82 protein-coding genes and 3 tRNA genes (1 of these 85 cut by a window edge) are annotated in these 89,688 nt (G+C 65.7%); 42 read left to right on the forward strand and 43 right to left on the reverse strand.

What is annotated here, in order from left to right; all coding sequences use genetic code 11:
* The 4 genes from D579_RS0106275 to galU all read left to right on the forward strand — a co-directional run.
* Positions 1 to 825: the 3' portion of a tetratricopeptide repeat protein gene (locus tag D579_RS0106275; RefSeq protein WP_018169759.1), read on the forward strand. Its footprint begins 408 nt before the window's first position; the window shows 825 of its 1,233 coding nt (coding positions 409–1,233); its start codon lies off the left edge, out of view; the stop codon is at positions 823 to 825.
* Positions 822 to 1,541: an orotidine-5'-phosphate decarboxylase gene (pyrF, locus tag D579_RS0106280; RefSeq protein WP_018169760.1), complete on the forward strand. Its 720-nt coding sequence runs from the start codon at positions 822 to 824 to the stop codon at positions 1,539 to 1,541. The genes D579_RS0106275 and pyrF overlap by 4 nt, the downstream gene beginning before the upstream one ends.
* Before the next feature lie 99 nt (positions 1,542 to 1,640).
* Positions 1,641 to 1,922 (forward strand): ComEA family DNA-binding protein, encoded by a 282-nt coding sequence (locus D579_RS0106285; RefSeq protein ID WP_018145700.1) that lies wholly within the window; start codon positions 1,641 to 1,643, stop codon positions 1,920 to 1,922.
* A 113-nt stretch (positions 1,923 to 2,035) separates the two neighbouring features.
* Positions 2,036 to 2,914 carry a UTP--glucose-1-phosphate uridylyltransferase GalU gene (gene galU, locus D579_RS0106290; RefSeq protein ID WP_018169761.1) on the forward strand — a complete coding sequence of 293 codons (879 nt, stop codon included), beginning with the start codon at positions 2,036 to 2,038 and terminating at the stop codon, positions 2,912 to 2,914.
* A 27-nt stretch (positions 2,915 to 2,941) separates the two neighbouring features.
* Here the strand turns inward: galU and D579_RS0106295 are convergent, their stop codons facing one another.
* Genes D579_RS0106295 through hspQ form a run of 3 tightly spaced genes read right to left on the reverse strand, consistent with a single transcriptional unit; the run spans position 2,942 to position 5,678 of the window.
* A complete protein-coding gene (locus D579_RS0106295; RefSeq protein WP_018145698.1) occupies positions 2,942 to 3,628 on the reverse strand; it encodes a rhomboid family intramembrane serine protease in 687 nt (228 codons plus the stop codon).
* Between the two features lie 22 nt (positions 3,629 to 3,650).
* Positions 3,651 to 5,336 carry a dihydroxy-acid dehydratase gene (gene ilvD, locus D579_RS0106300; RefSeq protein ID WP_018951437.1) on the reverse strand — a complete coding sequence of 562 codons (1,686 nt, stop codon included), beginning with the start codon at positions 5,334 to 5,336 and terminating at the stop codon, positions 3,651 to 3,653.
* Positions 5,337 to 5,357: 21 nt separating this feature from the next.
* Positions 5,358 to 5,678: a heat shock protein HspQ gene (gene hspQ, locus D579_RS0106305; protein ID WP_018169763.1), complete on the reverse strand. Its 321-nt coding sequence runs from the start codon at positions 5,676 to 5,678 to the stop codon at positions 5,358 to 5,360.
* A 142-nt stretch (positions 5,679 to 5,820) separates the two neighbouring features.
* Between hspQ and D579_RS0106310 the strand changes: the two genes are divergently transcribed.
* A complete protein-coding gene (locus tag D579_RS0106310) occupies positions 5,821 to 6,375 on the forward strand; it encodes an NUDIX domain-containing protein (RefSeq protein WP_018169764.1) in 555 nt (184 codons plus the stop codon).
* A 22-nt stretch (positions 6,376 to 6,397) separates the two neighbouring features.
* Here the strand turns inward: D579_RS0106310 and D579_RS0106315 are convergent, their stop codons facing one another.
* Positions 6,398 to 7,069, reverse strand: coding sequence for an L-fuculose-phosphate aldolase (locus D579_RS0106315; RefSeq protein ID WP_018951438.1), 672 nt, complete (start codon positions 7,067 to 7,069; stop codon positions 6,398 to 6,400).
* Positions 7,070 to 7,278: 209 nt separating this feature from the next.
* Between D579_RS0106315 and D579_RS0106320 the strand changes: the two genes are divergently transcribed.
* Positions 7,279 to 7,746 carry a cytochrome c gene (locus D579_RS0106320; protein WP_018937592.1) on the forward strand — a complete coding sequence of 156 codons (468 nt, stop codon included), beginning with the start codon at positions 7,279 to 7,281 and terminating at the stop codon, positions 7,744 to 7,746.
* A gap of 39 nt (positions 7,747 to 7,785) precedes the next feature.
* Positions 7,786 to 8,667 carry a cytochrome c gene (locus D579_RS0106325; RefSeq protein WP_081621698.1) on the forward strand — a complete coding sequence of 294 codons (882 nt, stop codon included), beginning with the start codon at positions 7,786 to 7,788 and terminating at the stop codon, positions 8,665 to 8,667.
* 65 nt (positions 8,668 to 8,732) lie between these two features.
* On the opposite strand, the gene D579_RS0106330 is transcribed toward D579_RS0106325, so the two are convergent.
* Both D579_RS0106330 and D579_RS0106335 read right to left on the reverse strand, forming a co-directional pair.
* Positions 8,733 to 8,808 (reverse strand) — tRNA-Asn (locus D579_RS0106330).
* An 83-nt stretch (positions 8,809 to 8,891) separates the two neighbouring features.
* Positions 8,892 to 10,082, reverse strand: coding sequence for a pyridoxal phosphate-dependent aminotransferase (locus D579_RS0106335; protein WP_018951440.1), 1,191 nt, complete (start codon positions 10,080 to 10,082; stop codon positions 8,892 to 8,894).
* Positions 10,083 to 10,166: 84 nt separating this feature from the next.
* On the opposite strand from D579_RS0106335, the gene uvrB reads away from it, so the two are divergent.
* The 5 genes from uvrB (at position 10,167) to D579_RS0106360 (ending at position 15,233) form a co-directional block, all read left to right on the forward strand.
* Positions 10,167 to 12,197, forward strand: coding sequence for an excinuclease ABC subunit UvrB (gene uvrB, locus D579_RS0106340; protein WP_018951441.1), 2,031 nt, complete (start codon positions 10,167 to 10,169; stop codon positions 12,195 to 12,197).
* A gap of 42 nt (positions 12,198 to 12,239) precedes the next feature.
* Positions 12,240 to 13,283, forward strand: coding sequence for a beta-N-acetylhexosaminidase (nagZ, locus tag D579_RS0106345; protein ID WP_018951442.1), 1,044 nt, complete (start codon positions 12,240 to 12,242; stop codon positions 13,281 to 13,283).
* Positions 13,284 to 13,397: 114 nt separating this feature from the next.
* Positions 13,398 to 13,766: a DsrE family protein gene (locus tag D579_RS0106350; protein ID WP_018145688.1), complete on the forward strand. Its 369-nt coding sequence runs from the start codon at positions 13,398 to 13,400 to the stop codon at positions 13,764 to 13,766.
* A 140-nt stretch (positions 13,767 to 13,906) separates the two neighbouring features.
* The gene (locus D579_RS0106355) at positions 13,907 to 14,458 is read left to right on the forward strand and encodes a hypoxanthine-guanine phosphoribosyltransferase (RefSeq protein ID WP_018951443.1); all 552 of its coding nucleotides are present in this window, start codon (positions 13,907 to 13,909) and stop codon (positions 14,456 to 14,458) included.
* A 22-nt stretch (positions 14,459 to 14,480) separates the two neighbouring features.
* The gene (locus D579_RS0106360; RefSeq protein WP_018951444.1) at positions 14,481 to 15,233 is read left to right on the forward strand and encodes an S-methyl-5'-thioinosine phosphorylase; all 753 of its coding nucleotides are present in this window, start codon (positions 14,481 to 14,483) and stop codon (positions 15,231 to 15,233) included.
* A 263-nt stretch (positions 15,234 to 15,496) separates the two neighbouring features.
* Here D579_RS0106360 and D579_RS0106365 read toward each other — a convergent pair whose 3' ends face one another.
* Both D579_RS0106365 and D579_RS0106370 read right to left on the reverse strand, forming a co-directional pair.
* A complete protein-coding gene (locus D579_RS0106365) occupies positions 15,497 to 16,855 on the reverse strand; it encodes an adenosylmethionine--8-amino-7-oxononanoate transaminase (RefSeq protein WP_026289453.1) in 1,359 nt (452 codons plus the stop codon).
* A gap of 38 nt (positions 16,856 to 16,893) precedes the next feature.
* Entirely contained in the window at positions 16,894 to 18,264 is a 1,371-nt protein-coding gene (locus D579_RS0106370) for a KamA family radical SAM protein (RefSeq protein WP_018951446.1), read from the reverse strand.
* Between the two features lie 360 nt (positions 18,265 to 18,624).
* Between D579_RS0106370 and D579_RS0106375 the strand changes: the two genes are divergently transcribed.
* Entirely contained in the window at positions 18,625 to 19,758 is a 1,134-nt protein-coding gene (locus D579_RS0106375) for an aminotransferase class V-fold PLP-dependent enzyme (protein ID WP_018951447.1), read from the forward strand.
* 84 nt (positions 19,759 to 19,842) lie between these two features.
* Here D579_RS0106375 and D579_RS0106380 read toward each other — a convergent pair whose 3' ends face one another.
* The 10 genes from D579_RS0106380 to fabD form a co-directional block, all read right to left on the reverse strand.
* Positions 19,843 to 20,181 (reverse strand): PilZ domain-containing protein, encoded by a 339-nt coding sequence (locus D579_RS0106380; protein WP_017941553.1) that lies wholly within the window; start codon positions 20,179 to 20,181, stop codon positions 19,843 to 19,845.
* 97 nt (positions 20,182 to 20,278) lie between these two features.
* Positions 20,279 to 21,268 carry a DNA polymerase III subunit gene (locus D579_RS0106385; RefSeq protein WP_026289454.1) on the reverse strand — a complete coding sequence of 330 codons (990 nt, stop codon included), beginning with the start codon at positions 21,266 to 21,268 and terminating at the stop codon, positions 20,279 to 20,281.
* Positions 21,269 to 21,275: 7 nt separating this feature from the next.
* A complete protein-coding gene (gene tmk, locus D579_RS0106390; protein ID WP_018951449.1) occupies positions 21,276 to 21,929 on the reverse strand; it encodes a dTMP kinase in 654 nt (217 codons plus the stop codon).
* Positions 21,930 to 21,946: 17 nt separating this feature from the next.
* Positions 21,947 to 22,981, reverse strand: coding sequence for an endolytic transglycosylase MltG (gene mltG, locus D579_RS0106395; RefSeq protein ID WP_018176795.1), 1,035 nt, complete (start codon positions 22,979 to 22,981; stop codon positions 21,947 to 21,949).
* Complete coding sequence (gene pabC, locus D579_RS0106400; RefSeq protein WP_018951450.1) at positions 22,968 to 23,780, reverse strand: aminodeoxychorismate lyase; 813 nt, start codon at positions 23,778 to 23,780, stop codon at positions 22,968 to 22,970. Before pabC ends, mltG begins: the two co-directional genes overlap by 14 nt.
* Complete coding sequence (locus D579_RS0106405; protein WP_018951451.1) at positions 23,777 to 25,126, reverse strand: aminodeoxychorismate synthase component I; 1,350 nt, start codon at positions 25,124 to 25,126, stop codon at positions 23,777 to 23,779. Before D579_RS0106405 ends, pabC begins: the two co-directional genes overlap by 4 nt.
* 15 nt (positions 25,127 to 25,141) lie before the next feature.
* Positions 25,142 to 26,362 carry a beta-ketoacyl-ACP synthase II gene (gene fabF, locus D579_RS0106410; RefSeq protein ID WP_018937578.1) on the reverse strand — a complete coding sequence of 407 codons (1,221 nt, stop codon included), beginning with the start codon at positions 26,360 to 26,362 and terminating at the stop codon, positions 25,142 to 25,144.
* A 129-nt stretch (positions 26,363 to 26,491) separates the two neighbouring features.
* The gene (acpP, locus tag D579_RS0106415; RefSeq protein WP_018145676.1) at positions 26,492 to 26,731 is read right to left on the reverse strand and encodes an acyl carrier protein; all 240 of its coding nucleotides are present in this window, start codon (positions 26,729 to 26,731) and stop codon (positions 26,492 to 26,494) included.
* A gap of 128 nt (positions 26,732 to 26,859) precedes the next feature.
* Entirely contained in the window at positions 26,860 to 27,597 is a 738-nt protein-coding gene (gene fabG, locus D579_RS0106420) for a 3-oxoacyl-ACP reductase FabG (RefSeq protein WP_018951452.1), read from the reverse strand.
* A gap of 44 nt (positions 27,598 to 27,641) precedes the next feature.
* Complete coding sequence (fabD, locus tag D579_RS0106425; RefSeq protein ID WP_081621695.1) at positions 27,642 to 28,586, reverse strand: ACP S-malonyltransferase; 945 nt, start codon at positions 28,584 to 28,586, stop codon at positions 27,642 to 27,644.
* Between the two features lie 197 nt (positions 28,587 to 28,783).
* Between fabD and infA the strand changes: the two genes are divergently transcribed.
* Positions 28,784 to 29,002 carry a translation initiation factor IF-1 gene (infA, locus tag D579_RS0106430; protein ID WP_012982660.1) on the forward strand — a complete coding sequence of 73 codons (219 nt, stop codon included), beginning with the start codon at positions 28,784 to 28,786 and terminating at the stop codon, positions 29,000 to 29,002.
* Positions 29,003 to 29,094: 92 nt separating this feature from the next.
* Here the strand turns inward: infA and clpA are convergent, their stop codons facing one another.
* From clpA to icd, 3 genes are all read right to left on the reverse strand, one after another.
* Positions 29,095 to 31,365, reverse strand: a complete 2,271-nt coding sequence (gene clpA, locus D579_RS0106435) for an ATP-dependent Clp protease ATP-binding subunit ClpA (protein WP_018145673.1) — start codon at positions 31,363 to 31,365, stop codon at positions 29,095 to 29,097.
* A 5-nt stretch (positions 31,366 to 31,370) separates the two neighbouring features.
* Positions 31,371 to 31,697 (reverse strand): ATP-dependent Clp protease adapter ClpS, encoded by a 327-nt coding sequence (gene clpS / locus D579_RS0106440; protein WP_018650138.1) that lies wholly within the window; start codon positions 31,695 to 31,697, stop codon positions 31,371 to 31,373.
* Positions 31,698 to 31,802: 105 nt separating this feature from the next.
* On the reverse strand, positions 31,803 to 33,059 hold the full coding sequence (icd, locus tag D579_RS0106445; RefSeq protein ID WP_018937575.1) for an NADP-dependent isocitrate dehydrogenase: 1,257 nt from the start codon (positions 33,057 to 33,059) through the stop codon (positions 31,803 to 31,805).
* 152 nt (positions 33,060 to 33,211) lie between these two features.
* On the opposite strand from icd, the gene D579_RS0106450 reads away from it, so the two are divergent.
* The 7 genes from D579_RS0106450 (at position 33,212) to D579_RS0106480 (ending at position 41,461) form a co-directional block, all read left to right on the forward strand.
* Positions 33,212 to 33,673, forward strand: coding sequence for an NUDIX domain-containing protein (locus tag D579_RS0106450; protein ID WP_018951454.1), 462 nt, complete (start codon positions 33,212 to 33,214; stop codon positions 33,671 to 33,673).
* Positions 33,670 to 34,767, forward strand: coding sequence for a tRNA 2-thiouridine(34) synthase MnmA (gene mnmA / locus D579_RS0106455; RefSeq protein WP_018951455.1), 1,098 nt, complete (start codon positions 33,670 to 33,672; stop codon positions 34,765 to 34,767). Before D579_RS0106450 ends, mnmA begins: the two co-directional genes overlap by 4 nt.
* A 75-nt stretch (positions 34,768 to 34,842) precedes the next feature.
* A complete protein-coding gene (gene hflD, locus D579_RS0106460; protein ID WP_018937572.1) occupies positions 34,843 to 35,472 on the forward strand; it encodes a high frequency lysogenization protein HflD in 630 nt (209 codons plus the stop codon).
* 15 nt (positions 35,473 to 35,487) lie between these two features.
* Positions 35,488 to 38,241, forward strand: a complete 2,754-nt coding sequence (gene acnA / locus D579_RS0106465) for an aconitate hydratase AcnA (protein WP_018951456.1) — start codon at positions 35,488 to 35,490, stop codon at positions 38,239 to 38,241.
* A 66-nt stretch (positions 38,242 to 38,307) separates the two neighbouring features.
* Positions 38,308 to 38,640 (forward strand): hypothetical protein, encoded by a 333-nt coding sequence (locus tag D579_RS0106470; protein ID WP_018951457.1) that lies wholly within the window; start codon positions 38,308 to 38,310, stop codon positions 38,638 to 38,640.
* Positions 38,640 to 39,479, forward strand: a complete 840-nt coding sequence (locus D579_RS0106475; protein ID WP_018951458.1) for an HDOD domain-containing protein — start codon at positions 38,640 to 38,642, stop codon at positions 39,477 to 39,479. The genes D579_RS0106470 and D579_RS0106475 overlap by 1 nt, the downstream gene beginning before the upstream one ends.
* A gap of 29 nt (positions 39,480 to 39,508) precedes the next feature.
* Complete coding sequence (locus D579_RS0106480; protein WP_018951459.1) at positions 39,509 to 41,461, forward strand: bifunctional diguanylate cyclase/phosphodiesterase; 1,953 nt, start codon at positions 39,509 to 39,511, stop codon at positions 41,459 to 41,461.
* 43 nt (positions 41,462 to 41,504) lie between these two features.
* On the opposite strand, the gene D579_RS0106485 is transcribed toward D579_RS0106480, so the two are convergent.
* Positions 41,505 to 42,887 carry a lyase family protein gene (locus D579_RS0106485; RefSeq protein ID WP_018951460.1) on the reverse strand — a complete coding sequence of 461 codons (1,383 nt, stop codon included), beginning with the start codon at positions 42,885 to 42,887 and terminating at the stop codon, positions 41,505 to 41,507.
* A 96-nt stretch (positions 42,888 to 42,983) separates the two neighbouring features.
* Between D579_RS0106485 and purB the strand changes: the two genes are divergently transcribed.
* Together purB and D579_RS0106495 are read left to right on the forward strand one after the other, a co-directional pair.
* Entirely contained in the window at positions 42,984 to 44,351 is a 1,368-nt protein-coding gene (gene purB / locus D579_RS0106490; protein WP_018951461.1) for an adenylosuccinate lyase, read from the forward strand.
* Between the two features lie 13 nt (positions 44,352 to 44,364).
* Positions 44,365 to 45,537 carry a cupin domain-containing protein gene (locus D579_RS0106495; RefSeq protein ID WP_018951462.1) on the forward strand — a complete coding sequence of 391 codons (1,173 nt, stop codon included), beginning with the start codon at positions 44,365 to 44,367 and terminating at the stop codon, positions 45,535 to 45,537.
* A 24-nt stretch (positions 45,538 to 45,561) separates the two neighbouring features.
* Here the strand turns inward: D579_RS0106495 and dusA are convergent, their stop codons facing one another.
* Complete coding sequence (gene dusA, locus D579_RS0106500; RefSeq protein ID WP_018951463.1) at positions 45,562 to 46,551, reverse strand: tRNA dihydrouridine(20/20a) synthase DusA; 990 nt, start codon at positions 46,549 to 46,551, stop codon at positions 45,562 to 45,564.
* A gap of 56 nt (positions 46,552 to 46,607) precedes the next feature.
* Between dusA and D579_RS0106505 the strand changes: the two genes are divergently transcribed.
* On the forward strand, positions 46,608 to 48,035 hold the full coding sequence (locus D579_RS0106505; RefSeq protein ID WP_018937564.1) for a Glu/Leu/Phe/Val dehydrogenase: 1,428 nt from the start codon (positions 46,608 to 46,610) through the stop codon (positions 48,033 to 48,035).
* Between the two features lie 18 nt (positions 48,036 to 48,053).
* On the opposite strand, the gene D579_RS0106510 is transcribed toward D579_RS0106505, so the two are convergent.
* Entirely contained in the window at positions 48,054 to 49,439 is a 1,386-nt protein-coding gene (locus tag D579_RS0106510; protein ID WP_018937563.1) for a M17 family metallopeptidase, read from the reverse strand.
* Between the two features lie 92 nt (positions 49,440 to 49,531).
* Here D579_RS0106510 and D579_RS0106515 point away from each other — a divergent pair, with 92 nt between their 5' ends.
* From D579_RS0106515 to mnmD, 4 genes are all read left to right on the forward strand, one after another.
* Positions 49,532 to 50,509 carry an ABC transporter ATP-binding protein gene (locus D579_RS0106515; protein ID WP_018951464.1) on the forward strand — a complete coding sequence of 326 codons (978 nt, stop codon included), beginning with the start codon at positions 49,532 to 49,534 and terminating at the stop codon, positions 50,507 to 50,509.
* The gene (locus tag D579_RS0106520; protein WP_018169799.1) at positions 50,506 to 51,288 is read left to right on the forward strand and encodes an ABC transporter permease; all 783 of its coding nucleotides are present in this window, start codon (positions 50,506 to 50,508) and stop codon (positions 51,286 to 51,288) included. Before D579_RS0106515 ends, D579_RS0106520 begins: the two co-directional genes overlap by 4 nt.
* 99 nt (positions 51,289 to 51,387) lie before the next feature.
* A complete protein-coding gene (locus tag D579_RS0106525) occupies positions 51,388 to 52,896 on the forward strand; it encodes a peptidoglycan DD-metalloendopeptidase family protein (protein WP_038050252.1) in 1,509 nt (502 codons plus the stop codon).
* An 85-nt stretch (positions 52,897 to 52,981) separates the two neighbouring features.
* Complete coding sequence (gene mnmD, locus D579_RS0106530) at positions 52,982 to 54,826, forward strand: tRNA (5-methylaminomethyl-2-thiouridine)(34)-methyltransferase MnmD (protein ID WP_018951466.1); 1,845 nt, start codon at positions 52,982 to 52,984, stop codon at positions 54,824 to 54,826.
* Here the strand turns inward: mnmD and D579_RS0106535 are convergent.
* The 5 genes from D579_RS0106535 to D579_RS0106555 all read right to left on the reverse strand — a co-directional run bounded on the left by D579_RS0106535 (position 54,787) and on the right by D579_RS0106555 (position 60,180).
* Entirely contained in the window at positions 54,787 to 57,042 is a 2,256-nt protein-coding gene (locus D579_RS0106535; protein ID WP_018951467.1) for a diguanylate cyclase domain-containing protein, read from the reverse strand. The genes mnmD and D579_RS0106535 overlap by 40 nt on opposite strands.
* Before the next feature lie 93 nt (positions 57,043 to 57,135).
* The gene (locus D579_RS0106540) at positions 57,136 to 57,444 is read right to left on the reverse strand and encodes a GIY-YIG nuclease family protein (RefSeq protein WP_018951468.1); all 309 of its coding nucleotides are present in this window, start codon (positions 57,442 to 57,444) and stop codon (positions 57,136 to 57,138) included.
* Between the two features lie 19 nt (positions 57,445 to 57,463).
* Positions 57,464 to 57,550 (reverse strand) — tRNA-Leu (locus D579_RS0106545).
* A 58-nt stretch (positions 57,551 to 57,608) separates the two neighbouring features.
* A complete protein-coding gene (locus D579_RS0106550; RefSeq protein WP_018951469.1) occupies positions 57,609 to 59,576 on the reverse strand; it encodes a M48 family metallopeptidase in 1,968 nt (655 codons plus the stop codon).
* A 13-nt stretch (positions 59,577 to 59,589) separates the two neighbouring features.
* Positions 59,590 to 60,180, reverse strand: a complete 591-nt coding sequence (locus D579_RS0106555; protein WP_018145650.1) for a LemA family protein — start codon at positions 60,178 to 60,180, stop codon at positions 59,590 to 59,592.
* A 121-nt stretch (positions 60,181 to 60,301) separates the two neighbouring features.
* Between D579_RS0106555 and D579_RS0106560 the strand changes: the two genes are divergently transcribed.
* The 7 genes from D579_RS0106560 (at position 60,302) to D579_RS0106590 (ending at position 67,221) form a co-directional block, all read left to right on the forward strand.
* On the forward strand, positions 60,302 to 61,141 hold the full coding sequence (locus D579_RS0106560; protein WP_018145649.1) for a motility protein A: 840 nt from the start codon (positions 60,302 to 60,304) through the stop codon (positions 61,139 to 61,141).
* Positions 61,142 to 61,145: 4 nt separating this feature from the next.
* Positions 61,146 to 61,976 carry an OmpA family protein gene (locus D579_RS0106565; protein WP_018145648.1) on the forward strand — a complete coding sequence of 277 codons (831 nt, stop codon included), beginning with the start codon at positions 61,146 to 61,148 and terminating at the stop codon, positions 61,974 to 61,976.
* A 204-nt stretch (positions 61,977 to 62,180) separates the two neighbouring features.
* A complete protein-coding gene (locus D579_RS0106570; protein ID WP_026289455.1) occupies positions 62,181 to 63,044 on the forward strand; it encodes an alpha/beta hydrolase in 864 nt (287 codons plus the stop codon).
* Positions 63,041 to 65,296 carry a bifunctional diguanylate cyclase/phosphodiesterase gene (locus D579_RS0106575; RefSeq protein WP_018951471.1) on the forward strand — a complete coding sequence of 752 codons (2,256 nt, stop codon included), beginning with the start codon at positions 63,041 to 63,043 and terminating at the stop codon, positions 65,294 to 65,296. Before D579_RS0106570 ends, D579_RS0106575 begins: the two co-directional genes overlap by 4 nt.
* Before the next feature lie 193 nt (positions 65,297 to 65,489).
* On the forward strand, positions 65,490 to 66,407 hold the full coding sequence (locus D579_RS0106580; protein ID WP_018951472.1) for an HPP family protein: 918 nt from the start codon (positions 65,490 to 65,492) through the stop codon (positions 66,405 to 66,407).
* Positions 66,408 to 66,752: 345 nt separating this feature from the next.
* Positions 66,753 to 66,829 (forward strand) — tRNA-Arg (locus D579_RS0106585).
* 65 nt (positions 66,830 to 66,894) lie between these two features.
* Positions 66,895 to 67,221 (forward strand): hypothetical protein, encoded by a 327-nt coding sequence (locus D579_RS0106590; RefSeq protein WP_018145644.1) that lies wholly within the window; start codon positions 66,895 to 66,897, stop codon positions 67,219 to 67,221.
* A gap of 4 nt (positions 67,222 to 67,225) precedes the next feature.
* Here the strand turns inward: D579_RS0106590 and D579_RS0106595 are convergent, their stop codons facing one another.
* Positions 67,226 to 67,912, reverse strand: coding sequence for an arylesterase (locus tag D579_RS0106595; RefSeq protein WP_018145643.1), 687 nt, complete (start codon positions 67,910 to 67,912; stop codon positions 67,226 to 67,228).
* On the opposite strand from D579_RS0106595, the gene D579_RS0106600 reads away from it, so the two are divergent.
* Both D579_RS0106600 and D579_RS0106605 read left to right on the forward strand, forming a co-directional pair.
* Positions 67,911 to 68,621 (forward strand): ABC transporter ATP-binding protein, encoded by a 711-nt coding sequence (locus tag D579_RS0106600; RefSeq protein WP_018951473.1) that lies wholly within the window; start codon positions 67,911 to 67,913, stop codon positions 68,619 to 68,621. The two genes, D579_RS0106595 and D579_RS0106600, sit on opposite strands and share 2 nt — an antisense overlap.
* On the forward strand, positions 68,618 to 71,140 hold the full coding sequence (locus tag D579_RS0106605) for an ABC transporter permease (RefSeq protein ID WP_018951474.1): 2,523 nt from the start codon (positions 68,618 to 68,620) through the stop codon (positions 71,138 to 71,140). The genes D579_RS0106600 and D579_RS0106605 overlap by 4 nt, the downstream gene beginning before the upstream one ends.
* Positions 71,141 to 71,329: 189 nt before the next feature.
* Here the strand turns inward: D579_RS0106605 and D579_RS0106610 are convergent, their stop codons facing one another.
* A complete protein-coding gene (locus D579_RS0106610; protein ID WP_018951475.1) occupies positions 71,330 to 72,208 on the reverse strand; it encodes an undecaprenyl-diphosphate phosphatase in 879 nt (292 codons plus the stop codon).
* Positions 72,209 to 72,304: 96 nt separating this feature from the next.
* A complete protein-coding gene (locus tag D579_RS0106615) occupies positions 72,305 to 73,609 on the reverse strand; it encodes a methyl-accepting chemotaxis protein (RefSeq protein ID WP_018951476.1) in 1,305 nt (434 codons plus the stop codon).
* Between the two features lie 206 nt (positions 73,610 to 73,815).
* On the opposite strand from D579_RS0106615, the gene D579_RS0106620 reads away from it, so the two are divergent.
* Together D579_RS0106620 and D579_RS0106625 are read left to right on the forward strand one after the other, a co-directional pair.
* Complete coding sequence (locus D579_RS0106620; protein ID WP_018145638.1) at positions 73,816 to 74,253, forward strand: Rrf2 family transcriptional regulator; 438 nt, start codon at positions 73,816 to 73,818, stop codon at positions 74,251 to 74,253.
* Between the two features lie 16 nt (positions 74,254 to 74,269).
* A complete protein-coding gene (locus D579_RS0106625; protein WP_018951477.1) occupies positions 74,270 to 75,973 on the forward strand; it encodes an ExeM/NucH family extracellular endonuclease in 1,704 nt (567 codons plus the stop codon).
* Positions 75,974 to 76,007: 34 nt separating this feature from the next.
* On the opposite strand, the gene D579_RS0106630 is transcribed toward D579_RS0106625, so the two are convergent.
* The 4 genes from D579_RS0106630 to D579_RS0106645 all read right to left on the reverse strand — a co-directional run bounded on the left by D579_RS0106630 (position 76,008) and on the right by D579_RS0106645 (position 79,277).
* On the reverse strand, positions 76,008 to 76,898 hold the full coding sequence (locus tag D579_RS0106630) for a mechanosensitive ion channel family protein (RefSeq protein ID WP_018951478.1): 891 nt from the start codon (positions 76,896 to 76,898) through the stop codon (positions 76,008 to 76,010).
* Positions 76,899 to 76,913: 15 nt separating this feature from the next.
* Complete coding sequence (locus tag D579_RS0106635) at positions 76,914 to 77,723, reverse strand: hypothetical protein (RefSeq protein ID WP_018951479.1); 810 nt, start codon at positions 77,721 to 77,723, stop codon at positions 76,914 to 76,916.
* A gap of 94 nt (positions 77,724 to 77,817) precedes the next feature.
* A complete protein-coding gene (locus D579_RS0106640) occupies positions 77,818 to 78,906 on the reverse strand; it encodes a PA0069 family radical SAM protein (RefSeq protein ID WP_018951480.1) in 1,089 nt (362 codons plus the stop codon).
* Positions 78,903 to 79,277 carry a DUF1992 domain-containing protein gene (locus tag D579_RS0106645; RefSeq protein WP_018951481.1) on the reverse strand — a complete coding sequence of 125 codons (375 nt, stop codon included), beginning with the start codon at positions 79,275 to 79,277 and terminating at the stop codon, positions 78,903 to 78,905. Before D579_RS0106645 ends, D579_RS0106640 begins: the two co-directional genes overlap by 4 nt.
* Before the next feature lie 101 nt (positions 79,278 to 79,378).
* Here D579_RS0106645 and D579_RS0106650 point away from each other — a divergent pair, with 101 nt between their 5' ends.
* Positions 79,379 to 81,349 carry a bifunctional diguanylate cyclase/phosphodiesterase gene (locus D579_RS0106650; RefSeq protein WP_026289456.1) on the forward strand — a complete coding sequence of 657 codons (1,971 nt, stop codon included), beginning with the start codon at positions 79,379 to 79,381 and terminating at the stop codon, positions 81,347 to 81,349.
* Between the two features lie 10 nt (positions 81,350 to 81,359).
* Here the strand turns inward: D579_RS0106650 and D579_RS0106655 are convergent, their stop codons facing one another.
* From D579_RS0106655 to D579_RS0106680, 6 genes are all read right to left on the reverse strand, one after another.
* Positions 81,360 to 81,839 carry a hypothetical protein gene (locus tag D579_RS0106655; RefSeq protein WP_018169820.1) on the reverse strand — a complete coding sequence of 160 codons (480 nt, stop codon included), beginning with the start codon at positions 81,837 to 81,839 and terminating at the stop codon, positions 81,360 to 81,362.
* 79 nt (positions 81,840 to 81,918) lie between these two features.
* Positions 81,919 to 82,950: a dihydroorotase gene (gene pyrC / locus D579_RS0106660; RefSeq protein ID WP_018951483.1), complete on the reverse strand. Its 1,032-nt coding sequence runs from the start codon at positions 82,948 to 82,950 to the stop codon at positions 81,919 to 81,921.
* A 57-nt stretch (positions 82,951 to 83,007) separates the two neighbouring features.
* Positions 83,008 to 83,268, reverse strand: coding sequence for a DUF167 domain-containing protein (locus tag D579_RS0106665; RefSeq protein ID WP_018169822.1), 261 nt, complete (start codon positions 83,266 to 83,268; stop codon positions 83,008 to 83,010).
* A gap of 5 nt (positions 83,269 to 83,273) precedes the next feature.
* A complete protein-coding gene (locus D579_RS0106670) occupies positions 83,274 to 84,020 on the reverse strand; it encodes a class I SAM-dependent methyltransferase (protein ID WP_018951485.1) in 747 nt (248 codons plus the stop codon).
* 71 nt (positions 84,021 to 84,091) lie between these two features.
* Positions 84,092 to 85,120 carry a hypothetical protein gene (locus tag D579_RS0106675; RefSeq protein ID WP_018951486.1) on the reverse strand — a complete coding sequence of 343 codons (1,029 nt, stop codon included), beginning with the start codon at positions 85,118 to 85,120 and terminating at the stop codon, positions 84,092 to 84,094.
* Between the two features lie 116 nt (positions 85,121 to 85,236).
* A complete protein-coding gene (locus D579_RS0106680) occupies positions 85,237 to 86,070 on the reverse strand; it encodes an alpha/beta hydrolase (RefSeq protein WP_018951487.1) in 834 nt (277 codons plus the stop codon).
* A gap of 99 nt (positions 86,071 to 86,169) precedes the next feature.
* Between D579_RS0106680 and D579_RS0106685 the strand changes: the two genes are divergently transcribed.
* Complete coding sequence (locus tag D579_RS0106685) at positions 86,170 to 88,362, forward strand: bifunctional (p)ppGpp synthetase/guanosine-3',5'-bis(diphosphate) 3'-pyrophosphohydrolase (protein ID WP_018951488.1); 2,193 nt, start codon at positions 86,170 to 86,172, stop codon at positions 88,360 to 88,362.
* A 309-nt stretch (positions 88,363 to 88,671) separates the two neighbouring features.
* The gene (locus tag D579_RS0106690) at positions 88,672 to 88,962 is read left to right on the forward strand and encodes a GIY-YIG nuclease family protein (protein WP_018951489.1); all 291 of its coding nucleotides are present in this window, start codon (positions 88,672 to 88,674) and stop codon (positions 88,960 to 88,962) included.
* Positions 88,963 to 89,442: 480 nt separating this feature from the next.
* On the opposite strand, the gene D579_RS0106695 is transcribed toward D579_RS0106690, so the two are convergent.
* On the reverse strand, positions 89,443 to 89,688 hold a 246-nt coding region (locus tag D579_RS0106695; RefSeq protein ID WP_018951490.1), incomplete at its 5' end, for an integrase core domain-containing protein.

Consider the following 89,688-nt stretch of genomic DNA (forward strand, 5'->3'; position numbering starts at 1 on the left):
CCGCATCAGGCGGTCGCCGCACTGGAAGGCCTGCGTCAGGTCTACGAGACCCAGCGGGAATGGGAGCGTGCGATCGAGGTGGGCGACCGGCTGAAGGAACATGGGGTCGCGCACGAGCATCAGAGGATCGCGCATTATCATTGCGAACTGGCCCAGATCGCGCTGGACAAGGGTGACTGGGAAAGCGCCAGAGCGCGCGCGGAACAGGCCGAGGGCCTGGTGCCGGGGCTTTCGCGGGCACTGCTGATCCAGTCGGAGATCGCGGCACGCAAGGGCGAGATCCGCGAGGCGATCGGATTCGGACGCGATGCGGTGGCGCGTACCCCGCAGCTGGCGCCCTTGCTGGTACCGCGTATCGAGCGGTTGCATCAGGAGCTGCCTGGGGAGAATCGTCTAGGTCAGCTGGAGGAGCTCCTCGACGATCTTGCGCGCAACCGTGGGATCACGATGGCGCGCATCGCCCTGATGCGTCTTTATCGACGCACTGGCCGACTGGATGCCGCGCTGATGGAGCTGGGTTCGATCCTGGCACAGCGCCCGGTGCCGACCTCGGGATTGCTGGAGGCGGTGCGCTGGATGAAGATTCTCCCGGCGGTCCAGCAATACAGCACGGAGTTTGCAGCATTCGAGAAGGCCCTGGCGGACCAGCTCGGGAGCCAGCATCTGTACCAGTGCGTGAACTGTGGCTATCAAGGGCGTGCGCATGTGTGGCAGTGCCCAAGCTGTCGTCGCTGGGATACGCTGCGCGGTCTCGACTTCGACATTGACCAGACGACGGAGGCCGCCGAGGAGGCGCTAATCCGCGAAGGGAGTCCCCGTTCATGAATCCGATTCCGGAACCTGCAACGCGCCTGATTGTGGCGCTCGATTTTTCCGAAGCCGAAGCCGCACTGGCGTTCGCGCGAAAGCTTGATCCAGCCCAGTGCGCGCTGAAGGTCGGGTTTGAGCTGTTCGTGGTCGCCGGGCCCGAACTGTTGCACCGTCTGCACGGCCTGGGTTTTCGCGTCTTTCTGGATCTGAAGTTCCACGACATCCCGAATACGGTGGCGGCGGCTTGTCGGGCCGCGGCGCGGACCGGTGTCTGGTTGATTAACGTGCATGCCAGCGGCGGTGTGGAGATGATGCGCGCCGCGCACGCGGCGGTGCGCGAGACGAATGACACGACGGCACTTCTGGCCGTAACGGTGCTGACCTCCAGTGACGCCGGTACCTTGCGTGAGATCGGCGTGAATCGGGAACCGGCCGAGCAGGTGCGTCTTCTGGGCGAACTGGCGGTGCGCAAGGCGGGCCTGGAAGGGCTGGTCTGTTCGGCGCAGGAGGCCGCCATGCTGCGCCGCCTGCTCGGCGAGGATCCGTTGCTGGTAACGCCCGGAATTCGGCTGGAGGACGCGGGCGGGGACGATCAGAAGCGGGTGATGACCCCCGAACGGGCGATCTCGGCCGGGGCCAGCGCCATCGTGGTCGGCCGGCCGATCACGCGTGCCGCGGACCCGAGCATGGCCATGGAGGCCTTCATCACACGATTGGGGAAGAGGGAATGACGGCGTGGATTGGAGGGGTTTTCGCAGGGCATCAATCCCGCTAGGATGCCGTTGGTGCATGGATGCACCGATCGTTCAATGAAGATAAGGAGCGTTTTCATGAAGAAGCTTTTTCAATGCGCGAAGTGCTGGGCCCTGGCGGGCCTTTGCGTCCTGCCGTTGGTGATGGTTACGGCCTCGGGAGGCCAGCCGCTCAACGTGAATGGCGCATCCGCCGAAGAGCTGGCCGCGCTGGACAACGTCGGTCCGGTGAAGGCCCAGGCGATCGTGGAGCACCGCGAGGCACACGGTGAGTTCGCTTCGGTGCAGGCACTGACCGAGGTCTCCGGGATTGGTGAACGCACCGTGGAGATGAATCTCGACCGCATCGTCGTCGAGTAACGTTGTAGCGTAGTGGATGGCGGCGTGTGCTGCCATCCGGTTCCAGCCCCTGGTCAATGGGTCCGGCAGGACGCGTGGGCCAGGGGTTCGTTATTGAGCGCCCAGGAGATGGAATGAGCCAGAATCACCCACCGATCCGTACTGCCGTGTTCCCGGTTGCCGGCATGGGTACGCGTTTTCTGCCGGCCACCAAGGCGAATCCGAAGGAGATGCTGCCGATCGTGGACAAGCCGCTGATCCAGTACGCAGCGGAGGAGGCGGTGGAAGCGGGGATCGAGACCCTGGTGTTCGTGACCGGGCGCAACAAGCGCTCCATTCCGGACCACTTCGACAAGGCTTACGAGCTGGAACACGAGCTGGAGGAGCGTGGCAAGACAGAGCTCCTGGAGCAGGTGCGTAATATCGTTCCGCCGAACGTGACCTGTGTCTATGTGCGCCAGTCCGATGCGCTGGGTCTCGGCCATGCGGTGGCCTGTGCCCATCCGATTGTGCGTAACGAACCCTTTGCCGTGATCCTGGCGGACGACCTGATCGAGTCAAGTAATGGTGGGGCGACGCGGCAGATGGTGGAGCAATACGCCGAGCACGGGTGCAGCGTGCTCGGGGTGGAAGAAGTGCCGGGTGACCGCACACATCAGTACGGGATCATCGATCCAGTGAAGACCGGCCCGCGCAGCTGGGATGTGAAGGGGATCGTCGAGAAGCCCGATCCGGACCAGGCCCCGTCGAACGTGGCGGTGGTGGGGCGTTACATCCTGACCCCGAGAATCTTCGAGATGCTGGCCACGCAAAAGCCAGGGGCCGGCGGCGAGATCCAGCTGACCGATGCCATCGCGCGGTTGCTGGAGCTGGAGCGGGTAACGGCCTTCAACTTCGAGGGGCGCCGCTTCGATTGCGGTTCCAAGCTGGGCTATCTGGAGGCGACCGTGGAGCTCGCCCTGAACCACCCGGAGCTGAAAGACGACTTCGCCGAGTATCTCCGCAACCGCTAGGGAGACGCCGAGCCTCGGCGGGTCCTGTCACCACCAGAAACGGCGCTGACGCGGGCGGATCGGCAGGCGCCCGCGCCAGTACTGGATGAGCAGGAAGCCGAAGGCCATCCCGCCCAGGTGAGCGAAATGGGCGATGCCGGCGAGCGTGCCGGAGATCCCCAGGTACAGCTCCAGCGCACCGTAGCCGATCACGAAGTACTTGGCCTTGATCGGGATCGGCAGGAAGATCAGGAACAGGCGCTGGTTGGGGAACATCATCCCGAACGCGAGCAGAACCCCGAATACCCCGCCCGAGGCCCCGATGGTCGGGTAGATCATGTCACCGTTGCCGTGGGCAGTGATGACCAGCTGCACCAGCCCGGCGCCGATCACGCACACCAGAAAGTAGGTCCCGAAGGTGCGTGAACCCCACGCGTTCTCGATCTGCACGCCCAGCATCCATACGGCGAACAGGTTTACGAACAAATGGACTGGACCGCCGTGCAGAAAGCCGTAACTGACCAGCTGCCAGAGCTGGAAGTCGGGCACCCGCATCCAGCTGCCGTCCTGATGGACGGTGGCCGGCGTGCCGATGGGCCAGAGCCCGAAATGGGTGATCAACCAGTCACCCAGCCACGGCATGGTGAGGAACAGGCCCACGTTGGCGATCAGCAGGAAGCCGATCACCGGCGGCATCATGCTGAAGTCGGGGTGGCGGGGGTCCGGGTGCGTCATCGGACTCTTTTGCTCCCCGCCGTCAGGTGAAATCGTCGGTTACGGCACCGCGACTGGCCGAGCCCACGATACGCGAGTATTTCGCCAGGACCCCGCGGTCAAAGCGGGGCACCGGCGGCTCCCAGGCCGCGCGGCGGTGTTCCAGCTCGGCTTCGTCGACCTGCAGCGTGAGCCGGTTTTCTCCGGCATCGATCTCGATCGTATCCCCGTCCCGGACCAGCGCAATCGTGCCGCCGGTCGCCGCCTCGGGGGCGACATGTCCAACCACCATTCCGTACGTCCCGCCGGAGAAGCGCCCGTCGGTAATCAGACCAACGGAATCGCCCAGGCCCGCACCGATGATCGCGGCGGTCGGGGCTAGCATCTCGCGCATGCCGGGACCCCCACGCGGCCCCTCGTAGCGGATGACGAGGATATCGCCGGCCTGGATCTGGCCGTCGAGGATGGCATCCAGGCAGGCCTCCTCGGAGTCGAAGCAGCGCGCGGGGCCGGCGATGGCGGTCCGCTTGAGTCCGGTGATCTTGGCCACCGCGCCCTCGGTCGCGAGATTGCCCTTGAGGATGGCCAGGTGCCCGTGTGGGTACAGGGGCCGCTCCAGCGGGCGGATGATTTCCTGATCCGGGGAGGGCGTATCGGGGATCTCCGCCAGGGTCTCGGCCAGGGTGGCCCCGGTAATCGTCAGGCACTCACCGTGCATCAGCCCGGCATTCAGGAGCATCTTCATCACCTGGGGCGTGCCGCCCACCGCATGGAACTGGGTGGTCACGTAGCGCCCGGAGGGCTTCAGGTCGCACAGCACGGGGACCTTGCGGCGGATGCGCTCGACATCGTCGATGTCCAGGGGGACCTCGGCGGCATGCGCAATCGCCAGCAGGTGGAGTACTGCGTTGGTGGAGCCCCCGATGGCCATCACCACTGCGAGGGCGTTCTCGAAGGCCTCGCGGGTCAGGATGTCGCGCGGGCGCCGGTTCGCGTGGATGGCCTCTACCAGGACCTCGGCCGACCGGGCGGCCGAATCGCCCTTTTCCGGGTCCTCGGCGGCCTGGGTGGACGAACCGGGGAGGCTCATGCCCATGGCCTCGAAGGCACTCGACATGGTATTGGCGGTGAACATGCCGCCGCAGGAGCCGGCGCCGGGGCAGGCGTTGCGTTCCACGCCCTGAAGGTCCTCGTCGGACAGATTGCCGGCACCATGCTGGCCCACGGCCTCGAAGGCGCTGACGATAGTCAGGTCCTGACCCTTGTAGTGCCCGGGCTTGATGGTTCCGCCGTAGACGAAGATGCCCGGCACGTTGAGACGGGCCAGGGCAATCATCGCCCCGGGCATGTTCTTGTCGCAGCCGCCGGTGGCGAGAATGCCGTCCAGGCTCTGGCCGTTGACTACGGTCTCGATGGCGTCGGCGATGACCTCGCGCGAGACCAGCGAGTACTTCATCCCCGGCGTCCCCATGGAGATGCCGTCGGAGATGGTGATGGTGCCAAAGGTCTGTGGCATGCCCCCGGCCTGGCGCACCGCCTGTTCGGCGCGGGCGGCGAGGACACCAATGCCCATGTTGCAGGGCGTGATCGTGCTGTGGGCGTTGGCAATGCCCACGATCGGGCGCTGAAAGTCGTCGTCGCCGAAGCCGACTGCGCGCAGCATGGCGCGGTTGGGCGTGCGGCGGGGCCCTTCGGTGACGACGCGGCTGCGGCGGTTGTCCTGTGCCATGGTCTTCCCTGCAGTTGTGGGTTAGTGGGCGCCGGGCTCGCCGTGGCGCGAGTAGCGGCCGTTCATGAAACGATCGAAGAACTGCCCGAGGGCGGGGTGTTCGATCTGTTCGCCGCGAGTATCCGGCTCCAGGTGGCGTTCGGCCACGTAGGTACTGTGCGAATAGCCGTCCACCAGCACGTGATACCACGGCTGGTCTTTGGGTGGGCGGCTCTTGGCCACGGTTTCGTACCATTCGTCCGACCCGGCGTACACCGGATCCACATCGACGATCACACCCCGGTAATCGAACTTGGTATGGTGAATGAGCTCACCAACGGTAAAGCGTGTGCGTGTGGTCATGATCCCCTCTTTACTGCCTCGGTACGCGAACCTCTATTGTGGACCGCGGCCACCGGTGCGTGTTCGAGCCCGACCATGCGGCGTGCCGCGTAACGCCGTAGGACTTTGTATTTAATACTTTAACGCCCCTAACGGTACTGCCATGAGTCGCAATCAGCCCAGTCTGACCCCCAGCTTCCACCACCACATCCCGGACGGCGATGATCGTGACCGGCGAGTCTGCGACCATTGTGGCTTCGTTGACTACGAAAACCCGCGAATCATCGTCGGCAGCGTGGCCATCTGGGAAGACCGCGTATTGCTTTGCCGAAGGGCCATTCAGCCGCGTCGTGGTTTCTGGACCCTGCCGGCGGGGTTCATGGAAAAGGGGGAAATCCCGGCCGAGGGGGCCCGCCGCGAGGCCTGGGAGGAGGCACGGGCCGATCTGGAAATCGAACAGTTGCTGGGCGTCTATAGCGTCCCGCACATCGGGCATGTGCAGATGATCTATCGGGCGCGCTTGCTGAGCGATGCGATTGCCCCGGGCCCTGAATCGGAAGAGGTTGGCCTGTTCCGATTCGATGAACTGCCGGAGGAGCGCGCCTTCCCGTCGGTGACCTGGGCCCTGCAGCACTATCTGGAAACCCGAGACCGGGTCGATTTCGCCCCGCGCTCGGCCCCGCTGGCCAATGGGGAAGGTGTCACCCCCGGCCTTTGACCGTGGCGCTGTCTGCGCGCGCCTAATCCCGGTCGCGCTGCGGCCCGTAGTGGCGAAACTTTTCCAGGACGCGATCCATCTCCGCGTCATCCAGCAATTGCGGCCCTCCTATCTGCAGGCTCAGCACATATTGCCGTGCCAGGAGTTCAACCTCCTCGGTCAGCCACAGGGCGCGCTCCAGGTCCGTCCCGGTGGCAATCATCCCGTGATTCGCGAGCAGGCAGGCCGTGCGGTCCCGCAGGGCCGCCACCGCGAGCCGCGAGAGGGTCTCCGTTCCAAACGTGGCGTACGGGGCGCAGCGGATGGAGTTCCCGCCGGCGGCGGCGATCATGTAGTGCAGCGCGGGGATGTCGCGTCCCTGGATCGCCACGACACTGGCATGGACGGAATGGACATGGACGACCGCTCCCAGCTCTGGTCGCGCCTGCAGGATGGCGCGGTGGAAGTGCCATTCGCTCGAGGGCTTGCGGCCAGGCGCCCATTGTCCATCTGCATCGACATACACCAGGTCGTCCGGCTGTAACGCCTCGTACGGGATGCCAGAAGGCGTAATCAGCATGCCGTCGCCGAAGCGCGCGCTGATGTTGCCCGAGGTGCCCTGGTTGAGCCCCCGACGATTGGTCTCCAGGCCGGTGTTGATGATGGCTTGACGAAGGGCGGTCTCGTCGGTCGTGTTGGGGGAGTTCAGGGTCATCTTCTCGGAAGCGCTTGGGCGTAATGCGATTGTACCGGGTTCGTCCGGGAACCCCGCGCACGGGTTGTGGTCAATCGGGAAAGCCCGCAATCGTGATGGGTAATCCATTTCGCTCATGGAAATCGGGCGGGCCCGCCGTTTATAGTGGCTTCGCATATCCGGTTCGCCAGATATCCGCGAAGTCTTGATTGTTACAGGGAGGAAGCACCATGAAGAACGTCGCACGCCTGATTACCGCCACCTCCGTGGCCGCCGCACTGACCCTGGGGTTGGGTGCCGGAAGTACCGTTCACGCATTCGATGAGCACGAGGCCACGATCGACTACCGCCAGGGTGTGATGCGCGCCATTGGTGGCAACGTGGGCGCCATTGCCGCCGTGGTGGTGGACGGAGCCGAGTTCGGCGACAACCTCGAGATGCATACCAGCCAGCTGGTAGCGCTGAGCCAGGACATCCCGGGCCTCTTTCCGGAGGGGAGCGATTTCCCGGATACCGATGCCAAGGAAGAAATCTGGGATGACTGGGAACGCTTCGAGGAGCTCTCCAATGACACGCTGGAGGCCGCCGAAGCCCTGCACGCAGCCGTGGAGGCCGGTGACGAAGGCGAATACGCCATTCGCTTCCGTAACCTCGGGCAGTCCTGCCAGGCTTGCCACGACGACTTCCGCCGCGAGTAATCCGCAGTGCTAGCAGGCAACAAGGGGCTGACAGCCTGTCTGTCAGCCCTTTTTCTGGTTGGATCGGCGGCCACGGTGCAGGCAGGGGTGCAGATTGGCGAGCACGACCCGTCCGCGGGTACCGACGAGCAGATCGCCTACGGTGAGTACGTCTTGCGAGCCGGTGGCTGCGTGACCTGCCACACGGCAGAAGACGGGGAATTCCTGGCCGGCGGGCGTGCGATCGAGAGCCCGTTTGGTGCGTTCTATGGTCCGAACATCACCCCGGATGCGGAACACGGTATCGGGGGCTGGTCGGAAGAGGACTTCAAGCGCGCCCTGCTGGAGGGCCGCAGCCCGGACGGACGCCACTACTATCCGGCCTTTCCGTATACGTCGTACACCAAGATGCAGCCGCGAGACGTCGAAGCCCTGTGGGCCTTTCTGCAATCCGAGGTGGAGCCCGTCGCTCGAGAAAACACCCCGCATGACCTGGTCTGGTATGCCCGGTTCCGGTCATCCCTGACGGGCTGGAAGTGGCTGCATTTCGAACCGGGCACCTTCGAGGCCGACCCCGACCAGTCGGACGAATGGAACCGTGGGGCCTACCTCGCCAACGCCCTTGGGCATTGCATGGAGTGCCATACTCCGCGCACGCGGACCGGCGGTCTGGACCTCAAGCGCATTGGGGCCGGCGCCCGACTGCCCGACGGGGACGTTGCCTCCAATATCACCCCGGATCGCGAAACCGGCATCGGACGCTGGGGGGAGCGGCATATCGCGCGCTATCTGGAGATGGGCCTGACCCGCGACGGTGATTTTGCCGGCGGCGGCATGGCCGACGTGATCGATCACGGCACTGCCCATCTGACCGATGCCGATCGCCGCGCCATCGCGATTTATATCGGTTCTCTGGAGGCCATCGAACACGATCCCGAGTAATCGGCACCGCAGTACGCACCACGAAAAAGGGCCAGGTCATTGCGACCTGGCCCTTTTTCTTTATCTGGCTCCCCGGGACGGGCTCGAACCGCCGACCTAGTGATTAACAGTCACCCGCTCTACCGACTGAGCTACCGGGGAATTGGGCGCAAATCCTAATGGGGCGGGGCGGGGGCGTCAAGGAAAATCTGGCCGCCCTTCGCGTTTTACCGCCGTTCGGGGCCTCAGCTGTGGTTGGCCACGAACTGGCGCAGCCGTTCCAGGGCCTTGTCGAGCTGATCGACGCTGGTGGCAAAGGAGACGCGGACATGACCAGGGGCCCCGAAGGCGCTGCCCGGAACCAGGGCCACCCCCACCTCGTCCAGCAGCTGCTTGGTCAGGGCCACATCGGTATCGATGTCCGCGGCCTGCATCAATCCGGTGATGCGCGGGAAGCAGTAGAACGTACCGTCTGGCATCAGGCACTCGATGCCGTCGATGGCATTGAGGCCGTCGACCACACGACGTGCCCGCTCGGCAAAGGCGGAGCACATGGCGACCACGCAGGCCTGGTCACCATCGAGTGCGGCCTCGGCGCCGGCCTGGGCAATGGAAGTCGGGTTGGAGGTGCTTTGCGACTGGATCTTCTTCATCGCCGCGATCAGGTTCTTCGGTCCACCGGCGTAGCCGATACGCCAGCCGGTCATCGCGTACGCCTTGGAAACGCCGTTCAGGACCACGGTACGGTCCAGCAGGTCCGGGGCCACGTTGACGATGTTCACGAACGGCGTGGAGCCGAACAGGATGTGCTCGTACATATCGTCGGTGGCGATGACGACGCGCGGATGGCGCCGCAGGACCTCGGCCAGTTCCGTCAGTTGCTCGGCCGAATAGGCGGCACCCGTGGGGTTGGACGGGCTGTTCAGGAACACCAGGCGGGTGTTCGGGGTGATCGCCGCTTCCAGCTGTGCGCCGGTGATGCGGAAGCCGGCTTCCTGCTCGGCGCTGACGACCACCGGCCGGGCACCGGCGAGCAGGGCGATATCCGGGTAGGAGACCCAGTAGGGGGCTGGGATCACCACTTCGTCGCCCGGGTTCAGCAGGGCCTGGCAGAGGTTGAAGATGCTCTGCTTGCCGCCGGAGGAGACCAGGATCTGGTCGGGGGTGAACGTCAGGCCGTTGTCGCGATCGAATTTCCGAATGATGGCGGCCTTGAGACTGACCGTTCCGTCCACCGGAGTGTACTTGGTTTCTCCGCGGGCAAGCGCGTCGACCGCGGCCTGCTTGATATGCTCGGGGGTATCGAAATCCGGTTCTCCCGCCCCCAGCCCGACAATGTCCCGTCCCTCGGCTCGCAACTGGGCGGCCAGGGCGCTGACGGCGAGAGTGGGGGAGGGCTGGATGCGCTGGACGCGGTCGGAGAGCTCGATTTCCAAGGTGGGGCCTCTGTGTGATCGGGGCGAAGGGCCGCGCGGGCGGTCGGGTGCGAAATGATACTGAAATCAGGCGCGGAGGATAAGGTGCAGCCAGGCGAAGGCGAACAATTCCAGGTGGTGTCCGAATACCAGCCGGCTGGCGACCAGCCGGCGGCGATCGCGGCATTGACCGAAGGCCTCGAGGCGGGCCTGGCACATCAGGTCCTGCTCGGGGTCACCGGGTCGGGCAAGACGTTCACCATCGCCAATGTGATCGAGAATATCCAGCGCCCCACCATCATCCTGGCGCCAAACAAGACCCTGGCCGCCCAATTGTACGGGGAATTCAAGGAGTTTTTCCCGAACAACACGGTGGAGTATTTCGTTTCCTACTACGATTACTACCAGCCGGAGGCCTACGTCCCGTCCTCGGATACCTATATCGAGAAGGACGCGTCGATCAACGACCACATCGAGCAGATGCGCCTGTCGGCCACGCGTGCGTTGCTGGAGCGCCGCGATGCGATCATCGTGGCCTCGGTCTCCGCGATTTACGGCCTGGGTGATCCGCGCAAGTATCTTTCCATGGTGCTGCATCTGGAGCGCGGCGAGCGTATTGACCAGCGCGACTTGCTGCGGCGCCTGGCGGAGTTACAGTACACCCGCAACGATGCGGAGTTGCGCCGTGCGACCTACCGCGTCCGCGGCGAAGTCATCGACATCCACCCGGCGGAGTCGGACATCGAGGCGGTGCGCATCGAGCTGTTCGACGACGAGGTGGAACGCCTGTCGTATTTCGACCCCCTGACCGGCGAGCAGCTGCGCACCGTCCCGCGCCTGACGATCTACCCGAAGACCCACTACGTGACGCCGCGCGAAACCCTGTTGGGGGCGGTGGACCACATCCGCGACGAATTGAAGGAGCGCCTGGATTTTCTGCGCAAGGAAGACCGGCTGGTCGAAGCACAGCGGCTGGAGCAACGCACGCTGTTCGATCTGGAGATGATCCTCGAGATCGGCTACTGCAACGGCATCGAGAACTACTCGCGCTACCTCTCCGGCCGCGCCCCGGGCGAGCCGCCACCGACCTTTTTCGACTACCTGCCCAAGGATGCGCTGTTGGTGATCGACGAGTCGCACGTGTCGGTCCCGCAGGTGGGCGGGATGTACAAGGGCGACCGTTCGCGCAAGGAGACGCTGGTGGAATACGGCTTTCGCCTGCCATCGGCGCTGGACAACCGGCCGCTGCGTTTCGAGGAGTTCGAGGCCTTGCAGCCGCAGACGATCTACGTCTCCGCCACCCCGGGGCCCTATGAGCGTGAGCATGCCGACGCGATCGTGGACCAGGTGGTGCGCCCGACCGGGTTGCTGGACCCGATCCTGGAGATCCGCCCGGCCGGTACCCAGGTGGACGACGCACTCTCCGAGATTCGCGATCGGGTCGAATGCAACGAGCGCGTCCTGATCACCACGCTGACCAAACGCATGGCCGAGGATCTGACGGATTATCTGTCCGAGCACGGGGTACGCGTGCGCTACCTGCACTCGGATATCGATACCGTCGAGCGCATGGAGATCATCCGCGACCTGCGCCTGGGCGAGTTCGATGTGCTGGTGGGGATCAACCTGCTGCGCGAAGGCCTGGACATGCCGGAGGTCTCGCTGGTGGCGATCCTGGATGCCGACAAGGAGGGCTTCCTGCGCTCCGATCGTTCGCTGATCCAGACCATCGGCCGCGCCGCACGCAACGTCAACGGCAAGGCGATCCTGTACGCCGACAAGGTGACCGGATCCATGCGGCGTGCGATCGACGAGACCGAGCGCCGCCGGGCCAAGCAGATCGAGCACAATGAGGCCCACGGGATCACGCCCATCGGCATCCGCAAGAACGTTGCGGACATCCTGGAGGCGCGCAACGCGATGCCCGGCGCCGGCGGCCGACGAGGTCGAAAGGTGGCGGAGGAGGGCGCCGATTACGTGGGCGCGCCGGACAACGCGGCCAAGGAGATCGAACGCCTGGAAAAGGAGATGTTTGCCAAGGCCCGCGACCTCGAGTTCGAGGAGGCCGCCCGGATTCGCAATCGCATCGAAAAGCTCAAGGCACTCGCCTTTCTCCCCGAAGCCTCGCTATCCTGAAAAGATGGCTCCCGCGGGAGCGCCGAATCGAGCCCCTGAGTGATGTCCAAGAACGACCCCTTGCCCCTGGGTCCGGTGATGCTCGATGTCGCCGGTACCGAACTGACTCCCGAAGACCGTGAACGCCTGCGTCATCCCGCCACCGGCGGCGTGATCCTGTTCGCCCGCAACGTCGGCACTGCGGAGCAGGTGAGCGCGCTGGTCGCCGCCATTCGCGCCGAGCGCCCCGGCATCCTGATTGCGGTGGACCAGGAGGGCGGACGGGTGCAACGGTTGCGCGATGGCTTCACCGCCATCCCGCCGATGCGTCAGTTGGGCCATGTCCACGATTACGACCGCAACAAGGCCTGCGAGCTCGCGCATGCGACCGGCGAACTTCTCGGGCGTGAGCTGCGCTCGGTGGACATCGACTTCAGCTTTACCCCGGTGCTGGATCGCGACCTCGACATCAGCGAGATCATCGGCGATCGTGCCTTCCATTACGACCCGGACGTGATCGCGCGCCTGGCCGGCGAGTTGATCCGGGGCCTGTCCGCGGCCGGCATGGCGGCCGTGGGCAAGCATTTCCCGGGTCACGGGGCTGTTGCCGCGGATTCGCATGTCGCCTTGCCGGTCGACGACCGTCCACTCTCCGAGATCGAGAATCAGGACCTGGAGGCGTTTCGCCCGGTGCTCGGGGACCTCGAGGCCATCATGCCGGCACACGTCGTATACCCACAGGTGGATGAACATCCCGCGGGCTTCTCGCGCGTCTGGCTGCAGGACATCCTGCGCCGCGAACTGCGCTATCGCGGGGCGATCCTCAGCGACGACCTCGCCATGGCTGGGGCAGAGGGCATCGGCGGTCCCGCCGAGCGCGCTGCGGCCGCACGGGCGGCCGGCTGCGACATGGTGCTGATTTGCAACCAGCCGGAACAAGCCGACATCATCCTTGCCGCCCAGGCGGATCAGCCGTTGTCACCTGAATCGCGGCGTCGACTGGAACGCTTGCGGGCGCGCCCAGTGGAGCCTGATCCACAGGGTCTCGTCGCACTGCGCGCGCGGTTGGCGCGCTGGACTCAAGCGAGCCAGATCGCCACTGCATAACCCCATGGAAAGGGCGCATTGGCACCCGCGTGCCGAGCCGCCTATAATGCGCCACCGGTTTGCAGTTGAGCAGCTAGTAATATTCACACTCACCACTGAAGTTGGAGATCCAAAATGGCCGATAAGCTCATGATCGTCATGGTCAACACCGACCCGAGCAACGCTTCCGAACTGGGTGCCCCGTTCTTCCAGGCCACCGTGGCTGCCGCCATGGAATACGACGTTGAAATCGTGATGACCGGCCGTGCTGGCGAGCTCGCCAAGAAGGGCGTTGCCGAGAACCTGTTCGTGCAGGAAGGCTCCAGCAAGAGCGTCTACGACTTCATGAAGGACGCCCACGAAGCCGGCGTCGTAATGAAGGTCTGCACCCCGACGCTGGATCTGTGGGGCAACGACCTGATTCCGGAGATCGAAGAAACCGTGGGCGGCGCCTACGTCATCTCCGAAGCGATGGACGACGACACGGTCACCTTTACCTACTAAGGTTATCGACGTTCGTTTTCAACCGGCCGGCCCTTGTGCCGGCCGGTTGCGTTTCCGGGCCCCGAAAAGGCGAGGCCAACCTTGCCGAATGTTCGGCGCTCGGACATGATTTCCCCGCATCGATACCCTCAGGATATGCCATGAGCCCGGAACAGGCCCGAGCCACGCTGCGCGACGCCGACTGCCTCTTCAGCCGCGATGCCGTCGAGACGGCGATCGACCGCCTGGCGGAACGCACGGCCAGCACGCTGAAGGACCGCAATCCGTTGGTCATGGGCGTGATGAACGGGGGTGTGGTGCTGATGGGCGGGTTGTTGACCCGCTGGTCGTTTCCCATGCAGGTGGATTACCTGCACGCCACGCGCTATCGCGGTGGCACCCGCGGCGGCGAACAGCTGCACTGGTTGGCACGTCCGCAGGCGTCGCTCAAGGACCGAACCGTTGTCATCGTGGATGACATCCTCGACGGCGGGATTACCCTGGAGGGAATCAAGACGTTCTGCGAGGAGCAGGGCGCTGCGCAGGTGATGTCCATCGTCCTGGTGGACAAGCACAACCCGGAACGCGATCCGGCGATCACCGTCGACTACGCCGCCCTGGAGGCCCCGAACCGCTACCTGTTCGGGTACGGTATGGATTATCAGGACTATCTGCGCAATGCGCCCGGCATCTTCGCCGTGGCCGACCACTAAACCACTGACGCCCGAGGCGCTCATGTCCACACCCCGTATCGCCGTCATCGGCGGCACCGGCCTGACCCGGCTGAAGGATCTGGAGATCACCCGGCGTCAGGTAATGCACACGCCGTATGGCGAACCCTCGGGGCCGCTGGTGTTCGGCCGCCTGAACGACACCGAGATCGTGTTTCTGCCACGGCACGGGGCCCGGCATACCATCCCGCCGCACGAGGTGAACTACCGCGCCAATATCTGGGCGCTGAAAAATGCCGGGATCGACAACGTGGTGGCCGTGGCTGCAGTCGGCGGGATTGGCGAAGAGATGAAGCCCGGTATGGTCGCGATCCCCGATCAGATCATCGACTACACCTGGTCACGGGCGAATACCTTCTTCGAGGGAAATGACCTGGAAGAGGTCACCCACATCGACATGACCTGGCCCTATAGTGACAACGTCCGCCAGACACTGATCCGCGCGATTGACGACCTGGGTATCGAGGCCGTGGAGCACGGGACCTACGGGGCCACGCAAGGACCCCGCCTGGAGACGGCCGCGGAGATTGATCGCCTAGAACGCGACGGCTGCGATCTGGTGGGCATGACCGGCATGCCCGAGGCGGCGCTGGCGCGTGAACTGGGGCTGAACTACGCCTGCTGTGCCGTAATCGCCAACTGGGCGGCCGGACGCGCCGAAGGCGAGATCACCATGGACGACATCGCCGCGAATCTCGATGTCGGCATGGCGCGGGTGAAACAGATCCTCACGCACGTCATCAGCAGTCTTTCCTGACGCCACGGCGTTAACAATCCGGGGACCGGCCGGGGAGAGAACCCGGGCCGGGTGACCGCACGTGCATGGTCCAGGGACTCGCTAACCAGGGACTCGCTAAGGCGAACAACACCGTCACTTATCCCCGATTTAACATAATATGTATTATGCGACATTGAAGATGGGCGTGTCTCGAGCGGAATGACCGGGATGCTCCCACCGAAGTCATGAACGCGGCCTGCGCCAGGCCCAATCCCGTTCCCGTTTAGGCCTGATCCCGCACCTCAGGCGCGCACGGCCTTTTCGATCCCCTCGGTCATCACCTCGACGAGGAAGTCGATCTGTTCCTCGGTGATCACGTACGGCGGCATCAGATAGCTCACGTTCCCCAGCGGTCGCAACAGCGCACCGCGTGTCAGGCCGTGGCGATAGATGTGCAGTCCGCGACGTTCCTGCCACGGATACGGGGTGCGTCGGGACTTGTCCTGCACCAGTTCCACCGCCGCAATCATGCCGTGCTGGCGCACGTCGGCGACATGCGGATGTTCCCGCAAGGGTTCAAGTCGTTTCTCGATATGGGCGGCAAGCTCCCGGTTTCTCTCAAGAACGGGATCGGAATTGAAGATGTCCAGTGTGGCAAGTGCGGCCCTGCACGCGAGCGGATTCCCGGTATAGGAATGCGAATGCAGGAACATGTTGAGCTTTTCGTAATCGTCGTAGAACGCCTGGTAAATGGTATCTGTGGTCAACACGGCGGCCATGGGCAGATAGCCGGCGGTCAGGCCCTTGGACAGGCACATGAAATCGGGCGTGATTGGCCCCTGTTCGCAGGCGAACAGCGTGCCCGTGCGCCCGAAGCCGACTGCGATCTCGTCGGCGATCAGGTGGACGCCGTGACGGTCGCAGGCTTCACGCAGTAGCCGCAGGTATTCAGGGTCGTACATGCGCATGTGGCCGGCGCACTGGACCAGGGGCTCCACGATGACCGCGGCGGCCTCATCGGCATGTTCCGCCAGCGCTTGTTCCATGTGGTCGAACTGGCGACGCGCCACATCGGCGCAGGTTTCGCCGTCTTCGCGGTCGAAACAATCCGGTGCCGGGACGGTGATCACGTCCAGCATCAGCGGTTCGTAGGTTGCGCTGTACAGCGGTACATCGCTCACGGACAAGGCGCCCAGGGTCTCGCCGTGGTAGCTGTTGGACAGGCGGATGAAGCGGGTCTTCTGCGGGCGATCGACGTTGCGCCAGTAGTGAAAGCTCATCTTCAGCGCGACCTCGACCCCGGCGCTGCCGTTGTCCGCCAGGAACACCCGGTCCAGGCCTTCGGGGGTGATGTCGATCAGGCGTTCGCACAACTCGACCACCGGCTCGTGGGTGCAGCCGGCGAGGATCACATGCTCCAGCCGGTCCAGCTGGTCCTTGACCGCATCACCGATGCGCGGGTTGGCGTGACCGAACAGGTTGACCCACCACGAACTGATGGCATCCAGATAGCGATTGCCGTCGAAATCGTACAGCCAGACGCCCTCCCCCCGCTGGATCGGAAGCAGCGGGAGGGTCCCCTCCTCGCCGTAGTCTTTCATCTGGGTACAGGGATGCCAGAGGGTGCGTAGGTCGCGTTGCTTGAGCGTGTTGTTGTCCATGAGATCCATTGTGCCAAACCCGACCGGCTGAGGCGGACTCAGTGAGCCGATTCGGCCTTCATCGCCATCAGCTCGTCCTCGAAGAAGAAGCGATCTTCGCCGAAGGCGGGTTTGAGCTGATCGAGCCAGGTGGCTTGGTCATCGTAGCGCGCAAAAAACGGGCGCTGGACCCAGTCGGGGTTGCGTGCCTGGATGAAGCGCAGGACGAAGACCTTCTCGCCCTGGATCTCGGCAACGCCCTGGATCTCCACCTTGCCGGGCTCGGCGCTCATTGAGGGGCCGCGGGCGGTGCGCCCGAGCCCCGAGACCTGTTTCATGGCTTCGCGGTAGATCTCCCAGGCGCGCGCCAGCGGGACCTCGAAGTACCGCCGTGCCCCGGTGTCGCGTTCGACAAACATGTAGTACGGGATGATCCCGAGGCGTACCTGTTCGCGCCACAGCTCGGCCCAGGCCTCGGCGTCGTCATTGATGTGCCGGAGCAAGGGCCCCTGGGAACGGATTTCGGCGCCGGTATCCCGTACCCGACGGATGGCCTCGTGGGCAATCGGGGTCCGCAGTTCGTTCAGATGGTTGTAATGCGCCATCAGGGCCACGTGCTTGCCCGCCTCGACCAGCCGTTCCAGTAGACGCAACAGTTCGTCCGCATCCGAGTCGGTCACGAATCGGTAAGGCCAGAATGTCAGGGCCTTGGTGCCGATCCGTACGGTCTGTATGTGGGCCAGCTCCGGCTCCAGCAAGGCCTCAAGATAGGCCTTCAGGTGCTTGGTTTTCATTACCATCGGGTCGCCACCCGTCATCAGAAGGTCGCTGATCTCCGGATGGCCGCGCAGGTAGTCGTGCAGCAACGCGGCATCGGTGCTGGCGATGCGCAGCTCCTTGTCACCGACGAACTGGGCCCAGCGGAAGCAGAAGGTGCAATAACTGTGGCAGGTCTGGCCCTGGCCGGGGAAGAAGAGCACCGTTTCACGGTACTTGTGCTGGAGGCCGTTGATGACCTCGCCCGCTTCCTCGCTCGGGCGGTTGAGCTCCATCTGCCCGGCCGGATGCGGGTTGAGCTCCTCGCGCAGCTCGCGCGCGAGGGCCTGGATCTCGGCCCGCCCTGCCCCTTGGTGATGCAGAACGGCCATGCGCGCGAAGGCCTCGGGGGCCAGCATGTCCCGTTGCGGAAAGGTTAGCTGGAAGATTGGATCGTCGGGAACCCGGCTCCAGTCGATCAGCTCCTCGATCACGTAGTCGTTGACCCGGAACGGAAGCACACTGGCAACCACCTGCATCTCGAAGCGCATGGCCTCGGGCAGGCTGGCCAGGGCCGGGATGCGTTCGATCGAGCGTTCATTAAAGACGCGGAACTCGCGCGGCTCGACCGCACCAAGCTGGGGATCACGATAGAACTGAACAACGGAATTCATCCGCGACTCCTGTGCCGACAAACTGAAATTGGAGTGCCTCACCGCAGCGATGGGCGAGGATGGGCGTGCATCCCGGGACGTTCGGGGCGCTCAAGCTCTAGGAATACGGGATGACCATTCGCACGCGAACGGCGTCCGTAAGAGCAGCGAGTAAGATGCTGACCCGTGCCGCTGTCGAAGGGCGGGGTAGCGGGACCTTCAGAAGCCGGTAAATTAACAACTTGCCCGCATTTTCACAACCAGTTCCCGGGCGCGCCTGATGGGTCGGGTGCGCAGGCGGGCCCCTTCGGCTGCGTCTCTCCGGGTGTTCTAAGCCTCGCCTGACTGGGTTACCCTTTGGCACCCGCCAAGGAGGATCGCATGCACCCGGAGTTTCCACAGGAAGGGATCATCCACCTCAATCATGCCGCCGTGGGCCCCTGGCCCCGGCGCACCGAGGACGCGGTCTGCCGCTTCGCCCGGGAGAACGTGGCCCATGGCTCGCGTGACTACCTGCAGTGGCTGCAGCAAATCGACGCGACGCGGGAACTCGCACGGGCGTTGATCGGGGCGCCGTCCGCAGAGGACATTGCCTTCGTGAAGAACACGTCCGAGGCGCTGTCGATGGTGGCCTTCGGCCTGGACTGGCAGCCGGGCGACAATGTGGTGTTCCCGGCGCACGAGTTCCCGTCCAATCGTGTCGTCTGGCTGGCCGCCGCAGAGCGTTTCGGCATCGAGGCGCGCGAGGTCGCCATTGGCGAGGAACCGGAGCGCGACCTGCTGGCCGCATGTGATGCGCGGACCCGCCTGGTGGCCACCAGTGCTGTGCGCTACGACTCCGGGCTGCGGGTCGACATCCAGGCGCTGGGTGCGGAACTGCGCTCGCGGCGCATCCTGTTCTGTGTTGATGCGATCCAGCACCTGGGCGCCCTGCCCTTCGATGCCCCGGGTTGCCATGCCGACTTCGTGATGGCCGATGCCCACAAGTGGATGCTGGCGCCCGAGGGAATCGGGGTGTTCTACGTAAACCCGGAGATCCGCGAACGGCTGACGCTGCAGGAATATGGCTGGAACATGCTGGCGCATGCCGGCGATTTCTCGAACCCGGGGATCGAGCCCGCCACGAGTGCACGGCGTTTCGAACCGGGCAGTCCGAACATGCTCGGAATTCACGCCCTGCACGCCAGTCTCTCCCTTCTGCTGGAGATCGGGCTGGACAGCATCGACCACGAGATCCGCGAGCACTGGCTGCATCTGGAAGATGGCCTGCGTGCGCACGGCTGCCAAATCCTGACACCGCGCGGCCGGCGTGCCGGCATCCTGACGTTCCGACCGCCGGTGGATGACCTGGAAGCGCTTTGCGCGAGACTTCAGGGGCACGGCATCCTGTGTGCCATGCGTGGCGGCGGGATCCGCTTTGCGCCCCACTTCTACCTGACGCAGGCGCAGATCGACCAGGCGCTGGAGTATCTGGGCGAGGCCATCCGCGAAGCCGGCGCGGCTACGGTACGCTGAGAGGTACGGCGGAGAACGGCCGGTGGTAACGCGTGTGGGAGCGCGCCCCAAGGGCGCGAGGCGTCGTCCGCAAGGACGTCTCTTCTAGAAGGTATGGGTCTTGCGGTCGGAGTTCAGCATGCCGCCCAGATGTTCCTCGATGCGGCGGTGGGTCACACCCTTGTCCGACTTGTTGAACTGCACGCCGATGCCCCGAAGCCGGTTGCCCTGGGCGCGCGGCGGCGTAATCCAGACCACCGTGCAGGGGGTCGGAAGGCGATCCGAATCCTCCAGCAGGGACAGCAGCAGGAAGACCTGGTCTCCGAGCTTGTAGGCCTTGTCGGTCGGGATGAACAGACCGCCATTGGTCACGAACGGCATGTATGCCGCATACAGCGCGGGTTTTTCCTTGATTGCCAAGGTGAGCATGCCCTGCCCGGCCATAGACCCTCCGTGTGACCTGAAATCGTACTGGGTCTGGCAGTATCGCCCATCGCACCGATACCGCGCCACCCCGACTGTACTCGTGGCGAGTGACGCCTTACTGCTCGAGGAAGCTCAATGCGATGTCTTCCATGCGCAGCTGCGGGTTAAGCTGGCGCGAGGCCTGGCGTTGCCAGCCGAGCGCTTGATTCGACAGTTCAGCCAGCCGACGCGGTCCCATGCGGCGCGCGAAGTCCTCGAGTCGATCGCGCGGGAACTGCCGGCCAAACGCATCCGGCTCGCCGTTGACGAGCAGGCGCTGGGCCGCAACCAGCAGAGCTTGGATTCGCGGGATCAGGGATTCCGGCAGGCTGCGTTGCATGGCACTGGCCATCGGTGTCACCCCGGGGCGACGCAGTAGCAGGGTCAGGGCCTCGCGGTCCTGTTCCCAGCGCGCCATACGGTCGGGGTCGGTCAGGATCTCGCGGGCGGCCAGCGGACGCCCGAGACTGGCGGCATAGGCCTCGTCCACTGCCGCAGGGTCATCGGCGGCCCCGCGCAACCAGTCCGTTGCTTCGGCAGGCCCCGGCGTGGCGATTTCGACCATCTGGCAGCGGCTGCGGATGGTCGCTGGCAGGCGCGCCGGCTGAGCTGCCTCGAGAATCAGCATGGCCCTGGGCGGGGGTTCCTCCAGGGTCTTCAGCAGCGCATTCGCCGCGTTCGTGTTCAGGGCATCGGCCGGGCGGATGATCACGCTGCGCAGCCCGCCCGAACCGGACAGCGAGAGAAACTCGATCGCCTCGCGGGCCGCCGCGATCAGGATTTCCTTGCCCGCCTCCTCCGGCTCCAGCGTCATCACCTCGGGGTGTACACCACCAAGGAAGCTGCGACAGCCGTTGCATTCGCCGCACGGCGGCTCGGTGCCCGTCGCGCGCTGGCACAGCAGGGCCTGGACCAGCGCCCGCGTCAGCAGTGCCTTGCCAACGCCCGGAGCGCCATGGACCAGTAGACCGCTGGGCAGGCGCCCTTCGCGCCCGCGCCGCGCCAGCGCCTCCCACGGCTTTTGCAGCCAGGGCGGCAGCATATCGTCGGTGACTGGTGCAGCCATGGCCACCTTAACCCTCCAGCGCGTGCAACGGCAGGCGCTCGCGCACGCCCGCGAGGATGCGCTCGGCTACCGTGTCCGGGTCCGCGGATGCATCCACGACCAGATAGCGTCCCGGCGCTCGCTCGGCGCGTTCCCGATACGCCTGGCGTGCGCGCTCGAAGAAGTCCAGCGCCTCGCGTTCGATGCGGTCTCGCCGGCCGCGCTGGACGGCGCGATCAAGCCCGGTCTCTGAGTCGATGTCCAGCAGGATTACCAGATCCGGGCGGAGATCGCCCTGCAGCCAGTCCTCCAGCTGCGCGACCCGCTGGGACCCGAGTCCCCGCCCGGCCCCCTGGTAGGCAAACGAGGCATCGGTAAAGCGGTCGCTAAGCACCCAATCGCCGGCCTGCAGAGCCGGCCGAATCACCTCGTGCAGGTGCTGGGCCCGCGCGGCGAACATCAATAGCAGCTCGGACTCGGCACACATGCCCGGCAGATCGGGGTCCAGCAGCAGGGCGCGCAGGCGTTCGCCGAGGGCGGTCCCGCCCGGCTCCCGGGTGTTGCGCACCGGGTGTCCGGCAGCGCGCAGCGCGGTGTCCAGACGCTCGATCTGGGTGGTCTTGCCCGAGCCCTCGATGCCTTCGAGGACCAGGAAATGGCCGGGATGGGGCGAGCGTTCCATGTGCAGGGCGTCTCCAGTTACCGGTTGCGGATGCCGTAGCGGCTGCCATCCCCGCCCAGCTGGTAGCGGATCACGGCCTCGCGATGTTCACGATAGGTCTCGGAGAAATGATGACTGCCGTCGCCGCGCGAGACGAAGAACAGGTCATTGGTTTCGGCCGGACGTGCAGCCGCCTGCAGCGCCGCGCGCCCCGGGAGCGCGATTGGCGTTGGCGGGAGCCCGGCGCGGGTGTAGGTGTTGTAGGGGTGGTCGCGGTCGAGTTCGGCGCGCGTCAGGCGTTGTACGCCGGGCTCCTGCGCGTACAGCAGGGTGGGATCGGTCTGCAGGCGCATGCCGCGCTTGAGCCGATTCACGAACACCCCGGCCACCCGGTCACGTTCGTCCCCGCGCCCGGTCTCGCGTTCGATGATGGAGGCAAGGATCAGCAGCTCATAGGGGGAATTCACCGGGTGGTCCTCGATGCGGTCCTCCCACGCGCGGTCCAGGTGCAGGCCCATCGCCTGGTGGGCGCGATGCAGCACCGTCAGGGCCTCGGTTCCGGAGCCGAAGAAATAGGTGTCCGGCAGGAACCATCCTTCCGGGTGTCCCAGGTCCTCGAGCCCCAGTGCCTCCAGCAGGTTGTCGACCCCGACCGATTCGGCGGGCCCGATGAGTTCCGGGTGCTCGCGCAGCGCGGCCAGCGCCTGGCGGATGGTCCAGCCCTCGGGGAACGTGAGGCGATGCTGCACCACCTCGCCGCGGGCCATCGCATGGATCAGTTCGCGCGGGGTCATGCCCGGCGTCACGGCGTATTCTCCCGCCTGGAGACGCGGTGCAATCCCCTGACGCCGTCCATAGGCCTCGAGCACCCAGGCAGAATCCACCCAGCCGCGTTCGGCAAAGGTCCTGCTCACCGAACGCAGCCCCTGCCCCGGTTCCAACTGAAAGCGCTCCGAGGCGTCCAGCGCCATCGGCGTATCCAGCTGCGCCTGGTAGTGTTCGCTCAGCCACCAGGCGGCGCCCAGGGCCAGAACGACCAGGAGCGCCAGGACAGCGAGGCTAATCCGCTTCATGCAATGCAATTCCCATTGGATACAGCGGATCATCCTGCCACGCAGGCCCCCGCTTGTCCCCTTCGGACAGCACGGCCGGGGTCATCCCGATACGCGCGTTGCTGACATAGAGCGCATCGGCTCCCTCGATACGCGCGGGGTCCGGGTACGCCTCGATCACCTCGAACCCAAACCGTTCGGCATGCTCGAGGACCCAGGCGCGCCGCGTACCGGCGATCCCGGACTGATCCACCGGCGGGGTGAGCAAGGTACGCCCTTCGCGCAGCCAGAGATTCCCCTGCGTGGCGCTGACCACGCGCCCCAGCGCATCGTGGAGGATTGCCTCGTCCCAGCCCGGTTGCCAGCTGCGCCGGGCCATCACGTGTTCCAGGCGACTGGTGTGCTTGAGGCCCGCGAGCGCCGGGTTTACGCCGATCGGCACTGCGGCCCAACCCAGGCTCAGGGATTCGCGTTCAGTGGGGGCGGCGTCGTCCAGCGCCGGACTGGCACTGACGATCCGAGTCAGTGCCGGTGCCGCGGGCGGCGCGTAGCCCCTTGGCCCCTCACCCCGGGTCACCGTCAGCCGGACCATGCAGACTGGCAGGGTCGCCACTCGCGCAATCTCGTCCAGCACCGCGGTCTCGCCGAGTTGCGGAAACCCGAGTTGCTCCAGCCCGCGCGTCAGGCGGGCCCAGTGGTAGGCCCATAGCTGTGGTCGGCCCTGTCGCACCCGTAGCGTCTCGAACAGGCCGTCGCCCAGGAGTAGCCCCCGATCCAATGGCGATACCCGCCCCTCGGGCTCGCCATTCACCAGGATCATGGGCTCTTCCCCCCCGCCCCCTGCAGCGCCTCCAGCAGGCCGTGTGCCTTGTGCCGGGTCTCCTCCAGCTCGCGCTCGGGATCGGAGTCCGCGACGATGCCCGCCCCCGCCCGAAACCGCAGTTCGTTCCCCCGAACGACGAGGGTTCGGATCAGGATATTGGTATCCATGCGGCCGTGGCGGCTGACGTACCCGCAGCCTCCGGTATAGGCCCCACGTGGGGCCTGTTGTTCCAGTTCCTGGATGATCTGCATGCTGCGGATCTTCGGGCAGCCGGTGATGGTGCCGCCCGGAAAGACCGCGCGCAGGATGTCGGCCGTGGTGGTGCCCGGGCGCAGGCGCCCGACAATGCTGGAGACGATGTGATGCACCCGGCGATAGCTCTCGATGGTCATCAGCTCTGCCACGCGCACGCTACCGATCTCGGCCACGCGCCCGACATCATTGCGTTCCAGATCCACGAGCATGACATGCTCGGCGCGTTCCTTGATGTTGAACGTCAACTCACTGAAAAGACGCCGGTCTTCTTCCGCATCCGGATCGCGGCGACGGGTCCCCGCAATCGGCCGGGTCTCGACCATGGCGTTTTCGACCGACACCAGCCGCTCTGGGGAGGAACTGATCACGTGAGCACCGGGGAGTTGCAGCCACGCGGCAAACGGCGCGGCATTGGCCTCGCGCAGGCGGGTGTACAGCCCCGCCGGATCCAGCGGCTGCGCGGCGGTGGCACGCCATTCGCGGGATAGATTGACCTGAAAGGTGTCGCCGGCCCGGATGTACTCGAGGCCCTTCATCACTGCGTCGCGATAGCGCTGGGCGTCCTCCTCCTGAAGGGCCAGGGCGGGCAGCGGCTCGGATGCGGGACTCGGCTGGCCCCGGACTGTCGCGCAGTCCGACTCCACCCGCTCCAAACGCGCGCAATCGCCTGCCTCGTCGACGAACCAGGTGGTCCCCTCGTGGTGATCGTGGATCAGTGCCGCCGGGAAATAGGTCACCAGGGCATCCGGCAGCCAGGGGTCCGAGCGGCAATCACCCAGGGCCGGCTCCATGCGCCAGGCCAGTTCGTACCCGGCGTACAGGAACCATCCCCCGAGGAACGGGAGATGGGCATATGCGGCGTCGTCGGGGTCGAGTGGTGGTGTGCTCGAGAGATCCTGATCCAGCACGCCCACCACGTCCTCTCCGGCCGCACTGGACAACGTGCGGCCGGGGAAGGCGAACAGGATGGAAAAACGAGCCGGAGCCTGCCCGATCAGGGCCGACTCCAGCAGGTGGGGATAGCGCTCTGGGAATCGCCGCGCCAGGGCCGCAAAGTCGACCCCGGCGGCCAGTTCATGGACCGCCATGGCGGCGTCGCAGCGTCAGATGCTGCGGAACACCAGAGTGCCGTTGGTGCCCCCGAAACCGAAGGAGTTCGACAGGCCGACCTTGGTCTTCATTTCGCGGGCCTCGTTGGCCACGTAGTTCAGGTCGCACCCTTCGCTCGGGTTTTCCAGGTTGATGGTCGGCGGTGACACCTGATCGCGCAGCGCCAGGGCGGTAAACACGCCCTCGATCCCGCCGGCGGCACCCAGCAGGTGGCCGGTCATCGACTTGGTGGAGTTGACCATGAGCTTGTAGGCGTGATCGCCGAAGGCCTTCTTCAGGCCCTGGGTCTCCGCCAGGTCACCTGCGGGGGTCGAGGTCCCGTGAGCATTGATGTACCCAACCTCTTCCGGATTCACCCCGGCATCTTTCAAGGCACGATGCATGCACTTGGCGGCACCGGAACCATCCTGGATCGGCTGCGTCATGTGGTGCGCATCCGCATTCCAGGCGAAGCCGGCCACTTCGCAGTAGATGTGGGCCCCGCGGGCCTTCGCGTGCTCGTATTCTTCGAGCATCATTACACCGGCGCCATCGCTCAGCACAAAGCCATCGCGGTCCTTGTCCCAGGGACGCGAGGCGCGTTCAGGGTCGTCATTGCGAGTGGACAGCGCGCGGGCGGCGGCAAAGCCGCCAATGCCCAGTGGCGTGGTGGCCATCTCGGCCCCGCCGGCGACCATGGCATCGGCGTCCCCATAGGCGATCATGCGAGCGGCGTCGCCGATGTTGTGGGTACCGGTGGCGCAGGCCGAGACGATGGAGATGTTCGGACCCTGCAGGTTGCGCATGATGGACAGGTTCCCGGCCACCATGTTGATGATCGCACTGGGCACGAAGAACGGGGAGATCTTGCGCGCCCCGCCCTTCAAGTACGCGCCGTAGGAGCGTTCGATATAAGGCAGCCCGCCGATCCCGGAGCCAATGGCCACCCCGATCCGCTCGGCGTTCTCCTCGGTGACTTCCAAACCGGAGTCATCCAGGGCCTGAAGCCCCGCCGCGATCCCGTAAAGGACGAAGGTGTCCATCTTCTTCTGGTCTTTCGGCGGGACGTAGTCATTGGCTTCGAAGTCCCGGACCGCGCCGGAGATCTTCACCGGCATGTCCGATGCATCGAAGACATCGATGGGGGAAATGCCGCTCTTGCCGGCCTTGATGTTGCTCCAGGCCTTGTCGATAGTGGATCCGACCGGGGAGACGATCCCCAGTCCGGTAATCACGACACGTCGCTTAGCCAATGTGTTCTCCTCGAAAGACTGAAATTACGCGCTCAGCGCAACGACGAAGGGCCGCCCTGCGCGCAGGAAGGCCCGTTCGCGTCGTCCTGATCGGCGCCCGGAGGCGTCGAATCAGTCCTTCATGTGCTCGTTGATGTAATCGATCGCCTGCTGCACGGTGGTGATCTTTTCCGCCTGCTCGTCCGGGATTTCGGTTTCGAATTCCTCTTCGAGCGCCATGACGAGTTCCACCGTGTCCAGCGAATCCGCACCCAGGTCGTCGACGAAGCCGGCCGCGTTGGTCACGTCCTCTTCCTTGACACCCAGCTGCTCGACAACGATTTTCTTGACGCGTTCTTCAATGCTACTCATGGTTCAGAAATCCCCTTCAGTGTGAGGCGGCTTCGTTGAAAGGTCCGCCATTCTAGAGAAAAGCCCCGCCGCGATCTAGCGATCCGCGCAGCGGGTCGTGCGGGCGGCCTACGGCCGACCCGTCGTGATCAATGCATGAACATCCCGCCGTTCACATGCAGGATCTCGCCGGTGATGTATCCGGCCTCCTCGGAGGCCAGGAAACCGACGGCCGCGGCGATCTCTTCCGGCGCCCCCAGGCGCCCCAGCGGAATCTGTCCGAGCAGGGCCTGTTTGGTGTCATCGCCCAGTTCGCGGGTCATGTCGGTATCGATGAAACCCGGTGCGACCGTGTTCACGGTGATACTGCGGCTCCCGACCTCGCGCGCCAGGGAACGGGCAAATCCAGCAAGGCCGGCTTTCGCGGCGGCGTAGTTGGTCTGCCCGGCGTTGCCGGTGGAGCCCACGACCGAACCCACCAGGATGATGCGGCCGCGGCGCAGCTTCATCATGCCTTTCAGCAGGCGCTGTGTCAGGCGCACGGCAGCGGACAGGTTCGTGTCGAGGACTGCGTCCCATTCCGCGTCCTTCATTCGCATGAACAGGTTGTCGCGAGTAATACCGGCATTGTTGACCAGCACCTCGATCGGCCCTTCCTGTTCCTGGATCGCCTGCAGGCCGGTTGCGACGGAGTCCGCGTCGGTCACGTCCATCGCAATGCCGCGCCCGCCCCATTGCTTCAGGGTTTCGGTGATCCGTTCGGCGCCGGACTCACTGGTCGCGGTACCCACCACCTGCAGGCCCTGCTCCGCCAGACGGCGGGCAATGGCCGCGCCAATTCCGCGGCTTGCACCGGTTACAAGGGCTACACGTTTGCTGTCGGACATGGTTAAGCCTTTACTTCAAGTGAGAGAAAGTCGCAGTCGGTCGATCAGCCCGCGGCCAGACGTTCGAGCGTGACCTTCAGGGTATCGCGGTCGGCAACATCGAACAGTTCCAGTTCGCGGTCGATGCGTTTGGCAAGACCGGTCAGGACGCGTCCCGGCCCGCATTCAACCTGAACCGCCACGCCCTGCCCGCGCAAGCCGCGAATGGTCTCGACCCAGCGCACCGGGCGATACAGCTGCGCGGCCAGATTTTCCTTGATGGCCGTGGCGGCATCGGTCGGCGCGGCAGTCACATTCTGCCAGACCGGGATGGTGGGGGACTGAAAGGTGGTGCCGTCCAGGGCCGCCTGCAGGCGTTCCGCGGCCGGGCGCATCAGTGCGCAATGCGACGGGACCGAGACTGGCAGCTTCAGGGCGCGCTTCGCACCAGCATCCTTGGCACCGCTTACGGCCCGATCCACCGCAGTGGCATTGCCCGCGATCACGACCTGCCCCGGTGCGTTCAGATTGACCGCCTCCAGGATCTCGCCACCGGCATGCTCGAGGCAAAGCGCGTGTACCGCGGCATCGTCGAGCCCAAGGATGGCCGCCATCGCGCCTTCACCCTCCGGCACCGCAGCCTGCATGGCCCGGGCGCGCTCGGCGACCAGGCGTACCGCATCCGGGAAGCGCAGGACGCCGGCGGCCACCAGGGCGCTGTACTCGCCCAGGCTGTGGCCCGCGACGGCCTGCGGGCGGGCGTCCGTTTGTTCGGTCAGGAGGCGCCAAGCGGCGACCCCGGCAGCCAGCATCACCGGTTGTGTCCACTCGGTCTGGTTGAGTTGTTCCACCGGACCATGCTGACAAAGGCTCCAGAGATCCGCGTCGAGGCAATCCGACGCTTCCTGAAAGGTGTCGCGGACAATGGCGTGGTCATCGCCCAGATCGGCCAGCATGCCGGCGGACTGGGACCCTTGCCCCGGAAATACGGCGGCCCAAGAAGTTGTCATTCGTTACAGATCTCGCGCGTGAAAGCGCGCGTAGTGTAGGCGGTCACGTACACCCCGGCAAACGCCGCCCATCCGCAGGGACCGCCTCTGGTCCGTCGCCGGGGCGTGGCTATGTCCCCCGAAAGCCGCCACGTGACTTGTGTTCCGCCGGTGCATCCGGATAATGTCGCACCTTGATTCAATACGAGAGGGACCGTATGGCGAAGGAAGACGAAATCGAGCTGGAGGGCACTGTAGTCGAAACGCTCCCCAACACCACCTTCCGGGTGGAGCTCGAAAACGGGCACACGATCACGGCGCACATCTCCGGAAAAATGCGCAAGCATTACATCCGGATCCTGCGCGGTGACAAGGTGATCGTGCAGATGACGCCCTATGACCTGACCAAGGGTCGTATCGTCTACCGCAACAAGTAAGTTCCCTCTCCAACGAAGAAGCCCCGGCCGGACCGGGGCTTCTTCGTTTGCGGGCCCTCCCGGGCCCGGTAACGCCGGATCGGCGAGCCGCGTCAGGACGGCACCGCCGTTTCCTGGATATCCAGCTCCAGACCAGCCTCGCCCAATCGGACCACCACTTCGCCACCGTGGGCCAGTCGCCCGAACAGCAGCTCGTCGGCCAGCGGCTTTTTGATGTACTCCTGCAACGTACGCGCCATCGGGCGCGCGCCCATCTTGACATCGTAGCCGTGCTCGGCCAGCCAGGCACGCGCCTCCGGCTCGACCGTCATATGCACCTTCTTCTCGTCGAGCTGGGCTTGCAGCTGGATCAGGAACTTGTCGACCACGCTGAGAATGGTGGCCTCGTCCAGCGGCCCGAACTGAATGGTGGCATCCAGGCGGTTGCGGAACTCCGGCGTGAAGGTGCGCTTGATCGCTTCCATCGCATCGCTGGAATGATCCTGCTTGGTAAAGCCCACCGATGGACGGCTGGCCTGCTCGGCCCCCGCGTTGGTGGTCATAACCAGGATCACGTTGCGGAAGTCGACCTCGCGCCCATTGGCATCGGTCAGCGTGCCGTGATCCATCACCTGCAGCAGCACATTGAACACGTCCGGGTGGGCCTTCTCGATCTCGTCCAGCAGCAGCACCGAATGCGGATGCTTCAGGATGGCATCGGTCAGCAACCCTCCCTGTTCGTAGCCCACATAGCCTGGCGGCGCCCCGATCAGGCGAGATACGGTATGCCGCTCCATATACTCGGACATGTCGAAGCGGGCCAGATGGATGCCCATCTGCTGCGCCAGTTGGCGTGTGACTTCGGTCTTGCCGACACCGGTCGGCCCGGCAAACAGGAACGAGCCGATCGGCTTGTCCATGTCGCCCAGCCCGGAGCGGGCCATCTTGATCGCGGTGGATAACGTCCCGATGGCCTCGTCCTGTCCAAAGACGGTCATCTTCAGGTTGCGATCGAGGTGGCGCAGGGTCTCCTTGTCGGAACTGGAGACGGACTTCGGCGGGATGCGCGCGATCTTGGCCACGATCGTCTCGATGTCCTGGACGCCGATGGTCTTCTTGCGCTGGCTGACCGGCTGCAACTGCCGGCTGGCCCCGGCCTCGTCGATCAGGTCGATGGCCTTGTCCGGCAGGAAACGGTCGGTGATGTAGCGATCGGCCAGTTCCGCCGCCGCGCGCAGGGCCGGCTTGGTGAAGCGCACGTTGTGGTGCGTCTCGAAGCGGGACTTCAGGCCGCGCAGGATCTGCTCGGTCTCGTCCACCGTCGGCTCCGGCACCTCGATCTTCTGGAAGCGCCGCGCCAGGGCCCGGTCCTTTTCGAAGATGCCGCGATATTCCTGATAGGTGGTGGACCCGATGCACTTCAGCTCGCCCGAGGCGAGCATCGGCTTGATCAGGTTGGAGGCGTCCATCACCCCGCCGGAGGCCGCTCCGGCCCCGATGATGGTGTGGATTTCGTCGATGAACAGCACCGCGCCCGGCTCTTTCTTGAGTTGGGCGAGCACGCCTTTCAGGCGCTTCTCGAAGTCACCGCGGTACTTGGTGCCGGCGACCAGCGCGCCCAGATCCAGCGAATAGACGGTGGCAGACGCGATCGCGTCCGGTACCTGTTCATCGACGATGCGGCGCGCCAGACCCTCGGCGATCGCGGTCTTGCCCACGCCGGCCTCGCCCACCAGCAATGGGTTGTTCTTGCGGCGGCGGCAGAGGATCTGGATGGTGCGTTCGATCTCGTGATCGCGCCCGATCAGCGGGTCGATCTCGTCCTTGCGCGCCTTGTCGTTCAGGTTGGCGGCGTAGAGCTGCAGCGCGTTGGTCTTTTCTTCGCGTTCACCCTCCACCGGCTCGCCCTGGGACTCGCCCGGGTTGGGCTGGGCCCCGAGTTCGTCTTCCCCGACCTTGGAGATGCCGTGGGAGATGAAATTCACGACGTCCAGACGCGAGATATTCTGCTGACCCAGCACGTACAGGGCCTGGCTGTCCTGCTCTCCGAACAGGGCCACCAGCACGTTGGCGCCGGAGACCTCCTTGCGCCCGCTGGATTGCACATGGAATACCGCCCGCTGCAGCACTCGCTGGAAGCCCAGGGTTGGCTGGGTCTCGCGCGAATCGCTCGGCGGGATGCGCGGCGTGTTTTCGTCAATATAGGCCGCAAGCTCGTCGCGGATGCGATCGAGATCGCCCCCGCAGGCCCGCAGCACCGTGGCAGCGCTGGGATTTTGCGCCAGCGCCATCAGCAGATGCTCAACCGTCACGAACTCGTGACGCTTTTCGCGGGCCTCCTTGAAGACCATGTTCAGGCTGAATTCGAGTTCCTTGTCGAGCATGGGAGTCAGACCTCCTCCATCGAGCAAAGCAGTGGGTGCTGATGACTGCGGGCATAGTCGTTCACCTGCGCCACCTTGGTCTCGGCCACATCCCGGGTAAAGATGCCGCATACGCCTTTGCCACGCGTATGCACATGCAACATGACCCGGGTGGCCTTCTCGCGATCCATGCTGAAGAAGGTCTCCAGTACTTCGATCACGAACTCCATCGGCGTGAAGTCGTCGTTGAGCAACACCACCTTGTACTGTCGCGGTGGCTTGAGCTCCGGCCTCGATTCTTCGACCGTTACCGAGTCGTCTCGATCGGGGGATTGGGGCTTGTCATTACTCATCGGTCGAAATTACGCCTTCAGCGGTTACTCGTTTGTTAGTCGTCATCCTCGATTGGTTCCGGGTTCAGGCCAAGTGCCCTTACGGACACTCCGACCACCCGACCCTCACATGTGCTTGATCATCGCCTCGCCGAAGGCCGAGCAGTCGATCGGCTCGACGCCATCCATCTGCCGCGCAAAGTCGTAGGTGACCTCGCTGGCACTGATCGCTCCACCCATGCCCTTGACCACCAGGTCGGCCGCTTCCGACCAGCCCAGGTGCCGCAGCATCATCTCGGCAGACAGGATCAGCGACCCCGGGTTCACCTTGTCCTGACCGGCATACTTGGGCGCCGTGCCGTGCGTGGCCTCGAACATCGCCGTGCTGTCGGACAGGTTCGCCCCCGGCGCGATGCCGATACCACCCACCTGGGCCGCGAGGGCGTCGGAGATGTAGTCGCCGTTCAGGTTCAGGGTCGCGATCACCGAGTAGTCCTCCGGGCGCAGCAGGATCTGTTGCAGGAAGGCGTCGGCGATCACATCCTTGATCACGATGTCACGCCCGGTCTTCGGGTTCTTGAAGGTCTGCCACGGACCGCCGTCCAGATCCTTCGCACCGAATTCCTCGCGTGCCAGCTCGTAGCCCCAGGCCTTGAAGGAGCCTTCGGTGAATTTCATGATGTTGCCCTTGTGCACCAGGGTCACCGACGGGCGATCGTTATCGATCGCATATTCGATGGCCTTGCGCACCAGGCGCTTGGTGCCTTCGCTGGAGACCGGCTTCACACCGATCCCGGCGGTCTCCGGGAAGCGGATCTGGGTGACACCCATCTCGTCCTGCAGGAAGTCGATGACCTTCTTGACCTCCGGGGTCCCCGACTCGAACTCGATCCCGGCGTAGATGTCCTCGGAGTTCTCGCGAAAGATCACCATGTCGGTCTTCTCCGGCTCCTTCAGCGGGCTCGGGGTGCCGTCGTAATAGCGCACCGGGCGCAGACAGACATACAGATCCAGCTTCTGACGCAGGGCCACATTCAGGGAGCGGAAGCCGCCACCCACCGGGGTGGTCAGCGGACCCTTGATCGACACGCGATAGTCCTTCACCGCCTCCAGGGTCTCGTCAGGCAGCCCGGAGTCGTCATCGTAGACCTGCGTCGCCTTCTCGCCGGCGTAAACCTCCATCCACTCGATGGCCTTCTTGCCGCCGTAGGCCTTTTCCACCGCCGCATCGGTCACCCGGCGCATCACCGGGGTGATGTCCACACCGATCCCGTCACCTTCGATGTAGGGGATCACCGGATGATCCGGCACCTGCAGCTTCCCCTGGTCGTCGACAGTGATGCGTTCGCCCTTCTCCGGGACCTGAATGTGCTGATAGGCCATGCCAACTCCTTGTGCGGATTTCGTAGATGAATCGTTAATCACGTATGACCTGATTATACATGCCGGACCGGGTTTTCCGGTGACCGAACCAGTGCGCGATTGCGCGTTCCCCTATGGCAGCCCGACCGGCAGCCTGCGTTATCATCCGTGCCATGACCGACCGCCTCCCCTGTCATATCACCGTGGCCGCCGTAATCGAGCGCGAGGGCCGGTTCCTGTTCGTCGAGGAAACCGACGCCGGCCGCCGGGTGCTGAACCAGCCCGCAGGCCACCTGGATGCCGACGAGGACCTGATCGGGGCCGTGATCCGCGAGGTCCGCGAGGAAACCTGCCTGGAATTCGTGCCCGAGGCGGCCCTCGGCTGCGACTTGCTGCAAGTGGCCAGCGGCGCCGTGATTCTGCGCGTGACCTTCTGCGGCCCGGTGTCACCGGTTCAATCCCCTGCCCCCCGCGACCCGGCGATTCATGCCCTGCACTGGCTGGCGCCCGAACAGGCCGAGGGTGAATGGCCCTTGCGCAGTCTGCTGGTGATGCGCAGCATCCGCCGGTATCAGGACGGCTTGCGGCTGCCGCTCGCGGCGGTGGGCGATCTGGTTCGGGCGCCGGGCGCATGATGCGCGGCGAGCGCGTCATCGTCGGATTGTCCGGTGGGGTCGATTCCGCTGTCGCGGCCAGCCGCCTGCTGGAGGCCGGCTATCGCGTCGAAGGCCTGTTCATGAAGAACTGGGAAGATGACGACGACGCCGAGTACTGCGCCGCCGAGGCCGACTACGCAATGGCGCGCGAAGTGGCGGACTCTCTCGAGATCCCCCTGCACAAGGCCAACTTTACCGAGGACTACCGCCAGCGGGTGTTCACGCAGTTTCTGCATGAGTACGAGGCCGGGCGCACCCCGAACCCCGACATCCTCTGCAACCGCGAGATCAAGTTCCGCTCGTTCCTCGATCATGCCCGGGATCTCGGGGCGCGCTGGATTGCCACCGGTCACTACGCCCGGGTGCGCCATCACGCGCACTACAGTGAGCTGTGCCAGGCGGCCGATGCCAACAAGGACCAGACCTACTTCCTGCATACCCTGACCCAGGAGCAACTGCGCCCCGCCCTGTTCCCGCTCGGAGACATTCCCAAGCATCAGGTCCGCGAACGCGCCCGGGAACTGGGTCTGCCGAACCATGCGCGCAAGGATTCCACCGGGATCTGCTTCATTGGCGAGCGACGCTTCCGTGACTTCCTCGCCCAGTACCTGAAAGCGCCCGAGGGAGCGATGCGCACCCCGGAAGGCCAGGTGGTCGGTCGCCACCAGGGTCTGATGTTCTACACCCTCGGTCAGCGCCAGGGCCTGGGGATCGGCGGGGTCGACGGCTTTGCCGAAGCCCCGTGGTATGTCGTCGACAAGGACCTGGACAGCAACACCCTGGTGGTCGCCCAGGATCCGCAGCACCCGCTATTGATGAGCCCCTCACTGACCACCGAGGTGGTGCACTGGATCCACGATGTACCGGTCCCCGGTGAGCCGCTGCAGGCCCGGTTACGCCATCGCCAGCCCTTGCAGGAATGCCGGGTGCAGGCGCTGGACACGGCCGGCGCCACCGTGGTCTTCGACACACCCCAACGCGCGGCGACGCCGGGGCAGTCCATCGCCTTCTACCGCGGCGATGTCTGCCTGGGCGGGGCGGTGATCGCCACACGAACCACGAATGCGCCGTGAGTCTGCCAGGCCACTTCCGGTATAGTGGCCGCTGCCCGGCGACCCGACTCCGACCCACCCAAGGAACCGACTGGTTTGGACCGCTCCGATCACAACCGCACCCTGGCGCTGGCCGCCCTCTTCCAGTGCGCGAGCCTGGTCAAGGATCTGGCCTGGCGCGGGAGCTGCGACGACTACGAATTCGAGGTCCTGGTCGGGAGCCTGTTCGCCTTCGACGCGGACACCCCGGAAGCGGTCTATCGCGAGGCGGTCAGCCTGCGCAGTGGCCTGGAACGTATCGAGAGCCAGCTGCAAAACGGCAGCAAGCCGCCAGACATGGAGATCACCCGCTACGCCATCGGGCTGATCTTCCTCGAGCGCAAGCTGCAAAAGCGCGACGACATGCTGCAGAAGCTGACCGACGGCCTGCAGGGCGCCCAGCGCCAGATCGACTACTTCCACATTACCCACGAAAGCGTGATTGCCCGGCTGGCCGAGATCTACAAGGAGACCATCTCCGAGCTCGGCCCGCGCATCATCGTGCAGGGCGAACAGAACAACCTCTCCAATCCCGACACCGCCGCGCGCATCCGTGCGTTGCTGCTGGCCGGGATCCGCGCGGCGGTCCTCTGGCGCCAGGCCGGTGGATCGCGCTGGAAATTGCTTTTCGGCCGCAAGCGGCTGATTCGCGAAGCGCATGACATCCTCAATCGACTCAATACCTGAACGCGGAAGACGCACATGAGCCACGCTGACCCCAAGAACACCCGGACCCTCACCGCTGGCGGCCGCGAATGCCGCTACGTGCCGATCACCGACGACGCCCGGGCGACCGACCTGCCGTTTGCGCTGAAGGTGCTGCTGGAAAACCTGCTGCGCTTCGAGGACGAGCGCACGGTGCGCCGCGCCGACATCGAGGCCTTGCTGGACTGGGATCCGAAGGCCGAACCGACCCAGGAGATCGCGTTCCGTCCGGCGCGCGTGCTGCTGCAGGACTTCACCGGGGTGCCGGCGGTCGTCGACCTCGCCGCGATGCGCGATGCAATGGAGGCCCTGGGCGGCGATCCGAAGAAGATCACCCCGCTGCAGCCGGCCGAACTGGTCATCGACCACTCCGTGCAGGTGGATGCCCACGGCAACGCCAACGCGATGAACCTGAACGCCGAGCTCGAATACTCGCGTAACCGCGAGCGCTACAGCTTCCTCAAGTGGGGCCAGCAGGCGTTCGACACCTTCAAGGTGGTGCCGCCGGACACCGGCATCGTCCACCAGGTGAACCTCGAGTACCTGGCGCGCACGGTGTTCGTGGATGACCAGGCCGAGGGGGGCTGCATGGCCTACCCCGACACCCTGGTCGGGACCGACTCCCACACCACCATGATCAACGGCCTGGGCGTGCTCGGCTGGGGCGTGGGTGGCATCGAGGCCGAGGCCGCGATGCTCGGCCAGCCGATCTCCATGCTGATCCCGCAGGTCGTGGGCTTCCGCCTGACCGGCAAGCTGGCCGAGGGCGCGACCGCGACCGACCTGGTGCTGGTGATCGTCGAGACGTTGCGCAAGAAGGGCGTGGTCGGCAAGTTCGTCGAGTTCTTCGGCGACGGCCTGGCCGATCTGCCGCTGGCCGATCGCGCCACCATCGCCAACATGGCCCCGGAATATGGCGCCACCTGCGGCATCTTCCCGATCGATGATGAGACCCTGACCTACCTGCGCCTGACCGGGCGCGACGCCCAGCACATCGAGTTCATCGAGGCCTACGCGAAGGCCCAGGGCCTGTGGCGCAACGACAATGCCCCGATCGCGCGATACACGGACATGCTGGAGCTGGATCTGTCTACCGTGGAGCCAAGCCTGGCCGGGCCCAAGCGCCCGCAAGACCGCATCCCGCTGAGCCAGGCCGGCGCCACCATTAGCCGCCACCTCGACACCATGCTGAAAGAGCGCGAGAGCGGCGCCGATGAACCGGACGACGCCGAGCGCTTCGCGGCCGAGGGCGGGCATACCGCCGTGGGCGTCGAGCATCAGGCGGAAGAGCCCCACCACACCGCCATCGAGATGGACGGCGAGACCTTCACCCTGGATCACGGCGACATCGTGATCGCGGCAATCACCTCCTGCACCAACACCTCCAACCCCTCGGTGATGCTGGGTGCCGGCCTGGTGGCGCGCAAGGCACGCGAGGCCGGACTGCAGGTGAAGCCCTGGGTGAAGACATCGCTGGCTCCAGGCTCCCGCGTGGTGACCGATTACCTCGAGAAATCCGGTCTGTTGCCGGACCTCGAGGCCCTCGGTTTCCACGTGGTGGGCTATGGCTGCACCACCTGCATCGGCAACTCCGGTCCGCTGCCGGAACCGATCTCCGAGGCCATCATCAAGGATGACCTGATCGTCAGCTCGGTGCTCTCCGGCAACCGCAACTTCGAGGGGCGGATCCACTCGGAGGTGCAGATGAACTTCCTGGCCTCGCCGCCGCTGGTGGTTGCCTACGCCCTGGCCGGACGCAGCAACATCGACCTGTACAGCGACCCGATCGGGGAGAATCAACAGGGCGAGCCGGTCTACCTGAAGGATATCTGGCCGACCACGCAAGAAGTGCGCGAGGCGGTGGCCAGCCATGTCGGCGCCAGCAGCTTTACCAGCGCCTATGGTGACCTCTATTCCGGCGAGGAACGCTGGCGCAACCTGGAGGCGCCGCAGGGTCAGCGCTTCGACTGGCAGGAGGATTCCACCTACGTACGCAACCCGCCCTACTTCGAGGGCATGAGCATGACGCCTACGCCCTGGAACGATGTCCAGGGCGCGCGCGTCCTCGCGCTGCTGGGTGATTCGGTGACCACGGACCACATCTCCCCGGCCGGCTCCATCGCCAAGGACAGCCCGGCGGGTCGCTATCTGGAATCGAAGGGCGTGAAGCCGGCCGACTTCAACTCCTATGGCTCCCGCCGCGGGAACCATGAAGTGATGATGCGCGGGACCTTCGCCAACGTGCGCCTGCGCAATCTGCTGGCGCCCGGGACCCAGGGGGGCGTGACCCAGCACCTGCCGGATGGCGAGCAGATGTCGATCTACGACGCGGCGATGCAGTACCAGGCAGAAGACACCCCGCTGATCGTCATCGCCGGACAGGAATATGGCACCGGCTCTTCGCGCGACTGGGCCGCCAAGGGCACCCTGCTGCTGGGCGTCAAGGCGGTCATCGTCGAGACCTTCGAGCGTATCCACCGCTCCAACCTGGTGGGGATGGGCGTACTGCCGCTGCAGTTCCTGCCCGGCGAGAACGCGGCCAGCCACGGACTGACCGGGCGCGAGACCTACAGCATTACCGGCGTGGAGAACGGCGAGTCGCGCGAGGCCACGGTCACGGCCGTGGCCGATGATGGCCACCGCAAGACCTTTGCCGTACGTGTGCGGCTGGATACCCCGCAGGAGGTGGATTACTTCCGCCACGGCGGCATCCTGCCCTACGTGTTGCGCCAGCTCGCAGCTTCCGCATAAGGTTTGGCCATGGGACGGCGGGTATCCACGGAGGTGATTCAGTCCGGTCAGACGCTGGCAACAGCCGTGCATGACCGTTCCGGCCGTCTCCTGATCCCCGCCGGCATGGTGCTCCAGGACAAGCAGATCCGCGTGCTCCTGTCCTGGGGCATCAGCACTGTCGAGATCGTCGAGGACGAACATGCCGCGGCCAACGATTCGCGGGACGACGCGGTCCCGGACCTGTCGCCGGAGGCCCGGCCCACGCCGGAGATGGAGGAACAGGCCGACACGATCCTGGCCGAGCGCTTCCGTCACTGTGACTTGACCGCCCATCCCATGGACGGCATCTACTCCATCGCGCGTGCCCAGCTGATCGACGAGCTCATGCGCCGCGGCCACAAGGCTCGGAGCGCATGATGACCGTTGCCGAGTTTCTCGAGCAGGATGACTCGTTGTGCAGCTTTTCCGGGAGTTACAACACGATCTTCTCGCGCCTTAGCGACCCGACCGCGAACGTGGCCGGGATTACCGAGGCGGTGGAACTGGACCCGGCCATTGCGGCGAAGACGCTGCGCATGGCGAACTCTTCACTGTACGGTTTCCCCGAACCGATCGATACCCTGCACCGGGCAGTCTCCATCATCGGCCTGCAACAGATGCGGCAGATCGTGCTGTCGACCATCGTGATCGAGCACTTCCGCGGCCTGCCGGTCATCGGCGTCGACATGGAATCGTTCTGGCGCCACAGCATTGCAGTCGGCGTGCTCAGCCGCTCGATCGCCCGCTTTCGGCGCGAAGCGAACATCGAGCGCCTGTACCTTTACGGGATCATGCACGACCTCGGGCGGCTGCTGCTGTTTCTTCGGCTGGGCAGCCGCACTGAGGAGCTGATCAACATCCGCGAGCGCGAGCAGTGCCTGTTGTACGAGGCAGAACGCGAGCTGCTGGGTTTTGACCACGCCGCCATCGGGTCCGCCCTGCTGGAGGAATGGGGGATGGCCCCGGCCCAGGTGGAGGCCACGCGCTACCACCATGCCCCGGAAGAGGCCCGCGCGTTTCCCGTGGAGACGGCCATCGTGCACGTCGCCGACAGCATCGCCAATTCCTTGCGGCTGGGATCCTCCGGGGAACGTTTCGTGCCCCCGGTTGCCCCGGAGACCTTCGACCGCATTGGCCTGGAGATGGCGGTCTACGAGGACATCATCGGCCACGCGCGCAAGCATCTGGATCAGATGCAGACGATCCTCCTCGACTGAGCCTGTATGCAAGCAAAGGACGCTGTTGCATGAGCCCATCGTACCGCACGCCCGAGGAGGTCAATGCCCTCCATGAGCGCATCCGATTCCTCGAGGAAGCACTGGAAGCCAACGCCTATGCGATGGATGTGCTCGCCTCGACGACGGCGATCTTCGGTGACACCGACCGCAACCGCAGTCCCGAACTGATTATCCAGAACACCATCGAGTCCATCCGGCGCCTGCTGCCGACACAGGACATGGCGGTGTACGTCCTGGACAACGACTGCTCGTTCAACCTCGACTATCAGGAACGCCCCGGGGAGCTGACGCCGGACCTGTCGGAGACCGTCGAACAACTGATCCAGGATGGCCAGTTCTCCTGGGCGCTGCACCAGAACCATCCGGTCTGTCTGCCCTCCCCGGTCGAGGGCGAGAGTGTGATGCTGCACGTGATCTCGACGCGCACCCGGATTCGCGGGATGTTCGTCGCCCGCTTCCGGCAGGCGGAGCTGCAACGCTACGAGATGATCCTGTCGACACTGACCATGGTGCTGTTCAACACGGCCTATGCCCTGGAGAGTGCCGACCTGTTTCAGATGATGGACCGGCGCCAGAAGGCACTGCAGCGCATCACCGAGCGCCAGTCACGCGAGCTGCTGCACCACATGTCCCACGACTCGCTGACCAACCTGCCCAACCGCATGCTGTTCAGCGACCGGCTGTCGCAGGCGATGGAGCGCCACGCGGGTGCCGCGGCGGGGCATGTGGCCTTGATCCTGCTGGATCTGGACAACTTCAAGCGCACCAACGATTCGCTGGGTCACCGTGCCGGCGACGAGCTGATCCGCAAGGTCGCCCAGGACCTGTCCGCTCTGCTGGACCATGCCCGGGAACGCTCGGGACGCCACCTGCGAACCACCCTGTCGCGTCTCGGCGGCGACGAGTTCGGCATCCTCGTCGAGGACACCCATGGCCTGGAGGGCGTTGTCCGGCTGGTCACCGATGTCGTGCGCAAAACGGCGACCGAGCGGCAGATCTTCGATCAGCCGGTGGTCAGCAGTGTCTCCTGCGGGATTGCCGTCTACCCCTATGATGGCGAGGATGCGGACACCCTGCTCGGCAACGCCGATGCGGCGATGTACGAGGCCAAGCAGCGCGGTCGCAACGGGTTCCGGTTCTACACTCAGGACCTCAACGCCCGCACCTTCCGCCACTTCGAGCTGGAAAACGAACTGGGGCAGGCAATTGCCAATGATCAGCTAAGACTGCATTACCAGCCCAAGATCGAGTTGGGCAGCGGCCGAATCATTGGCGCGGAGGCGTTGATTCGCTGGCAGCACCCGACGCTGGGTCTGCTGCCCCCCAGCCACTTCATCGAACTGGCGGAGGACATGACCCTGATCGAGGAGATCGGGGAATGGGTGTTGCGCCAGGTCTGTCGGGACCTGCAATCCCTGCGCCTGGCCGAAGACGAACTGCCGCGTATCGCAATCAATGTCTCCGCGCGCCAACTGCGCCAGCCGGATCTTGCGGGGACCTTCCACCGCATTATCCGCGAGGCCGGTATTCCGCCCCGCTGTATCGAGCTGGAGCTCACCGAGACCGCGATCATGGACGATCCCCAAGGGGCGGCGCGGGTCTTCCAGCGACTACGTCACGCCGGCATGTCCCTGGCGGTGGATGATTTCGGAACCGGTCATGCGTCCCTCGTGCAACTCAAGCAGATACCGGCCGACACCCTGAAGATCGACCGCTCCTTCGTGAAGGATCTCGACCAGGGCGAGGAACATTCGCAGATCGTCCGCGCGATCATCCTGATGGCCCATACCCTGGGGCTGGACGTGATTGCGGAGGGCGTGGAGACCGAACGCCAGGCGCAGATCCTGCAACAGCTGGATTGCCACACGGCCCAGGGCTTCTATTTCTCGCACCCGGTGGCGTTCGACGCACTGCGGGGCCTGCTCCGCGACCGGGTCCAGCTCCCAGCCGCAACCGCCTGACCCCGTTCGTCACCCCGAACCCATGGGCCCGAGCGGCCTTGGACTAGTCCGTCTGGGGCTCGGTCAGGGTCGCCGGGTTCAGCAAGGCCTGCAGGCGTTCACGCGGGATGTCCGTATGTTCTGCCGCGACATCAACGATCGGCCGGCCACTGGCGTACGCCTCCTTGGCAATCCGGGCACCGGCCTCGTAGCCGATCTCTGCGTTCAGCGCCGTCACCAGGATCGGGTTGCGGTCCAGGGCCGCGCGCAAGACCTCCTCGTTGACCGTGAAGCCGGTGATGGCCCGATCGGCAAGGTGTTCGGCCGCGCGCGCCAGCAGCCCCATCTGGTTGAGCAGATTGTCGGCGATCAGCGGCAGGCCGACGTTCAGCTGGAAATTACCCCCCTGTCCCGCGGCGGCGACCGCGGCGTCCAGGCCCACGACCTGCTGCGCGGCCATGATCACCGCCTCGGGGATCACCGGGTTGACCTTGCCCGGCATAATCGAACTGCCCGGTTGCAGGGCCGGCAGGGCGATCTCACCCAGTCCGGCCAGCGGGCCCGAATTCATCCAGCGCAGGTCGTTGGCGATCTTGATCAGGCTGGTGGCCGTGGTGCGCAGCTGGCCGGAGAGCTCCACCGCGGTGTCCTGGCTGGCCAGTGCCGCAAAGCCGTTGGGTTCGCGCTCGAAGGCGATCCCGGTGCGCTCCGCCAGGCGGTGGGTGACCCGGTCCCCGAACTGGGCCGGTGCATTGATGCCGGTGCCCACCGCCGTGGCGCCGATCGCCAGTCGGTTGACCCGCGCGCGCGTGTCGCGAAGGCGTTCGACGTCCAGTTCCAGTTGCCGGCGCCAGCCGGACAGCTCCTGACTCATCCGCACCGGCATCGCGTCCATCAGATGGGTGCGTCCCGTCTTCACGATTGCGGTCAGTTCGCCCTCGCGCCGCGCGATGGTCGCAATGAGATGACGCAAGGCCGGCATCAGCTGCTTTTCCATCTGAACGGAGGCAGCCACATGCAGGGCGGTGGGGATCACATCATTGGAGCTTTGGGAACGGTTGACGTGATCGTTCGGGTGGACCGTCAAGGCATCACTCGAGGCCAGTCTTGCGATCACCTCGTTCATGTTCATGTTGCTGCTGGTCCCGGAACCGGTCTGATAGACATCCACCGGGAAGGCATCGGCATGCTCGCCGCTGGCGATGGTCTCGGCGGCCGCTACGATCGCCCCGGCCACCTCGTCCGGGAGCTGGTCGAGCGCCTGGTTGGCCTCGGCGCAGGCCGCCTTGGTCTGCGCCAGGGCGCGAATGAAGGCCTGCGGCAGCGGCCGCCCGCTGATGTGGAAGTTGTCCACAGCGCGCTGGGTCTGGGCGCCCCACAGGGCTTGCTCCGGGACCTCCACCGTCCCGAGACTGTCCTGTTCCTGACGCATTGCGGGCTTCGACATGCCTTCCTCCTGGTTTGCGCGTGGCGCGATGCTGTATTGCAGTTGAGCACCTTAGTATACTGCGCCGCCTGTCCCGAACCCGACCCCGGAATCCCCATGTCCTTGAGCCCGTTGTCCGCGATCAGCCCCGTCGATGGCCGCTATGCCCGGCATACCCGCGACCTGGCCCCCTACTTCTCCGAACAAGGTCTGATGCAGGCCCGCGTGCGGGTGGAGATCGCCTGGCTCAAGGCCCTGGCCGCCGAGCCCGCGATCCCCGAGGTCCCGGCGCTGACCGATACGGCCGGCGCCTTCCTCGACGAGATCGCGTTCAGTTTCGACGAAGTGGCCGGGGCGCGCGTGAAGGAGATCGAGGCCACGACGAATCACGACGTGAAGGCGATCGAGTACTACATCAAGGAACAGATGGCGGACCGCTCCGACCTGCAGAGCCAGATCGAGTTCGTGCACTTCGCCTGCACCTCCGAGGACATCAACAACCTGGCCTATGGCGTGATGGTCCGCGAGGCGCGCGACATGGTGATGATCCCGGCCCTGGACGCCGTGCTCGCGCCGCTGCGCGAACTGTCCGGCCGCTTCGCCGAACAGCCCATGCTCGCGCGCACCCACGGCCAGCCCGCCTCCCCCACCACCATGGGCAAGGAACTGGCCAACGTGGTCGCGCGACTGGAGCGGCAGCGCGCCGAGATCGCCGGGGTGGCTTGCCTCGGCAAGATCAATGGCGCGGTGGGCAACTTCAACGCCCATTCCGTGGCCTACCCCGAGGTCGACTGGCCGTCCCTGTCGCGCCGGATGATCGAGAGTCTGGGCCTGGAACCGAACACCCATACGACCCAGATCGAGCCGCACGACTTCCTGGCGGAGCTGTTCCACGCCTTCATGCGCGCGAACACGATCCTTCTGGATGCGTCGCGCGACATCTGGGGCTACATCTCGCTGGGCTATTTCAAGCAGAAGGTGGTCGCCGGCGAAGTCGGCTCCTCGACCATGCCGCACAAGGTCAACCCGATCGATTTCGAGAACGCCGAGGGCAACCTGGGTCTGGCCAACGCCCTGTTCGACCACTTGGCGAGCAAGCTGCCGGTTTCGCGGTTCCAGCGCGACCTGACCGACTCCACCGTGCTGCGCAACATCGGCCTGGCATTCGCCTGGTCGCTGATCGCCTACAAGGCGTTCGGCCGCGGCCTGGGCAAGCTGGAGATCGAGCCGGGACGCCTAGCAGAGGACCTGGACCAGAACTGGGAGGTTCTCGGCGAGGCTGTGCAGACCGTGATGCGCCGCTACGGCATCGAGTCGCCCTACGAGAAGCTCAAGGAACTGACCCGGGGCCAGCGCATCACCCCCGAGGGCCTGGCGGCGTTCATCGACGGCCTCGACATCCCGGAAGAGGCCCGTGCCCGCCTGCGCGAGCTGACGCCAGGCAGCTACACCGGGATCGCCGACCGACTCGCGCGCGAACTCTGATCCCGCGCGCGGCATGGCGGCCCCGGACCCGAACCAACCGCTCGCGCTACTCGGCGGCCTGACGCCCGCCGAATTCCTGCGCGACTACTGGCAACAGCGCCCGCTACTGGTGCGCGACGCGATTGCCGGTTTCGAGAATCCGATCGAGCCCGATGACCTGGCCGGCCTGGCCACCGATCCGGACGCGGCCAGCCGTATCGTCAGCGGGCATGTCGACCGCCAGGACTGGGATGTTGAATACGGCCCCTTCGAAGCCGAGCGGCTGGGCGAGCTTCCTGAACGCGACTGGACCCTGCTGGTCACCGACGTGGAGCGCTTCTGGCCCGGTGGCCCGGATTTCCTGTCGCGCTTTGACTTCATCCCGCGCTGGCGCCGGGACGACCTGATGATCTCCTACGCCCCACCCGGCGGTTCGGTCGGGCCGCATGTGGATCAGTACGATGTCTTCCTGTTCCAGGCCGCGGGGCGGCGCCGCTGGCAGATCCAGGACCCTCCGGGGTCGCTGGATTGCCACGACGATCTGCCACTTGCCATCCTGCGGGCATTCGATCCCACCGAGACCTGGGAGCTGGGCCCCGGCGACCTGCTCTACCTGCCCCCCAACCTGCCGCATTACGGACTGTCGCTGGACGACCAGTGCATGACCTGGTCGGTAGGATTTCGCGCCCCGACCATCCTCGATGTCCTGACCGGGTTTCTCGAGGAACGCGCCAACGTGATCGGCGACCAGGCGCGCTTCGAGGATCCGGGTCGGCACCCGTCCGCGCACGCGGCGGAGCTTCCCGCCGCGGATCGCGAGGCGCTGCGCGAAGCCCTGCGCGCCCTGCTGGCGGCGGAGGATCACGACCTGGACGCCTATCTGGGGCGTTTCCTGACCCGCCCCGCCGGCAACGTCGAGCTCGCCCCGGGGGACCCGGGGCTGGCGGCCACTGCCGGCCCGGCAGATCGCTTTGCGATCCACCCCGGCGTCCGGCGTGCGTGGTTCCAGGGCCCCGATGGCCCGATCCTGTGCATCGCCGGAAACGACTATCCCGCACAGGCGGTTGCTGCGGATGTTCTCGAGGCCTTCTGTAGCGCGGAGACGCTCAGCATCGCGGAATGGGAGGAGGCAATCCCCATGATCCGGCAGATCCTCGAGGATGGGCTCGAGGCCGGCTGGCTGGCACCGGACGACCCGGGCGAATAGCAACGCTGGAACGACTCCGGGCGCTCAGGCCGCCCGGGGGAGACATGCCTGCGCGGCCCGCTCGATCAGTTCCGGCCCGGCATCTGCGTGATGGGCCCCCTCGGTCAGTATCCGTCGCCACTGGCGTGCGCCCGCCTCGCCGTGGAACAGGCCCAGGATATGCCGGGTCAGACGCGCCAGCGGCACGCCATCACGGCGCATCCCCTCCGCAATCCCCAGGATGCCCTCCAGGACCTCTTCGCGCGTCGGGTCGTCCGCGCCCTCGAAATACAGGCGGTCCACCAGCGACAGGCTCCAGGGCTGGTGGTAGGCCAGCCGACCGAACATGACCCCGTCCACATGCTCCAGGTGCGCGCGCGCGGCGCCGACGTCGTCCAGTCCGCCGTTCAGGACAATCGTCAGGTCGGGGAACTCGGCCTTCAGCCGATAGACGCGCTGATAGTCCAGCGGGGGAACGTCGCGATTGTCCTTTGGACTGAGCCCCTGGAGCCAGGCCTTGCGCGCGTGCACCACGAAGTGGCGGCACCCGGCGGTGGCCACGCGTTCGACAAAGGCGTGCAGGTCGGCCTCCGAGTCCTGGTCGTCAATGCCGATGCGGTGCTTGACGGTGACGGGGACGTCAACGGACTGCTGCATGGCTGCGACGCACTCGGCCACCAGTCCCGGTTGTGCCATCAGGCAGGCCCCGAACGCGCCCGACTGCACACGGTCGGAGGGGCAACCCACGTTCAGGTTGATCTCGTCGTAGCCGCGATCCACCGCGATGCGGGCGGCCTGCGCCAGGGTGGCCGGATCGGAGCCGCCCAGCTGCAGCGCGATCGGGTGTTCCACCGGGGAGAACCCCAGCAACCGGTCGCGATCCCCATGGATGACCGCGTTGGCATGCACCATCTCGGTGTACAACAATGCCCGTCGTGTCAGCAGCCGATGGAACCGGCGACACCAGGTGTCCGTCCAGTCCATCATCGGCGCAACCGCAAACCGCGGGTCGGGAGCGTGGCCCGCGTCACCCATTCACAGAATCTCCATGCCGCGCAGGCGGCGCCCAAAAATCAGAAAGGATTGCCATCATGTCGGAAAGCGAAGTGCCTGAAACCTTTCGCGATAGTGTCTCACACATGGTCGACCGGGCCATGGGCTACCTCGATCTTCCCGAGGGGGCCCGGGAGGCCGTCAAGACCTGCGACTCGGTCATTCAGGTGAGCTTTCCGATCCGCTTTCGCGACCGCATCGAGGTGTTCAAGGGCTGGCGCGCGGTGCATTCCGCCCATCGCCTGCCGGCCAAGGGTGGCCTGCGGTTCTCCCCGACCATGGATCAGGACCACGCCGAGGCCCTGGCGGCCCTGATGACCTACAAATGCGCCATCGTGGATATCCCCTTCGGAGGGTCCAAGGGCGGCCTGCGCATCGATCCGCAGAAGTACAACGAATGGGAGATGGAGCGCATTACCCGACGGTTCGCCCACGAACTGATTCAACGCGACTACATCAGCCCGGCCCAGAATGTCCCGGCACCGGATGTGGGGACGTCCCAGCGCGAGATGGCCTGGATCATGGAGACCTATCGTGATCGCCACCCGGAGGACCTCGACCATGCCGCATCGGTGACCGGCAAGCCGGTCGAGCTGGGCGGCATACGCGGGCGCCTGGAGGCCACCGGGCGCGGTGTCCAGTACGCATTGCAGGCCTTTTTCCGCGAAGGCTCGGCGGCCCGCGAGGCCGGGTTCGAGGGCGGGCTGGGCGACCAGCGCATCATCATCCAGGGCTTCGGCAACGTGGGCTATTACGCCGCCCGCTTCCTGCAGGAGGACGATCACGCGAAGATTGTCGGTGTCATCAAGAGCGATGGCGGGGTGTATTCCGAGGACGGGATCGATATCGAGGCCCTGCACGACTACGTGCGCCGCAGCGGCACCATGGAGGGTTTCGCGGGGGTCGAGTTCGTGCGCGATGGCAACCGCATCATGGAACGCGAATGCGACATCCTGATTCCGGCCGCCCTGGAAGGCGCGATCCATCGGGACAACGTCGACCAGATCCAGGCGCGCCTGATCGCCGAGGCGGCCAACGGTCCCTGCACCTGGGAGGCGGACCAGGCCCTGCGTGATCGCGGGGTCACGATCCTTCCGGATGTGTACGTCAACGCCGGCGGCGTCATCGTGTCCTACTTCGAGTGGGTGCGGAATCTGTCGCACATGCGCTTCGGGCGCCTGGAGCGCCGCTACGACCAGGCACAGGGCCAGCACATCGTCAGTGCCATCGAGATGATGACCAACGAGAGCGTCCCCGAATGGATTCGCGATGCCGTGGTGCGCGGGGCCGAGGAGATCGACCTGGTCCGCTCGGGCCTGGACGACGCCATGCGCGAGGCCTTCCGCGAGATGCACGAGGTCCGCGAGATGGAAAGCAATGGCGAGGTACTCGACTACCGCACCGCCGCCTATCTGATCGCCCTGCGCAAGATCATTCGCGCCCGCAGCGACCTGAGCCTGATCTGATTCCCGCGGGCCCCCGCCCTACCGCGCTTGCCCGTAGCGCGACTCCAACGCCGCGAACAGCGCCCTCAGGCCCATCGCCTCGCCGCCCTTGGGCCGCCCCGGGCGCGCGCGGTCGTTGAAGGCCATGATGTCGAAATGCATCCAGGTCGTGCCCTCGGGGACGAACTCCTTCAGGAACAGCGCGGCAGTAATCGCGCCGCCGTGGCCGCCGGTAGAGCTGTTCACGATGTCCGCCACGTCACTGTCCAGCATGTACCGATAGGGCGTATGCAGCGGCAACTGGCAGACCGGGTCATCCCATTCGCGCGCCGGCTCCACCAGCGCCCGCGCCCAGCCCTCGTCCTGGGTGAAGCAGGCGCTGATCTCCGTCCCGACGGCGACACGCGCCGCCCCGGTGAGGGTCGCGAAGTCCACCAGCAGGTCGGGATGGAAGGAACCCGCGCGGTCCAGCAGATCGGCCAGCACCAGGCGCCCCTCGGCATCCGTGTTGTCGATCTCGATCCGCTTGCCGTTGCGTGCGGTCAGCACATCGCCCGGGCGGAAGGCCCCGGCGCCGATGGCATTCTCCACGGCCCCGATCAGCACTGTCAGCCGCACCGGGAGCGCCTGCGCCATGATCAGGCGCGCAAGCCCCAGCACGATCGCCGCCCCGCCCATGTCCTTCTTCATCTGGCGCATGGAGTTGCCGGGCTTCAGGTTCAGGCCACCGGAATCGAAGCACACGCCCTTGCCCACCAGCACCAGCGACGGCGCGTCGGGCGCCCCCCAGGTCAGCTCGATCACCCGGGCCCCGTGGTCGCTGGCAGCCCCCACGGCATGGATACAGGGGAAATCCTGCTCCAGCTTGTCGCTGTCGCTGACCAGATGCAGGCTGCTGCCGAATTCCTCGGCCAGCTCCCGAGCCTTCAACGCCAGATTGGCCGGCATCATGTCGGCGGCCGGGGTATTGATCAGGTTGCGGGTCAGCCCGATGGACTCCACAAACGCGAGCACCCGCGCCTGATCCGCGTCTTCCGGCCACACCAGCCGCGGCGAGCGATCCTGCGCCTCGCGGTAACGCTCGAAGCGATAACGTCCCAGGCCCCAGCCTATGGCCGCCAGGTTCTGGATCTCGGGGTTCAGGGAATCGATTTCCAGACGGTAATCCCCCGTTCCCAGGGTCTCTGCCGCTGCGGCCACCATCCAGATCGGAGTTTCCGCATCGAAGCCGGCCAGCACCGCCGCCAGCCCGCCCTCGGTATCCGGGATGCGCAGGGTTGCGCCCGGCTCCGCCTCGAACCCGGAGGCTTCCACCCATTTGCGCCAGCTCTCCGGCGCACTCTCCAGGCGGACCGGCAGCGACTCGCGGCTGACCGGGATCAGGGGAACGGCGGTGTCGGACGACGCAACAAAAACAGAATCCACGCGGCTTTCCTCGAAAACAATTCAAAGCCTTCATAATACCTGCCTTGTCGACCCTCCGGGGTCGTATTCCCCTAGCCTTACAGGATGTGACGATGACGCCAGCGCTGGAGATTCGCGGGCTCAAGAAGACCTACAAGAACGGATTCGAGGCACTCAAGGGCATCGACCTCGAGGTGGCCCCGGGCAGCTTCTTCGCCCTGCTGGGGCCCAACGGGGCCGGCAAGTCGACGACCATCGGGATCATTACCTCGCTGATCAACAAGACCGCCGGCACGGTCAAGGTCTTCGGCCATGACGTGGATACCGACCTGCAGGCAGTGAAGCGCTCCATCGGGCTGGTCCCGCAGGAGTTCAACTTCAACAATTTCGAGCCGATTGGCGAGATCGTGGTCAATCAGGCCGGGTACTACGGCATCCCCCGGCGCGAGGCCTGGAAGCGCTGCGAGCACTACCTGAAGGAGCTGGGGCTCTGGGAAAAGCGCAAGGACATGGCGCGCACGCTCTCCGGCGGCATGAAGCGCCGCCTGATGATCGCCCGCGCCCTGGTCCACGAACCGCGCCTACTGATTCTCGACGAACCCACCGCCGGGGTCGACATCGAGTTGCGGCGTTCGATGTGGGACTTTCTTACCCGTATCAACACCGACGGGCGCAGCATCATCCTGACCACGCACTACCTGGAAGAGGCGGAGACGCTGTGCCGCAACATCGCGATCATCGATGACGGTGCGATCATCGAGAACACCACGATGAAGCAGCTGCTGGCCAAGCTCGAGACCGAGACCATGGTGCTGGATCTCAGCGAGCCGCCACCCGGCATCCCGCTGGATTCCCCGATTTCCCTGCGTCAGGTGGACGAGATGACGCTGGAGGCCGATATCCGCAGCGGCCAGCACCTGAACGACCTGTTCCGGGTGCTGGATCAGGCCGGGATTCGCGTCCAGAGCATGCGCAACAAGGCCAATCGGCTGGAGGAACTCTTCATCCGCATGACCCGCCCCGGCCAGGACCCCAGCCATCTGACCCCCGGCGCCAGCGGGACCACCGAGCAGCCGGAGAATCAGGCATGAGCGACTCCCATCTGCGCGATTACTGGACCGCCTTCCGGACCATCGTCAGCAAGGAAGTGCTGCGCTTTGCCCGGATCTGGGTACAGACGGTCCTGCCCCCGGTCATTACCACGGCGCTGTACTTCATTATCTTCGGGGGGCTGATCGGCGAGCGCATCGGGGAGATGGAAGGCTACCGTTACATGGACTTCATCGTCCCGGGCCTGATCATGCTGGCGGTGATCACCAACAGCTATGCCAATGTGGTGTCGTCGTTCTTCGGCTCCAAGTTCCAGCGCCACATCGAGGAGCTGCTGGTCTCGCCCATCCCCAACAGCGTGATCATTCTTGGGTTCGTCTTTGGCGGCGTGGCGCGGGGGCTGGCGGTCGGCGTGGCCGTACTGCTGGTCTCGCTGTTCTTCAGCCCACTCAGCATCCACAACCCCGGCGTAATGCTGATCATCGTGCTGATGACGTCCATCCTGTTTGCCCTCGCCGGGCTGATCAACGGCGTCTTCGCGCGCACCTTCGACGACATCGCCATCGTCCCGACCTTCATCCTGACGCCGCTGACCTATCTGGGCGGGGTGTTCTACTCGATCAGCCTGTTGCCGGAATTCTGGCAGGGCGTGTCCATGCTGAACCCGATCCTCTACATGGTCGACGCCTTCCGTTACGGCAGCCTGGGCCATAGTGACTTCCCGATCGCCATGTCCTTCGCCATCATTGCCGGGTTCATTGCAGTCATGTACGGGGTTGCGTTGGTCCTGCTCAATCGGGGCGTAGGGATTCGATCCTGAGACGCGCAGGCCGCGAAACTTCGGGAGACCGCCTTCCGACGCTGTTTATTGCCCGAAAAAACGTGGTATAAAGCGGAAACTCTGCAGGGCAACAGCCATATGGGTAACAACAGAAAGACTTTGCATTTCTTTCTGGCGGGGACCGCCGGACTCACCATTCTGGTGGGCACCAGCCTGCTTCTTGCCTCCCAGCCCTCCGAGACGTCCCAACCGCTGCAAATCGGCGCCGGCAATCCGCTCCCCGCATCCCAGCTCGCGCTCGCCCGTACGGACCATCCGGCTGGCGGCGCGTCGATACGGACGGCGCATGGTGCCGCATTCGAGGGCGGCGCCCAGACCGTGGCTTTTGCCTCCGACCTGCCGGGCGAGCCCGCCGCGGATTACGACGACGCCGCAATCGACCCGGACGCCGAGGCCCCGACGTCCTACGAGACCTTCGATCTCGACGGCGACTCCGATGTCGCCGCTGACGCCGAAGCGACCGACACCGACTGGTACACCCACACCCTGCAGAAAGGCGAGCGTCTGACGGGCCTCTGGGAACGCGAATGGGAACTCCCGCTGGCGACCCTCTACCGCCTGCTGGACGACGACGACAACGCCTCGATCCTGAACCGTGTGCGCCCCGGCCAGGAGATCGAATGGCAGGTCGACGACGAGGGCTACCTGACTCGCCTGCGCCTGTGGACCGACCGGGCCCGTGGGCATGAGTGGGTCCGCGAGGCCGATGGCTGGGAGTTCGAACTCGGCGAAGTCGAGAACGGCCGCGAGGTCAGCCACCTGATCATTACGGCCGAGATCGATGGCAACATCGCCAACGCCTTGACCGAACGGGCGGATATCTCCGCGCGTGCGGCCAACGCCCTGGCCGTGCTGCTGGACCGCTACCTGCCGGTGCGCACCCACGCCCGTACCGGCGATCAGTTCACCCTGCTGGTCGAGCAGGAAACCCTGGTGGGCGACGACACCCCGCTCAACCTGCGTCTGCTGGCATTCGACTACGAAGGCGAGCGCATCGAGATCCGTGCGGCGCGCAACGTCAACGGGCGCTTCTACACCCCGGATGGCGAAAGCCTTCTGCCCCCGTTCGATCGCCGCCCGTTTTCCGGCAACTATCGCATCAGCTCCAGCTTCAACCCGAATCGTCGTCACCCGGTGACCGGACGTGTGGCCCCGCACCATGGGACGGACTTCGCCATGCCAATCGGAACTCCGATCCAGGCACCCGCCGACGGTCGCGTAACCCGCGTCGAGAACCACCCGTATGCCGGTCGCTTCATCGTGATCGAGCACGGTCAAGGCTACTCCACCCGCTACCTGCATCTGGACCGCCAGCTGGTGCGCCCGGGTCAGACCGTCGAGCGGGGCGACCGCATCGCATTGTCCGGCAATACCGGTCGCAGTACCGGGCCGCATCTTCACTACGAGATCCACGTGAACAGCCGCCCCCAGAACCCGATGCGCGTGGAACTGCCGGAAAGCGACGCCCTGGAAGGCGACGAGCTCGACCGCTTCAAGTCCATCAGCCAGACCCTGCTGGCCCAGCTGGATAACGGACAGCGCAACCAGCAGGTGGCGTTCACCCCGTTCGAAGAACTGGCCCGCTAACCTCCCATTACGGCCCGTCTCGCGCAATCGCGCCTGGCGGGCTGTGACGGCCCGCTCCTTGGCGACACCCTTGCTCTCCCCCCCCTTGCTCGACTGGGCACGCCTCGAATGGCGTGACGGACAGCCTTTCGCCGCCGACTACGGGGACGGCTACTTCGGCTCCAGCGATCCGCATGCCGAGGTGCGCGAGGTCTTCATCGAGGCCAACGACCTCGCCCGGCGCTTCCGCCAGTGTCAGCGCTTCGTGCTTGCCGAGACCGGCTTCGGAAGCGGGCTCAACCTGTTGCTGGCGCTACAGGAGTGGCGACGCCACGCGCCCCCCGGCGCCTTCCTGTCCCTGTTGAGCCTCGAGGCCCACCCGCTCGCACCCGCCGACCTTGCGGCCCTGCACCAACGCCTGGGCCTCGACAATGCTGACGCCCGTCAGTTACGGGCCCAGTATCCACCACCGGTTCCCGGACTCCACCGAATCCAGTTCCCCGAGGCCAGGGCCGCGTTGACCCTGGGCCTGGGTGACGCCGCTCCCCTTCTTGCACAGATCCGCGGCACCGTGGACGCCTGGTTCTTTGACGGGTTCGCGCCGCGCAGCAATCCCGCCCTGTGGAACACCGGGGTGTTCCGGCAAGTGGCGCGGCTTTCCGCGCCGGGTACTACATTCGGCACCTACACTGCAGCCGGTCAGGTTCGACGCGACCTGGAGAGCACGGGGTTCGATGTGCGCCGGGTGCCGGGGCATGGCCCGAAACGGGAGCGTCTCGTGGGGACCCTTAGGGAGCCCCTGTCGCCCGCGAAGTCAGCACCCTGCGCGGTACCGCAACGTGTCGCCATCGTGGGGGCCGGCATTGCCGGGCTCAGCGCCGCCCATGCCCTGCAGGCGCGAGGCGTGGAGGTCACGGTCTTCGACCCGAACGGTGCCGGCGGTGGTGCCTCCGGCAACCCGGCCGCCGTCCTGCTACCGAACCTGCACCCCCGGGACGGGGAGCTGAATACCCTGGCGCTCGCGGGGATGCGCCATACCGCTTTCCTTGCCGGCCAGCTCGACCCGACCGGCGCATACGGCATCCGGCTGGCAATGGGCGTGGCCTTCCATGGCATCAGCGCCCACGGACGCAAGCGCGTGGAACGTCTGCTGAAAGCGGGCCCCGAACATGCGGCCCTGCTGTTCGATCCTGGCGGGCCCGGTTGCACCGCGGACCCACACATCTACTACCCGGACGGTCTGGCGATCGACATGCGGGCCCTTTGCGAGGCCGTGGCCCACGCCCTGCCGCCCCTGCACATGGAATCGGTACAGGCGCTGAAGCCGTCGTCCAACGCCGGTACCGTGCAGGTTGAGAGCGACACTGGGTCTGAAGACTTCGACGCGGTCGTGGTGGCGACGGCCGCCGGCGATGGCACCACCTTGTGCCCGGAACAAGCGGGTATCTCCACGGTAACCGGTCAGATGACCCGGGTCCGTGCGGCCTTCCCCGATTGGGGTGGCTATGTCGCAACCGGTCAGGGCTACTGCATCCCGGGAGACGACGGCACCGCCTGGATCGGCGCGACCTATCGCCGCACGGAGGCCCAAGGGGCCGAAAATGAACGGTCCCCTCAGGCCGAGGATGATCAGACCAATCTGCAGCATCTGGCCTGGGTGCCGGGGCTACAGGATGCCCAGGCAGTCGAGATCCTCGCGCAATGGACCGGGGAACGCGCCGTGGTCCGCGATCGCCTGCCGCTGGTCGGGCGCAGCCGGCTGGATCCCGGTGGCCGGGTGCTGTTGAGCCTGGCGCATGGCTCGCGCGGTCTGCTCTATGCCCCGCTGGCCGGCGAATGGCTGGCCGATCACCTGCTGGGTCTGATCGAGCCCCTCGAGGCGCAAACCGCGGCACGGTTCGCCCCGGCGCGTCACTCCGTGCCGGATTCCGGCGCCGCCTCCGACGCGTAGGACACGTCGTTGCGTCCGGCGGCCTTGACACGGTACATCGCGTGGTCCGCGGCCATCATCAGGTCCGCCAGGCGCTGACCATCTCGGGGATAGAAGGCGACCCCGATACTGCACGAGAGGCTCTCCTCCACCGGTTCCATGTGGCCGGGGTGCAACTCGAACGGCTGGCGGAAAGCCGCCTGCAACCGTTCAATCAGCCTCCCGGCCTCCTCGCGTCGATTCAACGGCGCACTCAGCACGATGAACTCGTCCCCGCCCAGGCGTACCAGCAGGTCATCCGAACGCAGACTGGCCGCAAGCCGTTGCGCCAGCTGGCGCAGGAGTTCGTCCCCTACGGCGTGGCCGTACCGATCATTCACCGGCTTGAAACGGTCCAGGTCAATGAACAGCAGCGCCAGTTGTCCCTCCTTGCGATCCGCTCGCGCCGCAAGCCGCGGAAATGCCCGATCCAGCGCCGCACGATTCGCGGTTCTGGTCAACGGGTCCTCCCAGGCCAGGGCCTGCATGCGTTCTTCCAGCTGCTTGCGCTCGGTTACGTCCAGGGCGTGCCACACCACGGCCGAAGAGCCTTCGAACGGTGCGTCAATCGGGCGTACCCGCGCCTCGTACCAGCGGCTTTCCTCCGGTGATGGACGCGTCTCGCCTCCGTGGAACACGTTCGCCTGGAGGCGGTACTGAATCTCCTGCAATTCACCTTCGCGCAAGGCCCGGCGCACGACGCCGGAAAAGCGCTGCGCGACCTCATCCGGCAGCAGTTCCGCCAGTGTGTGGCCGGCGGCCGTGTGCTGGGGTGCCTGGCCACGCCGCGCTTCGCCAAAGACCGCGCGAACCAGGCCGGTGTCGTCGATCACCAGGGCATCGCCGGGCATGGCCTCGAACAGCGCGTCCTGAAGATCACGGGCCTCGCTCAACGCGTTGAACAGCATTCGGTTGTCGTGTACATCCACAAAGCTCAACAGGAAGGCCCGCTGCCCTTCCCAGTCAATCGGCACCCAGCGCAGCAAATGAAACCGCTGAGCTCCGTCCGCCGTGTGGACGCGGATCTCGCGCCCGCGCGGATCCTCCAATGCCATGGAAAAGTCGAGCTCCGGGGGAAGGCGCCGGCGATCGTCGGCCTGAATTACCCCCAGCGCCGACAGGGTCTGGCCAGGATCCGGCGACAGGCCGGTCATGCGGGTAAAGGCCGGGTTGCCCCAAAGTACGTGGCGCCCGGCGACCACCAGAGTGGCGTCCGCAAGACTATTCACAAGTCCCTGATAGCGTGTGAGGGCCTCCCGCCGCTGACGGATGCCCTCCCCCACGCGGAACGTATAGCCACTGACCGCCAGCAGCCCGACCACGCCCATCACCCACCAGGCGGCCGGGCGCTCCGTGGCCGATGGGTTGGGGACGGGGTGTGCAAGCATCTGCCACTGGCCCCCGGCAAACGTCACGTCGAGCGCGAGCGGCGCGCTGGCCACGTCGATCTGTTCGGGGTTGTAGAAGACCTCACCGTCGGCGCCGGTCCCGTCGAGGCCGCGCAGTGCCAGTTGCAGGTCGGGAGGGCGCGGTGCCAGACCCGCCTCGCTGAGGACCGTGTCAAAATCCAGCGCAATACTCGACAGTGTCCACGGATTGACGAGTTCCGGGGAATCTTCCGGATCAGTCAGGACTGGCGCGCGCACCAGAAGGCCCCGCCCGCCCTGTGCCAACGTCCAGGGCCCCGCGACAACGGTTTGCCGCCTCTCCAGCACTTCTCGATAAGAAGCACCCTGCTCCGGATGTTCCGCCAGGTTAAGGCCGATCGCGCCCTCGTTGCCGTCGCGCGGGTAGACCAGCGCAAGGGTCTCGCCGCGCGCCAGCGTCAGAGAGCGAATCAGATCCGGCTGGCTGCGATAAAGACGGTCCGCTGCACGATCGAAGTCGTCCTCGGTCAGGTCCGGGTGGACATAGGCATAAGCGGCAAGGCCGATCGTCGCATGGACCGAGCCATTCAGCACGCTTTCCAGTCGGGTCCGAACACTGCTTGCCTCCGAGACCACCGCTTGCTGGTAGCGGTCGGCCATCTGCTGTTTCCAGGCCTGGTCGATCGCTACGAACAGCAGGGCAAACAGCAACCCGGCAATCAGTGCCGCCACAATCGGGCCGCTGATATGCGGTTCGGTGGTGCGGGCGTCGGTCGGCTGGGCCGCTGGCCGCGCTTCGGATCCTTCGGTTGTGTCCGTGGACTGGGGCATGCCGGGCCTTTTCACAGGGACGCTCAGAGCCCTACTATGCGCCTTTCCCGGGCCAGGCTGAACCGTTGCATGGACGCAACACGGACCTTCGCTTCACGCCTCGTAATCGAGCGCGCCCTCGGGCCCATCGTTCTGCCTCTTCCATGTAGCCGCGAGACGTCGCTTCTCGGCCGGTGGCAGGCGTTTGATGCGTTGTTCTTCGCGCAGTGCCTCGCCATGGCCGGGAAACACCTTCGCCCCCAGGAGCTGCTCCGGCGGGTACATGCGGGTGAAACGCGCCCCGCGCCCCGCACGATGGGCGGCCAGGCGCGCCTCCAGTCGCGGTGTGACCCCGGTATAGACCCGGGCACCGCGGCACTCCAGGAGATAGACGTACCAGGGTTGGGGGCTGGCCACGATCACACACCCGGGTAGAAATGATTGGTGGGGACGGCCGGAATCGAACCGGCACGGGCTTGCGCCCAGCGGATTTTAAGTCCGATGCGTCTACCAGTTCCGCCACGCCCCCGGAGCGGCCGCATCATACCGCGCGGCCCCGATCGTCGCACCCGCGGGAGCGGGCCGCACTATTCCGCGTCGGCGGCGGGCATCTCCGCGACGGGTAACGGCACGTGCAGCGAGGCGGCGATCGCCCGCAACAGCTCCACTTCCGCGACCACCGTCTGGCCGCCATGAGTGATCGTGGCAAGCATCGCCGTGATGAGGGTCTGCTTGTCCGCCGGGCGCAGGGCATCCAGGGCCTCCAGCGCCCTATCCAGCCCCTCGGCCCAGGCGGCCTCATCGGCAGTCCGCTCCAGAGCTGCGGCAATGGCCTCGTCGGTGGGCTCCTCGATCGCCAGGGCCAGAAGGCCCGCGCGCAGAGCTGCCCGTGCCTTGTCGGGGGTATCCGGATGGCCGTGGTGGGCGAGCACGGCCAGCGTGTCCTGCGCGTGGGCAGCATGGCGAGCCAGCCGGTCGCGTCCGCCCGCGCGGGCACGTTCGGGCTGCTCCAGGTCGCGCAACTGGCGCCGCAACAGACGGCCGGTCGCGTATTCGAACGCCGATACCCGGCCGTCGGCGCGGATCAGTTCGTCAATGAGGCCTTCCAGCTGCCGGCGTTCCTCGCGTGGGCGATGGCGCAATACCGGAAAGCTCATCTCCAGCAGCGGAATGCGCAGGTCCGGGCGCAGCTCGGGTTCGGCCTCCAGCAGGGTGCGGACGTGGGACTCGCTCTCCGCCCCCCGCGTGCCGGCAATCCGCAGGAGCTGGTGATCGCGTACTTCCGGATCGTTACTGATCAGCAGGTACAACAAGACATCGACACCCCAGGCATCGGAATGCGCCGCGCGCTCCAGCGGCCCCGGCATCGCCGCCACCAGCAGCCCCGCCCCGAGGATCTGCGAAAGACCCGGGTCGCCGATGTTTTCCATCAGCCGCTCCGGATTCAGGAGCAGGCCACCCGGGCGTTCCGTCGCGTCGCGGTCGCGTTCCTCCGCCTCGGCCTGGGCGTCCTTTTCGACACGACGCGCCTGGGCATCCTTCTGCATCTGCTCGCGGATGGCCTCCAGTTCTTCCGGCTTGAATCCCGGCTCGATCGCCTGGATGCGCTGGACCAGCGGTGGATGGGTCGAAAACATCTGACTGACGGCCCCGGAAGCGAACAGCATGTGTCCGACCTCCTCGGTGTCCGCCCCGAGCTCGGTATGGGCGGCGCCGATCTTCTTGAGCGCTCCGGAAATACCCTCCGGCTGCCGGGTGAACTGCACCGCCGAGGCGTCCGCCAGGTATTCCCGCTGGCGCGAAACGGATGCGCGGATCCAGCGCCCGAAGAACAGCCCGATATAGCCCACCACGATCAGTGCCACGCCCGCGGCGACGATGCCCCCGGCGTTGCGGTTATTGCGCGACAGGCTCATGGCGAGCAGCACACGCTGCCCAATCAGGGCCATCACCAGGATCCCGAACAGCATCCCCATCAGGCGGATGTTCAGGCGCATGTCGCCGTTGAGTACGTGCCCGAACTCGTGCGCCACCACGCCCTGCAATTCATCGCGGTCCAGTTGTTCCAGGGCCCCGCGGGTCACGGCGATGGCCGCGTCGTCCGGCGAGTAACCCGCGGCAAAGGCGTTGATACCGGCCTCCTGCTCGAGCACGTAGACCTCGGGCACCGGCACGCCGGAGGCGATGGCGATCTCTTCCACCACGTTCATCAGGCGCCGCCGCAGCGGGTCACGGGTATCGCCATCCACCCGCGTCCCGCCGAGTTCGCGGGCCACCGCCCCGCCGCCATCGCGCAGACCGAGCGTGCGGTAGAGACTGCCCAGGCCAATCAAGCCAACCGTCAGCACGGTCGTCCAGACCATCACGGCGACATTGCTGGCAAGGAACTCACGGGTCAGCCAGGGTTCGCCCGCAGCGGCAGGCTCTGCCTGACCGAACACCACCAGCACGATGGCATTCATCACCAACACGATGGCGAGTACCGCCAGGCCGAACAGAAACAATAACCAACGCGTCCGGCGCTGCGCCCGGTCCTGCTGCTCGAAAAAATTCATGACGCCTCGGGTATCAGGAGAAGTTCACTTGCACGGGCTCGCGCTTCTGCGGGTCCTCGATCTCCAGCAGCTGCCCCGGGCGGAACCCCAGGTTGTTGGCAATCAGGCTGTTGGGGAACATCTCGCGCAGGATGTTGTACTGCATGACGGCATCGTTGAAGGCCTGGCGGGCGTAAGCCACGCGGTTTTCGGTACTGGTCAGTTCTTCGGACAGCTGCATCATGTTCTCGTTGGCCTTCAGGTCGGGATAGCTCTCGGACAGCGCGAACAACCGCCCCAAGGCCCCCGACAGCCCCTGTTCCGAGCTCGAGAGCTTGCGCACGGCCTCGGTGTTGGTTGGATCACCGCCGACCTCCTGCAGGCTTTCCTTCGCATTGTTACGGGCCTGGATGACCGCCTCCAGCGTGTCGCGCTCATGACTCATGTAGCGTTCCGCAACCTTGACCAGATTGGGGATCAGGTCATAGCGGCGGGTCAACTGCACGTCGATCTGGGCAAAGGCGTTCTTGTACCGGTTGCGCGAGGTCACCAGGCGGTTGTAGGTCCACACCCCCCAGATCACCAACAGAACCAGGATCCCCAGTACCACCCAAGTCATATCCATCCCGCCACACTCCTTGATCGTCGACGAGCCGAGTTTACGCCGGAATGCGGGTAGCACGACAAGGCAGACGCTCACGATGGCGGTGTTTTATGCTGACCCCGGTCTCCTTCCGGAAGTACGCATGAATCTCTCCACCCTCCTCGGCATCCTTGGCAGTCTGCTGGTGTTCGGCAGCGTCATCGCGTTTTCCTCGCAGAATATCGACGCCTTTCTGAACCTGCCGGGCCTCGGCATCGTGGTAGGCGGCACCATCGCGGCCACGCTGATGAGCTACCCCTTCCACGAGGTGATGCGCGTGTTTCGCGCCGGTGCCAACGCGATCCGCGAGGAACGCTACGACGTCACCCAGGATCTCGAGGAGATCGTCCAGGTCTCGCGCTACTGGTTCTCCCAAAACCTGCGGCGCATCCAGGATCGCCTGGACCAGATCCGCAACCCGTTCCTGCGCACCGGCATCCAGCTGGTCATCGACGACACCCCGATGGACGATGTGTCCGACCTGCTGAACTGGCGCATGGCGCGCCTGCGAGCCCGTGAACAGGCCGATGCGCAGATGTTCCGAACCATGGCCACCTATGCCCCGGCGTTCGGGATGCTCGGCACGCTCATTGGCCTGATCAACCTGCTGCTGACCACCGAAAACGACGATTTCACCGTCATCGCGGTGAACCTGGGTATCGCCCTGATCACCACGTTCTACGGCATCCTGCTCGCCAACCTGGTCTTCCGGCCCATCGCCATCAAGCTGGAGCGCCGGACCGAGGAGCGCGTGGTGCTGATGACCATGGTGCTGGAGGGCATCATGCTGATGCGCAAGGGACGCTCACCTGGCTACATCCGCGAGACCCTGCGCTCGTTCATGGAGAATCACAGCGACGAGATCCGCCAGGCGGCCCCGAATGGCGAGGAAGAACCCGAGGCGGACGAACGCGCCAGCGGCGAATCCACGGAGCGGCGCTGAGTCCATGTCCGGACCCAGCCCCTCCACCGCCGAACGCGACGCGCTGCAGGCAGAGATGGATGCCCACGCCGCCACACGCCCGGAGCAGGCCTTTCTCGGTTCCTACCCGGGCGAACGCCAGCGCGACGACGAGCACGCCTGGATCCTGACCTATCTGGACGTTCTGACCCTGGTTATCGTGGTGTTCGTCATCATGCTCACCTTCATGGACCCGCGTGACGATGATCCGAGGGCGGTCTCGGCCAGCCCGATCGCCCTGGCCCACCCGGACCGCAGCGCCCTCATCGAACCCCTGGTCCATTCCTCTCTGCTGGATCGGCCCGCCCTGGAGGAGGCGCCGGTCGGTGAGCGCTCCGGCCCGGAGGTGGTCGCCGAACAGCCCCCAAGCCGCGAGGCCGGCCGATTACGCGCGCGCGCCCCCGAGGGTGTGGACGTCGTCGAGCAACCTGGACGAATGGAGCTGCGCATCCGCGACGACATCCTGTTCGGGACCGCCGAGGCCGACCTGCGCCCGGATGGGCAATCATTGCTCCAGGATCTGCTCCCCATCCTGGAAGACCACCCCGGCACCATCACCGTGGAAGGCCATACCGACAACATCCCCATCGCGACCGAGCGCTTCCCGTCGAACTGGGAGCTATCCTCGATTCGCGCCAGCGGCGTCGTGCGCTACCTGGTGGCCCGCGAGCTGGACGCAGCCCAGCTCCGCGCGGTCGGGCTGGCCGACACTCGTCCGGTTGCCGACAACGCCAGCCCGGAAGGCCGCGCCGCCAACCGTCGTGTGTCACTCATGCTGGAGACCGATGCGGTGCCACACACGGATCCCGGCCAGTAGGCTCGGCTCAGGCAACGTTGCTCGACCGCGACGAAAAAGCGGGTCTTCGCCGGTGCCGCGAGCGCGCGACAGGCGGTACGACCCACGCGTGTTTATTAGCCAACGCATGCCGCCGCCGCAGGATGCTGGTACATTGCGATCAGGGATTTTTCGTTAGCGGTTTGCGCGTCAGGACAGGGGGATACAAGGATGTCTGGATGGTTCTTGCGAAGTGCGGCAGCGGTTGCGACCGTGATCCTCCTGAGCCTGAACACGGTTGCAACCGCCAAGGAAACAGCCGTGATCCTGGAGATGTCGTCCGGGGATTCGGCTGAAGCGGCGTACTGGGCGGGCGAACCGGACATGCCCGCGATCCTGATCCAGCACGGTTTCCTGCAGACCCGTCACTTCCCCACCGTGCGCCGCCTTGCCTTGGCGTTAGCGGACTCGGGGTTCACGGTCCTGACCCCCACACTGACACTGGGGATCGATCGGCGCACGGCGAGCCTGCCATGCGAGGCCGTACATACCCACACCATGGAACACACCCAGGAAGAGATTGCGATCTGGGTCGACTGGCTGCACGCAAAGACCGGCCAGGAACCCGTCGTCATCGGACACAGCGCCGGCAGCATCAACCTTCTCGACTATCTTACGCACTCCCCGGGCAGCCCCGTCGCCCACGCCATCTTCATCAGCGTGACCTATTTTGGGCACGGCGAGGCCGCGTTCGAATCCCCCGAACATGCCGCTCGTGCCCGCGCTGCCCTTGCCCGTGGTGAGGCCGGGCTGGCGGAGTATGCCCTGGGTTTCTGTCGCCAGTACGTCACCACGCCCGCGGCGTACCTGTCCTACTACGACTGGGACAAGCAACGTACCAACCGGGCCTTCCAGTCGTGCGGTGTGTCTTCCACCCTGATCGCGGGCAGCGCCGATGACCGGATCGACCTGGAATGGATCGAGACCCTGCAACAGCATGGCGCAGAGGTCCGCATCGTGGAGGGTGCCAACCACTTCTTCGATCAGTTTCACGAATTCGACCTGCTGGACGAGATCGAGCACGTCCTCCAGGGATACCGCGCGCAATGATTTCCGGCCGAACCCCGTCAATCACGCACTATGCCCTGCTGCTAGCAGCGATCGCCCTGGTCACCCTCGCCAGTTTTGGCCTCTACACCTGGTACAAGGTCGACCAGCTACGCGACGAGATCCAGGAAAGTGGCCGCGAGGCCGCCCGCCAGGAGCTTTCCGGCACGCTCGAGCACGTCCTCACGCAGGCGGCAGAACAGGCATCAAGGTTCGCCCGCTGGGAGGAAGTGCGCCAGCAACTGGGCACGCCGCACTACTATGCCTACTGGAAGAATCATCGCATGCACCAGGCAGGGATCCTGACCGACAGGATCCTGGACGCCGGGATCTATGATCACCAGGGAATGACCTTGCCCGGTTCGGACAGCGACCACTTGCCCGGGAGACTCGAGCTCCCGCCACCCGCTACACGGGCGGTACGGGGCGACACCGAGCCCTTCCTGATGGTCATCGAGCCGATTCCCGCGCCGGACGCAACTCAGCCCCCACCCGGCTTTGTCGGTCTGAAGAGCCGGTTCCTGGATGCCCTCCGCGAGGGCCGTGTCTACCGCCATGTCGATCCCGAATCGATCCGATTCGACCTCGGCGAGCGGAACGCCATCCCCGCGAGGGAGCTTCTGCAGCATGCTCAGTTCGATCTGCGCCCCAATCCCATGGCCGATCAGGTGGAGGACTTGCTGTCGGGCGCGGTGGTCAATCTCGGGGCCATCCTGGGTGTGATCACGCTTGTCCTGTTCTCCACGTTGGCCTATCTGATCGTCCGCCCCCTGCGCGACATCTCCGGCCACGTCGACCGGCTGCGCGAAAGCGCCGGGAGCCTTGTGCTGAAACGCGTCGGCGGGCTGCTGCCCGTCGCGGAGACGGAAAAGATCCGCGAATCGCTGAATTCCTACCAGGCCCGGCTCCAGGACGTCCATTCCAGCCTGGAGGCAAAGAACCGCGAATTCTGGCGCATCGCGCATCACGATGCCCTGACCGGCGTGCGTAACCGCCGGGCCTTCGATGAATGCTGGGACACCCTTCCGCGACTGGCCGCCCGCCACAGCTATCCTGTGTGCTTTGCCCTGTTCGACATCAATCACTTCAAGGCCATCAACGACAGCTACGGCCATCAGACGGGCGACGCGGTACTGCAGAGTGTGGCGCGCAGCATCGACGAGGTTTTGCGGGACGGGGAACACCTGTTTCGTATCGGCGGCGATGAATTCGCCGCGATTCTCCTCAACTTCGACGAATCGGGCGCCCAGCGCCTGGGCGAGCGTTGCCAGGAGAGGATCCGGGCCACTGACTTCACCCAGTACGGGGTGCGGGAACCGATCAAGATCAGCATCGGCCTGGCCGTCGCGCCCGGCAACGATGCACCGGCCATGCAGGCCCTGCAGTGGCAGGCCGACGTTGCCATGTACAAGGCCAAGCGCCCCGGATCCTCGCCGGTCGTGCTGTTCACCCCGGAACTGGAGAAGGATACCCAGAGCCTTTATTCGAACTGGATCAACAATGCCGTGTACGAGGCCACCACCCGGGGAACCGGGATCCGAATGGCCTACCAGCCAGTGGTTGCGCTCAACGAGCACCATCGCTCGTATGTCGAGGCCCTGCTGCGTATCGAACACCAGGGCGAGGTCATCGGACCCGCGGATATCTTCCCCGTCGTCGAGGCGCGCCGCCTGGAGGTCGACCTGGACCGGGCCGTACTAACCCGCATCCTCGGCGATCTGCGGGCCTCCCTCATCCCGCCAGGGGTCGGTATCTCGATCAATCTGTCGGGCCCCACCATCGTGAATGCCGCGCTTATCCAGTGGCTGGAGGTCTTCGTCCCCTTCCTGCAGGATCGGCCAATCATCCTCGAGGTCACGGAGACCGCCCTGATCACCGAGATCGGGCTGGCGACGGAAAATCTCCAGCGACTACGTCAGCAAGGGTTCCTGGTCGCCCTCGACGATTTCGGCAGCGGCTACTCTTCCATCCGCTATCTGGCTTCCATGCCCGTGGATACCGTCAAGTTCGATATCACCCTGATACGCAGCCTGGATGTCCCGGACCAGCACCACATCCTCGAGGGCCTGGTCCAGATGATCCGCGATGTGGGCTACACCACCGTGGCGGAAGGGATCGAGACCGCCGAACAACTCAGCCGGGTACGCGCCCTGAAGTTCGATTTCGCACAGGGCTACCATCTCGGGCACCCTGCCCCGGTTTCGCAAGGCCTCCCACGGGTCCTGCAGGCTCATGCAGGCATTTCCCGGATGTGATTGCTCGCTCGCTGGCCGCGTAGCGGAAACTGGATCTCCGGAGAAACCTGCGATTAGCGTTTCCCGGGTGCGGCCGCGTAATAGACCTGCCCCGCTGACATCCACCGCCAGTCCGTGTCAAAGCGATGCCATTTGACCCGGAGACGGCGTACGCAGAACATATACTCCGTTTTCCACTTACGAGGAGGCCCGCTTGCGCTCTGGACGCGGATCCCTGTTCGGGGACTGGCTCGATACCACCGACCACAAGGACAAGCTGATTGCCCTGATTGGCGGCGTGATCGGCCTCTACCTCTCGCTGGAAGTCGCAGCATCGGTCACCGACAACGGGATCAACGGCCTGATCCTCGCGTCTCTGGGTGCCACGGCCGTGCTGCTCTTCGCTGCGCCCCACGCGGCGATGTCGCAGCCCAGGAACGTGCTCGGTGGTCATGCCGTCGCCGCCATCGTGGGGGTGCTGGTGCGCGACGTTTTGCCCCACCCCTTGCTGGCTGCAGCGGTCGCCGTCGGGCTCGCAATCTGGCTGATGCACTACCTGCGCTGCCTGCATCCCCCCCGCGGCGCCACCGCGCTTTATGCGGTGCTCGGGGGAGAGTCGGTGCATGCCCTGGGCCCCTGGTTCCTCCTGCATCCCGTGTTGACCAGCGTGGGGGTGATGCTGGTTGTCGCGGTAATCATCAACTACCCGTTCCCCTGGCGGCGCTACCCGGCCAGCCTGACGCCGACGCCCGAAGCCCCAAAGCAAGGTCCCCTGGCTGCCCTGGAGCGAGCAGGACTGGGCCAGGACGACCTCGAATACGCCATGCGCGAAATGAACCTGTATCTCGACCTCACGGAAGACGACCTCGCACGCCTGTACCTATTGGCCCGGCGCCATCACCAGCACCCCGACCCCATCACGCCGGACGCGATCCAGCCGGATCACTGTTTCAGCAATGGCGAGAGCGATGCCGACTGGGCCGTGCGGCGCGTATTACGCATCGACGACGGGCAAGTGACCTACCGCAACCTTGCGGGGCCGGACACCCCCGGCGAGGACCGCGCCACGCTGGAGGAATTCACCGCCTGGGCCCATCACCAGCTCGACCCGAAATCCGCCCCGGGCGACTGAACCGTTTGGGGCTGCCCCTCCCCGGCGCTTATACTCTCGCGCTAGGGAAACACTGATCAATGTACACGCTCGCGTTGGCACCCCTGGTTTTTCGAGACAAGGCGCGTCGTGCAGCGGGTAGTGGTTCTACCGCGCAAGCGGCGCAACGCAGGATCGGGGAACCTGGGGTGCCAACCCCACAAACCATTCAATGCAGGGGCTCGGCCGCCCGTTGTTGACGAAAACGGGTGCGCGCACGGCGTTGCGGCTCCCTTGTGCAGAATGACTGCACGGCAGTCACCGCGCCTTGTTCGCACGCAAAAGCGACTCGAGCGCGTGCGTGTACATTGATCAGTGTTTCCCTAGGTCTCCGTAGCTCAGCTGGATAGAGCAGCCCCCTCCTAAGGGGCAGGTCGCAGGTTCGAATCCTGCCGGGGACACCACATTCATGAGGCCGATGCCGATTTTCGATCTGGCGCCGTGCCCGCATCGGTCGTAAGGTAGGCGGATGGCCATGCTGACGACCGAACAGTCCACCCGCATGATCGACCTCCTCGCCCCGCTGATCGGCATTCAGGGCGAGGTGGACGGCTGCATGGTGGAACTGGTCGAGGTCCTGGACGAGGGGCCTCGGGGTTTGCCCGGGGTCGCCTTGATGAGCATGGGCGCCGAGCGCAGCATCCAGGCCAATCAGTACGGCAATCCCCTCTGTCGCCATTCGGAAATTCGCACCCTCTCGTTGCTGTCAGAGGTTGAACGCGACCTGCACCCGGTCCTGCGACAGCTGCTTCCGGAATCCGTCGTGGCCGAACTGCGGGGTTTGCTGACGGAGTGAGGGTTTACCCGGCTCCGTTGCATGGGCGCGATCGGGCTTCGGCCTCCTCCACCATGGGTTCCAGCCGCGACCACACCGCGTCCAGCAGATGGGGTTGAGCGGCCTCGCTGGGGTGGATACCGTCGTCCATCAACATGCCGTCTTCCAGCAGGATGTCCTCGAGGAAGAATGGCTCGAATGCCAGTCCCCGCTCCTCGGAAAGATCGGCGAATACGGCCTCGAAACGCTCAGTATAGCGGCGGCCGTAGTTCGGCGGGATGCGTATACCCAGCAACAGGGTGTTGGCGTCGACGGCCTCGATCGCATCGACCATGGCCTCCAGGTTTTCGCGCATGGCCTGCGGCGGCAGGCCGCGCAGGCCATCGTTGCCGCCCAGGGCCAGGATGACGACTTCGAACGCTGCGCGTTCCAGCACGTCGGGCAAGCGACTCCGTCCACCGGCAGTGGTATCACCGCTGATGGATACGTTGACCACTTTCCAGTCCTTCTCTCGCTCGGCCAGCCGTTCGCCCAGCAGGGCCGGCCAGCTGGCGGAATCCGGCATGCCGTACGCGGCACTCAGCGAGTCCCCGAACACCAGGACCCGGAGCGGCTCGGCCGAACGATTTTCGTCCGGTAGGGAATTCGCAGCCGCAACAGGACTCCATAGCAACGCGATCAAGCCCATCACGACCAACGGAATACGCAACATGGATGCATCCTCGTCATTTGTACTGGAGGCCCGGGACCTCGAGCAGCGGATCAACGGACCCAGCGGCCCGCTGGACATCCTGCGCGGCATCTCACTGGCGGTCCAGGCGGGCGAGACGGTGGCCATTCTCGGCGCATCGGGTTCCGGCAAGTCCACCCTTCTCGGGTTGCTTGCAGGTCTGGACGCCCCGAGTGCGGGAGAAGTTCGGCTGCTCGGGCAAACCATCAGCGAACTGGACGAGGATGGCCGTGCCGCCCTACGCGCCGGCCGGGTCGGGTTTGTGTTCCAGTCCTTCCAGCTCCTGCCGGCACTGACAGCGATGGAAAACACCCTGCTCCCGCTGGAGCTCAACCCGGCCCATGCGCAAGAGAGTCAGGAAACCCTGAACCACTGGGCCTCACAGGCCCTGGAACGCGTGGGTCTGGGCGAACGTTCCGCACACTACCCCCATCAACTCTCCGGTGGCGAGCAACAACGCGTGGCAATTGCCCGCGCCATTGTGGATCACCCGGCGGTGCTGTTCGCCGACGAACCCACCGGGAACCTCGACGGGCGGACGGGGCACCGCATCATCGAACTGCTATTCAGCCTGGCGCGACACCCGGACAATGATGGACCGGCGACAGCGCTGGTGCTGGTGACACACGACCCCGAACTGGCCGGACAATGTGATCGCATTATCTCGATCCAGGACGGTGTGCTCGAATGATCGCCACCCGGGGAACCGACCGCAGCCATCTACGCGCCCTGCTGCGTGGCACCTGGCGTGAATGGCGCTCGGCCGAGCTGCGCGTCCTCGCCGCCGCCCTGGTCGTCGCCGTCGCAGCCGTCGCGGCGGTGGGCTTCTTCACCGATCGGGTGGATCGGGGCATGGCCCAGCAGGCGACCGCGCTACTGGGGGGTGACCTGGCCGTCGTCAGCGACAACCCGCTGCCGGAAGGCTGGCCTGTCGAAGCGGCGAGCCACGGACTGGAAACGGCGCGTACGGCCTCCCTCCCCAGCGTCGTCTTTACCGCCGACGACGAGTCGCGACTGGCCGCCCTGCGCGCGGTCGAGGCGGGCTGGCCTCTGAAAGGCGAGGCGCGTATCCGTCCTGGCCGCGAGGCGGACGAGCGGGTCCGCGACCGCGGTCCGGAACCGGGTACGGCCTGGCTGGAGCCGGCGCTGCTCGAGGCCCTGCGACTGGAGGTCGGCGAGCGAGTGGAGGTCGGGGACCTTGATCTGGAAGTGACCGGGGTCATCACGCACGAACCCGATCGTGGCAGCAACCTGCTGGATATCGCGCCGCGACTGATGCTGGCCTTCGATGATCTGGAGGCCAGTGGCCTGATCGGGCCCGGGAGCCGCGTACGCTACGAGTTCTTTGCCGCGGGACCCAGCGCCGGGGTCGCGGAGTTCCGTGACTGGCTGGAGGATGACTTGGAGTCCGGCCAGCGCCTGCTGGGTCTGGAGGACGCCAACCCGGAACTGCGCACCGCGATCGAACGTGCGGAGCGCTTCCTCGGCCTCGCCTCGTTGATGGCGGTGCTGCTGGCCGGAGCCGCGATCGCGGTCGCGGCCCATCACTTCGCCCAGCGCCGCGCCGACCCGGCGGCGGTGATGCGCGCGCTGGGAGCCAGCGGACGCCAGGTCCTGCTCACCTACTTCGGCCGCGTTGTGCTGGTCGCCCTGCTCGCCAGCGGGGTTGGGCTCGCGATCGGCTTCGCGGCCCAGTTTGTCCTCGCGGCGCTGCTGGGCGACTGGCTCGCCGGGGACCTGCCTCCGCCCGGTTCACGCCCGGTCATCGCCGGCCTTGGGGTGGGGCTGATCACGGCCGTGGGCTTTGCCCTGCCCGCTCTGTTGCGGATCGGCCAGGTCTCGCCGCTGCGGGTCCTCCGGCGCGATCTGGGTCTGCCGCCCACCTCGGTCTGGCTGTCCGGTGCACTGGCGCTGCTGGCGTTCGGCGGCCTGCTGTACTGGCAGGCCGCCGATCCCCAACTGGCCGCCTGGGTGCTGGTAGGCACGGCCGTTGCGATCGCGGTGCTGGCCGCACTCGGGATGGCGCTGGTGCTGGCCCTGCGGCCCCTGCGCAACCGCGGCGGCATGGCCCTGCGCTTCGGCCTCGCCAACCTGTCCCGCCGGGGTGGCCTGAGTGCCGTGCAGCTCGTGGCCTTCAGCGTGGGCATCCTCGCGTTGCTGCTGCTTGCGATTGTCCGGGTAGACCTTCTGGAGGCCTGGGATGCCAGCATCCCCGAGGATGCCCCGAATCAATTCTTCATCAACATCCAGCCGGGACAGGAGCAGGCCTTCGCCGACCGCGTCGAGGCGGCCGGTCTCGAGCGTCCGCAACTGGACCCGATGATCCGCGGCCGACTGATCGAGATCAACGACGAGCGCGTGCGTCCGGATGATTTCGACGATGATCGCGACCGCAGGCTGGTGGATCGCGAGTTCAACCTGTCCTACGCCGAGTCGCCCCCGGACCATAACCCCATCGTCGAGGGAGACTGGTTTGGCGAGCAGGGGCAGGACCCCGATACCGGATGGTCGGTCGAGGCCGGACTGATGGAACGCTTCAACCTGGCACTCGGGGACCACCTGACCTTCCGTGTCGGCGGTCAGGCTATTCGCAGCCCGATTACCAGTGTCCGCGAGGTCAACTGGGACAGCTTCCAGGTGAACTTCTTCGTGATCGGTCCGCCGCCATTGCTGGACGAACAGCCCCGGACCTTCATCACCGCCATGCACGTACCCGAGGCGCAGCGCGCCGCCCAGAACCAGTGGCTGCGCGAATTCCCCGCGGTCTCGGCGATCGATGTCAGCGCGATCCTCGCGCAGGTGCGCGACGTCATGGATCAGGCCACCCGGGCGGTGGAGTACGTCTTCCTGTTCACGCTGATTGCGGGTCTGACCGTGCTCTATGCGGCGGTGCAGGCGACGCGCGATGTACGCCGGCGCGAGGCCGCGCTGCTGCGCACCCTGGGTGCACGCCGCGACCAGATCCGCAACGGCTTGCTCGCCGAATTTGGGGCCCTGGGGCTACTGGCCGGGCTGTTGGCGTCCGTCATTGCCACGGCGGTCGGCGCCCTGCTCGCCTGGCAGGTCTTCGGGTTCGACTACAGCGTGAACCCGCTGACCTTCGTCTACGGCATCGGTGGCGGTACGCTGGGCATTGCCCTGGCGGGCTGGCTGGGCACCCGCCGGGTGCTGGATCAGGCGCCCCTGGCGGTCCTGCGCGGACCGGAGTAAGCCGAGGAATCCAGGGAGCGGCTGATTCATTCACCCGTCTGCGTGGGTACCCCACTTTTTCGAGACAAGGCGGGTTCCGCAGCGCCCTGAGCACTCTCCGGTCCCGCCGTCGATCATTGGGACGCAGCGCAGCGCAGGATCAGAGCAAATGGGGCCCCCCCTCGTGAGACTCCGCACCCGGGGATCCGGTCATTTCCCGTACATGATGTCCACGTCGAGGAATCCGAACAGGACCAGCAACGCCAGCGCCCAGAGGTAGAACGAGAAGACCTTGAGGTTGGCGCGGTACAGGAAGAACAGGACCATCTTCAACGAGACGATCCCGACCAGGGCGGACACCACGAAGCCCACCGCGAGCGCCGTCCAGTTCAGATTCCCCAGCCCGTCGCCATTGAGCACGTCCAGTGACTGCACGGCGGTGGCAGCGAGGATGGTCGGTATCGCGAGGAAGAAGCTGTACTCCGCCGCCCAGCGCCGCTTGAGCCCGGTGAACAGGGCGAAGGTGATGGTCATGCCACTGCGCGAGAGCCCCGGGATCAGTGCAAAGCCCTGGGCCACGCCGATGATGGTGGCGATCTTCGGACTCAGCTGGCGCAGCCCCAATGGGCGCCGTTGTAGCCGGTCCGTCCACCACAGCAATACCCCGGTCAGGCTCAGCGTGCCCGCGATCAGGGTCGGGTGGGCGAACACCTGCTCGAAGCCCGCCTTCAGGGTGAATCCGACCACCGCAGTCGCGAACACCGAAAGCACCACCAGCAGGCCCAGACGCAGGAACAGCATTTCGCGCCCGGCCGACCCGCGGGCCGATGCCCACTGCAGGCTTTCGCGGGCAATGCCACCGGTCAGCCGGGTCAGGCTCTTGCGGAAGACGACGACGATCGAGACCAGGGTGCCCACGTGCACCACCAGGTCGAACAGGATCATCTCGGGGCTCTCGGGCGCCGGTAGCGGTTCGCCCTGACGGATCAGCCAGTGCTGGGTCAGGACCAGGTGCGCGGTCGAACTGACCGGCAGAAACATAAAGATGCCCTGAACGACCCCGAGCAGGGCAGCGACCCAGACTGTCATTGCAGATACCGCTCCATGAACCCGAGGCGGGCCGCAGTATACGGAAAACGCCGGGGAGACGCCGGGACCCCGGTCGCACGCCCAGGCAGGCGTGGATCAGACCCGGAACTGGGTGGTCAGTCCCCGCAGCTGCTCGATCCGCCCCACCAGGGCATCCGTCTCGCTGGCCGTGGCTTCGGCATTCCCCGCTGTGATCTGGGCCCCCTGGCTAACCTCCGTGAGGGTGCCATCCACCTCGCGCGCGACCTCCGCCTGTTGCGATACCGCCCCGGAGATCTCGTTGTTGAGATGACGGATGCGTTCCACCGCTGAACGGATCGCCTGCAGGGCGTCGCCCGCACCAGCGGCCTGGTCCACTCCGGCCTCGCCCCTCTCGCGGCTGCGCTCCATCGCGCTGGCGGCCGCCCGGGCGCCGGCCTGCAGGCGTTCGATCATGGCCTGGATCTCGGTGGTGGAGTCCTGTGTACGCGTGGCGAGGGTCCGAACCTCGTCCGCTACGACAGCGAATCCCCTTCCCTGCTCCCCCGCCCGCGCGGCCTCAATGGCCGCATTGAGCGCCAGCAGATTGGTCTGCTCGGCAATGCCGCGTATCACGTCAAGCACCGAACCGATGCTGTCCGACTCGGACTGCAGGCGCGCCACCTGCTCGTTTGCGGTGCCAATCTCGCTCGCCAGTTCGCGCATCGTGCGGACCGAGGCGTCCACCACATCGGACCCGGTACGCGTCTCGCTCTCGGCCTGATCTGCGGCTTCCGACGCGGTTTGGGCATTGCGCGCGATCTCCTCGGCCGAGGCCGTCATCTGGTTCATCGCGGTAGCAACCTGGCCGATCCGGGCTTGTTGCTGCTGCACCTCCTGGTTGGTCTCTTCCGCCACGCGATGAAGGGTGCCGACGGACTCCCCCAGTTCACGCGCATGTTCCACCATCTCCGAAACCATCCCCTGCAAGCGCTCGATAAATGCGTTGAACAGACGCGCCAAACGATCAATCCCGTCATTGCGCGGGGCATCGATCCGCTGGCTCAGATCGCCCTCCCCCTCCGATACCCCGCGAAACTGCGAGGCCAGATGCGCCAGGCGCCGCCGAATCATCAACACGAACAGGAAATACACCACGACAACCACGCCGATCGCGACACCCAGCATCATCGCGTTGACCTGCCAGGCCGCAAGATCCAGCAGTCGATTGATCTCGAGCGCCACCTCGGCCTCCAGTGCCGGGGTCGTCTCGTGGCGCTGCATGACGCCCGTCAACGTCGCCTCCATACCCCCCTTGAGCGTTGCGGTGTGCCAGAACACCGCGGCAGCGGCAATCAGAAAGAACACCCCCACAATCGCGCTCAGCGCCAGCGAGAACCGTCCGGCGAGTGACAGTCGGCCCAACCCCTTGATCGACTCCATTGAATTCCCCTGTATTTCGGCTTCAGAAGCCTTGTTATTATTGGCATGTAACGGCCGGGCTGTGCGGTTTCTGAACCCCGAATACGCCCCGGCCTTCACTCAGCGGCGACGACCGAACTTGTGACGGGTGTCCGGAGCGATTAAGGTTCCAAGACATATGCGCGCATGCATATCCTTCATAACCGCGAACCGACGATTCCTTCCCTATGCAGCTCACTCGCTATACCGATTTCTCCCTTCGGGTCCTGATGTACCTCACCGTGCAGCCGCGCGACCAGCGCGTGACCGTGAGCGATATCTCCGAGCAGTTCACGATCCCGCGCAACCACTTGGTAAAGATCGTTCACCAGCTCGGCCAGAAGGGCTACATCATCACCCGGCGTGGCAAGGGGGGCGGCATCTCGCTCGCCTGCGAGCCGAACGAGATCAACGTGGGCAGTGTCATCCGCGACATGGAGCCGAACCTGAACGTGGTGGACTGCGAGAATCCCGTCTGCCCGATTCTCCCCGGTTGCCAGTTGCGTGGGGTCCTGAACGATGCGCGCGATGCCTTCCTGGACGTCCTCGACCGTTACACCATCGCCGATGTCACCCAGGCGCCGGATTATCTCTACGAACTGCTGAACCCCAGCAAGAGCGCCTGATTCTTCTCATGCGGCCATGGATCGGCTGACGCACCCCCGCCGCCGCCACGCCAACCCGGCCCCTTGCGTGCGCCGCACGCTGGGGGGCGCACTGGTGGTTCTGCTATTCGCAGCCTCCCCGGTCGATGCCCGGGTGGCCTGCCCCTCCCCCGGGGCCGAGGTCGCCCCTCTCGCCGAGCTCCGCGCCGGCGCGGTCGCCGAGGGGGATGCCGTCATCGCGGAGGGCTTCGTCACCGGTGTGTTTATGGGGCCCGATCAACTCGGCGGGTTCTATCTGCAGCAGGGCGCCGGGCCCGACTCGGCCGGTATGTTCGTGTATGCCCCGCGGCGCGAGCCGGTCTCGACCGGCGAGCATGTGCAAGTACACGGGGTGTTTAGCCGCCACCGCGGACGCCCGCAGATCGCTCGGCTGGACCGCATCCAGGGCTGCGGGCACGGCGAACTGCCGGCACCGCTGGAGGTGCGCCTGCCTGAAGACGCCAGCCGCCTCGGCGAGTACGCCGACCTCCGTGTTCGCTTTGCGCAGCCGCTGGCGGTGACCGCCAACCACGAACTCGCGCGCTATGGCAGCCTGACGCTCTCGGCCGGGGGGCGGCTCATGCACCCCGGCCAGACCGGGGCCGCGGGAACCGCCCGGGACGAGAAGCGCCGGATCATCCTGGATGATGGCAGCTATCGCGCGAACCCCGACCCGATCCCCTATCGCGACGATCATGGCACGCGCCGGGTGGGCAGCACGCTGGAGGGCCTGACCGGGATCCTGACCCACGCCTTCGGCGACCATCGCATCCATCCCACCGACTCGCTGGACTGGTTCGGCGGCGAGCGCCCTGATCCGCCGTCGACGCCGGGAACGGACCACCTGCGCATCGCCACCGCCAATCTGGAGAACGACTTCGTGACGCTGGGCGAGCGCGGCGCACAAAACCGGCCGGAACGCGAGCGCCAGACGGCCAAGCTGGATGCCCTGCTGCAAACGCTGGACGCCGACCTGCTGGGCGCGGTCGAACTGGAAAACGCCGAAGCGGCGCGCCGGCAGCTTGTCGAACGACTGAATGCAGTCCCTCCGCCGCGCGGCGACTATGCGGCCATTGCCCACCCGGGTCCGGGCGACGACGCGATCAAGGTGGCCCTGCTCTACCGGCCGGACCGATTGCAACTCGTTGGGTCCGCAGCCGATCGCGATGCCGTGCATCATCGTCCGCCATTGCTCGGCTGGTTCCAGCAGCCCGGGAGTGGCAAGCGTTTCGGGGCCGTGGTGGTGCACTTCAAGGCGAAGAGCGGTTGCCCCGACGCGGGCGATATCGACCGCGGCCAGGGTTGCTGGAATGATCGGCGCACGGCCCAGGCCGAACGTCTGGTGACATGGATCCGGGAACAGCAACGCAATGAGTTTGCCAATGTTCCCGTACTGATCCTCGGCGACCTGAACGCCTACGCCGCCGAAGACCCGGTGCGAACGCTGGCCGCGGCCGGCAAGCGGGACCTGGTGCATGACGATCCAGCGTCCGCCCATACTTATGTCTTTCGCGGCCGGGCCGGACAGCTGGATTACCTGCTGGGTCCCGATGCCTTGCGCGACGCCGTGCACGACGGGGCGGCCTGGTCGGTCAATGCAGACGAACCCGGCTTCCTCGGCTTTGACGGTCGCGCGCCCGCCACGGGGCCCTGGCGCGCCTCGGATCACGACCCGGTCTGGGCGGATCTCCGCCTGGATTGAGTGCCGCCCCAACCCCGCTCCGGCGGCCTGCCGGTCAGTCGCGCGCGGACGCTTCCGTCTCAGCCTCGGCCTCAGCCTCGGCCTCCGGCACGTTGTCGACGATGCGCACGGGTAACGGGCTTCCATCCAGGCCACCCAGCGTGCGCTGCGGGAACGGGATATCAATCCCCGCCTCGTCCAGCGCGGCCTTCACACCCTCGTGCATGGAATTGCGCAGGTCCAGGAACTTCTCCCGCCGCGCCCACACCGAGAGCTGAATCTTCAGCGCGGAATCACCGTACTCGAGGAAGATAAACAGCGGCTTGGGCTCCTCCAGACAGACCGGATTGCGCTCGGCCACGCCCATGAGCACGTCGCGCAACTGCTTGAGATCAGTCCGGTAGCCCACCCCGATTTGCATGTCCAGACGACGGATGGGGAAGCGGCTGAGATTGGTCAGTTGCGTCTTCACCAGGGTCTCGTTGGGCACGCGCACCATCAGGTTGTCGAAGGTGCGCAGCTTGACCGACAGCGGGTCGATCGACAGCACCTCGCCTGTGGCATCCCCGACCTTGATGACATCCCCGACGGAGAACGGGCGTTCGCCAATCAGGAACAGCCCCGAGATCAGGTTCGAGGCCGAAGTCTGCGATGCAAAGCCAAGCGCGACCGTCAGGATGCCGGCCGCGCCCAATAGCACGGTGAGATCGAAGCCCAGCTCGCGCAGCGCCGAGGCCAGCACCAGCAGAACGATCAAGTAAAAGCTGATGCGGCGGGTGAGCATGACCTGCTGCGCGTCGAGCTTGTCCTCCAGCGCGCGCGCCAGACCGCGCGACAGCAGGCGCGCCAGCAGCAGGCCCACCAGCAGGTAGACCGCGGCGCGGATGGCGGCGAGAAAGGCCTCGCTGGTCACAAAGGTCTGAGCGGTTTGCAGCCATTCATTCATCGCGCCGGAAGCTCCCTACTGAAACAGGGCGGTGAACGCCCTGACCATCAAATGCCGCCCCCCGGCCTGGCGGGGTTCGGCGATGCGCTGGGCCCCGCCGGCCACACCGGGAGGACCGGAGTCGATCTTCATGTCTGCCATGTCGCGATCTTCCTCGCGCTCCATGCGCACTGCCGGGGTCCACAACCGGTGGTGCTCGTCTGCGAATACCGGAAGGCGCGGCACCGGCAGGTTCACGCGTTCCAGGAACAGGGCATCCGAAGCCTTGTTCTCGATGGTCAGCGGCGTGATGACGCGGTGCGGGCGCATGGGCACGTCGGCCAGGTCCAGGCGAGCCTGGGTGCGAGTGGCATAACAGAGCTCCCCGTTCACGGTATTCGGGCCGAACCAGGTATCGGACGGCGTATAGACCGGAAACTCCTGCACCATGGCGTCGCCCAGGTGCAGCTGCACCCAGGCCGGGGAACTCAGATAAAGCGTGACCTGACCACGGGCCGGCACATAGAAGGGGTTTTGCGGCCGGCTGACCATCGGCCGATCCGCCAGGGCCACCCGCAGCTCCGGTACCGAATCCGCCGGGGATCCGGCAAAACGCAGCAGGTCGTTCGCATCGGCAGGGAACCCATCGGCGCAGGGAACATCGATCGCCAGTGTGGCATCGGCGGGGTCGCGCGGGCGTTCCAGGACCATCTGCCATTCCTGCTCGCCGTGCAGCAGCCAGAGGTCCAGGGGGCCGATGGACCAGCGTCCATGTTGCCCCGATGCAAGTCCCCGGCGCCCCCACCAGGCCGCATCGTTGGTACTCATGGTTGGATTCTGCGGCATCGTCCGCCCTGTCGTGGTGTTGGCGCCACTGTAAACCAGAACACCCCGTCTGCGGGAGAAGCATCCTCAGGACAATGGCGCCATTCGCCGAGCGTCAGAAGAGATCGAGCTGCCCTTCGGACCGCGTCTTCTGCGGGCGCGCGGGCGGGGCAAACTGGTTGCAGTCCAGCTCCACGAGACGTCCGGCCAGCCCCGCCCGGCGCCGCGCCAGCCGGAAGCGCTGCCGCAACAGCTCCGCATACGGCCCGGCCCCGCGCATACGGTGACCGAAGGTGGAATCGTAGAGCTTGCCCCCATGCGCCTCGCGCAGGCGCTGCAGTATGTGCTCCGCCTTGAGCGGGTGATGGGTGCGCAACCAGTCCTCGAACAGTGGGGCCACCTCACGCGGGAGCCGGAGCAGCACATAGCCGGCGGCCACTGCGCCCGCCGACGCCCCAGCATCCAGCAAGACCTCCAGCTCCCCGTCCGTGAGCACGGGGATCAACGGCGCCACCAGCAAGCTGACGGGGACACCCGCCGCCGTGAGCCGCTCCACGGTCTGCAAGCGCCGTTGCGGGGCCGCCGCGCGCGGCTCCAGATGTCGCGACAGCCCGCGATCCAGGGTCGTCACCGAGATCGCCACCTGCACCAGTCCGCGCTCCGCCATCGGACCCAGCAGATCCAGGTCGCGCTCGACCAGTGCGGACTTGGTCACAATGGATACGGGGTGCCCGGTCTCGGCCAGCACCTCCAGCAGCTCGCGCGTGATCCGCCATTCACGTTCGATCGGCTGGTACGCATCGGTGTTGATCCCGAGCGCCAAAGGCGTCACCCGGTGGGACGGTCGCGCCAGTTCGCGCCGCAGGCAGTCGGCCGCGCCGACCTTGGCGAACAGCCGGCTCTCGAAGTCGAGCCCCGGCGAAAGGCCCACATAGGCATGGGCCGGCCGCGCAAAGCAGTAGGCACAGCCGTGCTCGCAGCCACGATAAGGGTTCAGGGACAGCTCGAATGGCACATCCGGGGACTGATTCCAGGACAGGACGCTACGCGGATGCTCGACCATCACCTCGGTGCGCAGCGGCGCCGGTGCCTCGCCATCACCGACCCACCCGTCGTCGAAGGGTTCGTGCCGGGTCGACTCGAAGCGAGCATGGGGATCGATGGTCGCGCCCCGGCCCTTGGTCGGTCCATGGACCGGCTTCATTGGCTGGGGCCATCCATGCGCTCGCACAGCTGTCGGAAATAGCCGGACTCGGAGAGCATGCCCCGACCCGCATCGCTGCGGTTCAGCCGGTCGAGCAGCAAGCGCAGGCGCTTGGCCGCCTGCTGGCGCGCCGCCTCGTCGTCCGCCGCCTGCAGCAACGCCTCCGTGGAGGCGATCTCGCCTCGCAGTTGCACGGCCTCGGGGACATAGCCGGCGTTCTTCATCACCCGGAAGGCCATGCGCAGCTCTTGCGGCACCGCGCTGTCATCATCCAGTTCCAGGGGTCGACCCGCCCCCCGGAGGTCATCGAACTCCCCGCGGCGCGCCGCATCGGCCAGCCGGGCCTCGATCTGTAACTCGGTCAGCAACATCCCGTAGTCCGTTGTTCATGCGCCGGGCCGCGCCTGTTGAGCCCCCGACTGATTTACCGTAACGTCCAGCCCTTCCACAAACCATCCCCGTCTGGACCCCGATGGCACTCACCCCGCGAGACAATCCACCGGCTTCCAGCGTACGCGCGCTTGTTCCGGCTCGCGAGGCATTGCAGGCCGAACCCCAGTTCGACACCTATCTGACGCGCCAGATCCCAGTGCTGGTGGCGCTGTCCCTGGTCCCCGGCCTGGGGTACATCCTGCTGGGTGCGCTGCACGGGGCATTCACCGCGGCTGCAGCCTGGTACAGCGTGATGTTTGCCGCATCGCTCTGGGGCCTGCAGCTGTACTGGCGTTATCACCGCGCGCCCTTGTCACCGGAGCAGCGGCTCCGCTGGCGGCTGCACCTCACCCTCTTCCTGTATCTCTACTTGGCGCTGTGGACCGCGATCTTTCTGATCTTTGTGCGCCTGGACTCGCACAATCTCCACTACATCGCCATTTTCACGCAGATCGGCGCCACCACGGTGGTTGCGGCGTTGCTCTATCCGGCCCCCTGGGTCTTCCGGCCGCTGATCCCCGCCATGATGGCGCCACTGGCCGGATACTTCCTGCTGATCGGGGACTGGTACAGCTATGTCCTGGCGGCGTTCTCGGCCACCCTTGCCCTGGTCCTGTTCTACGCGGCCAACAGCAGCTTCGGGTTGCTCCGCAACAGCTTCCATCAGGCCTCCCACGATGCCCTGACCGGACTGAACAATCGCGCCGCCTTCATCGAGCATCTCGAACAAAGCCTCGAGGTACTGCAGCATCACGGACAGCACTCGTACCTGCTGCTGATCGATCTGGACCATTTCAAGACGGTCAACGACCTGCTGGGGCACGACATCGGCGACGAATTGCTGAAGTCCGTGACGCGCGACTTCGCCAACACCCTGCCCCCGGGCCACCACCTCGCCCGCCTGGGCGGCGACGAGTTCGTCATCGTGGCCCCTGGCAAGGAAGACCGCCAGACCTGCGAGCGCGCCGCCCGCCGCCTGGCGCATTCGCTGCTTCAGGTGGTCAAGACGCCCTACATTATCCGCAACCATCACCTGCACGTGAGCGCGAGCATCGGGATCCGCCTGATCGAGCCCGCGCAGCCGGTCGACTCGCATCAGCTCGTGCGCGAGGCCGATATCGCCATGTACGAAGTGAAGGACCGCGGGCGCGACGGCGTGGTGGTCTTCAGCGACGAGTTGTCGCGGGCGGTGGAGCGGCATCTGCAGATCGAGCGCTGCCTGCACTTTGCGTTGCACAATCGCGAGATCGAGGTCCTGTTCCAGCCCCAGGTGGATACCACTGGGCGGATCCGCAGCGCCGAGACCCTGATTCGCTGGCACAGCGCCGAGCTGGGCGCCGTATCACCCGCCGAGTTTATCCCCATCGCCGAACAGACCGGCTATATCAGCGAACTGGGCGACGCGGTGATCGCGCGGGCGTTCCAGGCCTTGCGCGACTGGGATCGCGCCGGGTTCCCCCTGGAGCAGCTCGCAATCAACATCAGCCCGCGCCAGCTGGTGCACCTGAACTTCGTCCACCGCATGCAAGACCTGATCACCCGCTATCTGGGCCGTGAACACGCCCACCGCATCACGCTCGAGATCACCGAGCACGTGGTGGCGGAGGATACCGACCGGGTGATCCATATCATGCAGGCCTTGCGGCAAATGGGCCTGCGCTTCTCGATGGACGACTTCGGGACCGGCTTTTCCTCGCTCAGCTACCTGAAGCGTCTTCCGTTCGACGAACTCAAGATCGACCGGAGCTTCGTCCGCCAGGTCGACCACGACACGGACGACCAGGCCATGGTGCGCACAATCTGCGACATCGCACGCCAATTCGGTCTGGCGGTGGTCGCCGAGGGGGTCGAGACCGAGGCCCAGTACCGCTGGCTGACCACCCACGGTGACTTGCTCTTTCAGGGGTTCCTGTTCGCCCGGCCCATGGATGCCAATGCCTTTTTCGATCACTGCCGCCGCGCGCCAGCGCTGAAGCCGGACACCAGTCGAGCGGCGCCGGCAGCGGGATAGGAATCCGGCCTCAGGCCCCGCCGGTCGCGGCCGGCAGCACCCAGAGCGTCAGCGACAGCAGGATCGCCGTCAGGCTGACCCCGATCAGCGGCAACATCATCACGCCGGCCAGGGCCTCGCGCCGGAACAGACGCACGGCCATGCCACCCAGGGTCAGCGCCCAGCCCAACGCGACGAAGAACGCCAGCGCGTTCAGTTCGGCACGCCACAGCAGGATCAGGGCCACCGGGAGCCCAAGGTTGAGGATCACCACCCCCATCTCCTGGCTGCCCGCGGCACGTCCGGCAGACAGCGCATAGGCATACGCGGCCCAGACCATCAGCAGACCAAAGCCCAGGGCACCGGCCGCCGGCGAGCTAAGCGGCGCGCGCAGGATCGGCGCGCCGGCCGGCTCCAGCCCGACCCCAAGCGCCACGATCAGCAACGCCACCCCCAGGCTGATGGCCATCCAGAACAACAGGGTCCCGCGTTGCACATTGGGTTCGGTCATGTCTCCATCCTCGTCTTGTCCTGTACTCGTCTACCCTGCTGACCGCTCGCGCGTCACAGCGTTCGCCACGCCGGCCGCTTTACGCCAGCTGCCAGGCGATCGTCTCGCCCGCGCGCAGGGGCACACCCGGATCATGCCCGAACAGTACGGCCTCCGGTACGGTCCACGGGGACCGCTCCAGCGTCAGCTTGTCGGTATTGCGCGGCAGTTTGTAAAAATCGGGGCCAAAATGACTGGCAAAGCCCTCCAGCCGGTCCAGTGCGCCCGCCGCGGCAAAGGCCTCCGCGTACAGCTCAATGGCCGCGTGCGCGGAATAGATCCCGGCACAGCCACACGCCGACTCCTTCGCGTGGCGTGGATGCGGCGCGCTATCGGTCCCCAAAAAGAAGCGCGGGTGGCCACTGGTGGCCGCCTCGAGCAGCGCCTTGCGGTGGCGTTCGCGCTTCAGGATCGGCAGGCAGAAGTGATGCGGCCGCATGCCGCCCGCGAACAGCGCATTGCGGTTGTACAGCAGGTGCTGGGGCGTGATCGTGGAGCCGACGTTGGCCGGCCCGTCCTGGATGAACTGCACGGCCGACTCGGTGGTGATGTGTTCCAGCACCACCCGAAGCTCCGGAAAATCGCGGATCAGCGGCTCCAGGTGGCGCTCGATAAACACCGCCTCGCGATCGAAGATGTCCACGTCCGGATCGGTCACCTCGCCGTGAATCAGCAACGGCAGGTCCACCCGCTGCATCGCCTCGAACACCGGATAGCAGCGGCGGATATCGGTCACGCCACTGGCCGCATTGGTGGTGGCACCCGCGGGATAGAGCTTGACCCCGTGCACGAACCCGGAGGCCTTCGCCGCGTCGATCATGCCCGGTGTCGTGCCCTCGGTCAGGTACAGCGTCATCAGGGGCTCGAAGTCCGCCTCTTCCGGCAGCGCCGCCAGGATGCGGTCGCGGTATTCGGCGGCGGCCTCCACCGTCGTCACCGGCGGTTTCAGGTTGGGCATGATGATGGCGCGGCGGAAGCGGCGCGCCGTATCCGGCAGCACCGTCGCCAGCACATCGCCATCGCGCAGGTGCAGGTGCCAGTCATCCGGTCGAGTCAGGGTCAGGCGGTTCATCCGTAGTTCCCTTCGCAGGGGGGCCGTCCGGTACTGGGCCCCGTCACAGTGTATGAGTCATGAGGATAACGCGCGGTGCAACTCGGCCTCGGACCAGCCCTCGACCACCACGGTCTTGCTGCGCGAGGTCGCACCGGCCACCACCTGCACGGCCGCCTTCGAACACCCCAGTTCCGCGGCCAGCAAGGCCACCACGGCCTCGTTCGCGCGGCCCTTCTCCGGCGGCGCCTGAACCTGCAGCTTGAGGGTCTCGCCCATCCAGCCGCCAATGGCGTTGCGCTTGCTCCCGGGCGCCACCTTGACCTTCAACCGGCCCAAAAACCCTACCCGGCCGGGCGCGTCGCCATGTAGGCGCTGAAGACGCCGAGCTGGACATTGCGCTGCACGTCTTCGAAACCGACCGATCGCAGGGTTTCCATGATGTCCTCCGGGGGGACGCACTGATCGATGGTGTCCCAGAAATAGCGCATCAGCAGTTGCCCGTCCGGGTCGCGGGTGAGCACCTTGCCCACGAACGGCACAAAATCGCGGAAATAGAAACGCGCCAGGCTAAACTGGAACTTCGTACGTGGCCGCGAGACCTCGAGAATGGTGCAGCGCCCGCCCGGCTTCAGCACGCGGAAGTACTCGCTGAACAACTCGTGCAGGTCGCGCACATGGCGAAGCCCATACCCCATGTACAAACGGTCGTACTGCTGGTCGCGCAAGGGCATTTGTTCGCCCAGGCTCTGCACGAACGTGGCTTCCATCTTGGTTCGGGCCACATCCATCATGCCGCGGCTCGGGTCCACGCAGGTCAGGTGATCATCGCCCACCACCTTGCGGATCTCCTCCGCCACCGGGCCGGTGCCGGTGGCCACATCCAGCACCTCCATGCCGGCCTCCAGACCGGATTGTTTCAGGACAAACCGGCGATACGACTGCCCGGTGCCGAAGAAGCCGACCCGCAGGATTCGGTCGTAATACGGGGCAGTCCGGTCGAACAGGTCGTCGACGTAGGCGCGCCGGCTGGCTTCATCCCCGTAGTAGTCCTTCAGGACCGGGTGTGGCTTCTTGGTGGTTGGCTGCATTGCGTGTACTCCCCAGGCAAGGGACCGGCGCCACCGCAAGTCGGCGGCCTGACCGGCCCGGCATCAATCCTTCATGGTGTCGCGAACGTCGTGGTCAGACGCTCCGAATAAAGTCCCTCGATCTCCACCAGCAACTCCTCGCGGCAGATATCCCCGTGCAGCAACAGGCACGGCACATCGTGACCAAGGCGCGAGCGCAAGTGACGTTCCGCGGCCGACGCATCGGCCGCATGGCGCAGGTACACCTTGAGCAGCGACAGGTCGCGCGGCCTCTCCACCCGAACCGGGTGATCCGTGGCGGCCTGTTCCAGCAGCACACCGACATTGCGCAGGCTTTCGTCGATCTGCGCCTCGAGATCGCCAACATGCCGGCTTTCATGGCCAACAATACTGGCGGTGCCCGAGATAAACAGCTCGGCCGATTCCGGCCCCGACTGCCACAGACTCGCCCGGGCAAATGAAGGGCTGCGCGGCCCGTACTGAGGCGGGTAGTGATACGCGCTGACCTGGCGCGGATTCTCGATACGCGCGGCCGCCTCGCGAGTGGCAATGAAATAGATCAGCAAGCCGTCGGAATGAGTGCCAATCGCCGTCGCCGCCGGCAGGAACTGTTCGTACTCCGGCAATGCCTCGAACACCCGCGCCCGCCCGCTGCAGAAGCCACGATAGCGCTCCTGGCCGGCGACCGGGTCATTGATCGCGGGAAGATAGTTCCACACCCGCACCAGGTGCTCGAAACCCAGCGCACGGCAGCCATCCAGGATCTCGCGGTACGCGCGCTCGGTCAGGGGGTCCGGGTCGCCTGCGGCATCCAGCGGCTGAATCCAGCAACCGATCAGGCAATCCTTGTGGCGAAGGTAGCTCAGCGAGCCTTCCACCCCGGTCTCGCCCTCGGCGCCGTCCGGCAGCGACCAGCATTCCGCCCAGTCCGACTCGTCGCCCAGGGGCTCCAGCCCCACGCGGATCTCCAGACGCCCGGGCTCGCATTCCACACCGCTCGCCCCGCCATAGCGGATCACCACCGGCGCCGACGCGCATTCCGGCTGCTCATCACGACAGTAGGTAACCGTCAGGGGGGCTTTTGCGGCAGATTCGCTCATTCCGGACGCCAGGGAGATCCATTCCAACCAAAACAGCCGCGGAGTCTACCAATCTCCCACGATGGAAACACGGGTTCTCCCCTCGACCTGCCCCATCCGGTCTCTTTGTCCGCTCGTCATTGAGGGCCGTAGACCGCCACACCCGCATCGCGGAGGAACGCCCGCAGGCCCTCCGTGTAGTCTTCCCCCGTGGTCAGGAAGGCGTCGTTGTGGCCACCCTCCATCTCCAGCACTCGCGCGTTCGTAGCGGCGGCCCGCAGGCGTTTGGCATGCTCGAATGGCACGATCTCGTCTTCGGCACTATGAGCCAGCAGGATGGGCGCGGAGATCGCGCCCATCCTGCCCAGGGTGTCGTATTGGTGCCGCAGCAGCGCCCGCACCGGGAGCCAGGGGTAATGCCGCGCCCCCAGATCCGCAGCCGAGGTAAAGGCGGACTCCAGGATCACCGCCCCCGGCTCCACCCCCGTTGCCAGTTCCGCCGCGACCGCCGCCCCCAACGACCGGCCAAACAGCACGATCTCCTCTGGCGAAACCGAACGCTCATCAATCAGGTACTGCCAGGCGGCGCGGGCATCCGCATAGGTGCCGGCCTCGTCCGGGCGCCCCGCACTCCGCCCGTAGCCGCGGTAATCGATAATCAGCACGGCCAGTCCCAGCTCGTGGAACTGCCGTAGGGAATGCAACCGGTGACCGATGTTTCCGGCATTGCCATGCAGGAAGAGCAACACGGGCGTGTCGCCCTCCGGGCCCGGCACGAACCAGCCATGAATCCGCACCCCATCCTCGGTAACCAGCTCGACATCCTCGTAGTCCAGCCCGATGCGCTCCGGCGTGCTGGTCACCGTGCTGGACGGCAGATAGATCAGACGATCCTGAGTCACGAAGATGAGCGCAGTTACCAGGACATAGCCCAGCCCCACGAGCAGCAGGATCTTGAACAAGTTGGCCATATCCCGATCCTGATCCCGGTTACTCCCGTTCGCAAGCCTCTCGCCACCTTCTGCGCTCCCGTACAATAGGGCTCTCGCTCTGTTTCGACGATTGCCTCCATGCGCCATTCGCTGCTGACCAATACCGATCTGCAGGGGCTCGACCGCGACGCGTTGCTGCGCCATTTTGCGGGCAGCCAGCCCCTGGACGACGCCACCGGCCTGCAGCTGGCCGAGGCACTGGATCAAGCACTGGAGGCCGTCGATACCGCCGGGCTCGAATCGCATCCACTGGACGTGGCGGAGATCCTGCGCCATCTCAACGTCGACCGGCAGACGCTGATCGCGACCTTGCTGGTACCCGTGTATCTGGCGGACCTGCTCAAGCCGGCCGAGCTCGAGCAGCGCTTTGGTGCCGCGGTGGCCCGGCTGACCACCAACGTCGCGGCGCTGGTCCGCCGCCGCTTCGAGGCCCCGGCCGGGCGTCCGGAACAGGCCGAGCGCCTGCGCCGCATGCTGATGGCCATGGTGGACGACGTGCGCGCCGTGCTGATCAAGCTGGCGTTCCGCGTCCAGCACCTGCGCCTGCTGGTCCGCGAGCCGGACGAAGGCGCCCGCATCCTCGCCCAGGAGACCCTCGACGTCATCGCACCGCTGGCCAACCGTCTCGGGGTGGGCCAGCTCAAGTGGGAGATGGAAGACCTCGCCCTGCGCATCCTGGAACCCGAAACCTACCGCGACATCGCCGTGGGCCTCGAAGAAAACCGCACGGAAAGAGAATCCTACGTCGAAGAGTTCGCCCAGACACTGAAGACACGCCTGCAGGCAGACGGCATCGAGGCCCGGGTCTTCGGCCGGCCGAAGCACATCTACAGCATCTGGAAAAAGATGCAGCGCAAGCGCACCTCGCTGTCGGAGCTGTACGATCTGCGCGCCACCCGCGTGATCGTCGACCAGCTGGCCACCTGCTACACCGTGCTCGGCATCGTCCACAACGACTGGCGCCACCTGCCCAGCGAGTTCGACGACTACATCGCCAACCCCAAGGACAACGGCTACCAGTCCCTGCACACCGCCGTGGTCGGACCGGAGGGCAAGGTCGTGGAGGTGCAGATCCGCACCCGCGAGATGGACGACTTCGCCGAGCTGGGGGTCGCCGCGCACTGGCGCTACAAGGAAGGCGGGCGCGAGGATCAGGCGCTCAACCGCGCCATCAACAGCCTGCGGCAGCTGCTGGAGGCCGCCGACAACAACGACCAGAACCTGCTCGACGAGATCCAGAGCGAACCGCTGCACCAACGCGTGTTCGTGCTCACACCCCAGGGCGAGGTGCTGGACCTGTCCCAGGGCGCGACTCCGCTGGACTTCGCCTACGCCGTCCACACCGAGGTCGGTCACCGCTGCCGCGGCGCCAAGGTCGACGGCCATATCGTCCCGCTCACCTACAAACTGAAGTCCGGCGAGCGCGTGGAGATCCTGACCACCCGCGAAGGCGGACCCAGCCGCGACTGGCTGAGCCCCGCGCTGGGCTATCTCAACACCGCCCGGGCGCGCTCCAAGGTCCGCACCTGGTTTCGTCAGCAGCACCAGGACGAACACCTGGCGACCGGCAAGCACCTGTTCGATCGCGAATGCCAGCGCCTCGGCTGCGGCCACAACCTCGACCGCCGCGCGCTGGCCGAGGCAATGAAGTATCAGACCTTCGACGAACTCCTGATTGCCCTGGGCGCGGGGGATGTCACCACCGCCCAGATCGCCGGACGCATCTCCCACCAGCTGCGCGACGCCCGCACCGGGGAACCGCCGGCCACCACCCCTGCGCCCCAGCGGCCGCGCCGCCACGAGGGCGAAGCCAAACCGGACGACATCCGAATCCGCGGCGTCGGCGGGCTGCTCACCACGCGCGCCCAGTGCTGCAATCCGCAGACCGGGGATCCGATCATCGGCTTCATCACCCGCGGCGCCGGCGTCTCCGTGCACCGCAGCGACTGCGTGAACATCCTGCACATGCCGGAAGACAAACGCGGCCGCCTGATCCCCGTCTCCTGGGGCGAAGAGCCCGAACGCGAGGCGATCACCCTGGAGGTGGATGCCCACGACCGCCCCGGCCTGCTGGGCGAAGTCGGCAACGCCTTCTCCGAATGCGGCATCAACCTCCTGCGCGTAAACACCGAAACCAACCGCGAAGACCGCAGTGTGCGCATGGAACTGGAAGCCGAATTCAGCGACCTCGGCGAACTCAGCCACCTCTTCGACCGCCTCCAATCCCTCAGCAGCGTCCAAACCGTCCGCCGCCTACCCCCAAACCCCTGACCGCATCTCGTCAACCAGACCGTACATCGCCGCCCCTTCCCGTCATCCCGGCACAACGTGCGCTCCCCGTCATCCCGGCCGTAGCGCAGCGAAGAGCCGGGATCTCCCACGCCGGACACGCCCCAACGCGCGGGCGCACCGCGCCACAGAGATCCCGGATAACCGCTCCGCGGTTTCCGGGATGACGAGTAGGAGTCAGAGGAATCCCTTGTGCCTCCCACGCATCAAGGGCACCCGAAACGCGGTGAACGCGCGACCACCGCAACATCCATGGCAAACTCAACACCTGGCCTCGCAAGGACGCGAACCATGGAAAAGCACCCGGCGGTCTACATCCTGACCAACCGGCGAGAAGGCACCCTGTACACCGGGGTCACCAGCAACCTCCCCAGCCGCATCGCCCAACACCGCGACGACCTCGTACCCGGCTTCACCCGCCGCTACAAGCTCCACCGCCTCGTCTGGTTCGAACAACACTACTCCATGGACGAAGCCATCCGCCGCGAAAAGCAGATCAAACGCTGGCGACGCCCCTGGAAGATCGACCTTGTCGAAACAGAAAACCCCACCTGGAGAGACCTCTATGACAACCTCTTCTAGCCGATTCGCTTAGTGGCAGACTCGAAGTTGGCAGGGCACCCGCTCAACCCGTCATCCCGGCCGTAGCGCAGCGAAGAGCCGGGATCTCCCCACGTAGGAACGCCCCGACATCTACGCCACCCCGAACGACGGGGATCCCGGATAACCGCTGCGCGGTTTCCGGGATGACATAAGTCGATAGCACGTCGGCTTATACGCTCACTAGAACCCCCGGACTTGTCCTCCTCGCCACAGCGACATCCCAACCCGTCATCCCGGCCGCAGCGCAGCGGAGAGCCGGGATCTCCCCACGCCAGATTCACCCCAACGTACGGGCAGCCCACACCGCGAAGATCCCGGATAACTGCTCCGCAGCTTCCGGGATGACAAAAGGTTCGTAGCGATTCCGAGTGCTTTTCGCAACGCCTGTACGGCTAGACGCTCCCCCTCATCGTCATCCCGGCCGCAGCGCAGCGGAGAGCCGGTGTCGACTTCCCCGGATTAGGTCCACGCATAACTAGAGGTTTCCGGGGTGTGTAACTGCCGGTATTCGACCGGCGTCAGGTCCCCCAGCGCGTCGTGAGGGATGGTTTCGTTGTAGTCCTGCAGCCACTGCTCGGTGTGTTCCCGGACTTCGGTCAGCGTTCGGAAGACGTAGAGGTCCAGGACCCCGCGGCGGTAGCTGCCGTTGAACCGTTCGATGAAGCCGTTCTGCATCGGTTTGCCCGGCTGGATGAAGCTCAGTTC

The sequence above is a fragment of the Thioalkalivibrio sp. AKL12 genome, from assembly GCF_000377925.1.
Lineage (GTDB): Bacteria > Pseudomonadota > Gammaproteobacteria > Ectothiorhodospirales > Ectothiorhodospiraceae > Thioalkalivibrio > Thioalkalivibrio versutus.

Bases quoted from the DNA above. Each gene is read 5' to 3' on its own strand.
- pyrF (WP_018169760.1), top strand. From the start codon at position 822: ATGAATCCGATTCCGGAACCTGCAACGCGCCTGATTGTGGCGCTCGAT.
- D579_RS0106285 (WP_018145700.1), top strand. From the start codon at position 1,641: ATGAAGAAGCTTTTTCAATGCGCGAAGTGCTGGGCCCTGGCGGGCCTT.
- galU (WP_018169761.1), top strand. From the start codon at position 2,036: ATGAGCCAGAATCACCCACCGATCCGTACTGCCGTGTTCCCGGTTGCC.
- D579_RS0106295 (WP_018145698.1), bottom strand. From the start codon at position 3,628: ATGACGCACCCGGACCCCCGCCACCCCGACTTCAGCATGATGCCGCCG.
- ilvD (WP_018951437.1), bottom strand. From the start codon at position 5,336: ATGGCACAGGACAACCGCCGCAGCCGCGTCGTCACCGAAGGGCCCCGC.
- hspQ (WP_018169763.1), bottom strand. From the start codon at position 5,678: ATGACCACACGCACACGCTTTACCGTTGGTGAGCTCATTCACCATACC.
- D579_RS0106310 (WP_018169764.1), top strand. From the start codon at position 5,821: ATGAGTCGCAATCAGCCCAGTCTGACCCCCAGCTTCCACCACCACATC.
- D579_RS0106315 (WP_018951438.1), bottom strand. From the start codon at position 7,069: ATGACCCTGAACTCCCCCAACACGACCGACGAGACCGCCCTTCGTCAA.
- D579_RS0106320 (WP_018937592.1), top strand. From the start codon at position 7,279: ATGAAGAACGTCGCACGCCTGATTACCGCCACCTCCGTGGCCGCCGCA.
- nagZ (WP_018951442.1), top strand. From the start codon at position 12,240: ATGTCCAAGAACGACCCCTTGCCCCTGGGTCCGGTGATGCTCGATGTC.
- D579_RS0106350 (WP_018145688.1), top strand. From the start codon at position 13,398: ATGGCCGATAAGCTCATGATCGTCATGGTCAACACCGACCCGAGCAAC.
- D579_RS0106355 (WP_018951443.1), top strand. From the start codon at position 13,907: ATGAGCCCGGAACAGGCCCGAGCCACGCTGCGCGACGCCGACTGCCTC.
- D579_RS0106360 (WP_018951444.1), top strand. From the start codon at position 14,481: ATGTCCACACCCCGTATCGCCGTCATCGGCGGCACCGGCCTGACCCGG.
- D579_RS0106365 (WP_026289453.1), bottom strand. From the start codon at position 16,855: ATGGACAACAACACGCTCAAGCAACGCGACCTACGCACCCTCTGGCAT.
- D579_RS0106370 (WP_018951446.1), bottom strand. From the start codon at position 18,264: ATGAATTCCGTTGTTCAGTTCTATCGTGATCCCCAGCTTGGTGCGGTC.
- D579_RS0106375 (WP_018951447.1), top strand. From the start codon at position 18,625: ATGCACCCGGAGTTTCCACAGGAAGGGATCATCCACCTCAATCATGCC.
- D579_RS0106380 (WP_017941553.1), bottom strand. From the start codon at position 20,181: ATGGCCGGGCAGGGCATGCTCACCTTGGCAATCAAGGAAAAACCCGCG.
- D579_RS0106385 (WP_026289454.1), bottom strand. From the start codon at position 21,268: ATGGCTGCACCAGTCACCGACGATATGCTGCCGCCCTGGCTGCAAAAG.
- tmk (WP_018951449.1), bottom strand. From the start codon at position 21,929: ATGGAACGCTCGCCCCATCCCGGCCATTTCCTGGTCCTCGAAGGCATC.
- mltG (WP_018176795.1), bottom strand. From the start codon at position 22,981: ATGAAGCGGATTAGCCTCGCTGTCCTGGCGCTCCTGGTCGTTCTGGCC.
- pabC (WP_018951450.1), bottom strand. From the start codon at position 23,780: ATGATCCTGGTGAATGGCGAGCCCGAGGGGCGGGTATCGCCATTGGAT.
- D579_RS0106405 (WP_018951451.1), bottom strand. From the start codon at position 25,126: ATGGCGGTCCATGAACTGGCCGCCGGGGTCGACTTTGCGGCCCTGGCG.
- acpP (WP_018145676.1), bottom strand. From the start codon at position 26,731: ATGAGTAGCATTGAAGAACGCGTCAAGAAAATCGTTGTCGAGCAGCTG.
- fabG (WP_018951452.1), bottom strand. From the start codon at position 27,597: ATGTCCGACAGCAAACGTGTAGCCCTTGTAACCGGTGCAAGCCGCGGA.
- fabD (WP_081621695.1), bottom strand. From the start codon at position 28,586: ATGACAACTTCTTGGGCCGCCGTATTTCCGGGGCAAGGGTCCCAGTCC.
- infA (WP_012982660.1), top strand. From the start codon at position 28,784: ATGGCGAAGGAAGACGAAATCGAGCTGGAGGGCACTGTAGTCGAAACG.
- clpA (WP_018145673.1), bottom strand. From the start codon at position 31,365: ATGCTCGACAAGGAACTCGAATTCAGCCTGAACATGGTCTTCAAGGAG.
- clpS (WP_018650138.1), bottom strand. From the start codon at position 31,697: ATGAGTAATGACAAGCCCCAATCCCCCGATCGAGACGACTCGGTAACG.
- icd (WP_018937575.1), bottom strand. From the start codon at position 33,059: ATGGCCTATCAGCACATTCAGGTCCCGGAGAAGGGCGAACGCATCACT.
- D579_RS0106450 (WP_018951454.1), top strand. From the start codon at position 33,212: ATGACCGACCGCCTCCCCTGTCATATCACCGTGGCCGCCGTAATCGAG.
- mnmA (WP_018951455.1), top strand. From the start codon at position 33,670: ATGATGCGCGGCGAGCGCGTCATCGTCGGATTGTCCGGTGGGGTCGAT.
- acnA (WP_018951456.1), top strand. From the start codon at position 35,488: ATGAGCCACGCTGACCCCAAGAACACCCGGACCCTCACCGCTGGCGGC.
- D579_RS0106475 (WP_018951458.1), top strand. From the start codon at position 38,640: ATGACCGTTGCCGAGTTTCTCGAGCAGGATGACTCGTTGTGCAGCTTT.
- D579_RS0106480 (WP_018951459.1), top strand. From the start codon at position 39,509: ATGAGCCCATCGTACCGCACGCCCGAGGAGGTCAATGCCCTCCATGAG.
- D579_RS0106485 (WP_018951460.1), bottom strand. From the start codon at position 42,887: ATGTCGAAGCCCGCAATGCGTCAGGAACAGGACAGTCTCGGGACGGTG.
- purB (WP_018951461.1), top strand. From the start codon at position 42,984: ATGTCCTTGAGCCCGTTGTCCGCGATCAGCCCCGTCGATGGCCGCTAT.
- D579_RS0106495 (WP_018951462.1), top strand. From the start codon at position 44,365: ATGGCGGCCCCGGACCCGAACCAACCGCTCGCGCTACTCGGCGGCCTG.
- dusA (WP_018951463.1), bottom strand. From the start codon at position 46,551: ATGGGTGACGCGGGCCACGCTCCCGACCCGCGGTTTGCGGTTGCGCCG.
- D579_RS0106505 (WP_018937564.1), top strand. From the start codon at position 46,608: ATGTCGGAAAGCGAAGTGCCTGAAACCTTTCGCGATAGTGTCTCACAC.
- D579_RS0106515 (WP_018951464.1), top strand. From the start codon at position 49,532: ATGACGCCAGCGCTGGAGATTCGCGGGCTCAAGAAGACCTACAAGAAC.
- D579_RS0106520 (WP_018169799.1), top strand. From the start codon at position 50,506: ATGAGCGACTCCCATCTGCGCGATTACTGGACCGCCTTCCGGACCATC.
- D579_RS0106525 (WP_038050252.1), top strand. From the start codon at position 51,388: ATGGGTAACAACAGAAAGACTTTGCATTTCTTTCTGGCGGGGACCGCC.
- D579_RS0106535 (WP_018951467.1), bottom strand. From the start codon at position 57,042: ATGCCCCAGTCCACGGACACAACCGAAGGATCCGAAGCGCGGCCAGCG.
- D579_RS0106550 (WP_018951469.1), bottom strand. From the start codon at position 59,576: ATGAATTTTTTCGAGCAGCAGGACCGGGCGCAGCGCCGGACGCGTTGG.
- D579_RS0106555 (WP_018145650.1), bottom strand. From the start codon at position 60,180: ATGGATATGACTTGGGTGGTACTGGGGATCCTGGTTCTGTTGGTGATC.
- D579_RS0106560 (WP_018145649.1), top strand. From the start codon at position 60,302: ATGAATCTCTCCACCCTCCTCGGCATCCTTGGCAGTCTGCTGGTGTTC.
- D579_RS0106565 (WP_018145648.1), top strand. From the start codon at position 61,146: ATGTCCGGACCCAGCCCCTCCACCGCCGAACGCGACGCGCTGCAGGCA.
- D579_RS0106575 (WP_018951471.1), top strand. From the start codon at position 63,041: ATGATTTCCGGCCGAACCCCGTCAATCACGCACTATGCCCTGCTGCTA.
- D579_RS0106590 (WP_018145644.1), top strand. From the start codon at position 66,895: ATGGCCATGCTGACGACCGAACAGTCCACCCGCATGATCGACCTCCTC.
- D579_RS0106600 (WP_018951473.1), top strand. From the start codon at position 67,911: ATGGATGCATCCTCGTCATTTGTACTGGAGGCCCGGGACCTCGAGCAG.
- D579_RS0106595 (WP_018145643.1), bottom strand. From the start codon at position 67,912: ATGTTGCGTATTCCGTTGGTCGTGATGGGCTTGATCGCGTTGCTATGG.
- D579_RS0106605 (WP_018951474.1), top strand. From the start codon at position 68,618: ATGATCGCCACCCGGGGAACCGACCGCAGCCATCTACGCGCCCTGCTG.
- D579_RS0106610 (WP_018951475.1), bottom strand. From the start codon at position 72,208: ATGACAGTCTGGGTCGCTGCCCTGCTCGGGGTCGTTCAGGGCATCTTT.
- D579_RS0106615 (WP_018951476.1), bottom strand. From the start codon at position 73,609: ATGGAGTCGATCAAGGGGTTGGGCCGACTGTCACTCGCCGGACGGTTC.
- D579_RS0106620 (WP_018145638.1), top strand. From the start codon at position 73,816: ATGCAGCTCACTCGCTATACCGATTTCTCCCTTCGGGTCCTGATGTAC.
- D579_RS0106625 (WP_018951477.1), top strand. From the start codon at position 74,270: ATGGATCGGCTGACGCACCCCCGCCGCCGCCACGCCAACCCGGCCCCT.
- D579_RS0106630 (WP_018951478.1), bottom strand. From the start codon at position 76,898: ATGAATGAATGGCTGCAAACCGCTCAGACCTTTGTGACCAGCGAGGCC.
- D579_RS0106635 (WP_018951479.1), bottom strand. From the start codon at position 77,723: ATGCCGCAGAATCCAACCATGAGTACCAACGATGCGGCCTGGTGGGGG.
- D579_RS0106640 (WP_018951480.1), bottom strand. From the start codon at position 78,906: ATGAAGCCGGTCCATGGACCGACCAAGGGCCGGGGCGCGACCATCGAT.
- D579_RS0106645 (WP_018951481.1), bottom strand. From the start codon at position 79,277: ATGTTGCTGACCGAGTTACAGATCGAGGCCCGGCTGGCCGATGCGGCG.
- D579_RS0106650 (WP_026289456.1), top strand. From the start codon at position 79,379: ATGGCACTCACCCCGCGAGACAATCCACCGGCTTCCAGCGTACGCGCG.
- D579_RS0106655 (WP_018169820.1), bottom strand. From the start codon at position 81,839: ATGACCGAACCCAATGTGCAACGCGGGACCCTGTTGTTCTGGATGGCC.
- pyrC (WP_018951483.1), bottom strand. From the start codon at position 82,950: ATGAACCGCCTGACCCTGACTCGACCGGATGACTGGCACCTGCACCTG.
- D579_RS0106670 (WP_018951485.1), bottom strand. From the start codon at position 84,020: ATGCAGCCAACCACCAAGAAGCCACACCCGGTCCTGAAGGACTACTAC.
- D579_RS0106675 (WP_018951486.1), bottom strand. From the start codon at position 85,120: ATGAGCGAATCTGCCGCAAAAGCCCCCCTGACGGTTACCTACTGTCGT.
- D579_RS0106680 (WP_018951487.1), bottom strand. From the start codon at position 86,070: ATGGCCAACTTGTTCAAGATCCTGCTGCTCGTGGGGCTGGGCTATGTC.
- D579_RS0106685 (WP_018951488.1), top strand. From the start codon at position 86,170: ATGCGCCATTCGCTGCTGACCAATACCGATCTGCAGGGGCTCGACCGC.
- D579_RS0106690 (WP_018951489.1), top strand. From the start codon at position 88,672: ATGGAAAAGCACCCGGCGGTCTACATCCTGACCAACCGGCGAGAAGGC.